General features: G+C 54.8%; 108 protein-coding genes and 4 tRNA genes (1 of these 112 running past the window's edge). 77 read left to right on the forward strand and 35 right to left on the reverse strand.

The features are described from left to right. Nucleotides 1-142: 142 nt before the first annotated feature. The 11 genes from AB8996_RS00795 to secF all read left to right on the forward strand — a co-directional run bounded on the left by AB8996_RS00795 (nucleotide 143) and on the right by secF (nucleotide 12,602). The gene (locus AB8996_RS00795; protein ID WP_369297070.1) at nucleotides 143-1,054 is read left to right on the forward strand and encodes a DUF5685 family protein; all 912 of its coding nucleotides are present in this window, start codon (nucleotides 143-145) and stop codon (nucleotides 1,052-1,054) included. A gap of 67 nt (nucleotides 1,055-1,121) precedes the next feature. After that, on the forward strand, nucleotides 1,122-1,745 hold the full coding sequence (locus AB8996_RS00800) for a DnaJ domain-containing protein (protein ID WP_369297071.1): 624 nt from the start codon (nucleotides 1,122-1,124) through the stop codon (nucleotides 1,743-1,745). A gap of 687 nt (nucleotides 1,746-2,432) precedes the next feature. After that, the gene (locus tag AB8996_RS00805; protein ID WP_369297072.1) at nucleotides 2,433-2,981 is read left to right on the forward strand and encodes a hypothetical protein; all 549 of its coding nucleotides are present in this window, start codon (nucleotides 2,433-2,435) and stop codon (nucleotides 2,979-2,981) included. 245 nt (nucleotides 2,982-3,226) lie between these two features. Continuing rightward, nucleotides 3,227-4,099: a MurR/RpiR family transcriptional regulator gene (locus tag AB8996_RS00810; protein ID WP_369297073.1), complete on the forward strand. Its 873-nt coding sequence runs from the start codon at nucleotides 3,227-3,229 to the stop codon at nucleotides 4,097-4,099. After that, nucleotides 4,096-5,334 carry an NAD(P)/FAD-dependent oxidoreductase gene (locus tag AB8996_RS00815; protein WP_369297074.1) on the forward strand — a complete coding sequence of 413 codons (1,239 nt, stop codon included), beginning with the start codon at nucleotides 4,096-4,098 and terminating at the stop codon, nucleotides 5,332-5,334. The genes AB8996_RS00810 and AB8996_RS00815 overlap by 4 nt, the downstream gene beginning before the upstream one ends. Before the next feature lie 43 nt (nucleotides 5,335-5,377). Further along, complete coding sequence (locus AB8996_RS00820; protein WP_369297075.1) at nucleotides 5,378-5,779, forward strand: hypothetical protein; 402 nt, start codon at nucleotides 5,378-5,380, stop codon at nucleotides 5,777-5,779. Beyond that, a complete protein-coding gene (locus AB8996_RS00825; protein WP_369297076.1) occupies nucleotides 5,776-6,345 on the forward strand; it encodes a GNAT family N-acetyltransferase in 570 nt (189 codons plus the stop codon). Before AB8996_RS00820 ends, AB8996_RS00825 begins: the two co-directional genes overlap by 4 nt. A 175-nt stretch (nucleotides 6,346-6,520) precedes the next feature. Continuing rightward, nucleotides 6,521-7,183: a (d)CMP kinase gene (gene cmk, locus AB8996_RS00830; RefSeq protein WP_369297077.1), complete on the forward strand. Its 663-nt coding sequence runs from the start codon at nucleotides 6,521-6,523 to the stop codon at nucleotides 7,181-7,183. A 70-nt stretch (nucleotides 7,184-7,253) separates the two neighbouring features. After that, nucleotides 7,254-7,958 carry a lysophospholipid acyltransferase family protein gene (locus tag AB8996_RS00835; protein ID WP_369297078.1) on the forward strand — a complete coding sequence of 235 codons (705 nt, stop codon included), beginning with the start codon at nucleotides 7,254-7,256 and terminating at the stop codon, nucleotides 7,956-7,958. Between the two features lies 1 nt (nucleotide 7,959). Further along, nucleotides 7,960-10,038, forward strand: a complete 2,079-nt coding sequence (locus tag AB8996_RS00840; RefSeq protein ID WP_369297079.1) for a bifunctional 4-hydroxy-3-methylbut-2-enyl diphosphate reductase/30S ribosomal protein S1 — start codon at nucleotides 7,960-7,962, stop codon at nucleotides 10,036-10,038. A 188-nt stretch (nucleotides 10,039-10,226) separates the two neighbouring features. Beyond that, the gene (gene secF / locus AB8996_RS00845; RefSeq protein ID WP_369297080.1) at nucleotides 10,227-12,602 is read left to right on the forward strand and encodes a protein translocase subunit SecF; all 2,376 of its coding nucleotides are present in this window, start codon (nucleotides 10,227-10,229) and stop codon (nucleotides 12,600-12,602) included. Between the two features lie 96 nt (nucleotides 12,603-12,698). Here secF and AB8996_RS00850 read toward each other — a convergent pair whose 3' ends face one another. Next, entirely contained in the window at nucleotides 12,699-13,190 is a 492-nt protein-coding gene (locus AB8996_RS00850) for a superoxide dismutase family protein (protein WP_369297081.1), read from the reverse strand. 125 nt (nucleotides 13,191-13,315) lie between these two features. On the opposite strand from AB8996_RS00850, the gene AB8996_RS00855 reads away from it, so the two are divergent. The 9 genes from AB8996_RS00855 to AB8996_RS00895 all read left to right on the forward strand — a co-directional run bounded on the left by AB8996_RS00855 (nucleotide 13,316) and on the right by AB8996_RS00895 (nucleotide 20,717). Further along, nucleotides 13,316-13,621: a hypothetical protein gene (locus tag AB8996_RS00855; RefSeq protein WP_369297082.1), complete on the forward strand. Its 306-nt coding sequence runs from the start codon at nucleotides 13,316-13,318 to the stop codon at nucleotides 13,619-13,621. A gap of 364 nt (nucleotides 13,622-13,985) precedes the next feature. Further along, nucleotides 13,986-14,615, forward strand: coding sequence for an MBL fold metallo-hydrolase (locus AB8996_RS00860; protein ID WP_369297083.1), 630 nt, complete (start codon nucleotides 13,986-13,988; stop codon nucleotides 14,613-14,615). A 4-nt stretch (nucleotides 14,616-14,619) separates the two neighbouring features. Further along, nucleotides 14,620-15,510 (forward strand): DUF89 domain-containing protein, encoded by an 891-nt coding sequence (locus AB8996_RS00865; protein ID WP_369297084.1) that lies wholly within the window; start codon nucleotides 14,620-14,622, stop codon nucleotides 15,508-15,510. 13 nt (nucleotides 15,511-15,523) lie between these two features. Then, the gene (locus AB8996_RS00870) at nucleotides 15,524-16,918 is read left to right on the forward strand and encodes an alpha-L-fucosidase (RefSeq protein WP_369297085.1); all 1,395 of its coding nucleotides are present in this window, start codon (nucleotides 15,524-15,526) and stop codon (nucleotides 16,916-16,918) included. Nucleotides 16,919-17,218: 300 nt separating this feature from the next. After that, nucleotides 17,219-18,061 carry a DNA adenine methylase gene (locus AB8996_RS00875; RefSeq protein WP_369297086.1) on the forward strand — a complete coding sequence of 281 codons (843 nt, stop codon included), beginning with the start codon at nucleotides 17,219-17,221 and terminating at the stop codon, nucleotides 18,059-18,061. Continuing rightward, complete coding sequence (locus AB8996_RS00880; RefSeq protein ID WP_369297087.1) at nucleotides 18,048-18,893, forward strand: hypothetical protein; 846 nt, start codon at nucleotides 18,048-18,050, stop codon at nucleotides 18,891-18,893. Before AB8996_RS00875 ends, AB8996_RS00880 begins: the two co-directional genes overlap by 14 nt. Then, nucleotides 18,881-19,318 (forward strand): hypothetical protein, encoded by a 438-nt coding sequence (locus tag AB8996_RS00885; protein WP_369297088.1) that lies wholly within the window; start codon nucleotides 18,881-18,883, stop codon nucleotides 19,316-19,318. Before AB8996_RS00880 ends, AB8996_RS00885 begins: the two co-directional genes overlap by 13 nt. 344 nt (nucleotides 19,319-19,662) lie before the next feature. Next, on the forward strand, nucleotides 19,663-20,394 hold the full coding sequence (gene azlC / locus AB8996_RS00890) for an azaleucine resistance protein AzlC (protein WP_369297089.1): 732 nt from the start codon (nucleotides 19,663-19,665) through the stop codon (nucleotides 20,392-20,394). Next, nucleotides 20,391-20,717, forward strand: a complete 327-nt coding sequence (locus AB8996_RS00895) for a branched-chain amino acid transporter permease (protein ID WP_369297090.1) — start codon at nucleotides 20,391-20,393, stop codon at nucleotides 20,715-20,717. Before azlC ends, AB8996_RS00895 begins: the two co-directional genes overlap by 4 nt. 58 nt (nucleotides 20,718-20,775) lie before the next feature. On the opposite strand, the gene AB8996_RS00900 is transcribed toward AB8996_RS00895, so the two are convergent. Then, complete coding sequence (locus tag AB8996_RS00900; protein ID WP_369297091.1) at nucleotides 20,776-21,222, reverse strand: NINE protein; 447 nt, start codon at nucleotides 21,220-21,222, stop codon at nucleotides 20,776-20,778. 139 nt (nucleotides 21,223-21,361) lie between these two features. Here AB8996_RS00900 and AB8996_RS00905 point away from each other — a divergent pair, with 139 nt between their 5' ends. Further along, nucleotides 21,362-21,661 (forward strand): helix-turn-helix transcriptional regulator, encoded by a 300-nt coding sequence (locus tag AB8996_RS00905; protein WP_369297092.1) that lies wholly within the window; start codon nucleotides 21,362-21,364, stop codon nucleotides 21,659-21,661. A gap of 78 nt (nucleotides 21,662-21,739) precedes the next feature. Here AB8996_RS00905 and AB8996_RS00910 read toward each other — a convergent pair whose 3' ends face one another. Further along, entirely contained in the window at nucleotides 21,740-22,201 is a 462-nt protein-coding gene (locus AB8996_RS00910; RefSeq protein WP_369297093.1) for an S-ribosylhomocysteine lyase, read from the reverse strand. A 126-nt stretch (nucleotides 22,202-22,327) separates the two neighbouring features. Continuing rightward, complete coding sequence (rbr, locus tag AB8996_RS00915; protein WP_369297094.1) at nucleotides 22,328-22,867, reverse strand: rubrerythrin; 540 nt, start codon at nucleotides 22,865-22,867, stop codon at nucleotides 22,328-22,330. 324 nt (nucleotides 22,868-23,191) lie between these two features. Here rbr and AB8996_RS00920 point away from each other — a divergent pair, with 324 nt between their 5' ends. The 3 genes from AB8996_RS00920 to AB8996_RS00930 are packed head-to-tail and all read left to right on the forward strand — an operon-like array spanning nucleotide 23,192 to nucleotide 25,884. Continuing rightward, complete coding sequence (locus tag AB8996_RS00920; RefSeq protein ID WP_369297095.1) at nucleotides 23,192-23,584, forward strand: hypothetical protein; 393 nt, start codon at nucleotides 23,192-23,194, stop codon at nucleotides 23,582-23,584. Nucleotides 23,585-23,604: 20 nt separating this feature from the next. After that, nucleotides 23,605-24,849, forward strand: a complete 1,245-nt coding sequence (locus tag AB8996_RS00925) for an AI-2E family transporter (protein ID WP_369297096.1) — start codon at nucleotides 23,605-23,607, stop codon at nucleotides 24,847-24,849. A 54-nt stretch (nucleotides 24,850-24,903) separates the two neighbouring features. Continuing rightward, nucleotides 24,904-25,884: an alpha/beta fold hydrolase gene (locus tag AB8996_RS00930; protein ID WP_369297097.1), complete on the forward strand. Its 981-nt coding sequence runs from the start codon at nucleotides 24,904-24,906 to the stop codon at nucleotides 25,882-25,884. 308 nt (nucleotides 25,885-26,192) lie between these two features. Here the strand turns inward: AB8996_RS00930 and AB8996_RS00935 are convergent, their stop codons facing one another. From AB8996_RS00935 to AB8996_RS00995, 13 genes are all read right to left on the reverse strand, one after another. Beyond that, nucleotides 26,193-26,411, reverse strand: coding sequence for a hypothetical protein (locus AB8996_RS00935; protein WP_369297098.1), 219 nt, complete (start codon nucleotides 26,409-26,411; stop codon nucleotides 26,193-26,195). Nucleotides 26,412-26,421: 10 nt separating this feature from the next. Continuing rightward, nucleotides 26,422-26,811, reverse strand: a complete 390-nt coding sequence (tagD, locus tag AB8996_RS00940) for a glycerol-3-phosphate cytidylyltransferase (RefSeq protein WP_369297099.1) — start codon at nucleotides 26,809-26,811, stop codon at nucleotides 26,422-26,424. Continuing rightward, a complete protein-coding gene (locus AB8996_RS00945; RefSeq protein ID WP_369297100.1) occupies nucleotides 26,808-27,947 on the reverse strand; it encodes a CDP-glycerol glycerophosphotransferase family protein in 1,140 nt (379 codons plus the stop codon). Before AB8996_RS00945 ends, tagD begins: the two co-directional genes overlap by 4 nt. Before the next feature lie 18 nt (nucleotides 27,948-27,965). Then, a complete protein-coding gene (locus AB8996_RS00950; RefSeq protein ID WP_369297101.1) occupies nucleotides 27,966-29,252 on the reverse strand; it encodes an oligosaccharide flippase family protein in 1,287 nt (428 codons plus the stop codon). A 108-nt stretch (nucleotides 29,253-29,360) separates the two neighbouring features. Then, nucleotides 29,361-30,332, reverse strand: coding sequence for a glycosyltransferase family 2 protein (locus tag AB8996_RS00955; protein ID WP_369297102.1), 972 nt, complete (start codon nucleotides 30,330-30,332; stop codon nucleotides 29,361-29,363). Between the two features lie 251 nt (nucleotides 30,333-30,583). Next, on the reverse strand, nucleotides 30,584-31,555 hold the full coding sequence (locus AB8996_RS00960) for a glycosyltransferase family 2 protein (protein ID WP_369297103.1): 972 nt from the start codon (nucleotides 31,553-31,555) through the stop codon (nucleotides 30,584-30,586). A 236-nt stretch (nucleotides 31,556-31,791) separates the two neighbouring features. Further along, entirely contained in the window at nucleotides 31,792-32,649 is an 858-nt protein-coding gene (locus tag AB8996_RS00965) for a M15 family metallopeptidase (RefSeq protein WP_369297104.1), read from the reverse strand. A gap of 42 nt (nucleotides 32,650-32,691) precedes the next feature. Beyond that, complete coding sequence (locus tag AB8996_RS00970) at nucleotides 32,692-33,765, reverse strand: M23 family metallopeptidase (protein ID WP_369297105.1); 1,074 nt, start codon at nucleotides 33,763-33,765, stop codon at nucleotides 32,692-32,694. Between the two features lie 62 nt (nucleotides 33,766-33,827). Continuing rightward, entirely contained in the window at nucleotides 33,828-35,453 is a 1,626-nt protein-coding gene (locus AB8996_RS00975) for a xylulokinase (RefSeq protein ID WP_369297106.1), read from the reverse strand. Between the two features lie 109 nt (nucleotides 35,454-35,562). Beyond that, nucleotides 35,563-36,456, reverse strand: a complete 894-nt coding sequence (locus AB8996_RS00980; protein WP_369297107.1) for a sugar phosphate isomerase/epimerase family protein — start codon at nucleotides 36,454-36,456, stop codon at nucleotides 35,563-35,565. Between the two features lie 388 nt (nucleotides 36,457-36,844). Beyond that, nucleotides 36,845-37,702 (reverse strand): transporter substrate-binding domain-containing protein, encoded by an 858-nt coding sequence (locus AB8996_RS00985; protein ID WP_369297108.1) that lies wholly within the window; start codon nucleotides 37,700-37,702, stop codon nucleotides 36,845-36,847. Between the two features lie 35 nt (nucleotides 37,703-37,737). Continuing rightward, nucleotides 37,738-38,493, reverse strand: coding sequence for an amino acid ABC transporter ATP-binding protein (locus AB8996_RS00990; protein ID WP_369297109.1), 756 nt, complete (start codon nucleotides 38,491-38,493; stop codon nucleotides 37,738-37,740). 4 nt (nucleotides 38,494-38,497) lie between these two features. Beyond that, nucleotides 38,498-39,172, reverse strand: coding sequence for an amino acid ABC transporter permease (locus AB8996_RS00995; protein WP_369297110.1), 675 nt, complete (start codon nucleotides 39,170-39,172; stop codon nucleotides 38,498-38,500). A gap of 333 nt (nucleotides 39,173-39,505) precedes the next feature. Here AB8996_RS00995 and spoVAC point away from each other — a divergent pair, with 333 nt between their 5' ends. Beyond that, on the forward strand, nucleotides 39,506-39,949 hold the full coding sequence (gene spoVAC, locus AB8996_RS01000; protein WP_369297111.1) for a stage V sporulation protein AC: 444 nt from the start codon (nucleotides 39,506-39,508) through the stop codon (nucleotides 39,947-39,949). 70 nt (nucleotides 39,950-40,019) lie between these two features. On the opposite strand, the gene AB8996_RS01005 is transcribed toward spoVAC, so the two are convergent. The 5 genes from AB8996_RS01005 to AB8996_RS01025 form a co-directional block, all read right to left on the reverse strand. Continuing rightward, nucleotides 40,020-40,496 (reverse strand): hypothetical protein, encoded by a 477-nt coding sequence (locus AB8996_RS01005; RefSeq protein WP_369297112.1) that lies wholly within the window; start codon nucleotides 40,494-40,496, stop codon nucleotides 40,020-40,022. A gap of 438 nt (nucleotides 40,497-40,934) precedes the next feature. Further along, nucleotides 40,935-41,009 (reverse strand) — tRNA-Gln (locus AB8996_RS01010). A 53-nt stretch (nucleotides 41,010-41,062) separates the two neighbouring features. Further along, nucleotides 41,063-41,139, reverse strand: a tRNA-His gene (locus tag AB8996_RS01015). Between the two features lie 5 nt (nucleotides 41,140-41,144). Beyond that, nucleotides 41,145-41,221 (reverse strand) — tRNA-Arg (locus AB8996_RS01020). 245 nt (nucleotides 41,222-41,466) lie between these two features. After that, a tRNA-Gly gene (locus AB8996_RS01025) sits at nucleotides 41,467-41,540 on the reverse strand. Between the two features lie 239 nt (nucleotides 41,541-41,779). Between AB8996_RS01025 and secA the strand changes: the two genes are divergently transcribed. The 10 genes from secA (at nucleotide 41,780) to AB8996_RS01075 (ending at nucleotide 53,866) form a co-directional block, all read left to right on the forward strand. Further along, on the forward strand, nucleotides 41,780-44,530 hold the full coding sequence (gene secA / locus AB8996_RS01030; RefSeq protein WP_369297113.1) for a preprotein translocase subunit SecA: 2,751 nt from the start codon (nucleotides 41,780-41,782) through the stop codon (nucleotides 44,528-44,530). Nucleotides 44,531-44,678: 148 nt separating this feature from the next. Next, the gene (locus AB8996_RS01035) at nucleotides 44,679-45,467 is read left to right on the forward strand and encodes a hypothetical protein (protein WP_369297114.1); all 789 of its coding nucleotides are present in this window, start codon (nucleotides 44,679-44,681) and stop codon (nucleotides 45,465-45,467) included. Nucleotides 45,468-45,541: 74 nt separating this feature from the next. Then, on the forward strand, nucleotides 45,542-46,216 hold the full coding sequence (locus AB8996_RS01040; protein ID WP_369297115.1) for a UDP-N-acetylglucosamine pyrophosphorylase: 675 nt from the start codon (nucleotides 45,542-45,544) through the stop codon (nucleotides 46,214-46,216). A 48-nt stretch (nucleotides 46,217-46,264) separates the two neighbouring features. Then, nucleotides 46,265-48,076 carry an FtsW/RodA/SpoVE family cell cycle protein gene (locus AB8996_RS01045; protein ID WP_369297116.1) on the forward strand — a complete coding sequence of 604 codons (1,812 nt, stop codon included), beginning with the start codon at nucleotides 46,265-46,267 and terminating at the stop codon, nucleotides 48,074-48,076. Then, nucleotides 48,073-49,440 (forward strand): penicillin-binding transpeptidase domain-containing protein, encoded by a 1,368-nt coding sequence (locus AB8996_RS01050; protein ID WP_369297117.1) that lies wholly within the window; start codon nucleotides 48,073-48,075, stop codon nucleotides 49,438-49,440. The genes AB8996_RS01045 and AB8996_RS01050 overlap by 4 nt, the downstream gene beginning before the upstream one ends. 74 nt (nucleotides 49,441-49,514) lie before the next feature. Continuing rightward, nucleotides 49,515-50,474 (forward strand): type I phosphomannose isomerase catalytic subunit, encoded by a 960-nt coding sequence (locus tag AB8996_RS01055; RefSeq protein WP_369297118.1) that lies wholly within the window; start codon nucleotides 49,515-49,517, stop codon nucleotides 50,472-50,474. 21 nt (nucleotides 50,475-50,495) lie between these two features. Next, entirely contained in the window at nucleotides 50,496-51,440 is a 945-nt protein-coding gene (locus AB8996_RS01060) for a sugar kinase (protein ID WP_369297119.1), read from the forward strand. 15 nt (nucleotides 51,441-51,455) lie between these two features. Further along, complete coding sequence (gene deoC, locus AB8996_RS01065) at nucleotides 51,456-52,118, forward strand: deoxyribose-phosphate aldolase (protein WP_369297120.1); 663 nt, start codon at nucleotides 51,456-51,458, stop codon at nucleotides 52,116-52,118. Further along, on the forward strand, nucleotides 52,111-52,569 hold the full coding sequence (locus tag AB8996_RS01070; RefSeq protein ID WP_369297121.1) for a cytidine deaminase: 459 nt from the start codon (nucleotides 52,111-52,113) through the stop codon (nucleotides 52,567-52,569). Before deoC ends, AB8996_RS01070 begins: the two co-directional genes overlap by 8 nt. Beyond that, the gene (locus AB8996_RS01075) at nucleotides 52,556-53,866 is read left to right on the forward strand and encodes a pyrimidine-nucleoside phosphorylase (RefSeq protein ID WP_369297122.1); all 1,311 of its coding nucleotides are present in this window, start codon (nucleotides 52,556-52,558) and stop codon (nucleotides 53,864-53,866) included. Before AB8996_RS01070 ends, AB8996_RS01075 begins: the two co-directional genes overlap by 14 nt. Nucleotides 53,867-53,961: 95 nt before the next feature. Here the strand turns inward: AB8996_RS01075 and AB8996_RS01080 are convergent, their stop codons facing one another. Together AB8996_RS01080 and AB8996_RS01085 are read right to left on the reverse strand one after the other, a co-directional pair. Continuing rightward, nucleotides 53,962-55,257 carry a sensor histidine kinase gene (locus AB8996_RS01080; protein WP_369297123.1) on the reverse strand — a complete coding sequence of 432 codons (1,296 nt, stop codon included), beginning with the start codon at nucleotides 55,255-55,257 and terminating at the stop codon, nucleotides 53,962-53,964. After that, nucleotides 55,254-55,937, reverse strand: a complete 684-nt coding sequence (locus AB8996_RS01085; RefSeq protein ID WP_369297124.1) for a response regulator transcription factor — start codon at nucleotides 55,935-55,937, stop codon at nucleotides 55,254-55,256. Before AB8996_RS01085 ends, AB8996_RS01080 begins: the two co-directional genes overlap by 4 nt. A 269-nt stretch (nucleotides 55,938-56,206) precedes the next feature. Between AB8996_RS01085 and AB8996_RS01090 the strand changes: the two genes are divergently transcribed. From AB8996_RS01090 to AB8996_RS01185, 20 genes are all read left to right on the forward strand, one after another. Next, nucleotides 56,207-56,884, forward strand: coding sequence for a polyphosphate polymerase domain-containing protein (locus tag AB8996_RS01090; RefSeq protein ID WP_369297125.1), 678 nt, complete (start codon nucleotides 56,207-56,209; stop codon nucleotides 56,882-56,884). 34 nt (nucleotides 56,885-56,918) lie between these two features. Next, entirely contained in the window at nucleotides 56,919-57,593 is a 675-nt protein-coding gene (locus tag AB8996_RS01095; protein WP_369297126.1) for a DUF4956 domain-containing protein, read from the forward strand. 56 nt (nucleotides 57,594-57,649) lie between these two features. Next, nucleotides 57,650-59,794 carry a CotH kinase family protein gene (locus AB8996_RS01100; RefSeq protein ID WP_369297127.1) on the forward strand — a complete coding sequence of 715 codons (2,145 nt, stop codon included), beginning with the start codon at nucleotides 57,650-57,652 and terminating at the stop codon, nucleotides 59,792-59,794. Continuing rightward, nucleotides 59,775-60,023, forward strand: coding sequence for a hypothetical protein (locus tag AB8996_RS01105; protein ID WP_369297128.1), 249 nt, complete (start codon nucleotides 59,775-59,777; stop codon nucleotides 60,021-60,023). Before AB8996_RS01100 ends, AB8996_RS01105 begins: the two co-directional genes overlap by 20 nt. A gap of 139 nt (nucleotides 60,024-60,162) precedes the next feature. Beyond that, complete coding sequence (locus AB8996_RS01110; protein ID WP_369297129.1) at nucleotides 60,163-60,942, forward strand: glucose-6-phosphate isomerase family protein; 780 nt, start codon at nucleotides 60,163-60,165, stop codon at nucleotides 60,940-60,942. Nucleotides 60,943-60,957: 15 nt separating this feature from the next. Continuing rightward, nucleotides 60,958-62,703: a class I mannose-6-phosphate isomerase gene (locus AB8996_RS01115; protein ID WP_369297130.1), complete on the forward strand. Its 1,746-nt coding sequence runs from the start codon at nucleotides 60,958-60,960 to the stop codon at nucleotides 62,701-62,703. Nucleotides 62,704-62,738: 35 nt separating this feature from the next. Continuing rightward, complete coding sequence (locus tag AB8996_RS01120; protein WP_369297131.1) at nucleotides 62,739-63,518, forward strand: GntR family transcriptional regulator; 780 nt, start codon at nucleotides 62,739-62,741, stop codon at nucleotides 63,516-63,518. An 88-nt stretch (nucleotides 63,519-63,606) separates the two neighbouring features. After that, a complete protein-coding gene (locus AB8996_RS01125) occupies nucleotides 63,607-64,719 on the forward strand; it encodes a cellulase-like family protein (RefSeq protein ID WP_369297132.1) in 1,113 nt (370 codons plus the stop codon). A 13-nt stretch (nucleotides 64,720-64,732) separates the two neighbouring features. Next, nucleotides 64,733-65,296 carry a glucose-6-phosphate isomerase family protein gene (locus tag AB8996_RS01130; RefSeq protein WP_369297133.1) on the forward strand — a complete coding sequence of 188 codons (564 nt, stop codon included), beginning with the start codon at nucleotides 64,733-64,735 and terminating at the stop codon, nucleotides 65,294-65,296. Between the two features lie 24 nt (nucleotides 65,297-65,320). Continuing rightward, complete coding sequence (locus AB8996_RS01135) at nucleotides 65,321-66,256, forward strand: ROK family protein (RefSeq protein WP_369297134.1); 936 nt, start codon at nucleotides 65,321-65,323, stop codon at nucleotides 66,254-66,256. Next, a complete protein-coding gene (locus AB8996_RS01140) occupies nucleotides 66,253-68,343 on the forward strand; it encodes a beta-galactosidase (protein WP_369297135.1) in 2,091 nt (696 codons plus the stop codon). Before AB8996_RS01135 ends, AB8996_RS01140 begins: the two co-directional genes overlap by 4 nt. 360 nt (nucleotides 68,344-68,703) lie before the next feature. Beyond that, on the forward strand, nucleotides 68,704-69,900 hold the full coding sequence (gene thiI, locus AB8996_RS01145) for a tRNA uracil 4-sulfurtransferase ThiI (protein WP_369297136.1): 1,197 nt from the start codon (nucleotides 68,704-68,706) through the stop codon (nucleotides 69,898-69,900). After that, complete coding sequence (locus AB8996_RS01150; protein ID WP_369297137.1) at nucleotides 69,901-71,157, forward strand: competence/damage-inducible protein A; 1,257 nt, start codon at nucleotides 69,901-69,903, stop codon at nucleotides 71,155-71,157. After that, complete coding sequence (gluQRS, locus tag AB8996_RS01155; protein WP_369297138.1) at nucleotides 71,157-72,170, forward strand: tRNA glutamyl-Q(34) synthetase GluQRS; 1,014 nt, start codon at nucleotides 71,157-71,159, stop codon at nucleotides 72,168-72,170. Before AB8996_RS01150 ends, gluQRS begins: the two co-directional genes overlap by 1 nt. Before the next feature lie 166 nt (nucleotides 72,171-72,336). Beyond that, nucleotides 72,337-73,083, forward strand: a complete 747-nt coding sequence (locus tag AB8996_RS01160; protein ID WP_369297139.1) for an SDR family NAD(P)-dependent oxidoreductase — start codon at nucleotides 72,337-72,339, stop codon at nucleotides 73,081-73,083. A 414-nt stretch (nucleotides 73,084-73,497) separates the two neighbouring features. Beyond that, nucleotides 73,498-75,048 carry an ABC transporter substrate-binding protein gene (locus AB8996_RS01165; protein WP_369297140.1) on the forward strand — a complete coding sequence of 517 codons (1,551 nt, stop codon included), beginning with the start codon at nucleotides 73,498-73,500 and terminating at the stop codon, nucleotides 75,046-75,048. Between the two features lie 82 nt (nucleotides 75,049-75,130). Further along, entirely contained in the window at nucleotides 75,131-76,072 is a 942-nt protein-coding gene (locus AB8996_RS01170; RefSeq protein ID WP_369297141.1) for an ABC transporter permease, read from the forward strand. Nucleotides 76,073-76,087: 15 nt separating this feature from the next. After that, nucleotides 76,088-76,918 carry an ABC transporter permease gene (locus AB8996_RS01175; RefSeq protein ID WP_369297142.1) on the forward strand — a complete coding sequence of 277 codons (831 nt, stop codon included), beginning with the start codon at nucleotides 76,088-76,090 and terminating at the stop codon, nucleotides 76,916-76,918. Further along, complete coding sequence (locus AB8996_RS01180) at nucleotides 76,908-77,906, forward strand: ABC transporter ATP-binding protein (RefSeq protein WP_369297143.1); 999 nt, start codon at nucleotides 76,908-76,910, stop codon at nucleotides 77,904-77,906. Before AB8996_RS01175 ends, AB8996_RS01180 begins: the two co-directional genes overlap by 11 nt. Further along, entirely contained in the window at nucleotides 77,903-78,883 is a 981-nt protein-coding gene (locus AB8996_RS01185) for an ABC transporter ATP-binding protein (RefSeq protein ID WP_369297144.1), read from the forward strand. Before AB8996_RS01180 ends, AB8996_RS01185 begins: the two co-directional genes overlap by 4 nt. Nucleotides 78,884-79,065: 182 nt before the next feature. On the opposite strand, the gene AB8996_RS01190 is transcribed toward AB8996_RS01185, so the two are convergent. The 9 genes from AB8996_RS01190 to abc-f form a co-directional block, all read right to left on the reverse strand. Beyond that, on the reverse strand, nucleotides 79,066-79,767 hold the full coding sequence (locus tag AB8996_RS01190) for an ABC transporter ATP-binding protein (protein WP_369297220.1): 702 nt from the start codon (nucleotides 79,765-79,767) through the stop codon (nucleotides 79,066-79,068). A 6-nt stretch (nucleotides 79,768-79,773) separates the two neighbouring features. Next, nucleotides 79,774-80,628, reverse strand: coding sequence for an ABC transporter ATP-binding protein (locus AB8996_RS01195; RefSeq protein WP_369297145.1), 855 nt, complete (start codon nucleotides 80,626-80,628; stop codon nucleotides 79,774-79,776). Then, a complete protein-coding gene (locus tag AB8996_RS01200; RefSeq protein ID WP_369297146.1) occupies nucleotides 80,625-81,698 on the reverse strand; it encodes a branched-chain amino acid ABC transporter permease in 1,074 nt (357 codons plus the stop codon). The genes AB8996_RS01195 and AB8996_RS01200 overlap by 4 nt, the downstream gene beginning before the upstream one ends. Before the next feature lie 12 nt (nucleotides 81,699-81,710). Continuing rightward, nucleotides 81,711-82,592, reverse strand: a complete 882-nt coding sequence (locus AB8996_RS01205) for a branched-chain amino acid ABC transporter permease (protein WP_369297221.1) — start codon at nucleotides 82,590-82,592, stop codon at nucleotides 81,711-81,713. A 123-nt stretch (nucleotides 82,593-82,715) separates the two neighbouring features. Then, nucleotides 82,716-83,978, reverse strand: a complete 1,263-nt coding sequence (locus tag AB8996_RS01210) for an ABC transporter substrate-binding protein (RefSeq protein ID WP_369297147.1) — start codon at nucleotides 83,976-83,978, stop codon at nucleotides 82,716-82,718. A 297-nt stretch (nucleotides 83,979-84,275) separates the two neighbouring features. Beyond that, complete coding sequence (locus AB8996_RS01215; RefSeq protein WP_369297148.1) at nucleotides 84,276-84,497, reverse strand: Smr/MutS family protein; 222 nt, start codon at nucleotides 84,495-84,497, stop codon at nucleotides 84,276-84,278. Between the two features lie 30 nt (nucleotides 84,498-84,527). Continuing rightward, a complete protein-coding gene (locus AB8996_RS01220; protein WP_369297149.1) occupies nucleotides 84,528-85,853 on the reverse strand; it encodes an MFS transporter in 1,326 nt (441 codons plus the stop codon). 96 nt (nucleotides 85,854-85,949) lie between these two features. Continuing rightward, entirely contained in the window at nucleotides 85,950-87,248 is a 1,299-nt protein-coding gene (gene mtaB / locus AB8996_RS01225; RefSeq protein ID WP_369297150.1) for a tRNA (N(6)-L-threonylcarbamoyladenosine(37)-C(2))-methylthiotransferase MtaB, read from the reverse strand. A gap of 46 nt (nucleotides 87,249-87,294) precedes the next feature. Beyond that, nucleotides 87,295-89,229 (reverse strand): ribosomal protection-like ABC-F family protein, encoded by a 1,935-nt coding sequence (gene abc-f / locus AB8996_RS01230; RefSeq protein ID WP_369297151.1) that lies wholly within the window; start codon nucleotides 89,227-89,229, stop codon nucleotides 87,295-87,297. Between the two features lie 654 nt (nucleotides 89,230-89,883). On the opposite strand from abc-f, the gene AB8996_RS01235 reads away from it, so the two are divergent. The 8 genes from AB8996_RS01235 (at nucleotide 89,884) to AB8996_RS01270 (ending at nucleotide 95,449) form a co-directional block, all read left to right on the forward strand. Further along, nucleotides 89,884-91,104: a hypothetical protein gene (locus AB8996_RS01235; protein ID WP_369297152.1), complete on the forward strand. Its 1,221-nt coding sequence runs from the start codon at nucleotides 89,884-89,886 to the stop codon at nucleotides 91,102-91,104. Nucleotides 91,105-91,129: 25 nt separating this feature from the next. After that, complete coding sequence (locus tag AB8996_RS01240; protein ID WP_369297153.1) at nucleotides 91,130-91,588, forward strand: hypothetical protein; 459 nt, start codon at nucleotides 91,130-91,132, stop codon at nucleotides 91,586-91,588. Nucleotides 91,589-91,620: 32 nt separating this feature from the next. Beyond that, on the forward strand, nucleotides 91,621-92,022 hold the full coding sequence (locus AB8996_RS01245; RefSeq protein ID WP_369297154.1) for a hypothetical protein: 402 nt from the start codon (nucleotides 91,621-91,623) through the stop codon (nucleotides 92,020-92,022). A 192-nt stretch (nucleotides 92,023-92,214) separates the two neighbouring features. Then, nucleotides 92,215-92,583, forward strand: coding sequence for a hypothetical protein (locus AB8996_RS01250; RefSeq protein ID WP_369297155.1), 369 nt, complete (start codon nucleotides 92,215-92,217; stop codon nucleotides 92,581-92,583). Between the two features lie 50 nt (nucleotides 92,584-92,633). Then, nucleotides 92,634-93,224 carry a hypothetical protein gene (locus tag AB8996_RS01255; protein ID WP_369297156.1) on the forward strand — a complete coding sequence of 197 codons (591 nt, stop codon included), beginning with the start codon at nucleotides 92,634-92,636 and terminating at the stop codon, nucleotides 93,222-93,224. A gap of 203 nt (nucleotides 93,225-93,427) precedes the next feature. Further along, a complete protein-coding gene (locus AB8996_RS01260; RefSeq protein ID WP_369297157.1) occupies nucleotides 93,428-94,210 on the forward strand; it encodes a sugar phosphate isomerase/epimerase family protein in 783 nt (260 codons plus the stop codon). A gap of 95 nt (nucleotides 94,211-94,305) precedes the next feature. Next, on the forward strand, nucleotides 94,306-94,770 hold the full coding sequence (gene nrdR, locus AB8996_RS01265) for a transcriptional regulator NrdR (protein WP_369297158.1): 465 nt from the start codon (nucleotides 94,306-94,308) through the stop codon (nucleotides 94,768-94,770). A gap of 157 nt (nucleotides 94,771-94,927) precedes the next feature. Next, nucleotides 94,928-95,449 (forward strand): hypothetical protein, encoded by a 522-nt coding sequence (locus AB8996_RS01270; protein WP_369297159.1) that lies wholly within the window; start codon nucleotides 94,928-94,930, stop codon nucleotides 95,447-95,449. 426 nt (nucleotides 95,450-95,875) lie between these two features. On the opposite strand, the gene AB8996_RS01275 is transcribed toward AB8996_RS01270, so the two are convergent. After that, nucleotides 95,876-96,463 carry an accessory gene regulator B family protein gene (locus AB8996_RS01275; protein WP_369297160.1) on the reverse strand — a complete coding sequence of 196 codons (588 nt, stop codon included), beginning with the start codon at nucleotides 96,461-96,463 and terminating at the stop codon, nucleotides 95,876-95,878. Next, on the reverse strand, nucleotides 96,460-96,615 hold the full coding sequence (locus AB8996_RS01280; protein WP_369297161.1) for a cyclic lactone autoinducer peptide: 156 nt from the start codon (nucleotides 96,613-96,615) through the stop codon (nucleotides 96,460-96,462). Before AB8996_RS01280 ends, AB8996_RS01275 begins: the two co-directional genes overlap by 4 nt. A 258-nt stretch (nucleotides 96,616-96,873) precedes the next feature. Between AB8996_RS01280 and AB8996_RS01285 the strand changes: the two genes are divergently transcribed. From AB8996_RS01285 to AB8996_RS01350, 14 genes are all read left to right on the forward strand, one after another. Next, on the forward strand, nucleotides 96,874-97,221 hold the full coding sequence (locus AB8996_RS01285; protein WP_369297162.1) for a helix-turn-helix domain-containing protein: 348 nt from the start codon (nucleotides 96,874-96,876) through the stop codon (nucleotides 97,219-97,221). Between the two features lie 25 nt (nucleotides 97,222-97,246). Next, complete coding sequence (locus tag AB8996_RS01290) at nucleotides 97,247-97,954, forward strand: LytR/AlgR family response regulator transcription factor (RefSeq protein WP_369297163.1); 708 nt, start codon at nucleotides 97,247-97,249, stop codon at nucleotides 97,952-97,954. Nucleotides 97,955-97,980: 26 nt separating this feature from the next. Then, on the forward strand, nucleotides 97,981-99,270 hold the full coding sequence (locus tag AB8996_RS01295) for a sensor histidine kinase (protein ID WP_369297222.1): 1,290 nt from the start codon (nucleotides 97,981-97,983) through the stop codon (nucleotides 99,268-99,270). 138 nt (nucleotides 99,271-99,408) lie between these two features. Then, nucleotides 99,409-100,371 carry a tyrosine-type recombinase/integrase gene (locus AB8996_RS01300; RefSeq protein ID WP_369297164.1) on the forward strand — a complete coding sequence of 321 codons (963 nt, stop codon included), beginning with the start codon at nucleotides 99,409-99,411 and terminating at the stop codon, nucleotides 100,369-100,371. Between the two features lie 251 nt (nucleotides 100,372-100,622). Next, nucleotides 100,623-103,424 (forward strand): hypothetical protein, encoded by a 2,802-nt coding sequence (locus AB8996_RS01305; protein WP_369297165.1) that lies wholly within the window; start codon nucleotides 100,623-100,625, stop codon nucleotides 103,422-103,424. A gap of 81 nt (nucleotides 103,425-103,505) precedes the next feature. Next, complete coding sequence (locus AB8996_RS01310; RefSeq protein ID WP_369297166.1) at nucleotides 103,506-103,742, forward strand: hypothetical protein; 237 nt, start codon at nucleotides 103,506-103,508, stop codon at nucleotides 103,740-103,742. 80 nt (nucleotides 103,743-103,822) lie between these two features. After that, on the forward strand, nucleotides 103,823-104,158 hold the full coding sequence (locus AB8996_RS01315) for a hypothetical protein (protein ID WP_369297167.1): 336 nt from the start codon (nucleotides 103,823-103,825) through the stop codon (nucleotides 104,156-104,158). A 6-nt stretch (nucleotides 104,159-104,164) separates the two neighbouring features. Beyond that, the gene (locus tag AB8996_RS01320; RefSeq protein ID WP_369297168.1) at nucleotides 104,165-104,890 is read left to right on the forward strand and encodes a hypothetical protein; all 726 of its coding nucleotides are present in this window, start codon (nucleotides 104,165-104,167) and stop codon (nucleotides 104,888-104,890) included. A 26-nt stretch (nucleotides 104,891-104,916) separates the two neighbouring features. After that, complete coding sequence (locus tag AB8996_RS01325; protein WP_369297169.1) at nucleotides 104,917-105,708, forward strand: hypothetical protein; 792 nt, start codon at nucleotides 104,917-104,919, stop codon at nucleotides 105,706-105,708. Beyond that, complete coding sequence (locus AB8996_RS01330; protein ID WP_369297170.1) at nucleotides 105,708-105,905, forward strand: hypothetical protein; 198 nt, start codon at nucleotides 105,708-105,710, stop codon at nucleotides 105,903-105,905. Before AB8996_RS01325 ends, AB8996_RS01330 begins: the two co-directional genes overlap by 1 nt. A gap of 69 nt (nucleotides 105,906-105,974) precedes the next feature. Beyond that, nucleotides 105,975-106,439, forward strand: coding sequence for a hypothetical protein (locus tag AB8996_RS01335; protein ID WP_369297171.1), 465 nt, complete (start codon nucleotides 105,975-105,977; stop codon nucleotides 106,437-106,439). Nucleotides 106,440-106,472: 33 nt separating this feature from the next. Then, on the forward strand, nucleotides 106,473-106,829 hold the full coding sequence (locus tag AB8996_RS01340; RefSeq protein ID WP_369297172.1) for a hypothetical protein: 357 nt from the start codon (nucleotides 106,473-106,475) through the stop codon (nucleotides 106,827-106,829). Between the two features lie 884 nt (nucleotides 106,830-107,713). After that, nucleotides 107,714-112,606, forward strand: a complete 4,893-nt coding sequence (locus AB8996_RS01345; protein ID WP_369297173.1) for a hypothetical protein — start codon at nucleotides 107,714-107,716, stop codon at nucleotides 112,604-112,606. A 76-nt stretch (nucleotides 112,607-112,682) separates the two neighbouring features. Continuing rightward, nucleotides 112,683-115,343, forward strand: partial view of a hypothetical protein gene (locus tag AB8996_RS01350; protein ID WP_369297174.1) — the 5' portion only. The gene runs 660 nt beyond the window's last position; the window shows 2,661 of its 3,321 coding nt (coding positions 1-2,661); it begins with the start codon at nucleotides 112,683-112,685; its stop codon lies off the right edge, out of view.

Genomic DNA, 115,343 nt, shown 5'->3' on the forward strand with positions numbered 1-115,343 from the left:
GGCTAATGGAAAAGGGCAGAGAATATATGACGGCTTGTGGTCGGGTCAGAGAGTTGAAATTTGTACTAAAGTGGGTTTACGAGTAAGAAAGTGGTCGGGTCAGTAAGTTGAGATTTGTAGTAAAGAGGGTTCTCGAGTAAAAATGTTTGGGTATGTAAGACCGTTTCCGTCGGAGCTGCTGGTGAAGGAATATGAACAGTATAAGGCTGTTTACTGCCAGCTTTGCAGGGTTTTGGGAAAGGAATACGGCTGGCTTGCCCGGTTCTCTCTGAGCTATGACTGCACCTTTTACGCCATGCTGGCGCTTTCCGTATCCGGCGCGCAGATGACCGAGTGCCGCCGGAGCTGCGCGGCAAATCCCCTGAAAAAGTGCCGATATCTGGAAGCGGACGGGGAAGCCTATGAAAAGGCGGCGGCGCTTTCCGTGCTGCTGACCTGGCACAAGCTGCGGGACGACAGGGACGACGAGGGCTTCTTTAAGGCTTTGGGCTGCCGGCTGCTGCTGCCGCTGGTGTCGAGGAAGGCGAAAAAAGCCGCCGGGAAATACCCAAAGCTTGCAGAGCTTGCCCAAGCCGCCATGGACGGGCAAGCCGCAGCAGAGCAGAAGCGGGCGGGGGTGGACGAATGCGCCGAGCCCACCGCAAAGCTGCTGGAAGGGCTGTTCGGCGGGCTTGCCGGGGACAGTCCGGGTCAGAAAGCAGCGCTGGAGCAGTTCGGCTATTTCTTAGGGCGCTGGGTCTATCTCATGGACGCGGCGGACGATTTGGCGGAGGACGCAAGGAGCGGGAAGTTCAATCCGTTTTTACTGCGGCTGGGGTTTTCTGAAAAAAAGGAGCTTTCCGCGGAGGAAAAGCAAAAGGCAGAGCAGGAATGCAACGGCGCCTTGAACGCCACGCTGTCCATGGTGTTGCCGCCCTTGAACTTAATAGAGATGGTCCATTTCGGACCCATTATTGAAAATGTGGCGCAGAAGGGGCTGCCGGAAATCCAGCGGGAGATCCTGTTCCTTCACGTCAAGGAGAAAAAACGGTTCCACCCCCGGAGCGTGTCCTGATAGATTTTGAGGTAAGTGGGAAAATCCGCAAGCACCCTGCGGAGCAAAGAAAGGATTGGTCACAGCAATGAGCATGACAGACCCCTACAAGGTGTTGGGCGTGTCGCCCTCGGCGACGGACGAACAGATCAAGGAGGCATATCGGAACCTGGCGAAAAAGTACCACCCGGACCAGTACGCCGAAAGCCCCTTGAAGGACCTTGCGGACGAAAAGATGAAGGAAATCAACGAGGCGTATGACGCCATCACCTCCCAGCGCAAGGCAGGGGGGCAGCGCGGCTATGCCGGCGGGTACAACCCGGTGGGGAACGATCCTTCCTCCGGCTTCAGCGACGTGCGCAGCCTGATCTTGTCCGGGCGGATCGCCGACGCCGAGCAGATATTGAACGGCGTGCCGCCGGAGCGCAGGAACGCGGAGTGGTATTTCCTCAAGGGCTCCGTGCTGTACCGCCGGGGCTGGCTGGAGGAAGCGAAGGACCATTTTTCCCGCGCCTGCCAGATGGACCCGGGAAACGGCGAATACAGCGCCGCTTTGAATCAGGCGATGAACCGCAACACCGGCGTGTACGGCGGGTACAACCCCAACCGCGCCATGAACAGCGACTGCAATTCCTGCGACCTGTGCTCCTCCCTGATCTGTGCCGACTGCTGCTGTGAGTGCATGGGCGGAGATTTGATCCCTTGCTGCTGATAATGGGCGGAAAAAAGCTTCGGTCACACTGTGACCGATTTTGCTTCGCAAAACCGCTTTTTTCGTAGTCTCTGGGGTACACCAATCTATAGGTTATGGTGTTTTATAATTCAGAAAATGGGCGGAAAAACCGCTTTTCGGCATATCAGAAAGCAGAAAAGGCGGTTTTCGTTTAGAAAATCGGCTGCGGTGCAGCCGAAGCCTTTTCCAGGAAGAAAGGCGCAGCCTTTCTTTTGCTTCGCAAAACCGCGCTTTTTCAGCGGCTTTTGGGAATAATGGTCGGGAAAAGAATGTTCGACAAAGAACGCCGAACATTCTTTTCCGTAGTCTCTGAGGTACACTAATCTGTAGGGTATAGGGTATGGCGTTCTAAGATTCGCGGAATGGGCGGAAAAAAGTCTTCCCGGCTTGAAAAGCCGGGATTCTCCTTCGGAGAACCGCCTTTTTCCACTGCGTTGTGGGTACACCGATCTATAGGTTATGGTGTTCTAAGATTCGCGGAATGGGCGGAAAAAATATTTCACGGTTCGCAGAACCGTGATTTTGCTAAAGCAAAACCATATTTTTTCACTGCCTTACAGGTACACTGTTCTATGAAATGCAAGTGCTCTAAAATTCAGGGAATGGGCGGAAAACCGCTTTACGGCTCAAAGAGCTGGAATTTCCTTTTATCTCTAAGCTTTGGAAGTGAGTGATTTGAAAAATTCCATGAAGGTGGCGCTCTGCGGAGTGCTGGCGGCGCTTTCCACGGCGGTGATGTTCCTGACGGGGCTGATCCCTGTCGCCACGCTGGCGCTGCCCGCCATTGCCGGCTGCTTTCTGATCCCGGTGGTGGGGGAGATCGGCGTGCCGTGGGGCTTCGGCGTATATGCCGTGTGCGGCGCGCTTTCCTTTCTGCTGGCGCCGGACAGGGAAGCGGCGCTTTGCTATCTGCTGTTTTTCGGGTATTATCCCGCGCTGACGGCGGTGCTGGGGCGGATACGGAACCGCACCCTGCGGGTCGTGGTGAAGCTTCTCATTTTCAACGCCGCTGTGGTGCTGGAAACGCTGCTTTCCATCTATGTGCTGCACATTCCCTGGGAAAGCATCGGCGCCTTGGGCAAAGCCACGCCTTTCGTGCTGCTGGCGCTGGCAAACCTGATGTTTGTGCTGTATGACAGGGCGCTGGACGGGCTTATCATTTTGTATTTCCGTAAATTCAGCAGGCAGGTGCGGCGTGTTCTGAAGCTGAAATAAGTTTGGACGGTTCGGGCAATTCCCGAGCCGTTTTTTGTGTTTTTGGTCAAGAGAGGGGGGAATCCTGCAAAAGCACCTTTCTTTTCCGGGAGATTCCCGCTTTTTGACTTGATTTTTGCAGGAAAAGAGCTTAAAATGAATCTTAAAGGTTTAGGGCAACACTGCAGAAAGACCGCCCTGCGGGCTTTGCGCGGGATTGCCCTTGCGCAAGGCTGCATTGAGTGGAAAAAGGAGAGAACAACGTTATGAACAGCCAGCTTTCCGAAAGGATCCGGCAGAGAGCGCCGGAATTTTCCAAAGGGCAGAGGGCGATCGCCCGGTATATTGAAGAGCATTCGGATAAGGTCGCCTTTATGACGGCGGCGACCCTGGGCAAAACGGTGGGGGTCAGTGAATCCACCGTGGTCCGTTTTGCCGTGGAGGTGGGCTATTCCGGCTATCCGTCCCTGCAAAGCGCCATTCAGGAAATGGTGCGCAGCAAGATGACCAGCGTCCAGCGGCTGGAAATGACCTCCAACAATGTGGAACCCACCCGGCTGCTGCACGCCGTGCTGGATCAGGACATAGATATTTTGAAGGAGACCATGGAATCCATCGACCAGGAGGGCTTTTACCGCGCGGCGGACGCCCTCACCGGGGCGAAGCGGGTCTTTGTGCTGGGGGCAGGCAGCTCTCTGGCGCTGGCGACCTTCCTGGCCCACTATCTGCGGCTGGTGTTTGAAACCGTGAACCTGGTGGAAGCCGTCAGCGAGGCGAGCATTTTGCAGCAGCTGGCGCGGCTGGGCGAGGGAGACGCCATCATTGTGATAAGCTTTCCCCGATACTCCAAAAAGGCGGTCAAGGCGCTGCAGTACGCTTCCAAAACGGGGGCGGTCACTGTTGCTATTACCGACAGCCCCATGTCCCCGCTGGCAGAGTGCGCCCAGCATTTGCTCCTGGCGCGCAGCGACATGGTCTCCTTTGTGGATTCGCTGGTGGGTCCGCTGAGCATTATCAACGCCCTGATCGTTTCCGTTGCCATGCGGAAAAAGGAAGAGGTGGCGGACACCCTGCAGCGGATCGAGCAGATCTGGGACGAGTACGGAGTTTATGAAAAGGTGGATGAAAAGAACCCTTGAGCCGCAACAGTGAGTATGACGTCATCGTGGTCGGCGGCGGCGCCGCCGGGCTGATGGCTGCCGGAACAGCCGCCGCAGGAGGGCGCAGGGTCGCCCTGTTTGAGAAGAACCGTCAATTGGGCAGAAAGCTGCGTATCACCGGGAAGGGTCGGTGCAACGTGACGAATTGCTGCTCTGTGGAAGACGTGGTGGCGGCAGCCCCCAGAGGGGGAAAATTCCTGTACGGCGCTCTTTCCGGCTTTCCGCCCCAGGCAGTCATGGAATTTTTTGAAGGTCTCGGCGTGCCCCTGAAAACCGAGCGGGGGCGCAGGGTGTTCCCCGTATCCGACAGGGCGGACGATATCGCCGAGGCGCTGTGCGGTTATTTACGGCAAAACAATGTGGAAATTCTGCAATTGCCGGTCACCGAGGTGCTGATAGAAAACGGCGCTGTTTCAGGTGTGCGCGCGTCAGGGGAAGAATACCGGGCGAATTCCGTGGTGCTTGCCTGCGGCGGGGCGTCCTATCCCGGCACGGGCTCCAACGGCGACGGCTACCGTCTGGCAGAACGGCTGGGGCATACCATCGTCCCCATTGTGCCGTCCCTGGTCCCTCTGGTGGAACAGGGGGAGCTTTGCTCCCGGCTAATGGGGCTTTCCCTGCGCAATTGCGGGGTGAAGGTCACGGAATGCGGCAGGAAAAAGGCGGTTTACGAGGATTTCGGCGAGCTGCTTTTCACCCATTTCGGGCTTTCGGGTCCGACCATTTTAAGCGCTTCCGCCCATATGCACCCGATGGAAGCGGGAAAATATACCGTGCATATCGACTTGAAGCCGGCGCTGGACGAACAAAAGCTGGACGTCCGGGTGCTGCGGGACCTGGAGAAAAACCACAATCGGATTTTTGCCAATTCCCTGGAGGAGCTGCTGCCCCAAAAGCTGATCCCCGTGGTAGTGGAGCGCTCCGGCATTCCCGGGGATACCCGCTGCCATTCCGTGACAAAGGAGCAGCGCCGGGGGCTGTGCGGGCTGCTGAAAGATTTTACCGTGGAAATCCAGGGATTCCGCCCCATTGCCGAAGCGATCGTCACCTCCGGCGGGGTGAGCCTGAAGGAAATAGATTCCCGTACCATGGGCTCGAAATTGGTGCGGGGGCTGTACTTTGCCGGGGAAATGATAGACTGCGACGCCTATACCGGGGGCTACAATCTGCAAATCGCCTTTGCCACCGGGCGCCTGGCCGGGAGCAGCTGTTAGAGCACATTTCCGGGGAAATAAAAAACGGAACAGGAGAAAGAACATGGAAGCAACGCTGCATCGGGAGGATATCCTCCGTATCATGAGGGAGCTGGATTTTCTGGGGGACGGCTGCTGGCTGACCTCCGGGGCGGCGCTGGTGCTGTACGGCGTGAAGGAAGCCACCAGGGACGTCGACCTGATCTGTACCACGGAATTGGCGGACAGCTTGGAGCAGCGCGGGTTCCCCTTTCGGAGGGACGGGTTGGACAACACCCGGATTTTCCAGATCGGCGACAGGGTAGAGGTGCTGGAGGATTGGCAGACCGACGAGGTAGTCGAGCTGGAAGGCTTGAAGACCGCCAGCCTGCCCAGCATACGCAAGCAGAAGGAAGCCCTGGGCAGGGAAAAGGATATTGCCGATATTCAATTGATAGATCGATTCCTGGAAAAGAGGGAGCTATGATAAGGCTTGAGACCCGGCGGTTGATCCTGCGGGATTACCTCCCGGAGGACAAGGAGGAGTATATCCTGCTGAAAAGCGACCCGAAAACCATGTACTATTTGCAGGATATCCAGCTTCACTCCCGGCAGGAGGGGGAAAGGGATTTCAGCGAGGTGCTGGCGGACGCCGCTTCTTCGGAGAGACGGTTCCTGTTCCTCCGGGCGGAGCGGAAGGATACCGGGGAACAGCTTGGAAGCGTGGGCTATACGGTGGAAAGCCGAACGCCCCTGGGAAAGCTGGTGAGCGCGGGATACTTCTATTTTCCAAAATTCTGGGGACAGGGATACGGCTCGGAAGCATTTTTGCGGGTGCTGGAATTTGCTTTTTTGGAGGACCATGTGTACCGGGTGACCACTGGGTGCCTGAAGGAAAACCGCGGCTCTGAGCGGATCATGCAGAAATGCGGCATGGTGCCGGAGGCGGAGCGCCCCGGCTGGGAATGGCATGACGGGGAAATGAAGACCCGCATGGAATACCGGCTTTTGCGGGAGGAATTTCTGCAGAAGCGGAACAGTCTGCCGGAATGACGGGGTAACTCAGTTTGGAAAAGGAACAGCCGCTCTCAGCGGGCGGCTTCTCGATAGATTGCAGAAAAAGGGAGAATCGAGTATGTTTGCAGTAGCAATTGACGGTCCGGTCCGGGGAGCCCCAGCCTACTGAAAATTCTTATTTTTTGGTTTTGATAAAAAGGAGAGTGTAGCGATGTTTGCAGTAGCAATTGACGGTCCGGCCGGGGCTGGAAAGTCCAGCGTGGCGAAGGCGGCGGCACAGGCGCTGGGGTTTGTCTATGTGGATACCGGGGCGTTGTACCGCACGGTGGCGCTGTATCTGCTGCGCCATGGGATCGACCCAAAGGACGCCGGAGCGATCGAGCCGGAGCTTTCCAAAATCCGGGTGGATCTGACCCATACTCCCGAGGGGCAGAAAATGTTCCTCTGCGGGGAGGACGTTACCGGGCTGATCCGCACCCCGGAGGTCTCCATGGCGGCGTCCCACTGCTCCGCCCTGCCTGCGGTGCGGGCGTTCCTGCTGGATCTGCAGCGGGACCTGGCGCGCCGGAACGATGTGCTGATGGACGGCAGGGATATCGGCTCCGTCGTGCTGCCGGACGCCCAGCTCAAGGTCTTTTTGACCGCTTCCCCAGAGGAACGGGCAAGGCGCAGGGTGCTGCAGCTGAAGGAAAGCGGCGCTCCGGCGGATTTTGACGTGATCCTGCGGGAAATCCAGCAGCGGGACTATCAGGATTCCCACCGGGAGACGGCGCCGCTGAAACAGGCGGAGGACGCCGTGCTGCTGGACACGACCCACATCGGCTTTGAGGAAGCGGTGAACACCCTCCTGCGGCTGGTGGAGGAGCGCAGATAGTGGGATTTTTCTGGAAATGCTGCGCTGTGCGGCATTTTTCAGGTTTTAGAGAGTATGAGGGGGTCTGATGATGGCAAAGGAAAAACACAGGGCGAAACGGAAGGGCTGGCTCTATGCCGTGGGGCAGTTCCTGCTCCGGCTGTTCTACTACCCGGTCTACCGTATCAGGGTGTACGGCAGGGAAAATATCCCGAAAACCGGGGCGGTGCTGCTGTGCAGCAACCATGTGGCAATGAAGGACCCGGTCATGCTGGGCATTTCCCAGCACCGACAGGTGTTCTACATGGCGAAGGAGGAGCTGTTCACCAATTGGTTCATCGGCGGTCTGCTGCGAAAGCTGGGGGCGTTCCCGGTCAAGCGCGGCACAGGCGGCACGGACGCTTTGGAGGACGCTTACGCCTTATTGGAAGACAACGCCGTGGTGGGGGTGTTTCTTGAGGGCACCCGCTCCAAAACCGGCGAGCTGCAGCGCCCTAAAACCGGGGCCGCGCTGCTCCATTACCGCACGAAGGCTCCCGTTGTGCCGGTGTGTATCACAGGCAGCGACAAAAACAGACCCGCTCCTTTCCGGCGGACAGAGATACGGTTCGGCAAGCCCATTCCCGCGGAAGAGCTGAACATTCCAGATGATTCCAGCATGCAGCTGCGCCGGGCAAGCCGCACCGTTATGGCGCGTATTGCCGAGCTGCGGGAGGAATCCCGGAAGTCCCTGGGGCTGCCGGCGCCGGCGGCAGAAACCGCCGGGGAACAGCCGGGAACAAAGGAGGAGGGCTGAGTTGCCGATCACGGTTGCAAAGACCGCCGGGTTCTGCTTTGGCGTGGACCGGGCGGTGAATACGGTATATGACCTGCTGAAAAACGGCAAAAAAGTGGCGACGCTGGGTCCCATTATCCACAATCCCCAAATCGTGGAGGACCTGCGGCGCAGGGGCGTAGAAACGATCGGATCCCCCGCGGATATTCCTCCGGGATACACGCTGGTCATTCGTTCCCACGGCGTTCCGGCAAGGACTATAGAGGAAATGGAGGAGCTGGGGCTGCCCTATGTGGACGCCACCTGTCCCTTTGTGAAAAAAATACACCTGCTTGCCCGTCAGGCAGGGGAGGAGCACAAGGTGTTCCTGCTCTGTGGGGACGAAAACCACCCGGAGGTGCAGGGGATCATCGGGCACTGTGCCGGAGAGCACTATGTGATACGGGATCATGCGGAACTGGAAAATTTACTGAAAAATGACCCGGATTTGGCAAAAAAATCGGTAGTAATCGCCGCACAAACTACTTTTCACACGGAAGAATGGCAAAATTGTTTGGAAACTCTGAAAAAAGCCTGTACAAATGCCACGGTTTTTGCTACAATATGTAATGCAACTGTGGAGCGTCAGGCGGAGGCGCGGTCTCTTGCCCGGCAATGCGACTGTATGGTCGTTATCGGCGGCAGGGACAGCTCGAACACGGCAAAGCTGCGGGATATCTGTGCGGAATACTGCAAAACGTATCTTGTGGAAACTGCGGACGAGTTACCGACCTTGCCGGGAAAACTTCGCATTGGCATTACTGCGGGAGCGTCCACGCCCGCAAGGATTATAAAGGAGGCACTTGTTACCATGACAGAAGTAAACACCAATGAGCAAAATTTTGAGGAGATGCTTGAGGAATCCCTCAAAAGCTTAAATACAGACGAAAAGGTACACGGTGTTGTCGTTGGGATATCTCCCACGGAAGTGTACGTTGACGTCGGAAGGAAGCAGGCAGGCTTTATCCCGGCAGCGGAATTGTCCAACGATCCCTCGGTCCGCCCTGAGGACGTGGTCAAGCTGGGAGACGAAATGGATTTGCTCATTATGAAGACCAATGACCAGGAAGGCACCATCATGCTTTCCAAGCGCCGGGTAGACGCCATGCGCGGCTGGGAGGACATCGAGAAGGCACAGGAATCCGGCGAAGTGCTGGAGGGCAAGGTCATCGAAGTCGTCAAGGGCGGCGTGATCGTCCTGAAGGGCGCCATGCGCATCTTTGTTCCCGCATCTCAGGCAACCGCTTCCCGCGGGGAAGAGCTGGAGCCCCTGAAGGGTCAGGAGGTCAAATTCCGTATTCTGGAGGTCAATCCCCAGCGCCGCCGTGCGGTGGGTTCCATTCGCAGCGTGCTCCGCGATGAGCGCAAGGCGCGGGAGGAAGAGTTCTGGCAGAATATCGAAGAAGGTCAGAAGTTCACCGGGAAGGTCAAGTCCCTTACCAATTTCGGCGCGTTTGTGGATCTGGGCGGCGTAGACGGCATGGTCCATGTGTCCGAGCTGTCCTGGAACCGTATCCGCCACCCCAGCGAGGTGATAAACGTTGGGGACACTGTAGATGTGTACGTCAAGTCGCTGGACCGGGAGAACAACAGGATTTCCCTGGGCTATAAGCGCCCCGAGGACAACCCCTGGGTCAAGATGGAAAACGAGTATCCCGTGGGTACGGTGTGCGAGGTAAAGATCGTAGGGCTGACCCAGTTCGGCGCGTTTGCCAGCGTGATCCCCGGCATTGACGGTCTGATCCATATTTCCCAGATCGCGGACCACCGTATCGAAAAGCCCCAGGACGTGCTGAAGGTGGGCGATACCGTTACGGTGAAGATCACCGAGATCGACTTTGACCGCCACAGAGTGTCCCTGTCCATTCGGGCGCTGCTGGAGGAGCAGAAAGCCGCCGAAGATGAGGCTGCCGCCAATGCTCCCGCTGAGGAGGTCGTTTACGTAGCCGGCGAGGGCGATACCCCCGCCCCGGAGACCGAGGAACCCTCCGCTGAGGAAGCGCCTGTAGAGGAAGCTCCTGTGGAAGAGGCAGCCCCGGAAGAGGCTCCTGCCGAGGAATAAAACAGGTATTTGGAGATAGAAAGCAAAGAAGGGTCGGGGCGCCTGCCCCGATACTCCCACCGGGTCTTTTCTGGGAACCGGGGGAGTTTTCCTTTGGTATCCCAGTTCCCTGTACGAAGAACGTAAAAAATCTTGATCGTCCGGGCTTTTGTTAGGAGGACGGGCGGTCAAACTGGAGGCAAAGACCCATGAAGCGAGTAAAGAAACCTGTCTTTTTTGTGGTGCTGATTTTGATAGCGGCGCTGGTGTACACGTCCCTGTTCGGCGTGTACGGGCAGAATGGCGACTTCAAAACCACGATCATCAAGGGGGCGGGAGATATCCGATGGGGTATCGACATCAGAGGCGGCGTAGAAGCCACCTTCAGCCCCGCCGGAGATGTAAAGGCGACCAGCGAGCAGCTCAGCTCCGCTAAGGAAATCGTGGAGACCCGTATGGTGTCCCAGAACATTACAGACTATGAGCTGTATACCGACGAGACAAATAACCGCATTATCGTACGCTTCCCCTGGAAGAGCGATGAGAAGGATTTTGACCCCGAGGAAGCCATCAATGAGCTGTCCGCTACCGCTCTGCTGACCTTCCGCGAGGGCGGCGAATACGCCACCATGGATTACGACGAAAACGGCGAGCCGGTATACAAGACGCCCTCCGGCACCACGGCTGAGAATATCATTCTCGAGGGTGCGGAGGTGGTCAGCGCCCAGCCCGCTGTGAATAACGACCAGGAAACCGGCGCGACCCAGTATGTGGTTTCCCTGGAGTTCAGCGACGAGGGCGCGAAGAAGTTTGCGGAAGCCACCGAGCGGCTGCAGGGACAGACCATCTCCATCTGGATGGACGATGTGCGGCTGTCCGCGCCCACGGTCAACGCTGTGATCTCCGACGGCAAGTGCGTCATCGAGGGTAACTTCACCAGCGAGACCGCTACCCAGCTGGCGGCGCAGATCCAGGCAGGCGCCCTGCCCTTTGCCCTGGAAACCTCCAACTTTAACGCTTTGGCGCCCACTCTTGGTTCCCAGGCATTGGACGCCATGCTGCTGGCAGGTATCATCGCCTTTGTGGTGATCGCCGTGCTGATGATCGTTTGCTTCCGGCTGCCCGGCGTGGTCGCCACCATCAGCCTGGCAGGTCAGATGGGCTTGGTATTTGCCGCTGTTTCCGGCTTTTTCCCCAATATGAATTCCTTTACGATGACCCTGCCCGGCATTGCGGGTATCATTCTTTCCATCGGTATCGGCGTGGACGCCAATGTGATCACCGCCAGCCGTGTCCGGGAAGAGCTGCGCAACGGCAAGACATTGGACGGCGCTTTGCAGAAAGGCTTCCAGAGCAGCTTCTGGGCGATTTTTGACGGCAATATTACCACTGCCATCGTGGCGATCATGCTGATGGGAGTGTTTGGACCCAGCAATATCCTGTCCATGATCTTCGGCGAATCCACCACGGGTTCCATCTTCTCCTTCGGCTACACCCTGCTGATCGGTATTATCGCGAACTTCGTCATGGGTGTGCTTGCTACCAGATTGATGACCCTGTCCCTGGCTGGCTTCAAGTGCTTCCACAAGAAGGGGCTTTTCGGCGTTTCCGAAAAGGAGAGCCAGCCGGAGGCTGCGGAAAAGAAAGAACTGCATATCGACTTCTGCGGCAAGAAGAAGGTTTACTTCATCATTTCCGCCGCTCTGGTCGTGGTTGGTCTGCTTGCCAGCATCGTGGTAGGACCCAAGCTGGATATCCAGTTTGCCGGCGGCGCCATGATCCGTTATTCCGTGGACGGCAGCGATGTTTCTCCCGACGCGATCCAGTCTGTCATCAAGGACAAGCTGGGCAAGGACTGCTCCGTAGCGGTGAACCAGGATATCAATTCCGACGCCAAGCACGTGACCGTGTCCTTCTCCGGCAACCAGAGCATGACCCCCGACGAGCAGACCGAGGTGGCAACCACCTTGAGCGAGGCTTTTGACGAGGCAAACTTCACCCTGCTGGAATCCAACTCTGTGGACGCCACCATGGGCGCGAGATTCTTCCAGAAATGTCTGGCGTGCTTTGCATTGACCACGATCCTGCTGCTGGTGTACATCGCCCTGCGGTTCAAGAAGATCGGCGGCTTGTCCGCCGGCGTCACGGCGATCATTGCACTGCTTCACGATATCATCCTGTCCTTCTGCGTGTTTGTCATCTTCGGCATGGCGATCAACGACATTTTCATTGCCGTTGTGCTGACGATTTTGGGCTACTCCCTGAACAGCACCATCGTCATTTATGACCGTGTCCGGGAAAACAGGCGGAAGATGGGACCCCGCACCGGGTACAATGAGATCATGAACGCCAGTATGAACCAGACGCTGGGGCGTACCCTGCTGACCTCCCTGACCACCTTCCTTGCTCTGCTGGTGGTGTGCGTAGTGGCAATGATCTACGGTATCAGTACCGTTGTTTCCTTCGCTTTGCCCATGATGGCAGGCGTTGTGGCGGGCTGCTTCTCGTCTCAGTGCGTTGCCCCCTGCCTCTTTGCCTTCTGGCAGGCGCGCAAGCGGGAAAAGCTGAGCGCCGCCAAAAAATAAATGAGCGGCTTTTGATTCATTGGTAACAGGTAAACACCCTGTGGGGATTTCCCCACAGGGTGTTTTTTGTGCGGCTCAATGAATCCGGCAGGGGTTTTACCGAATGACCCCGCAGGCGATCATTTCCCCGGCATTGCCGGAGGGCTGGGTAGTAAAGTCGTCCGGGGCGGCGTGAATGACAAGGGTGCGTCCCAGAATATCCCGAATGGTGAACCGGGAGGTCAAAAAGGAGGTCCACGCATAGCCGTTTCCGGCAAACAGCGGGGGCAGATCCCCCATGTGCTGGGGGTGGGGCAGCTCCGCCGGGTTCAGGTGCCCGTCCGCGTCGGCAAATTCCTGCTCCGGCGTGCCCGTACAGCTGCGCCCGCTGTGAATGTGAAAGCCGAAAATGCCGGAAGGGTTTTCCGCCCGGTTGGGCAGCCCCCAAACCTCCGCCAGCACCAACACCCCTGCCGGAGTCTGAAAAAATTTTACGCTGCCCAGAAGCCGCGGGTGCTCCCGATTTCCCCGAATTGCCGCCCATGCGTTTGCCCGGCGGTTCAGCCTGTGGCAAAAAGCCTGTGTGTTGCTGCTTATCAATGTTGTCACCGTCTTTCCCAAATTCTGTTTTTATTTTTATGCGCCGGTGCCGCCTGATACGACCTGGGACAACGCATATTTCTTTTTTGCCTGCACAACCTAACAGGGAGAACCGAAAAACAGGGGGAGTCAGCATGAGCGACCGAAAAAAGCCGATCGAGTACCACGAACACGATACGCCGAAAGAGGATAATTTCCCGGAGCTGTCCAACGTGGCGTCTGCCACGGAGTGCACCGGGCTGATGTACCGCGTGCCTATGGACGGTGAGGAATGGGAAGCCTACCAGCAGCTGTCAAGCATGGAAATTCCCAAGATAGACGAAGAGATGGAGGAATCCCTTCAGCAGAAGCTGCACCGTGCGGACACCGCGGAAGAAGCGGGAAAAGCGGTGGAAGAAGCCTCCGGCGGGGAATATAGCCCCAGGCATATGAAAGAGTAAAAGGAGCAGCCGACAGACTGATCTCAGGCTGTCGATAAACCTTCTAGCCCAAAAAACGGAAGGGGGAAGATGTGTGAAAAAGCTGTTTCACAGCTTCCGGGCACCATCAGGGTCCCTCTCTCGCGTTTCAATTACAACTTATTGGGGAAATCTTTGATTTCCCCAATAAGTTTGAGCGTGTCAAAAAGGATTTTTGACACGCTTAGAGCAGCCGAAAGGCTGCTCCTTTTACTTGCGCTTTTTTGCTTTCCTTAGTATAATCAAGGGGAAAAGGGCGCTTTCCTTTGGGCGCTGTGAGAGAAAAAAGTCCTTCAACGAGTTGTATGATGGATTAAAAAACTTATAACGGGAGGTACTACATACCATGTCGATCAAAATTAAATGGCTGGGGCATTCCTGCTTTGCGGCGGAGTGCCAAAATTACAAGATCGTGCTTGACCCCTTTCAGCCGGGAAGCGTGCCTGGGCTTCTGCCGGTTCAGGAGGAAGCCGATCTGGTGCTGTGCAGTCACGAACACTTTGACCACAATTACCGGGAGGGGGTAAAAATCCCCAAAGCAGCAAAAGATAACCCTTTCCGGGTGACTGCCCTTTCCTCGTACCATGATGATCAGCGGGGCGTGCTGCGCGGCAAGAACACCATTTTCCTGCTGGAAGCTGAAGGCATGAAGCTGGTGCATTTCGGCGATATTGGCTGTATGCCCGGGGAATTGGTGCTGGAAAAGCTTCAGGGGGCAGACGCGGTGCTGATCCCCGTAGGGGGGCATTACACGGTGGACGCGGCAGGGGCGAAGGAGATTTTGGACCGGGTGCGGCCCCGGGTCATCGTCCCCATGCACTACCGTTCCCAGCGCTTCGGGTTTGATGTGCTGGGCACCTTGGACAGCTTTACCGATTTGTACGACACAGTGACCGTTTACGATACCGACACGCTGGAGCTCACGCCGGAAACGCCCGCGCAGGTTGCGGTGTTGACCTGCCCGACGGAGAGGTGACGGAATGAGGCTGAGCGCGGATTGTATCGTCTGCATGATAAAGCGCCAAGCGGAAAATCTGCGGGACCGTGCTGACGAAAATGGGAAAGCGGCGTATCTGAAAGAGGTGCTGCGGATCATTGCAGAAGCGCCGGAGGACGCTTCCGCCCCGGTCGTGACAGAGCGGTTGAACTGCCTGCACGAGGAATGGCTCGGCAGCCCTTTCAGCTTTCGGGAGCTGAAACGGACCTACAACGCCCTGATGATGGAAAAGGAGCAAATGATCGCGGCGGAGATCGCCGCTTCCGGCGACCCGCTCAAAGCGGCGCTGCAATATGCCCGGGTCGGAAATTACATAGATTTCGGGGCGATGGGCAGTGTCAGCGGGGAAAAGCTGCAAGACCTGCTTGCCGGGGCAAAAGATGAGATGATCGACGAAAAGGAGTTTTCCGCTTTTCAAAAAGAGCTTTCCGCCGGGAAACGGCTGGTCTATTGCCTGGATAACTGTGGAGAGATCGTGCTGGATAAGCTGCTGATGAAAGAAATCCGGCGGCAGTACCCCCAGATGGAAATCACCGCTTTGGTGCGGGGACGGGAAGTTTTGAATGACGTGACCCGTGAAGACGCACAGGAGGTAGGGCTTGCCGAAGTGGCTGCTGTGCTGGATAACGGAACAGGCGTGGCAGGTACGGAGCTTTCCCTCCTTTCAGAGGAAGCCCAGGAAGCCATGCAGGAAGCTGATGTGGTCATTTCCAAGGGGCAGGGGAATTTTGAAACGCTTCACGGCTGCGGGCTGAACATTTACTATCTCTTTTTGTGTAAATGCGATTATTTTACCCGCCGCTTCGGATTGGAGCGGTTTCAGGGAGTGTTTTTAAACGAGAGAAATCAAAAGCTGCGGAAAAACCAGTCCTAGGAGGAGCATGGGCATGGAATATCAGAAAATCCCCGTGGAATTGCAGAGCAATTGGACCACGGATAATAATGGTTTCCCCTTGCTGGACAGCGAGGTGGAGCGATATTTGAGCGTCCGCCCCTCCGCGTCTCAGCTGCGGCAGGCGGAGCGCCCCTTTTATGCCTTTTTCCATTTTGGCATGAACACCGCCACCGGCAGGGAATGGGGCAGCGGAAAGGAGATTGCCGCAGACTTTACCATTCGGGAGATCGACGCCGCCCAGTGGGTCAGCGCGGTAAAAAGCGCCGGCGCGACAGGGGTTATCCTGACCTGCAAGCACCACGACGGCTTTTGCCTGTGGGATACGGCGGCGACGGATTTTTCCGTCATGCACTCCCCCTGTGGCAGGGATATCGTCCGGCAGGTTTCCGGCGCATGTGATGCCGCAGGGCTGGATTTTGGCGTGTACCTGTCTCCCTGGGACATGCACGAAAGCACTTACGGCGCCCCGGCATACAGCGACTTTTTCTGCCGCCAGCTTACGGAGCTTCTCACCGGGTATGGAAATATTTTCGAGGTCTGGTTCGATGGCGCAAAGGGGGAAACCGCCAAAGAGTTTGCCTACGATTGGGACAGGTATTACAAGCTGATCCGAAAATTGCAGCCTGCGGCAAACATTGCCGTCTGCGGTCCTGACCTGCGCTGGGTGGGAAACGAGGCGGGAAAGACCCGGGCGGCGGAGTTTTCCGTTGTGCCGGAAGCGCTGACCCGTGCCGAAACCGTGCAGAAGAACTCCCAGCACCGGGCGGAGGACGGGGAAGCCATGAAAGAGATTACCTCCTCCGACGAGGATTTGGGTTCCCGCCGGGTGCTGGAAAGGTCAGAAAAACTGTGCTGGTACCCTGCCGAGGTGGACGTGTCCATTCGCAGGGGGTGGTTCTACCACCGGGAGGAGGACAGCACGGTGAAGTCCGCCGATACGCTTTTTTCCATCTACCTGAATTCCGTGGGGAACAACTGCACCCTGCTGCTGAATATTCCCCCGAATCGGGAGGGGAAGCTCTGTGAAAAGGACGTGCAGGTATTGCAGGAGCTGGGCAGGAAGATTCGCTCTGTTACTCAAGACCCCATTTTGGAAGCGGCGCCGGGAAGGCTGACGGAGCGGCAGGGCGCGCTGACCTTTCCCTTTCCTGCCCCGGAGCGCCTGCGCTACTGCGTTTTGGAGGAGGATATCGCGGAAAGCCAGCGGGTGGAAGCTTTTACGCTCTATCTGCGGCTGCCCTCCGGGAAATTGCAGGAGGCTGTTTCCGGCACAGTGATCGGTTCTAAGAAAATCATTCCTCTCAATGTCGAAGCAACGGGAGCAGTGCTGGTCATTCGCCAGTCCCGTTCCACCCCCGTTTTGAAAAAGGTGGGGTTTTACAGGTAGTCAAAAAATGGTACCCACTGTACTACCAAGTGCTCATAAGAAAATAGCACCCCAAATTACGATTGCATCATCGTCAGATAGGGTCGGTAAAAGAGATAACGGGCATTTGGTAAAATCCGAGTATCTGCAATGCTGTCAACAGATTGAATTTTCGGTAGCCTACGCCATATAGCGAGAAATAGAAACCATTGACAAGCGAATTTGCAAAAAATGCAGAATTTTTTAACTTGCAACTTGAGAACCTGAAGCAGTTTTGCTATAATATATCATGAATTAATTTACAAGCAAGGAGGTGTGGAGATGGCAAAGAATAAACTGGTTGCCCCTGTTGTCAAATGGGTGGGTGGAAAACGTCAGTTATTAGATGAGATTACTCCCCTGCTTCCTAAGCGAATCACTTCTTATTGCGAACCTTTTTTAGGCGGTGGAGCCGTACTATTTTCTATTCAGCCATCAAAGGCAATTGTAAACGATTTAAACAGGGATTTAATGGCGGTTTATGAAATTATTCGTGACGATGTTGAATCCCTTATTGACGATCTCAAGAAACACGAAAACACCTCTGAGTATTTCTATACGATAAGGGACATGGATAGAGATAAAGAAGCCTATCAAGCTATGTCAAAGGTTGAGCGTGCGTCACGATTGATTTATTTGAACAAAACTTGTTTTAACGGCTTGTTCCGAGTGAATTCAGCAGGAGAATTTAATTCTCCGTTTGGCTATTACAAAAATCCTAATATAGTGAACGAGCCTGTCTTACGGGCGGTAAGCAAATATTTTGCAGCTAGCAACATCACCTTTTGCAATGAAGATTTTGCCGCAACGCTAAGTCGAATTGGCAAGGGTGGGTTTGTGTATCTTGACCCACCGTATGATCCGATTTCTGATACTGCAAGTTTTACGGGATATAGCAAAGGTGGATTTGACAGGAACGAGCAGGTTAGGCTGAAGCACTGCTGTGATGAATTGACACGGCGTGGCGTTAAATTTATGCTATCCAATTCTGCCACAGTGTTTATTAAGGATCTCTATAGGGGCTATAATGTATCCACTGTGCGGGCAAAGAGGGCAATCAATTCAGATGCAAGTAAGCGGGGAGCAATAGAGGAGGTGTTAATTAGGAACTATGGGACTGAATGATACCGCATGGGAAAACCTGTTTGACAAGTATCATATACTTGCTGAGATCGAGAAAAATGGACAGTTCATCATATCGGCAAACCAGATAAAAGAGTTCAGAGAGCCTCGGCTAATGACTAAGTTTGACCACAAAATAAACCTTCCGAATATCTTTGCTGTCAACAATTTATCAATTTTGCCTATAGCTCGTGGAGATTATGTTATTTCTTCTTTTTCGGCTTATAAGGAGTTCGATGAGCCATCTCAAGAGATTCAAAGGATTTCAATTCCGCCACATATCCAGAGCCTAATACCGCAGTTTCTTGTTAGTGAAGCAATTGCATTGAATTGCGCCAATGTCGGTGGAATACTTAATGATTTTTTAGAAGATGATGAGCTTGTTCCAACAGTTAGTGGTCGCATGAGTTCCGGCAATTTTGAGTTTGACATTAGCACCGCCTTGGGCACGAAACATATTGCTGTAAGTAATTCCCAAATAGAAATTGATGCAGCATACGAAGGTATTCATTACCTTTCTTTGTTTGAAGCGAAACGGGATTTGTCCGATGATTTTCTTGTTCGCCAACTTTATTACCCATTCCGTGTTTGGAGTAAGCGAGTGACGAAAACAGTAAAGCCTATTTTCTTAATCTTTTCAAATGGTATATTTAACTTATATCAGTATCAATTTATGAATCCACAAAATTATAATTCTATTAGATTAGTAAAGCAGAAAAACTATGTAATTGCAACAGAGATTTGTTTAGCTGACATTGAAAATCTTTTGCGAACCGTTCCTTTGATACAAGAGCCGGACATATCATTCCCTAAGCGGATCGTATGCCTCGAATAGTCAATCTCATCGAATTATTGAGTGAGAAACCGATGACAAAACAAGACATCACATTGGAGTATGCTTTTGACGAACGCCAAACCAATTATTATACAGACGCAGGACGGTATCTGGGGCTTATTGAAAAATCGCATGATGAAGATGGAAACATTCTATTTCAATTGTCTACTTGCGGACATCGTATCATGGGTTTGGGGTACAAGGAGCGTCAACTTGCAATCATAACTCAAATTTTGATGCACAAAGTGTTTAGCGAAACCCTAAAACTCCATTTGCAGTATGGAGTGATGCCGGATAAGCAAACAATTATCCAGATAATGAAACGTTCAGATCTTTATCATGTTGAAGCGAATAGTACATATTTGCGACGCTCTTCTACGGTTATTGGTTGGGTAAATTGGATACTTGGAAGCATTGAAGAATAATTTATTATTCTCATGGAGAAAAGGATGGTAATGATGGCAATAAATAAGGACAGACCTATTATTCAATCTCACGGTTATAATGGCAGAGAGCCAACACGAATTTGCCCTCATTGTGGCAGGGAAAAGCCATTGAGCGAGTTTGGTTTTAGAAAAATGCAAAAAGGTGAGCAAGGAGTAATCAGAAATCAATCTTGGTGCAAAGAATGCAGAGGGGTTAAATGACAATACAATCCCTTTGAAACAAGGAACGCACATACGGGGCTTGCCCCTGTATGTGCGTTCTGTGCGGCATGAGTAACCCTAGCTCTGTATTTTACGGGAAAATGTTCAAGGAGAGGTTCTTTATGAAAACGATGATGAAAGGACGGACAAGCCCGGCTGATTGGAAAAAAGCGCTGAAATGCGCCTTTCCCCATACGCTCCCCATTCTTGCCGGGTTCCTGTTCCTGGGGATCACCTACGGGATATATATGAATGTTTCCGGCTTCAGCTTTTGGTACCCCATGCTCATGAGCATGACCATTTTTGCCGGGTCTATGGAATTTGTGGCGGTGAACCTGCTTTTGGGCGCGTTTGACCCCTTGCAGGCGCTGGCAATGACGCTGATGGTCAATGCCCGCCACCTGTTTTACGGTATTTCCATGCTGGATAAGTACCGGGGAACAGGGTGGAAAAAGTGGTACCTCATTTTTGGAATGTGCGATGAAAGCTTTTCCGTGAACTGCACCGCCCAAGTCCCGGAGGACGTGGACAGGGGCTGGTTTATGTTCTTTGTCACGCTGCTGAATCAGCTTTATTGGGTCACAGGCGCGACCCTGGGCGGCATTTTTGGCTCGTTTCTTCACTTCAATACGGAGGGGCTGGACTTTGTCATGACCGCTATGTTTGTGGTGATTTTCCTGAACCAGTGGCTGAAGGAGAAGAATCACGCCAGCTCCCTGCTGGGGCTGGGGCTGTCCCTGCTGTGCCTGATCGCTTTCGGCGCGGACAACTTCATTCTTCCCGCGATGGCTGCCATTCTTGCCGCGCTGACCCTGCTCCGCAGACCTCTTGAGAAAGGGGACAGAGCCGTATGACGCTTTCCCAGCAGCTTATCACCATCGGCATGGTGGTACTGGGCACGATGATCACTCGCTTTTTGCCCTTCCTGCTGTTCCCGGCAGGAAAGCCCACGCCGAAATACGTCCGCTATCTGGGAAAATTCCTCCCCGCGGCGGTGTTCGGGCTTCTGGTCGTTTACTGCCTGCGAAACGTGAACCCGCTTGCCGGCAGCCACGGGCTTCCTGAGCTGATCGCCATTGCCGTAGTGGTTGCCCTCCACCTGTGGAAAAAGCAAATGCTCCTCTCCATTGCCGGCGGGACTATCTGCTATATGCTTCTGGTACAGCTGGTGTTTTAAGGCAAAAAAACTACCTGACAAACTGCGTCAGGTAGTTTTTCTTATCATGGAGAGACTCTTACACGTAATAGGGATTTGGGCGGAAAAGCAGGCGGATAAAGTCCACCAGCACGCCAATACCGAACAGACCTACCGTGAACAGGTACAGAATGCCCATGCCAATTTTGCCCTCATAAAATTTGTGCGCGCCGATAGCGCCCAGGAAGAAGCAAAGCAGCACTGCCACCCACTTATTCTTTTCCTTTGATTTCATGTAAGCGTTAATATTCTGGTTTGTATTCACGTTTTCATTGGAATTGTTGATGACGATGCTGGGGGTGGGGGCAGAACCCATTTCCTCCACCTGTCTGCCGCACAGGGTGCAGATCACCGCATCCGCCGGAATCTTCCCGCCGCAGTGCTTGCAAAATTTCTGAGGCGGTTCCTGCTGAGCAGCGGGAGCCTGCGGCACTGCTGCTTCCGGCTGGGAAGCGGCGGGCTGATCGATATGCTGTTCGTTATCCATGAAAATACCTCCTCAAGATTTGTCGAATCTTGATATAGGATATCACGGAGGGACCAATTTGTCAAGTTAAAATAATCAAAGATGATAATTAGATATCGCAAAGCGCAAGCTATAATTGACAAAAAGGGAGCGTGCGCCTGTGGTGATTCAGACAGACAACCGAATTAAGCGGCTGCGGACGGCTCGTGGGCTGACCCAGACAGACCTGGCAAAAATCATGTCCGTGACCCGTTCCAGCGTAAACGCGTGGGAGATGGGGATTTCTGTGCCCACCGCTCCCAAGCTGGTAGAGCTGGCGCTGTTTTTCCATGTGTCCACCGATTACCTTTTGGGATTGGAGCAGCGGGAAGTGATAGAACTGGACAGCCTTACCGAGGATCAGAAAGCCATTCTTTATTCCCTGTTGACCTATTTTCAGAAGCAAAACAGCTCTGAATGAAAAACTGGGTCCCCCAGTGAAAAAACCGCCGTCACCGAAAGGTGGCGGCGGTCATGCGTGTTGCGGACGGATATTTTTCTATTCCCGATATTTCAGCTGTTCCGGGCGCCAGCCTGCCAGGACCTGCAGCATATCGGCTGCCACGGCTTTGGCGCCGGGAAGATCGTGCTCCCGGTAGTTGCCGCATTCCCAGCGCTTGCTGCCGGGGATTTCCCCCTCAAAATCCCGAAGAAAGGCGAAGCTTTCCTGCACCAGGGCGATGGCGTCCTCCTGGGACACGCTGTCCCGCAGAAGGAAGTAGAACCCGGTGCGGCAGCCCATTGGACCTACATAGATCACGCTGTCGGAAAAGCGGCTGTTCCTGGCATAGGTGGCGAACAGGTGCTCAAAGGTATGGAGCGCGCCGTTTGTAAGATAATCTCCGCCATTTGGTTTCTTCATGCGGATATCGTAGGTCACAACATCTCCGTCTATCCGGGACAGGTACATCCCTTTTTCCAGAATATCATGGTTCACGGTAAAGCTGGCGATCGTTTTCATGCTTGTCCTCCCAATGCGGTTTGCTCTAGTTATAATCCGAATTTTCGACATTGTCAAGAGAGAAAAAGCAGGGGAAACAAAACAGAAAAAGCGCCGGGGAACCGGCGCTTTCTGAGAAACTGGATTTTAATAATTTTCCGCCTTGATCTGGAAATATGCCTGAGGATGAGCGCAGACGGGGCAGACCTCCGGGGCTTTCTTTCCGATGACGATGTGCCCGCAGTTGGCGCACTGCCAGATGACGTCGCCGTCTCTGGAGAACACAAGACCTTCCTCGATGTTCTTCACCAGCTTCAAATACCGCTCCTCGTGGGCTTTTTCGATTTTTGCCACACCCTCAAAGAGTTCGGCGATATGGTCGAAGCCCTCTTCCCGGGCGGTCTTGGCAAAGCCGGCATACATATCCGTCCATTCGTAGTTCTCTCCTGCCGCGGCGTCCTTCAAATTGTCCAGCGTGTCGCCGATGCCGCCGTTTAAGAGCTTGAACCACATTTTGGCGTGCTCCTTTTCATTGGCGGCGGTTTCCTCAAAAATCTCAGCGATCTGCACATAGCCGTCTTTTCTTGCCTTAGACGCATAGTAGGTGTATTTGTTCCGTGCCTGAGATTCCCCTGCAAACGCTGTAAGCAGGTTCGCTTCTGTTTTGCTGCCCTTCAATTCTGCCATAAATGCTTCCTCCTGAATTGTAAAATTTTTATTTATCGTGCTTGGCTACCTTTATTATAGCAGGGAAAATCTGGAAGTCAAGACAAAAATAAGAATTATTCTTATTTTTATTTTGCCCACCACAAAGAAGTTTTTCGTCTGTTCGCCGACTTCCCGAATTGCCTGCAGCGCAGCTGCAAATTGTAAATTTATCGTGAAGCTATCCTCTGTTCGGTTGAAAAGTGTGAAATTCAGCGATATACTAAAAATAACAGGAGCTTTTCGAGGCTGGGCGGAGCTTGCCGCCCTGTCATGGGAAGCTGAATTTCAAAAGGTGGTTTCGGAATGAGAGAAAGGCTGCAACGATTTTTCTACGGGAGATACGGTTCGGATCAGATGAATTTCGCGCTGCTGATCCTGGCGTTAGTATTGTCCATTCTTGGCGCGATATTCTTCCGCCCGCTGTGCTGGGTGTCCGATGTGCTTTTGCTCTATGCGCTGTTTCGCGCGCTGTCCAGAAATATTCCGGCGCGGCAGCGGGAAAATCAGCAATTCTGGAAAATATGGCTGTCGGTCAAAAACCGGCTGGCGCTTCAGAAGCGGAAGTGGCAGGAGCGGAAGCAGTATAAATATTTCCGCTGTCCAAGCTGTAAGCAGCAGCTGCGGGCGCCTCGGGGCAGGGGAAAAATTGAAGTGACCTGTCAAAGCTGCCACCACGTGTTCCAGACAAAAACCTGAGGAGTAAAGAGGGGTCTGCGATGAAATTGAGGGACGTAAAGAGTGATCTGCGAGAGAAAAAGGGCGCGCTGTATACCGGGGCGGTACTGTTGCTTCTGGCGGCGCTGCTGACGCTGATGGTGCTGCGCTTTGACACGGTGCTGGCGTGGCTGAGGATTTTGCTGAACGCCGTTGCCCCTGTGTTCTGCGGCATCGTCATCGCCTACATTTTGAATGTGTTCGTCCACTTTTTTGAAGACGTTGTGTTCCGCCCCTTTGCCAAATGTCAGGCAAAGGCATGGAAAAAGGCAAAGCGCCCGGTGGCAGTGCTGCTGGCGTACCTGGTGGTCCTGCTGGTGATCCTCTTTATCACCTGCTTCATCATTCCCGGCTTGGTGGAATCCCTGCGGGGGCTGGCAATTACCGCGCAGGAAACCATTCCTGTCTACGCGAACAACGCCGTGCGGTGGGTGACGGAATTTGCCCAGAAGAACGACCTGACCTTTATTCAGGATTTCCTCAAGGGCTTTAACTGGAGCACCCTGCTGTCCAACGCCACCAAGGTGACTACCGACTTCCTGACCTCTCTTGTAAGCGTTACGGTGAACGTGGCTTCCGGCGTGTTCACCTTTGTGATGGGCTTCATCTTCTCCGTATATATGCTGTTCGGCAAGGAAAAGCTGTTGCGGGGGGGAAAGTCGGCGCTGCTGGCGTTTTTGCCTGCAAAAACAGCCCGGGGGATCGCCCGGGTGGGCGCAACGGCAAACAAGGTGTTTTTCTCCTTTATCCGGGGACAGCTTCTGGAATGTGTGATCTTGGGTTCGCTGTGCTATATCGGCATGAGCATTCTGAGGCTGGAATATGCCCTGCTGATCTCCTCTATCGTGGCGCTGGGCGCTTTGATCCCCATTTTGGGCGCGTACATTGGCTGTGTTTCCGGCGTGGTGATCCTGCTGCTGGTACACCCCATTCAAGCTTTGATCTTCCTGATATTCCTGCTGTGCCTGCAGCAGGTAGAGGGGAATTTGATCTATCCCCGTGTGGTGGGCTCGTCCATTGGGCTGCCCCCGGTGTGGACCCTGTTCGCCGTGCTGTTCTGGGGGGCGGTGCTGGGCATTCCCGGCATTTTGATCGGAACGCCCACCACCGCAGTGATCTACCGGCTGTTCCGCTCCTCCGTCCTGCGGAAGCTGCGGGCAAAGGATATCGACCCCCAGGACCCCCGACTGACCAACCCTGTTTCCACCGAGGACGATATGGACCAGCAGAAGCTGGAGAATATTTAATAGAAGCTGTGAAGCAAACTGAGAAAACCCCATAGGGGAAAGGAGCAAAGGAAAATGAGTAAATTATTCAAAGCGATCGGCAGGACCGCCGGTGTTCTGGGCGCGGCAGCGCTGACCGGGGCGGCTGCGCAAAGGGTGTGCGCCCTGCTGGACAAGCGAAAATTGAAGGACGCATACGGCTGGAAGATCGAGGTGCAGGGCAGGCGAATGTGCGTGAAGGTCAGCGGCAGCGGCAAAGAGACCGTGGTGCTGCTGCCCGGCGCGGGGGAAGCTTCCCCCGCTATGGTGTACCAGCCTTTGGCAGAGCTGCTGGGCGCCCATTACACCACGGTAACGGTGGAATACTTCGGCTACGGGCTCAGCGATCCCGCGCCTTCTCCCCGGACGGTGGAGAATGTGGCGGAGGAGCTTCACGAGCTGCTGCACAAGCTGGGGCTGGGGAAATACATTCTGGCGGCGCATTCCTATTCCGGCATTATCGCCATGGAATACCTGAGCCGCTATGGGGAGGAGGTCAGCGCGCTGGTAGGGATCGACATGACCGTGCCGAAGCTCATCGACTATGCCGATATCAGCGGGATCAACCTGCGCATGGAGAAAAGCGTCCGCAGGCTGAAAAGCGTGGGGCTGCTGCGGCTGGTTTCCAAAATAAAGCCCGATTGGATCACTGCCCCCATTGACCCGGAACGCTATTCCCAGGAGGAAATGGAGCTGTACCGCCGCCTGTGCCTCAATAACGGCGATACGGACGATATGCTGCAGGAGCTTTTGCTGGCAGACGACGCGCTGACACAGCGCCGTGATGAGAAGCTGCCCGGCGCCTTGCCGGTGCTGCAGTTCCTGTCCACGGATTCCGCGGAAATGCTGGAGGATTTTGGCGGGGAAGCGGACACGTGGTATGAGCTCCATGAGGAGCTGACGGAAAATCCCCACAGCGAAACCGTGATTTTGGAGGGCGGGCACTATCTTCAATGCACCCACCCGGAGGAGATCGCGGAAAAATTCCACACCTGGTACGGGGCTGTGGGTCGTTAGCTCTCAGTGAGAACGGAGAAGGAGAAAGGATATGCTGCGGGAACTGACAAAATGGGAGGGAATTGAGCCTTATCCTGACTTCGTCTGGGTTCCGGCGCCAAAGCCCTGTGCTATTTCATGGGAGACGATGAGTGCCGGATCGCCGCTCCCTATGGCTTTCGCCATATCGGGGAATACACCTGCTGGAAGAAGCCCCGCCCAGAAAAAGCCCGCGTGAATTGAAAGTTTCCCAGGAAATTTTCAAAATAAAAGCACGACCGCTTCCAAAATCGAAAGCGGTCGTGCTTTTTTATGTGGTATTATTCGGGTCAGCGCTGTTGTTCTTCCAGCCTGCGAAACTCCACCTTTTGCTGCTTCATGGAGATTTTCCCCACCTGATATCCATAGGCAATCAGCTCTCTTTTGCAGGTCAAAAAAGAGTGATCCAGCGGAACGCCGGAAATCCTTTCTATTTCGGCGAAGGTCAGGGAAAAGGAGGGAGTGTCCTGCTGGGACACGTACTTCCACAGGAGATCGTATTTGCTCATGGCAGTTCCTTTATTTATTCAAATCTTTTTTGATCTGGGTGGTAGATATCTCCGGGGTGCGGGGGAGATAGACCACCTCGCACTGCTCCTTGAGGAAGTCGAATTTCCCTTCCCAGTCGTCGCCCATGACAAAGGTATCCACATGGTATTCCTTGACGTCGGTGGCTTTCTGCTCCCAATTTTCCTCGGGGATCACCAGATCCACATAGCGGATCGCCTCTAAAAGCTGCTTCCGCTTTTCATAGGAAAAATAGCATTTCTTTTGCTTTTGGTTCCAGTTGAATTCATCGGTGGACAGCGCCACGATGAGATAGTCCCCATACTGCTTTGCCCGGCGCAGAAGATTGATGTGCCCGTAATGGAGCAGGTCAAAGGTGCCGTAGGTGATGACGCGTTTCACAGGGAAATCCTCCTTTGTTCCACATAGTCTATAGTTTTTTTGGCAGCGTCCCCGGTGTTTTCCACCATGCCGAATTCCTGCCGGAACCGCTGCACCTTTTCCGCCTGCTGTTCCTCCTGAAATGCCAGAATGCTCTGTTCCAGCTCCGTGTTGTTTTCAGCGAGGGAGAAGGGAAGACGGGTCAGGTCAAAGGTAAAGTTGCGGTCGTTTGCGTAAGCCGCCACGTCGTTGACATACAGGAAGCAGGGCTTCCCGGTGTTCATGAAATCGAACATGGAGGAGGAATAGTCGGTAAGCAGGGCGCCGCACGCCAGGTACAGCTCCTGAATGTCCGGGTAGTCGGAAGCGTTTTTTACATAGCGGGGGTCAAGCTTCAACTCGGAAGCCTTGTCCGCCACGTTGGGGTGCAGCCGGGCAAGGATCAGCCATTCCCCGCCGAAGCGCCGCTCCAGCGCCCTGACGCATTTTTCATAGTCCACATCGTATACGGAAAGCCCCTTGTCCTTCCGATAGGTGGGGGCGTACAGCAGAAGCTTTTGTTCCGGCTTTACGCCCAGCGTCTTCCGCACCTTTTCCGTAAGCTCCGGGTGTTCTCCGAAGAGAATATCGTTCCGGGGAAAGCCGCATTCCAAAATTTCGCCGTCGTACCAGAACGCCCGGCGGTAGATATCCGTCAAAAACCTGCTGTCGGAAAGGAATAGGTCCGCCAGCCGGGAATCCATTTTGGCAGTCGCCACATATTCCGGGTCAAGGGCTTCCACAGCGTCTCCCTCGATGCGCTTCAAAGGGAAGCCGTGCCAGGTCTGGACGTAAAACTGGTTCTTCCGCTTGAACAGCCGCCCCCATTTCCGGCAGTTGTCCACCCATAAGCCGGCAGTGCCCCGATGAAAGGCTTCCGCCGCGCTGCCGATCTTTACCGGGTGGATCCCCTCCGGCAGGGAGGCGGCTTCCGCTTCGCCTTTCACCGCCCAGTAGACCTTCCAGCCCCGGCGCAGCAGCTCCTGGGCGATAGGCTTTGGGTTATCGGAAAAGCCCCGCCCGATAAAGCTTTGGCAGAAAGCCTTTTTCTGGTCCTTGGGCAGCAGGGAGCAGAACAGGGAAACCCCGTTTCTCCAGATTTTTTCCAGCAGCGCCATGACGACCGCCGTCCTTTCTCAGGTTTTATTTTCCGGCGCGGGGGTTTCCTCCGCCCGCATCAGATGGCGGTTCCTGAAAATGACCACCAGCCGGAACACCAGGATCGAGAAATCCGTCAGCGAGGTGAGCACGCACAGGGAAACCAGATTGATCCCGCAGGTAAAATAGGAAACTCCCGCGCCGATCAAATAGACCGCCGTGCCGAACGCCACGGAGATATTGGCAAATTTGGCAAGCCCCATGGCCCCCAGCGTGGGATATCCCAGAATGTAATTGGGGAAGGTGAACACTGCCGCGGGGATCAGCAGCCGCAGGGGAAGCACCACCTGCGCGCCGACCTCCTCGCCCAGCCACAGCACCAGCATGGGGCGGGCAAAGACGAACACAAAGGCGCACCCGGCAAGGATAATGGGATAGCCGTACAGCATGGTTTTTTTGATGAGCTTGAAGTTCTTGTGCTTCATCATATGGGGGTACAGGCTGTCCCCGATGGGGGACATTCCGTTCCTGGCGGTGCTGATGACCTTATCGGCATTGGTGTAAAGCCCCGTCGCCACGGGACCGGCGACATTTTTCAGCAGAATGCCGTTCAGGTTGGAATTGATGGACGCAGCCACCTTGGAAAGGAAAAACTGGGAAGCGTCCCGAATTTCCTTCCAGATGTCCCGGAAAGAGACCTTTGCGAACCGCAGCCCGATCTTCGCGAACAGGTGCCAGTAAACGAACAGGGTGGCCCCGGCGTTGCCGATGGCGGAGATCAGCGGCACAAGATAATAATCCTCCGGCTTTTTTACAAATACAAAGACCATAGATGTGGCAAATATCTTGACCAGCACTGCCCGCACGGTGATGGCGGACATCTTTTCCAGACCCCGGTACATGAAGTCCGGCAGCAGGGCTACCATGCACACATAGAGCAGGTAGAACACATACGCCAGCAGCTCTCCCGGCTCTTTGAGCGTGGGGCGGACAAAAAGCATCAGGACCAGAAAGGAAACGACCATGAACAGGCATTTGGCGGATACCACGCAGGTCAGGGTGCGGTTTAGATATTCCTTGTCCTCCCGGTGGCGGGAAATTTTGGCGGTTGCGGACATGATAAAGCCAAAATCAATGAAAATCTGGAAAAAGTTGGTGGTGTACTGGGCGGCGCCCAGCAGCCCGATATTCGCGGTGCCCAGCACCCTGGTCTGATATCCCTGGGTGATAAGTCCCAGAAAAGCGTTGGAAAAGGTGAGAATATAGAGCATGATCGTATTTTCCAGCAGGACGTGCCCCCGCAGCGGCTTCTTGAAAAGCTTCATGTCGGTTCTCCTTAGAAATACTGATTTTGTCTTGTGCGGCGCTGCTCCAAAAGCAGGCTTTGACAGGGCGGCTGCCCCAAAGACCGTTTCCTTTGGAAACGGGGCTTGTCAGCTTTTGATCCGAAACAGCAGGGAGGCGGGAAGGTACCATTTCCGTTCCAGCAGGAAAAGCACCAGCTTCTGGTTCCGGGATATCCTGACCATATACCTGTTCCTGCGGTACTGAGGGAAGTGTTCCGTCAGGTAGCTTTGGAGCTTCGGAAGCAGAGGGTGCCGCCGGTCCTCGCGCAGGACCCGTACCGCCGCCTGATAGAGATGGGAGAAGGTGAAGTAGCACAGCTCCTCCTCGTATTCCTCATACAGTCCCTTTTCCCGGAAATAATCGAGAATGCTGTCCGTCACGAGAAGGATCTCCCCGTTGCGGTCAACATTGGAATTGCGCATGGTGGAGCCGGAGCGCAGCAGGTAATTGTACCCGGCGCCGCTCAAAAAAACCACGGAGCGGGCGGAAACCACCAGCTTGGGGAACAGCTCGGCGTCCTCGTACCATATCCCTACGGGATACTCCGCGCCCACTCTGGAAAACAGCTCCCTGCGGTACAGCTTTGTGGGACCCGGCACCGTCAGGAGCAGCTCCTTATATTCATGGGGAGAAAGCCCGATATCCTTGGGAAGACCGGGTTCCGTAAAAACGCTGAGAACCTTGCCGTTTTCGTCCACGAAGCGTATCCCGAAGATGATGAGGTCGGCGTTTTCCCGTTCCCCGGCTTCTATGGTCCTTTCCAGCAGTTCGGGGTCGATCCAGTCGTCGCTGTCCACCTGAAGCAGCCATTTCCCCACCGCTTCCCGGACCCCGGTGTTCCGGGCGGCGCCCGGTCCGCCGTTTTCCTGATGGACGACCCGTATCCTGCCGTCCTGCTGGGCAAGGGCGTCGCAAAGCGCCCCGCTGCCGTCGGTAGAGCCGTCGTCGATGAGCAGCAGCTCAAAGTCCTGCTCTGTCTGCGCAAGGATAGAATCGACGCACTTTTCCAAATAATCCTTTACGTTATACACGGGTACGACCACACTTGCCTTTGGCATAGGTTCCTCCTCCCGGGAAAATCAAAAAATCAACAGGTCTATTATAAGGCGCAGAATGCGCCACCTACTCGGAGAAGCCCGGTGCTTTTCGAGCTTGTGAGAAAAGAGAAGCGCTTCGCGCTTCAGGGGTTCTCTGTGATGATCGCCTGCGATCATTATACACCGCTTTTCCGCTTTTGGCAAATAAAGGGAGACAGGCGCGAAAACGCGCCGTGCCGAAAGACGGTATTACAGACAGCACGCAGAAAAACTTACTTGATTTTGAAAATCAGGGCAATGAGAAAGGTGAGCTTCTTTTCCAGCAGGGACAAAATGATTTTCTGGTTTCTGGTAAGGGTCGCCCGGTACTTATTCTGCCGGTAGTCCGGGAAATTTTCCCGGAGATACGCGGCAAATTTTGGCAGCAGATCGCTGTGCCTGTCCAGCCGGATCACCCGGACGGAAGCGGTGAGGTAGACATGGAACAGGGTCATAAAGCACAGCTCGTCCCGGTACTCCTCAAAAAGCCCCTGCTCCCGGAAATAGGCGAGGATATCGTCAAAGGCGTCCACGATCTCAATATTCCGCTCCAAATTGACGCTCTGTATGATGGAGCCGGGGCGCTGCAAATAATTGTACCCCACATAGTCGATGGCTATGAGGGAGTTCGCCTCCGCCACCAGTTTGACCGTGGTGCGGACGTCCTCATACCAGACCCTTGGGGGGAACAGCACGCCGGTGCGCAAAAACAGTTTTCTGGAAAACAGCTTGTTGCAGGCGCAGGGATAGGAAAGGAACACGTCCTTTTGGGTTTTTGCCGTGAAGCTTGTCCCGATGGGCAGCGCGTCCTTCAACACGCTCAGCTCTTTTCCCCCAAGGTCTACCGAGCGGAGGGAAAAATAAACGATCTCCGCTTCGCTGCTTTCTCCGGCTGCCAGCGTTTTTTCCAGCAGCCCGGGTTCGATCCAGTCGTCGCTGTCCACAAACAGCAGCCAGTCGCCCTCTGCCGCCTGAATGCCGGTATTTCTTGCGCCGCCAAGCCCCCGGTTCTCCTGGTGAATGACCCGTATCCGCCCGTCCCGCTGGGCGAGGGCGTCGCAAAGCGCCCCGCTGCCGTCGGTGGAGCCGTCGTCGATGAGCAGCAGCTCAAAGTCTTTCTCCGTCTGTGCCAGCACGGAAGCCACGCATTTTTCCAGATAGTCCTTTACATTATATACGGGAACGATCACACTGCTTTTGGGCATACAAATACCTCCGGTGTACAGTCATTAGTTATTAGAGAAAGGGCACTCGTGAAGCTGGTCTGTGCAGGAAGACCCTGCGCGACCCGACCATGAAATTCTGCCCTTTCTACCATTTAAGATTCTGAACCTAACATTTTCATTATACTATTTTTCAGGAAATTTGGCAAATTGGTGCCAAGAGAAAAAACGCGGGGCAAAAAGAAAGAGAGGAAAGAAGCTTCCTCTCACAAAAATCACTAATTCGCGCCGTTTTTCAAGTATTCGATGTATTCCTCCAGGCAATAGTTGCGCTCCTCCATGTCCTGAGCGTACTCTTTCCCCACATAGCGGTAGTGCCAGCTTTCGTTATTGATGCCGGTGTACTCCACCTTGGATTTCTTGTACCGCTGGATAAAGCCGTACTCCGCGGCATGCTCTGAAAGCCAGTAATAAGCGTCTGTCTCTTCAAAGTCGTTGCTCACATCGTTGAAGTCCACCGCCAGCCCGGTGTGGTGCTCGCTGTAGCCGGGGCGGTTGATGGTGTGCAAAGCGTCCTCCATGGCTTCCTCCTCGGTCATGCCCCGCTGGGAAACCCGCTCCTGCACGGCGCGGTCCAGGATTTCCTGCTGCAGCTCCACGCTGCGATAGCTGGAAGCCAGCCACAGGGTAACGCCGGCGTCATTTGCCGCCCGCAGCATGGCGGTCAGGTCATCGTAAGCGCGGGAATCCACCTGCTCCTCCCCGGCGACTGTCACAGGGTCCACCTTCCAGTTGTCCGGCAGGGGATTTTCACTGTTGACCAGCACCAGCAGGGGATCGGACAGCCGGGGGTCGGCTGGGACGGGGGTCGGCGTGGGCGCGGATACCGCGTTTGCCATGGCGGGCAGGGCGCTGGGGTCGGAGGAGGAAGCCTGGCTCACGGAAATACCCAAGCTGCCGGAGGAAGCGTCATTTTCTCCGTTCCCGGAAGAAAGCGCGCCGGAAATGGCGGAAACCAGCAGGGAACCTGCAATGACAACCAGCACGACAATGCCGCATAGCTTGACAATTTTCAGGTTTCTCCTTCTGATCCGCTCCCGCTCCCGCCGGGCAAGCTCACGTTCTGCTTTGTTCATAAACGGTCTCCTTTTTCACGTCTGTCCGCCATAGGACGGAAATCATTCTGAAGGGGCTTCTGTGGGCTGGGGGACAAAGCGGTCGTCCGGGATATCCTCCCGCTGCCGCTGGACACAGCTCCATTCCTTGGTGGCGTCGTCCCGCCGCACGCTGCTCTGGTGGCGGTGCAGCAGATTGCACAGGGCGTATACGTCCACCCAGATCTCGTTGTTTCCCTCTTTTTGGGATTCGTCAAAAATCAGCTGCAAGCCATAATGCAGATGGCTGGCGTTGATGTTGTTGGTATTTTCGGTCAGGCTGTAGCCGGTGCGCCCTACATAGCCGATCACATCGCCTGCCATCACGGTCTGCCCGACGGCAAGCCCCTCCGCGTAGGGGCGGTTCTGCCGCAGATGGGCATAGTAGTGGTAGCGCTTGCCATCGAAGCTGCGGATACCCAGCCGCCAGCCGCCGTACTGGTTCCAGCCCATGGCTTCCACCACGCCGGATTCCACGGCGATCACCGGCGTGCCCACCGCCGCCATCATATCGTGCCCCAAATGCTTGCGTTTGTATCCATAGCTGCGCCCGGCGCCGAAGTCGTCATAGTCGCTGTAGGGAAAGGTGTCGGCAATGGGGGAGCAGCCCCGCAGGCCGTATTTCTTTTCCCAGCCCTGCTCAGTCTCCACCTCGTATTCGCCCACCAGCCCATTCAGCACAGCACCGTAGGCTTCCAGATAGTAGTCAAAATATTTCATGCCGGCGGCAAGCTGGGAAACGGGCTCCCCGTCCTCCACCCGCTGCACCAGGGCGGTCAGGTCCTTTTTCCTGTACCTGGTAAAGTCCCCGCCGTACCTTGCGCCCAGATAGGCAATCAGTTCCACCCAGCCGATGTGGGGGCGGCTTTCGTCCGCGTAGGTGGCAAGGTCAACGTCCAAGGCGTCCCGGAGCAGGCTTTCCGGCACGGTAAAATCCACCCATTTGATAAAATCCCTCTCCGGCTGCTCCGCCGGTTCCCCGGCAGTTGCCGCAGCCCCATAAAGCAGGGGAAGGGCAGCAGTCATTAGGATACAACAAAACAGCAGCACAGTCAACAGGGCTTTTTTGCGGAGCTTCAGCGTTACGAACATTTCCATCACCCGGGTTCCAGAATCTCTCCCGGTATGCTATGCGAAGCGGCTTGTTCGTTAGAACGGGCTCAGGGCAGGACTTTTCCCGCGAGGCGCTCGATCTCAAGCCCCTTTTGATATTGGACGATATACCGCCGGAAGCCCTCCACATCGGTTTGCTCCGGCTGCACGCAGCTTCCGGCAGCGCCGGAAAAGACCTTTTCATCAAGGTAGCTTTCCAGCGTTTCGCCGGGCTGACGGTTCTTTCGGTACATGGCGAGGAGCGCCATGCCCCAGGGACCGCCCTCCCCGGCGGTTTCCATCACGGCAACGGGCACGTTCAGGGTGCCAGCCATCAGCCGCTGCCCTACGCCTTTCGTCTTAAACAGCCCGCCGTGCCCGTACAGCTTCTCCAGGGTGACCTGTTCTTCCCGGAACAGGATATCCATGCCGATCTGCAAGGTCGCCATGGCGGCGTAGAGCTGCGCCCGCATGAAGTTGGGCAGCGTCAGGGGGCTGTCCGGCTTTCTCACCACCATGGGTCTCCCGTCCTCTAAGCCCGTCACAGGCTCGCCGGAGTAGCAGTTGTAGCTTAAAACCCCGGCGCAGTCCGGCTCGCCCAGCAGCGCCTGCTGATAGAGCAGGTCGTAAAGCCGGGATTTGGGAAGCTTTGTGCCCGCCGCTTCCAGCAGCTGCCCAAAGAGCTTCACCCACGCGTCCAGCTCGGAGGTGCAGGTGTTGCAGTGTACCATGGCGACAGGAAGCCCGGCGGGGGTGGTGACCATGTCGATCTCCGGGTGGACCCTGGAAAGGGAGCGTTCCAGAACCGCCATGGCAAAAATGGACGTGCCGGCGGATACGTTCCCCGTGCGGACAGACACGCTGTTGGTGGCGGTCATGCCCGTTCCAGCGTCACCTTCGGGAGGGCACAGGGGGACGCCCGCCTCCAGCGCCCCGGTGGGGTCGAGAAGCCGCGCGCCGGTTTCCGTCAGCGTTCCGGCAGGCGCTCCGGCAGGGAGCACTTTGGGGAGGATATCCCCCAGCCGCCACGGAATGCCGCGCTTTGAAAGGAGCTTGTCGAACTGCTCCACCATGCCGGCGTGGAAGGTCCCGGTCCCGCTGTCGATGGGGAACATGCCGGAGGCTTCCCCTACGCCCAGCACCTTTTCCCCGGTGAGCTTCCAGTGGACGGACCCGGCAAGGGTAGTCAAATAGCCGATTTGAGCTACATGGCTTTCCCCGTTTTTTACTGCCCGCCACAGGTGGGCAATGCTCCACCGCTGGGGAATGTTGAAGTGGAACAGCTCTGTCAGCTCCGCCGCTTCCCCCTCGGTGATGGTGTTCCGCCAGGTGCGGAATTCCGCCAGCTGGGCGCCGTTTTTATCAAAGGGCAGGTAGCCGTGCATCATGGCGGAGACGCCCAGCGCCCCGGGGCGCTTCAGCATGACGCCATATTCGCGCTCCACGTTCTCCCGCAGCTCCCGGTAGGCTGCCTGAATGCCCGTCCACACGTCGTCCAGGCGGTACGTCCACACGCCGTTTTCCAGCCGGTTTTCCCAATCGAACGCGCCGGAAGCAACGGGGGAATGGTCCGCCCCGATGAGCACCGCCTTGATACGGGTAGAGCCCAGCTCGATCCCCAGCGCGGTGTCGCCCTGTGCGATCCAGTTTTTTACGGTTTCCGGGCTTTTGGCATTTTTTCTTTTTTCGTCCATAATACAGCTCTCCTGTCCTGTAATATGATGAGATGAAATAAGATATTGTAACAAGCAGAGACAAAAAAGCGCCGCAAAAAGCAGCGCTTTTTTGCCAAATACGGCAAAATTACTGGATATTTTCCATCAGCCAGGCGCAGTCGTCCTTCAGGCACTGGTCGTGGTCGGCGTAGAAGCCCTCGCGCTCTACCACCCAGAAGGCTTCAAAATCCTGCTCGTCCAGAGCCTTTTTGATCTCTTTCCAGTCCATGTTGGATTCCGGCGCGCCCATCTTGCACTGCACCTCAAAGCGCTTCTTGCCCTCGGGGCTGTTCTGCTGGGCGGTGAAGCCGTCCAGGATCTTCTGGCGCTCCTCCAGGGGCATTTCCGCCGCCTTGGCAAAGGGGTTCCCACCGCCGTTCTGCTGTGCTTCCCGCCGGGAAGCCGGCACGCCGCCGGGACCCTGCACGCGGCTATTTTCCTTCACGTGAATGGAGACAATGCGGTTTTTGTACTTGCGAATGAAGTAGGGGGGATACATGCCGCCGTTCTGCGCCCAGCCGCAGTCCAGCTGGGAGAAGCATTTGGTGCTGTTGTCCAGCAGGTGCTCCAGCAGGCATTTGCCCTCGTCCATGTAAAATTCCTGGCTGTGGTTGTGGTAGCCGATCTTAATGCCGTAGGGCTCCGCCATTTCCGCCATTTCGTCCAGCAGATGGGCAACCTCAATGGCTTCCTCCTTGTTGCAGAAGGGGGTGCCTGCCCAGATCACGGCTTTGCCGCCCAGAGCAGCCATTTTCTTGACGATCTCTTCCGTGGGCTCCGCGTGAACGGAGGTGACGGTCAAGCCCGTCTCTTTCAGCCACTTTTTGATGTCCTCCACGTCGTTGTCCAGATCCACCGGGAGCAGCTCCACACTGGTGAAACCCAGGTCCCGAATGGTCTGGAACTTTTCTAGCAGTGTAGGACCCAAGCCCAGATAGCTGGCAATGCCGCCGAAGGAATATGTACCGATACCGACTTTCATAGAAAAACCTCCCGAAAATTTTTTGTCCGAACGTTTGCCTGAAATACCGGTAGGTGCAAAACGCGCCTCCTGCTGCGGTAATTATATATAAATATCTTATCACATTTTTCCCGGAAATTCAAGCCCTGCGGGCGGTTCCCTGAGCGGAGCGAAATGTTTTTTCGCCCCGCTCAAACATATTGAGGGAATCTTTGATTCCCTCGATATGTTGTGATTGAAAAGCGAAAGAGAACCCTGACGGTTCTCTCTCTCAACTCTCTTTCCCTCCGTATTCGTTCATTGGAGGCTTTATCGACAGACTGAGGCGGCGCAGGAACCCTGCGCCGCCTTTTGCCGTTACCTGTATTTTATTTTTAAGAAAGCTTCCCCTTGTGACGCAAAACCTCCTTTAGGAAGCGTTGGTGATATCGGAGCCGAAATACTTTTCAGAAAGCTCGGCAAGCTTCCCGCTCTGGCGCATTTCTTCCAGCGCGCCGTTGATGGCTTCCATCAGGGAAGCGGTGTCATCGCCGTTGCGCAGGGGGATCGCGGTCTCGTTGGCTTCCTCCGTCATCACGGCGATCTTCAGGGGCGCGTCGGGGTGCTCCTTCATGTAGTCGTAGTAGGTAAGCTCGGAGTTCAGGGTGGCGTCGATCCTGCCGCTGAGCAGCAGCTCAAAGGTCTGGTTCAGGTCGTCCACGCCGGTGACCTCCGCGCCGTGCTCCTCCGCCAGATGGGCATAGACGCTGTTCAGCGTGTTGGCGGTCTTTTTGCCGTTCAGATCGTCCAGGGACTGAATGTCGCTGTTGGTGTCCTGCACCACCACGGCGGTGTGGTCATAGGCGTAAGGGGTGGAAAGACGGTACTTTTCCTTCCGGCTCTCGTCCACCGTGACGCCGTTTATCATCATGTCGTACCGCCCGGATTCCAGCCCTGCCAGCAGACCGTCCCAGTCACCCTCGATGAAGTTCGCCTTTACGCCGATATAGTCGGCAATGTACTGTCCCACTTCCACGTCGTAGCCCACCAGCTTGTCGGTTTCGTCGTGGTAGGTCCAGGGCGCCCAGGTGCCCTCCATGGCGATGGTGACCTCTCCCTTCTCCTTGATCTGTGCCAGCAGGTCGCCGTCAGCGGCGGTGGCGCTTTGCGCCGGGGCGCTGTTGTCCGGGGCAGAAGCTGTGCCGCCCTGAGAGCAGCCGGACAGCGCCGTGGCGCACACCAGCAGAACGGCAAGCAGCAACGCGGTCAGCTTACTTGTGATTTTCATAAAAAACCTCTCCTTTGTGAAATGATGTTATGTGTTCATTCGGCGGTAGGAATCCCGCCGACGACCTTTAAAAATTCCCTGGTGCGTTCCTCCCTGGGCGCTTCAAACAACGCCCCGGACTCTCCTGCTTCCACCACCAGACCGTCCTCCATGAAAATGACATGGTTGGACACCGTTCTGGCAAAGCCCATTTCGTGGGTGACCACCAGCATGGTCATGCCCTCGTCGGCAAGCTGCCGCATGACCGCAAGCACTTCCCCGGTAAGCTCCGGGTCAAGGGCGGAGGTGGGCTCGTCAAAATAGATGATCTCCGGGTCGGTGGCAAGGGCCCGCGCAATGGCTACCCGCTGCTGCTGCCCGCCGGAAAGCTGGCTGGGGTAGTAGTCACAGCGGTCGGAAAGCCCTACCTTGTCGAGACAGCGCCTGCCGATCTCCTCCGCCTGCGCTTTCGGCATTTTCCGGGCGATCACTAAGCCCTCGGTCACGTTTTGCAGCGCCGTCTTGTTCAAAAACAGGTTGTAGCTTTGGAACACAAAGGCGGTTTTCCTGCGCAGCCGGGCGATGTCTTTTTTGGAAATGTGTCCAAAATGGAACTCCTCGCCGTCAAAATTCATGGTGCCGCCGTTGGCGGTCTCCAGAAAATTGATGCACCGCAGCAATGTGGTTTTCCCCGACCCGCTGGGTCCCAGGATCGCCACCACGTCGCCCTTGTCCACCTTTAAGTCCACACCCTTGAGAACTTCCAGTGTTCCAAAGGATTTCTTGATGCCCTTGATTTCCAGCATTGCCATACCGTCAGTCCTCCTGTTTCATGTGGGCGTTCAGCTTTTTTTCTCCCCAGCTCTGCAGCTTTGTCAGTACCGTGGAAAACAGCAGGTAGACAAGACCCACTTCGATGTAAAGCGCCAGAGGCTCGTAAGTGCGGGCGACAATGCGCTGGGTCGCCATGAACATTTCCGTCACGGTAATGTTGGAGGCAAGGGAAGTGTCCTTTACCATGGCAATGATGGAATTTGCCAGAGAGGGGAACGCCGTCCGCATTGCCTGGGGCAGGATAATGCGCCGCATGGTCTGCATATAGGTCATGCCCGTGCAGTACCCGGCTTCCAGCTGCCCCTGGGGAACGGCTTCCAGCGCCGCCCGAACAATTTCCGCGCAGTAGGCGCCCTCGTTCAACGAGAACACCAGCACCGCCGCCGGAAAGGGGTCGATCAGCAGCCCGATGCTGGGAAAGCCGTAGAACACCACGAAAAGCTGCACCAGCAGGGGCGTGCCCCGGAATACCCAGATATAGAAGCGGGCAAACTGTTTTAAGCCCTTGACATTGGCAAACTGCACCAGCGCCATGGCAACGGCGATTACCATAGCGATGGAAAAGGCGATCACCGTCAGCGGAATGGTGGCGATCAGACCGGGCACAAGAATCTTTCCAAAGGAATCCACCAGGATCCCCCACAATCGTTCTGTCATGTTGTATTCACGCCTTTCGGGGGAGAGGTAAATCGGTCGGCTCGTCAAATTCAACCGCCGGATCGTTCAAAAAACTCCCCGATATGAGCCGCCCGGAGGGGCGGAAGGATACTCTGGTTTCGGTCACTGGCTCTATTATGTACCCTGTTTATAAACTTGTCAAGAATTTTTATAAAGATTTTACATTTTTCACATTTCTCCTCTGGCGAAAACAATTCCAAGTGAGAAAAGAGCCGGAAAATTGGAAGCCTTGCGCGCGGCGCAGGGAAACGCATAAATGCGAAATGCGGGGCAAAACTATAGGATAAATTCCGCCCGGAAAGGAAGATTTCTTTGAAAACAGTATCAAAGCAGCAATACGATGAACGGGTCAAGCAGGCGTCGCCCAATTCCCCGGTAGGCAAGGACTGCCTGCTGGCGTTTCTGTTCGGCGGGCTGATCTGCACCATGGGGCAGGGTATGCTCCAGCTGTACCAAAGCTGGGGGCTGGAAATTAAAGACGCCCGCATGGCAGTGTCCATCAGCCTGATTTTCATTTCCGCCCTTCTCACTGCCCTTGGGTGGTACGACCAGATCGCCAAGCATGCCGGAGCCGGCACGCTGGTACCCATTACCGGCTTTGCCAATTCCATGGTCTCCCCGGCAATGGAATTCAAAAGCGAGGGCTTCATCACAGGTCTCGGCGCGAAAATGTTTATCGTTTCCGGTCCCGTCCTTGTGTTCGGCATTACCGCCAGCATCGTTTACGGCATTATCCTGGTCGTGTTCCGGCTGTAGGATATCCCAGATCATAAAAAGAGACTGTCTGGAAAAGGACAGTCTCTTTTTATATTGCAACGGCAATATGTTAAAATTTTTTCATAGCTTTGCATTTGGGGTCGCACACCTTACATGCGGCGCACGGCTCGATCGTTTCTCCCCGTTTCGATATTTTTACATAACTGCACTTCGGGATCCGCCCGTCCTGAATTGCGCTGATCCTGAATTTGATCAGCCTTTTTGCCAACTCGATCTGGTCTTCCGTTGGATTTATCAAATCAACGCCGGTAAAAGCGCATTTTCCGTCAATACATCTTCCGCAGCCCTCGTATCCCGTACGCCTGTTGACCAGTTCCTGCATGGCAGGAGGTTCTTTCGACAAAAAAGAGTTCAAATATTCATCATACTGAACGCATACCCGGAGCTGCCAATCACTGTTTTCCATTTGATTGACCGAACCCCACCGTTTTCCCTTATACTTGCCGCTTATGCTGATTTTGTTCTCTTTCAGCCATGCAAGAAATTCATTCATCATGCTCCACACCCAATGTATGATTTTACCCACAATCTACTACAAATACCGAAAGAAGTCAATTGCAGATTGCCAGGGAAACGGTCGGCTTATTCTATGCCAAAAGATAGGGGCACCTCCGGGGTTTCGCATTGAGTAAATTCAAGGAGAGTAGAGAGGCTGGCAACACAATAAGCAAAGCTTATTGCGCGGGAAGAAAGCAGCGCTTTCTTCTAAATCAAATCCCTTCTCCCATGCCAAAAGCAGAAACGCCCCTTTGGGGCGTTTCTGCTTTTGGCTGGGCTGGCGGGATTTGACCAAACGCTTTGCGTTTGATGGCTCGCCGACCGTTGCTTTGCAACAGTACCCGTCTCGCCGCTCCTCGCTAAAACCATGCCGCCGGCATGGTTTCTTTACGCTCGGACCCTCTCGGGTTCAAATCCCGCTTCCGATAAAAATTCTGAACCGTCCAGAACGGACGGTTCAGGATTTTGGCTGGGCTGGCGGGATTTGAACCCACGGGTGACGGAGTCAAAGTCCGTTGCCTTACCGCTTGGCGACAGCCCAATATAGGAGACACGGAGCCTAATTGCTAGAATTAAACTCCGCATCTGTTTAAGTGGGGTGGAAGATGGGACTCGAACCCACGGTCTCCAGAGCCACAATCTGGCGCTTTAACCAACTAAGCTACATCCACCATATTGGCGCGCCAAAAGGGACTCGAACCCCTGGCCTACTGCTTAGAAGGCAGTTGCTCTATCCAGCTGAGCTATTGGCGCATAAAGTGAGGAACCCCTACAGGCTCGTAAAAAGTAACCCGCAAACTGCGGTAGGAACTCAAAAGAAGCGGCAGTTTGAAAGAAAAACCGCCCTTGTTATGGGTGAGCAGTTACTCGAAAAGGAGAAACTGCCCTTGCCCTTTCCAGAAAAAAATCGACAGATTTTTTTCTGAGAGGAGGAGCCGACCGACAGGCGAACAAACGCCGCTTGCGGCGTTTCAAGCCAACAGATCGAGCTCCGACGATGGAGCGGGTGATGGGAATCGAACCCACACGACCAGCTTGGAAGGCTGGAGTTCTACCACTGAACTACACCCGCATAACGGTGCTGACAAATTTTCAGCTTTGTTATTATAGCATAGGGTTTTTCCTGCGTCAAGAAGTTTTTTGCAGCCTTTTTGGGGGTGAATTTACAGTGCATTTTACTTCCACAGAGCGAAATAGATATTTTTTGTAAACAAACTGTGGCTTTCCTTGCAATCCGGGTACTATATATGCTATACTACAGTTTATAGTATGGGTACGTATAGTATGATGGAAGGACATGGAAATTGACCTATGGCAAATAATATCCTGACGAAGCTCTTTGGAAACTACAGCAAGCGTGAGCTGAAACGAATCCAGCCCCTGGTAGATAAGGTGCTGGGCATGGAAGACGAATATAAGGCGATGAGTGAGGAGACCCTGAAAGGTCAGACCGATATCCTGAAAGGCCGCCTGCATAACGGAGAAACGCTGGACGATATCCTGCCGGAAGCGTTCGCCGCCTGCCGGGAAGCTATGGCGCGGGTGCTTTCTATCCGGCTGTTCCCCGTTCAGGTGCAGGGCGGCATCATTCTGCACCAGGGGCGCATCGCCGAAATGAAAACAGGTGAAGGCAAAACCTTTACGCTGGCGCTGCCCGCCTATCTGAACGCCCTGTCCGGCGAAGGCGTCCATGTGGTGACGGTCAACGAATACCTGGCGAAGTATCAGGGCGAAATGATGGCGCGGGTGTTCAACTTTATGGGGCTTTCCGTGGGGCTTGCCCTGAACGGTATGAGTTCTGAGGAAAAGCAGGCCGCCTATGCCTGCGATATCACCTACGGCACCAACAATGAAATGGGCTTTGATTACCTGCGGGACAACATGGTCATCTATAAGGAAAACAAGGTCCAGCGCGGGCACCACTACGCCATTGTGGACGAAGTGGACTCCATTCTGATCGACGAGGCGAGAACGCCCCTGATTATTTCCGGGCAGGGGGACAAAGCGAACGATCTGTATGCCCGCGCCAATTCCTTTGCCAGGGGCCTGCGGTTCATCAAGGTCAAGGAGACCGATGAGAAAGAGGACAACGACGAGCTGTACAAGGAATACGACTACATTGTCAACGAAAAGCTGAAAACCTGTTCCCTGACCCGCCGGGGCGTGAAAAAGGCGGAGGAATATTTCCATCTGGAAAACCTGACCGACCCGGACAATATCCAGGTGCAGCACCATGTCAACCAGGCGATCCGGGCGTGGGGCATCATGCACCGGGACCAGGACTACGTGGTAAAGGACGGGGAAGTCATCATTGTAGACGAGTTCACCGGGCGCCTGATGTACGGGCGCCGGTACAACGAGGGGCTGCACCAGGCGATCGAAGCCAAGGAAGGCGTGGAGGTCGCCCGGGAAAGCAAGACCCTTGCCACCATCACTTTCCAGAATTATTTTCGCCTGTACCAGAAGCTTTCCGGCATGACGGGCACCGCCATGACGGAGGAAGAGGAATTTTCGGAAATTTATCAGCTGGACGTGGTGGAAATTCCCACCAACCGTCCCATGATCCGGGAAGACTGCGCCGACGTGGTATACAAGAACGAGCAGGCGAAATTCAATGCGGTGATCGACGATATTGTGGAGCACCACGCCAAGGGGCAGCCTGTGCTGGTGGGCACCATCACCATTGAAAAGTCTGAGCAGCTCAGCAAAATGCTGAAGCAGCGGGGCATAAAGCACGAGGTCTTAAACGCCAAGTACCACGAAAAGGAAGCCCAGATCGTGGCGCAGGCAGGCAGAAAGGGCGCCGTCACCATCGCCACCAACATGGCGGGGCGCGGCACGGATATCCTGCTGGGCGGCAACGCGGAATTTATGGCGAAAGCGGAAATGCGGAAAATGGGCTTCACCGAGGAACAGCTGGTGGAAGCCACCGCCTACAGCAGCACCACTGACGAGGATATTTTGAACGCCCGGAAAACCTTTGCCGAGCTGAACCGAAAGTATAAAGAGGAGATCGCCCCGGAGGCGCAGGAGGTCAAGGAGCTGGGCGGGCTGTACATTATCGGCACGGAACGCCACGAGTCCCGCCGGATCGATAACCAGCTGCGCGGTCGTGCCGGCCGTCAGGGGGACCCGGGCAAGAGCCGGTTCTACATTTCCCTGGAAGACGATTTGATGCGGCTGTTCGGCGGCGAGCGGATCTCCACCATGATGGACCGGCTGCGCATTGAGGACGATGTGCCCATTGAGGCGGGGCTTGTGACGGGTTCCATTGAAAGCGCCCAGCGCAAGGTGGAAAGCCGGAACTTTGCCATTCGGAAAAACGTGCTGCAATACGACGATGTGATGAACCTGCAGCGCGCCAAGATCTACAGCCAGCGGGACGAGGTTCTGAACGGCGCCAATATGAAGGACGCCATCATGAAGATGCTGAACGAAGCCATCGAGACCACAGTCGGCACCTTCCTGCCGGCGGATACCCCCCATGACGACTGGGATTTGAACGGTCTGCGGGAGCATTACAACGGCTGGCTGATTGGGGAAAACGACCTGCATTTCTCCAAGGCGGAGCTGGAAGACCTGGAGCCGGAATTTGTGGTGGAGGAGCTGCAGAAAAAGGCAGCCGGGCTTTATGAAAAGCGGGAAGAGCAGTTTACTTCTCCCGTTATGCGGGAAGTGGAGCGCGTGGTGCTGCTGCGGAACGTGGACCAGGAGTGGATGGACCATATCGACGCCATGGAGCAGCTGCAGGACGGCATTCGCCTGCGCGCTTATGCCCAGCAGGACCCTGTGGTGGAATACCGGGTGGAGGGCTCCGATATGTTTGACGCCATGATCGCCACCATTCGGGAAAACACGGCAAAAATGATCCTCACCGTGCGGCTGCGCACGCCGGAAGCCCCCAAGCGGGAGCAGGTGGCGAAAGAGACCAGCGCCGGCACCGCGGGAGACGAAACGGTGAAGAAGCAGCCTGTGCACAAGGAGAAGAAGCCCGGGCGCAACGATCCCTGTCCCTGTGGAAGCGGGTTGAAGTACAAGAAATGCTGCGGGAGAAATGAGTAAATCTCAACCGCAGTTGCCTGGCAGGGACAAAAAGTCCCTTCGGGAGCGAAACGTCTTGCCTGCGGCAAGACGCGCAAAATATAAGAAATGCTGCGGGAGAAATGAGTAAATCGAAAAATCTGCCTGTTTCAGGAAGTGAGAATTTTTCATGAAAAAATTGCTGAGGGGTTGCTTTTGTCTGCTGTTATCGGCGGTGCTGGCGGTCAGCCTTGCCGGGTGCACCATTCCCATGCCCGGCTTTGCCGATTACGATGTGTCCCGGTACATTCAGGCGCTGCTGGACAGCAGCTATCACAATTCCAACGAAGACCTGATGGAGCTTGCCAAGATCACCGAAGAAAAGGCGCAGGAAAACAACAGCACCACGGTGGAAAACGCGGTAGTGAATTTCTGCAATACCTACGACCTGTCTCCCTCCGACGCCCAGCTTCAGGAGCTGCAGCAGGTGATGAAGCAGGCGTTTGCCCTGACAAAGTACATGGTAAAGGACGAGCGGAAGACAGACACAGGGTATTATCTGGAGGTGGAGATCGCCTCCATCACCAATTTTGAAGGGCGGCAGGCGGATATCGAAAGGCTGAAGGCAGCCGCCCAGCAGGAAGCTACCGCGGTGAACACGGCAAAGCCCGTGGTCCTGCCCGGCACGGTCCCGGACGATGACTACGATGAGGAAGACGGCGCCGGGGAAGACGAGGATACGGACGACACTTCCTCCGGCGTGGCTCCGGCGCTGCCGGAGGGGGAAAAGGTGAACGCGGAGGAACTGTTCCTGGACAAGGTGCTGGACTTCTGTAAGCAGGAGCTGGCGAACATTTCCTACGACCCGGAAATGCGCACTGTGGCGCTGGATATCCGGCAGACGGACAAGGGCGAGTTGCAATTGGACCTGAACCAGATCGACACCATCGACCGGACTGTGATCCGATTTGAACCATAACGAACAGGGGGTGGGGAATGCCGCCCCTTTCCCGTATCTAAACGGAGATATTGACTACAAAGGAGGCCTGTATAATGGAAACGAAAGAGATTGCCCGCACGGCGGAGCTGTACGACCTGAGCCATACGGCGGCAAAGCCGCTGCTGGAAAAGACAGAATATCCGTGGGAAGCGCTGGCAGAGATCGGCAGCTTCATTCTGGAGCTGGGGAAAACCCTTTCCCCGGAGGAATACGAGAAAAGGGGCGAGGATATCTGGATCCACAGAACCGCCAGGATATACCCAAACAACTATATTGCGGGTCCCTGTATTATCGGGGCGGAAACGGAAGTGCGCCCCGGGGCGTTTATCCGCGGCAAGGCGCTGGTGGGGGAGCACTGCGTGGTGGGCAACTCCACCGAACTCAAAAACGTCATTCTTTTCGACCATGTGCAGGTGCCGCATTATAACTATGTGGGAGATTCCATCTTGGGGCACTGGGCGCACATGGGCGCGGGGTCCATCACCTCCAATGTAAAGCAGGATAAGACCCCTGTCGTTGTGAAATTTGAAGCCGAAAAGCGGGAAACCGGGCTGAAAAAGTTCGGCGCCATGCTGGGCGACCATGTGGAGATCGGCTGCAACAGCGTGCTGAACCCCGGCACGGTGATCGGCAGGAATTCCAGAGTATACCCCCTGTCCTCGGTGCGGGGCTATGTGCCGGGGAACATGATCTTCAAGCAGGGGAAGCTTGCGGAGATTCGGGAATAAGCCTTTGGGGAAAACCGGGGAATTGAAACAGAAAGGGAAGAAATCGCCGTGGAATGGTTGACTGAATTTTTGCAGTCCGGCGTGCTGCCGGTGGCGCTGCTGATCCTGCGCGTCATCACGCCTGTGCTGGCGCTTTATGTGGTGTGGCGCAGTTATACCTCATTTCAAAAGGGGCAGCGGAAGCGCGACCCGGTCATCACCCTGTGGGACGAAGCCTCCGGCACCAGGTTCCCGGTGCTGTACTGGGAAAATTCCATCGGGCGCAGCAAAAGCTGTGACGTCTACCTGCCGGACGCCACCGCCTCCCGGGACCACGCGGTGCTCCTGCGCCGGGACGAGGGCTGGTTCATCTGCGATACCGGCTCGAAATCCGGCGTGTTCGTCAACGGCAAAAAGGTGGACGGAAGGAAGCTTGTCAACGTGGGGGACAAGATCACCATGGGCTCCACCACCCTGTCCCTGTGGAACTCGGACAGCCAGCCGGAGAAAAAGCGGCGGGTGTTCGTGGGCTTTTCCCGGAAAGCCGCCTCGCCTGCCAAGCTGATGGTGAGCGCCACCCTGGTGCATCTTCTCATGGCGGTGCAGAGCTGCTTTGCGGGCGGAAGCTTTGCCCCGGTGCAATTTGTGCCGTTTTTCATCGTGCTTGCCCTGGGCTGGGGACTGTACACCTTTTTTATGGGGATCCGCCACCATGTCAGCTTTGAAATAGAAACGGTGGCGTATCTGCTGTCCGGTATCGGCATTCTGCTGCTTGCCGCCTATGATATCGGGGAGGTCAAGACCCAGATCGCCGCCATGCTGCTGGGCATGATCCTGTTCTGCGTCATGCTGTGGTTCATGGACGATATGGAGCGCGTGGCAAAATTCCGCGTTGCCATCGGCATTGGGGCATTGGCGCTCTTTGCGCTGAATCTGGTGATCGGCAGGGAGATCTACGGCGCGAAAAACTGGATCATCATTGGTCCCATCAGCTTCCAGCCCTCGGAGCTTATCAAGATCGCTTTTATTTTCGTGGGCACGTCCACGCTGGACAGGCTGCAAACGAAAAAGAATATCACGGAATTCCTGGTGTTCACCCTGGCGTGCGTGGGCTGCCTTGCCCTGATGGGGGATTACGGCTCCGCCGTGGTGTTCTTCGCGGGCTTTTTGATCATCGCTTTCATGCGTTCCGGCAGTGTGCGCACCATTGCGCTGATTTTGGGTGGCGCCTGTCTGGGGCTGATGCTGGTTTTGAAATTCAAATCCCATGTGATCGCCCGGTTCTCTTTATGGGGGCACGTGTGGGACGATATGTACGGCGCGGGCTTCCAGCAGACCCACACCCTGACCTATATCGCCAGCGGCGGGCTGTTCGGCGTGGGGCTGGGGCAGGGCTGTATGCCTGAGGTCCCCATGGGCGACAGCGACCTGGTGTTTGGGCTGCTCTGCGAGGAACAGGGGCTGTTCATGGGGCTGGTGGTCCTGATGGCGATCGCCATGTTCATTCTGTATGCCAGAAGCGAGGTCACCCGCAGCCGTTCCACCTTTTTCTCCATCGCTGCCTGCGCGGCGGCGGGAATGCTGTTGTTCCAGACCTGCCTCAATGTGTTCGGACCTGTGGACGTGCTGCCCTTTACCGGCGTGACGCTGCCCTTTATCAGCTCCGGCGGTTCCAGCATGATCTCCGTGTGGGCGATGATGGCGTTTTTGAAGGCTTCCGATGAGCGCACCTACGCCGCCCGCCGGGCTTCCCGCCACAGCAGCGGAAGCGCCAGCCGCAATACGCCGCCTGACCGCAGAGGGCGCGGCGCCGGAGCGGGCAGACCCTCCGGGCGGTCTGCCGGGAGAAGCGCGCGGGAAATGGAGGACATCTATTCATGAAAACTGTGGGAATGCGTTCCATTGTACTGTATATCCTGCTGTTCGCCTTTCTGGGCGGGCTGGGGTATTTTGTAGTGGAGCTGTTCATCAATGGCAGCTGGTGGGCGACCCAGCCCTATAACGGGCACCTCTATTCGGAAAAGGCCACCGCGAAGCTGGGAGATATCAAAGACGTAAACGGCAACCTGCTGGCGTCTACCGAAGACGGCGTTCGCGTGTACAGCGAAGACGAAACCGTCCGCCGGGCGCTGTACCACACCGTGGGGGATAATTACGGATATATCAGCACCGGGGTGCAGCATACCATGAGCTCCAGGCTGTCCGGCTATAATGTGATCACCGGGCTGAACGATACCGTGTTTAACCGCCTGGGCAGCAATCTGGAGCTGACCGTGGACCAGAATGTCTGTACGGCGGCGTATCACGCGCTGGACGGGCATAACGGCGGCATCATCGTCTATAACTATAAAAACGGGGACGTGATCTGCAAGGTCAGCACCCCCACGGTAGACCCGGAAAACGTGCCGGAGGATATCGAAACGAACGAGGACTATAAGGGCGTGTACCTGGACAACACCCTGTCCGGCTCCTTTACGCCGGGCAGCATTTTCAAGGTGGTCACCGCCGCCGCGGCAATGGAGCTGTGGCCCGATTCCTGGAGCGAGCGCACCTACACCTGCGAGGGCTCTCTGGAAATGGGCGGGGACGATATCACCTGCCTGCATGGCGACGCCCACGGAACCCAGAATATGTACGAGGCGCTGGGCAATTCCTGCAATGTGTATTTTGCCCAGCTTGCCCGGGATATCGGCAGCGAGCTTCTGCAAAAAAAGGCGGAGGAGATGGGCTTTAACATGGTGCTTTCCTTCGACGGCATTTCCGTTTCCGAAAGCACCATCGACCTGAGCGGCTGCAATGAAAACCAGCTGGGCTGGGCAGGCGTGGGACAGTATACGCTGCTCGCGAACCCCTACCACATGATGGTGCTGATGGGCGCCACCGCCAACGGCGGCGAATACGTCCAGCCCCGTCTCACCTCCGGGCTGGACCTGTTCGGCGGCTTCCGGCAGGAGGACAGGCGGCTCATGACCGCCGGCACGGCGTCCCAGCTGAAGTCCCTGCTGCGCAACGACGTGGAGGAATATTACGGGGACTGGATGTTCCCGGAGGGCATGAATGTCTGCGCCAAAACCGGCACAGGAGAGGTGGGGGAGGAAAAGGCCCCCAACTGCTGGATCATCGGCTTCTGCGACAGCGAAAAATATCCCTACGCTTTCGCCGCGCTGGTGGAGGAGGGTTCCGGCGGCATTGAAAGCGCCGGAAACGCCATTGCCGCCGTGCTGCGGGAGATCGTAAATTCCTGAGCGCTTAGAAAGATTGAAAACTTTTTGACGATAGAGAAAGATCGAAATTTCGCGGAGAAAGGAACGTGGTCACCATGAAAATCGAAAAGCTGTCCCCTGCCTTTAAGGACTACCTTTGGGGCGGCACAAAGCTGCGGGACGTGTACGGCAAAAACTGCGATTACGACAAAGTTGCGGAAAGCTGGGAGCTTTCCACCCACCCTGCCGGAGAAAGCAGGATCACAGGGGGAGCGTTCGATGGGCTGACCTTGGGCGAATACTTCGCAAAAGTCGGGAAAGACGTGCTGGGTAGCCATGGAAAGGCGTTTGAGAATTTCCCGGTGCTCATCAAATTCATTGACGCCAGGGAGCCCCTTTCCATTCAGGTGCACCCCAGCGATGAATACGCCCTGCGGGAGGAACACGAATACGGCAAAACGGAAATGTGGTACGTGATGGACTGCGAGCCCGGCGCGTTCCTGTATTTCGGCGTGAACCGGGAAATCACCCGGGAGGAATTTCGGCAGAGGATCGAAAACAACACCGTGCTGGAGGTGCTGAACCGGGTGGACGTACACCCTGGGGACGTGTTCTTTATTGAATCCGGCACCATTCATGCCATCGGGGCTGGCATTCTCATCTGCGAGATACAGCAGAATTCCAACTGCACTTATCGCGTTTACGACTATGACCGCCGGGGCGCGGACGGCAAGCCCAGGGAGCTTCATGTGGAAAAGGCGCTGGCGGTGTTCAGGTTTACCCCCTCCGACACCACCGACCGGCAGGGCGGCGCCCAGCCGGTGGCGGGCGGCAGCGTGAAAAAGCTTGCCTCCTGCAAATATTTCACCACGGAGAAGCTGGAAATTTCCGGGACGATGACCCTGACCGCCGGAGAGGACAGCTTCCTGTCCCTGATCGTTCTGACGGGTACGGCGGAGATCGCCGGGGTGGAGAACACTCTTTCCTGCAGGGCGGGGGACAGCGTGTTCGTTCCGGCGGGAGCCGGAACGGTCACCGTTTCCGGGAACTGTCAGGTGATACGGACCACCGTATAAGAAAACTCAGGAGGAAACACCATGAAGATCATTCTGCTGGGCGAGCCTATGGGGCTGTTTATGGCAAATGAAACCGGGGACCTGAGCGAAGTCAGGACCTTTACGTCCTCCATTGCCGGGGCGGAATACAATGTGGCGGTGGGGCTTGCCCGGCTGGGGCACCAGCCCGCGTACTGCACCCGGCTGGGCTTTGACCCGCTGGGGGAAAAAATCCTGCGGGGGCTGCGGGAAAACGGGATCTCCACCGATCTGGTGTCCCAGGCGGAGGGGGAAAGCACCGGGCTGATGCTCAAGGGCTTCCTGCCGGACGGCGACCCGGCGATCGCCTACTACCGCAAAGGCTCCGCAGCTTCCCGCATTTCTCCCCACGACATTGACAGGCTGGACCTGTACGGCTGCGGGCGGCTGCACGTGACGGGGATATTCCCCGCCGTGTCCGACAGCGCCCTGGCTTCCGTAAAGCGGCTGATCGCCCGGGCGGACGCGCTGGAGCTGCCCATTTCCTTTGACCCCAACCTGCGCCCCCAGCTGTGGGAAAGCGAGAAAAAGATGGTCTCCACGCTGAATGCTTTGGCGCAGAGCGCGGAAACCGTGCTGCCCGGCATCAATGAGGGAAAGCTGCTGACCGGGGAAGCAAGCCCCGAAGGGATCGCGGAATTTTACCACAGCCGCGGCGTGAAAAACGTCATTGTCAAGCTGGGCAAGGACGGCGCGTATTTCTCGGAAAAGGGCGGGAAAAGCGGGATATCCCCTGCCTTCCCGGTGCGGGAGATCGTGGACACCGTAGGCGCGGGAGACGGCTTTGCCGCCGGGGTGATCTCCGCCCTGGCGGAGGGAGAGACCCTGGAGGAAGCGGCGTTCCGCGGCAACGTGATGGGCGCGATCCAGATTTCCCAGAAAAGTGACAACGAGGGGCTGCCCACCAGGGAGCAGCTGGGAAATATCATTCTATCCGGCACGGCATAAAAGGAGGGCTTTCTTTTGCAGCTTTCGGAGATTTTATCCCATGTGGACCACACCCTGCTGCGGCAGGACGCCGTTTGGGAGGAGGTCAGGCAGATCGTAGAGGACGGCATTGCTTTCCAAACGGCTTCCGTGTGCATTCCCCCCTCTTTTGTAAAGCAGGCGGCGGACTATGCCGGAGGGCGGGTGAAGATATGCACCGTCATTGGGTTCCCCAACGGGTATTCCACCACGGCGGTGAAATGCGCGGAGGCTGCCGACGCGGTTCAAAACGGCGCGGACGAGATCGACATGGTGGTGAACTTGGGCTGGGTGAAGTCCGGGGAGGACGACCGGGTGCTGGAGGAGCTTCGGGCGGTGAAAGCCGCCTGTGCCGGAAAAGTGCTGAAGGTCATTATAGAGACCTGCCTGCTGACCCGGGAGGAAAAGCTGAGAATGTGTGGGGCGGTTTCCCAAGCCGGGGCGGATTTTATCAAAACCTCCACCGGGTTTTCCTCCGGCGGGGCTACCTTTGAGGACGTAAAGCTCCTGCGGGAAAACTGTCCCCCGACCGTGCAGGTCAAGGCGGCAGGGGGGATTTCCACCATAGCGGACGCGGAACAGTTTCTGGCGCTGGGCGCTTCCCGGCTGGGCACCAGCCGTTTGGTGGCGCTGGCAAAGCAGGAGGTGCGGCATGGCTGAAAAACCGGGCATGGAGCAGGTATATGAAGCGCTGGTGCAGCGGGCGGCGGAGGCAAGGAAAGCCGCCTACTGCCCCTATTCCGGCTTTGCGGTAGGGGCGGCGCTGCTCTGCGGGGACGGCACGGTGTACCCCGGCTGTAATATTGAAAACGCGGCGTTATCCCCCGGCAACTGCGCCGAACGCACCGCGTTTTTCCGGGCGGTGGGCGACGGCAAACGGGACTTCCTCGCCATTGCCGTGGTAGGCGGCGCGGCGGGGAAGGAGCCCACAGAATTTTGCCCGCCCTGTGGCGTGTGCCGGCAGGTCATACGGGAATTCTGCAAGCCGGGGTTCACCGTTCTGCTCAGCGACGGCAAGAAAATTCAGCGCTATACTTTGGCGGAATTACTGCCCCTGTCCTTTGGACCGGAACAATTGCGGGAATCGGGGGACCACCATGAGAGCCTATGATATCATTCACAAAAAGCGGGAGGGCGGCGAGCTGACCGGGCAGGAGCTCCACTTTTTTGTGGAGCGCTTTGTCCAGGGCGAAATTCCAGATTATCAGGCCTCCGCCCTGCTGATGGCGATTTTCTTTCAGGGCATGACCCGCCGGGAGACCGCCGCCCTCACCATGGAGATGGCGCGCTCCGGCGATATGGTAGACCTGTCCGCGATCCCCGGCGTAAAGGTGGATAAGCATTCCACCGGGGGCGTGGGGGATAAGACCACCGTGATCTGCGCGCCCATTGCCGCCGCCTGCGGGGTGAAGATCGCCAAAATGAGCGGCAGGGGGCTGGGGCACACCGGCGGCACCGTGGATAAGCTGGAAAGCATTCCCGGCTTTCGCACGGAGCTGCCCCGGGAGGAATTTTTCGATATTGTCAGCTGCACGGGGCTTGCGCTGATCGGGCAGTCCGGCAACCTGTGCCCGGCGGACAAAAAGCTCTATGCTCTGCGGGACGTGACCGCCACCGTGGAGAGCCTGCCCCTCATCGCTTCCAGCATCATGTCGAAGAAGATCGCCGCCGGGGCGGACGCCATTTTGCTGGACGTGAAAATGGGCTCCGGCGCGTTCTTGAAGACCCGGGAGGAAGCCCGGCAGCTGGCAAAGGAAATGGTGCGCATCGGGCAGAGCGTGGGCAGGAAAACCGTGGCCCTGCTGACGGATATGGATATGCCCCTGGGCAGGAATATCGGCAATTCTCTGGAAATCGCGGAAGCCTGCGATGTGCTCCAAAGCCGCGGCGACCGGCGGCTTTCCGACCTTTGCCTGGAGCTGGCGGCGAACATGGTCCTTTTGGGGCGGCAGGCAAAAACGCTCACGGAAGCCCGGCAAAAGGCGGCGGAAGCGGTGAGCTCCGGCAGAGCTTTCCGAAAATTCTGCGAAATGGTGGAAGCCCAGGGCGGCGACAGCAGCTGCCTGCGGGATACGGGGAAACTGCCCCTGTCCCCGGTAGTGCGGCGCGTGACCGCCCAAAGCTCCGGCTGGATCACCTCGATAAATGCCGAAGAATGCGGGCTTGCCGCGGTAGAACTGGGCGCAGGCAGGGAAACAAAGGAAAGCGCCGTGGATTTAGGCGCGGGGATTGTCCTGCACAAAAGCAAGGGCGAATTTGTCAGGGAGGGCGAACCCATTGCCACGCTGTATGCGGACAGCGATGGGCGCTGCCGCCGGGGAGAAGAGCGCCTGCGCGCCGCCCTGACCTTCGCCCAAGACCCGCCCCAAGCCACGCCCCTGATCCTTGACAGAATAGAAGCGGAATAAGAAAAGAAACAATCGCCCCATAAGCGGAATATCTTCCGCTTGTGGGGCGATTTCTGCGTGTTTTCGGAAAGAAAATCAAAATGGGGGAAAGAAGGTTAGGAAGTTTCATTCGACGCAGCGCGCTTCCGGCAGGGCAGCGTAACGGTAAAGTTGTTGACGCCGTTTGCGCTTTCCGCCCAAATTTTTCCCCTGTGCTGTTCGGCGATCCGTTGGGCAATGGCAAGCCCCAGCCCGTAGCCCTCCCCGTGGCGGGCTGGGTCGCTACGGTAGAACCGCTCGAAAATCCTGGTCAAATCCTCTTTCGGAATGGGGATGCCCTCGTTGGATACCGTGAGCCTGGCGAGCTTTCCGGCAGCCTTCAGGGAAACCCGCACCGACCCGCCGGGGGAGGAATATTTCAGGGCGTTGTCCAGCAGAATGCCGCAAAGCTGGGACAGGGCGGAAGCGTCCCCCTGCACCGTTAAATCGGGTTCCTCCTCGTGGAGCAGCTCGTGTCCCTGCTCAAAGGCGGCAGGCTCAAAGGACAGCACGCTGTCGGTGACAAGGTAGGAAAGGTCCACCGTTTCCAGCACCGGGGAACAGTCGCTGCTTTCCGAGCGGGCAAGGGACAGCAGGTCCTGGGTCAGCCCTTTCATGTGCTGCGCCTCCGCCAGAATATTTTGCGCCCAGCGCCCCGGATCTTTCCGGGGGTGGGTCAGGATCATATCGGCGTTGGAGAGAATGACGGTCAAAGGCGTTTTCAGCTCGTGGGAAGCGTCGCCTACAAATTGCTTCTGCTGGTTCCACGCGGTTTCCACCGGGCGCACCGCCCACCGTGCCAGCAGCACGCTGGCGCCGAAGAACACCAAAAGCGTTAAGCTGCCGATAATCAGGGAATTTTTCACCAGCTCCATCAGGCTGCGGTACTCCATGGAAATATCCGCAAAGGCAATGACTGTGCCGTTTTCCCGGGACCGCTTGGCGTACCGCAGCCGATAAGCGGACAGGACGCCGCCGGGTTCTTCCTTTTCCGCCACCTCTACGGCGAGGGCTTCCAGCTCTTCCGTGTCAAGGTCGGTGAGCATGATTTCCGCCCGGCTGCCCAGGTCTACCGTGCCGTCCGATCTCACCAGTACGGTAAAACAGGGCAGCCGCTGCCTCGTTTTGCCGGGAACAGGCTGTGCGCCCAGCGGCTCTTTTTCGTCCGGCGCCTGGGGGTCGCGGCTCTTACTTTCGCTTTGCATGGCGCTTTTGCGCAGCTCCCGTTCCAGCGCCGTTTGCAGCATATCTTCATTTTGCAGGCGCATTCCTGCTTCCGTGGAGATCACCAGCACCACGAAAACCACCAGCAAAATCACTGCCGCCGCGCCCATCACGATGGCGATAAATTTCCTCCGCAGCTTTTGTATCACGGCGTTTCCTCCTCCGTTTTCAAATAGTAGCCCAGCCGGCGGGCGGACTCGATGGTGATGGGGCAGTGGATATGGAACAGTTTTTTCCGCAGAAAAGAAATGTAGACTTCCACGTGGTTGTCCTCCGCCTGGGAATCATACCCCCACGCTTTTAAGAGCAGTGTTTCTTTAGAAACGATGTTCCCGGCGTTTGCCAGCAGCAGGCGCATGATCTCAAATTCCTTGCTGCTGAGCCGAATGGAGTGGGATTGATAGGAAAGCACGCAGGAGGAAAGGTTCAGGGTCAGCCCCTTTAAGGAAAGGGTCTCCGTGACCACCTCGTCCTGCCGCCGCAGAAGCGCCCGCAGGCAGGCAAGCAGCTCCTCCGTCTCAAAGGGCTTTGTCAGGTAATAGTCCGCGCCCATGTCCAGCCCGGTCACCTTATCGGCGGTTTCCGATTTCGCCGTGAGCAGCAGCACCGGGGTGTTCAGCCCCGCCTGCCGCAGCTCCCGAACTACCTGAAAGCCGTCCTTTTTCGGCATCATCACGTCCAGAATGACAGCGTCGTAAATCCCAGTCAGGGCATTGTCCAGCCCTGCTTCCCCATCGTAGGAAACGTCCGTCAGATAGTTGTGATAGGTCAGCAGCTCGCACAGGGTGTCCGCCAGCCTTTTTTCGTCTTCTACTACCAGAATCCGCATGAAGCGCCTCCCAGTTTGCTTTTTCCGGGAGTGTCCGTTCCAAAGATTTCTGTATATTCCCCCACCTGCGGCGGGGGAATATACATTTTTAGCTCAACGGAATGGGTGCTCCCCTTTTTCTTTATTGTACACGGGTTTGCCCGCCTTGTAAATCAATCCTATGCCGGAAACCTGAAAGAATCCTGAAAGCCGGATTTCAGGTTTTTTTCAGCCTGTGAAGTTATTCTGGGGACCACAGGCGGGAAGTCCGCCGGAAAGGAAGGGATATCTTGGCTGGAAAATTTCGGCACGAATACAAGTTTTGCCTGAGCCGTGGAGAATATTTGGGGCTGCGCGCCAGGCTGCGGGCGATCCTGCCCCATGACCCGCACGCGGGCGCTGCCGGGGAATATTTCATTCGCAGCGCGTATTTTGACAATGCGGACGATAAAGCGCTCCGGGAAAAATTGAACGGCGTGGATCGGCGGGAGAAGTTCCGCATTCGCTGGTACAACAACGACACCTCTTATATCGCTTTGGAGAAAAAGAGCAAAAGCCATGGGCTGTGCAGCAAGTCCGGCTGTGTGCTGACGCGGGAGGAAGCTGCGGCTGTCTTCCGGGGAGAGCTTTCCGGGCTGAAGCAAAGCGGGCAGGAGCCTGCCCTGGAGCTGGCGGCGAAGATGGAATTTCAGGGCTTGCGCCCCCGGACCATTGTGGACTACCAAAGGGAGCCCTTTGTATTCCCGCCGGGCAATGTCCGGGTGACGCTGGACAGGGAGATCCGCGGCGCAGGCTTCCGCCCGGATATTCTGGAAAATCAGGTTTTTACGCTTCCGACCGGGGACAGCGTACTGCTGGAAGTGAAATACGACGAGTTCCTCCCCGATCTGATCCGGGAGCTGGTGCAGTTGGATTCCCGGGGCGCGGGCGCGTTTTCCAAATACGCGGCGGCACGGGGCTACTGCTGAATTTTATCAAATAAAAGGTAAAGGAGAGAGCTTTATGACCACATTTCAGGATATTTTCAAATCAAACTTTTTGGAGAACGTGACCAGCGTTTCCCTGCTGGACATGGTGCTCAGCATCGTGCTGGCATTTCTTCTGGGGCTGTTCATTTTCTTCGTGTACAAAAAGACCTACAGCGGCGTGATGTATTCCCCCAGCTTTGGGGTTTCGCTGATCGCCATGACCATGATAACCACCCTGGTGATCCTCGCTGTGACCAGCAATGTGGTGCTGTCTCTCGGTATGGTGGGCGCCCTGTCCATCGTCCGTTTCCGCACGGCTATCAAGGAGCCGCTGGATATCGCCTACCTCTTTTGGGCGATTGCCGCGGGTATCGTGCTGGCGGCGGGCATGATCCCGCTGGCGGTGTTCGGCAGTGTGGTGATCGGCGTCATGCTGCTGGTGCTGGTCAATCGGAAATCCCATTATCACCCCTATATTGCCATGGTGACCTGCGACAGCAGCCATTCCGAGCGCCTGGTAGCGGATTTTCTCGCCGGGGCGGTGGAGAAGCAGTCTATCAAGAGCAAAACCGTGACCCCCGGGCGTATCGAGCTGAACTATGAAGTGCGCCTGAAGGATGGGGACACCGCTTTTATCAACGGCTTGTCCGGCATCAGCGGCGTGACCTCCGTGGCACTGGTAAGCTATAACGGCGAGTACATGAATTAGCTGCGACCATCAGTCCCTGGCAACTAAAAACTGAAAACTGATCGGAAGGCGATAGTATGGCAAAACACAAACGAACAGATCTGCTGTGCGGGCTCGGAACGGCGGTGATGCTGGTTTTGACGGCGCTCTATCTCTGCTGCAGCGGGTTTTTGACCGCGGCGGCGGTGGAACTGCCCTATGTGGATATGCTGTTTTCCACGGACAAGGTCCACAAGATCGACATTGTGGCGTCGGAAAGCGACTGGCAGACCATGCTCGACAATGCCTCCTCGGAGGAATACATTTCCTGCACAGCTGTGATAGACGGGGAAAAATACGCCAATGTGGGCATTCGCCCCAAGGGAAATTCCTCTTTGCGGACCGTGGCAGACTCCGACAGCGACCGCTACAGCTTCAAGCTGGAATTTGACCATTATGACAAGAACTCCACCTATCATGGGCTGGATAAGCTCTGTCTCAACAACGCCATTCAGGACAATACCTATATGAAGGACTTCCTCTGCTACCAGATGATGAATTTCCTGGGCGCCGACGCGCCCCTTTCCAGCTTTGCGTGGATCACGGTAAACGGAGAGGACTGGGGGCTGTATACCGCCGTGGAGGGCGTGGAGGACAGCTTTGCCCAGCGGAAATACGGCGCGGACCATGGAGAACTCTATAAGCCGGACAGCCTGGATATGGGCGGCGGCGGACGGGGCGCGGAAGCCCGCGACCGCACAGAAGCTGGCTGGTCTGAAGAAAACACTTCCACTCTCCCGGAAAACAGCAGGGTGGAAAACGGCACAGCGGGAAATATGACGAAATCCGGGGGGCGTGGGTTCGGAAAAATGGACGGCATGGGAGCGCCGGGCGGTATGGGCGGCAGCGACGATGTGCTGCTCCGTTATTCCGATGACGACCCGGACAGCTATCCCAATATTTTCGACAATACCGTGCTGGGAAACGTGACCGATAAGGACAAAGCCCGGCTCATTCAGTCCCTGAAAGCGCTGAGCCAGGGAAATGTTGAGGAAAGCGTCAACATAGACGAGGTGCTGCGGTACTTTGCCGTGCACAACTTTGTGCTGAACGAGGACAGCTACACCGGCACCATGATACACAATTACTATCTGTACGAGGAAAATGGGCTGCTCTCCATGGTCGCCTGGGACTACAATCTGGCGTTCGGCGGCATGGGCGGCGGTATGGGCACGTCGGGGGCGACGTCAATGGTAAATTCTCCCATAGATTCCCCTGTTACCTCCGGCGAGCTGTCGGAGCGCCCCATGGTGGCGTGGATCTTTGAAAATGAGCAGTACACGGAACAGTATCATCAGGTGATGGACGAATTGATTTCCGGCTTTTTTGAAAGCGGTGAGTTTACAGCGCTGATGGAGCAGACAGTCGCCATGATCTCCCCCTATGTGGAGCGGGACCCCACCGCCTTCTGCACCTATGAGGAGTTCCAGAAAGCGGTGGAAACGCTGAAGAATTTCTGCCTGCTGCGCAGCGAAAGCGTCCGGGGGCAGCTCAGCGGGACGATCCCCTCCACCTCGGAAGGACAGGCGGAGGACAGCGGCAGCCTGATAGACGCCTGGGAGCTTTCCCTGTCCGACATGGGCTCTCAGGGAGACATGGGCGGCTTCCGGCAGGGAGACCGCCAACTGCAGACCGACAGCGGGCAAACGACGTCCGCACAGGACGATACGGAAAGCGAAGGTGATACCACCGGGGAAGCGCAGCGCTTTTCCGGGGAGCAGACCTTTGCCGCTAGCGGCATGGGAGACCCTCCCCTTGGCGACCCGCCCACAGACGGGCAGTTTGACGGGCGGCAGCCCGGCGCTGCGCCGTCGGATCAGGGCGGTGATTTTCCCGAAATGGGTGCCCCGCCGGAGCAAAACGGCACGGCAACGCCCCCAAATAGCGGTGAGAAAAATAATTCCTCCGAAAGCAGTACCGATGAGCCAGCCGCACCAACGGAGGAGCAGGACGATACGACCGGCAGCCAGATAGAAAGCACGCCCCAGCAGGGCGGCGACCCGCTTCAAAACGGCGCGCCTCCCAATGGCATGGGCGGCGGATTCCCCGAAGGCTTCCCGGACGCGGGTAACGCGCCGATGGAAGCACAGGACGGCAATACTAATTTGGAGACGATCATTTTGCTGGGCGCTTCCGCCATTATTTTACTGGGCGGACTGCTCTTTGCCAGATTTTACCGCTGAAAATTTGGCGGGAGAACAGCGTGATAGAGATGTTCAGAAAAACCGCCCCGGTTCTTGCAGGTTTGTGAGAGCCGGGGCTTTTCTTATTTTGCGGAAAGCCGCTCCGGGAGTCTGTTTTTCTGCGCCGCATTTCAGGGGATTTTTTGTAGCTGCCGCGCCTGCGGTTCCCGCAAAAATTTTTTCTGAAAAATGGTTTTCAGTGCTTGACAAGGGGAAAAAGCTGTGCTAATAATATGTTATAACATTATAACGTTATAAGCTTTGGGTTCCCGATCGCGGAGAAAGAGAAAAATCGGGCGGGAAGAAGACATTTCCTGCCAATACGAAAAAGCCCGCTGCCGGAACAAGAAAGGAAAGTGGTCATGCGTATGGAATTTTATCCGGGGTTTCCCATCACGGTCAACACCCAGCCCATGGGGTTCGCATACGGCGAGGGGGTGCAGGGTCCCGCGCCGGAGCTGAGAAAGCTTTCCCAGATACGTCCGTCCCTGCTGGACCCCGGCTGTGCCGGTCCTGAGAACGTGTACTGCATTGCCATGGACGTGGCAGAGCGGCAGGATCACCCGGCGCTGGTGGAACAGAACCTGCTTTACGGCGTGGTCACCTACGCCCGGGGAAGCCTGGGAAATGAACCCATTCGTTCCCAGGGGCATATCCACGCGGTGTCCCCCTCCTGCGGCGCGTCCACCTGCGAGGTCTATGAGATATGGGACGGGGAAGCCTGCATTTATATGCAGGAAAGCGGCTCGGACGACGCGGGACGGTGCTATGCCGTCACCGGGCAGCCGGGAGACGTGATCATCGTCCCCCCCGGCTGGGTGCACGCCACAGTCAACAGCGACCCGGCGCGAAGCATGACCTTCGGCGCGTGGTGCGTCCGGGATTACGGCTTTGATTACAAAGATGTGCGCCGCCACGGCGGCATCGCCTTTTTCCCGCTGCTGACGGATTCCGGGCAGCTCCGCTGGGAGAAAAACCCCAGCTACAGAAGCGCCGAGCTGATCGTCAAGCCTGCCCGCACCTATGAGGACTTCGGCATTGCGCCCGGAAAGCCCATCTACCAGCAGTATCAGGAAGCTCCCCATTTGTTTGATTTTGTCACCCGCCCGCTGGATTTCCCGGAGTTGTGGGAAAACTACCAGCCCTGAGCATAGGAGGTCGCTATGAATTACTGTAAGTCGCCGGTGAACCACATCGAAACCGCCGCCACGGAAGCGTGGGCGGGCTATGAAGCTATCTGCCGGGTGCTGGAGGAAAGCATTCAGGCACAGCTTGAAGTCAAAAGCTCCTGCGTACTGGCAGTGGACGCGTACCCCGGCGTGAACGAGGAAGAACTGAAAGCGGCGCTGGAGACGCTGCATCCCGGTCTGTTCCTGGATATGCGGGAGGCGCTCTGCACAAAAGAGGAGTTTGCCAGGCGAATCCACCCCTACCTTACCGACGACCGGGTGTTCGGCAGAATGTATTTCGGCACGCTGGCGGATTTTCAGGAGGAAGAAAAGCTGCTGGCGCTCCGGCGGCAGGCAGAAGAAAGCCAAGGGCTGACCATCGTGTTCGGCTTTGGCGCGGGCAGTTTGGTAAAGCCGGATATCCTGCTGTATGCCGATGTTTCCCGCTGGGAGCTTCAGCTTCGCTTCCGCCGGGGCATGACAAATTATTATACGGACAATCCCAATGAAGATAACCTGAAAAAGAACAAGCAGGGATACTTTTTCGAATGGCGCATCGGCGATAAGCAGAAGCGCAGCCTGTTTGACGCCATGGATTTTTATTTGGACACGAACCGCCCGGGCGACCCCGCCATGACAACGGGGGACTGCTACCGCCGGGCGCTGGGGGAAATTTCCCAAAAGCCCTTCCGCACAGTGCCCTATTTCGACCCCGGTGTGTGGGGCGGGCAGTGGATGAAGCGCGTCTGCGGGCTGGACCCCAAAGAAAAGAATTACGCCTGGTCCTTTGACGGCGTGCCGGAGGAAAACAGCCTGTATCTGGAAATCAGCGGCGTAAGGCTGGAGACCCCCGCCATGAACCTGGTGCTGTACCGCCCGGTAGAGCTGCTGGGACCCCAGGTCTATGCCCGGTTCGGAGCGGAATTTCCCATTCGGTTCGATTTTCTGGACACCATGGGCGGGCAGAACCTGAGCCTGCAGGTCCACCCCCTGACCGACTATATCCACAATCAGTTCGGCATGAATTATACCCAGGACGAGAGCTACTACATTCTGGACGCCGAAGAGGGGGCGGAGGTCTATCTGGGCTTGAAGGAGGGCATATGCCCCGGCGATATGATAGCCGACCTGAAAACCGCCCAGACAGGGGAAAAGCCCTTTGACGCGGACAAATACGTGAACCGCTTCCCGGCGAAAAAGCACGATCATTTCCTCATTCCCGCAGGCACGGTGCACTGCTCCGGCAGCGGCTGCATGGTGCTGGAGATCAGCGCCACGCCCTACATTTTCACCATGAAGCTGTGGGACTGGGGACGCCTTGGGCTGGACGGCAGACCCCGCCCCATTCACATCGAGCACGGCGAAAAGGTCATTCAGTGGGACAGGCAGACAAAATGGGTGCAGGAAAACCTTGTCAGCCCCACCCGCACCGTTCGGGAAACCGAAGAATACAAAGAAGAGCACACCGGGCTGCACGAGCTGGAATTTATCGAGACCCGGCGGTATGAGATCAGAACCGCCTGCCCGCTGGATACGGAAAATAATGTGAATATGCTGAACCTGGTGGAAGGAGAAGCCGCCGTCATCGAAAGCCCCACAGGCGCTTTCGAGCCCTTTACGGTGCATTATGCGGAAACCTTCATTCTGCCTGCCGCGGCAGGGAAATATACGATCCGCCCCATAGGTGACGCGCCCATCAAGGTCATTCGCGCCTATGTGAGAACGCCGAAAGCGGAGTAAGCGCAGAGGATCGTTTGGGAACGCAGCCTGGCTGCATGGGAAAAAGAAAGGTGGTCATGACCGTGAAAAAGCTGGACTATTCCAAGGGCGCACCGCCCCTGTATATGCAGATCTATCAGGACTTGAAGGAGAAAATTTCCGGCAAGGAATACGATTACGGTCAGAATATCCCCACAGAACTGGAACTGCAGGAGCAGTATGGCGTCAGCCGCATCACCATTCGTCAGGCGCTGTCCGCCCTGGAGCAGGAGGGGCTGGTGGTGCGCACCCGGGGGAAAGGGACCATCGTTTCCCGGCAGCCCGTCATTGAAGAGCAGCTGACCAGTATCAAGAGCTTTACCGAGGAAATGCGGGAGCGCAATATGGTTCCCGGCACAAAATCTGCCCACTGTGAAAAGACGGAAGCCGATGAGGAGCTGGCGGACATCTTTTCCTGCGAAACAGGGGCGCCCCTGTACCATGTCCGACGGATCAGGACCGCCAACGACCGTGTCATCGTCCTGTTCGACACCTATCTTTCGGGAAAATATGAGCTTCCCCTGGAGGACAGCCGGTACGGCGGCTCCCTGTACCGCCTGCTGGAGGATTGCGGCGTTCACCCCCCGGTGGGGATCGAGGAGCGGTTTGAAGCCATAACGGCGAATCGGGAGCTTTCCGAAGCGCTGGATATTTCCGTGGGAGACCCTGTGATGCGGCGCACCCGGGTGGCGCTGGACAGCGACCTGAACGTACTGGAATACACCCGTTCCTACTATAACGCCGCCCGGTACGCCTATGTGGTTTACGCGGGCGTGACGGACAGGGCGGGGGAATAAAATACGGAGACTGACCCGGCGGCAAAATTTATGGGCATAGGCTCTTGCCGATCGGGAAAAGATAGCACGAAATTCGGAGGAGTAATTTATGAACAAGCAGATCAGCAGGGAAGCAAAAGAAATGTTCCGGATCGACAAGCCCTTTGCCATCACCATGTGGGAATTTTCCTGGATCGAGCGGCGATGGCCCGGCGCGGGCTTTGAGGATTGGGACAAAGCCCTTTCAGAGCTTACCGACCGCGGCTACGACGCCGTCCGCATCGACGCGTTCCCCCACCTGATGGCGTGGGACGCCCACAAGGAATGGACGCTGAAGCCCGTGTGGAACTTGCAGACCTGGGGCAGCCAGTCTGTCAATAAGATCACCCTGCACGACGATTTCCGTGATTTTCTGAAAGCCTGCCGCCGCCACAATGTCCGGGTAGGGCTGTCCACATGGTTCCGGGAGGATCTGGACAACACCAGAATGAGCATTCTCACCCCGAAGGATCACGCGGATATCTGGATCAAAACGCTGGACTACATCAGGGAATGGGGCGAGCTGGACAACATTCTGTATGTGGACCTCTGCAACGAATGGCCCCTTGAAGCCTGGGCGCCCTTCTTCACCAGAGAGGGGGAAAGCGCCAGAGATTCCAGGCGTTCCCTTGACTGGGTGCGGGAAGCCATCACCGAGGTGAAAAAGCAGTATCCCAACATTCCGCTGACCTTCTCCTACTGCGGGCACATCACCAATGTGGATGAGGACGTAAGCCCCCTGGATTTCATCGAGCCCCATATCTGGATGACCAACGCCAGCGAGTTTTACGAGAAGGTCGGGTACGGCTACCAGCGCTTTGACGATACGGGTTACACCAATCTGGCGCTGAATGGCGAGCGCATTTACCGGGAATCCAGGGAGCATTACGACCGCTGCCTGGTGGAAGAAATCGAGCGTGCTGCGGAATGGTCCCGCCGTTCCGGCAAGCCGCTGGTCACCACGGAATGCTGGTCCATTGTGGACTACAAGGACTGGCCCCTGCTGAACTGGGACTGGATTTTGGACTTAAACGAGCTGGGCGTGAAGACTGCCGCCGCTACCGGGCGCTGGGCAGGCATGGGCACCAGCAATTTCTGCGGTCCCCAGTTTGTGGGAATGTGGCGGGAAAAAGACTGGCACCAGAGAATGACAAAGCTCATTCGTGAATCCAGGCTGGATTAAAGGGACGGTAGCTATGACCATGAAAAAAGCAACGGAACGATACGATCTGCAGACCGGGGAATTGAGCGGCGAGTACGCTTCTCATTCCGAGAAAAAGCTTTCCCAGCTGAAGGGTGTTTTCGCAGACGAAACAGCCTTTGCCACCATGGACGGGGAGCAGCTGGTATATGAGGTCAGCGCCCACATGGCAGTTCAGGAGGGGACCCCCGGCGGGCTGTTTTTCGGCACCAGCACCATTCACCCCGGCAGGGTGGGCAACGAATATTTCATGACCAAGGGGCATTTCCACAACAAGCGGGAATGCGCGGAATACTACTGGGGGATTTCCGGCGAGGGCGTGCTGCTTTTGATGGACGAGGACAGGCGCTGCACCGCGGAGCAGGTACAGCCCGGCTCCCTGCATTATATCGGGGGCTATCTTGCCCACCGGCTCATCAATACCGGGGAAAGCGATCTGGTCGTGGGCGCCTGCTGGGGCTCTGACGCCGGGCACGATTACGGCTCTATCGAAACGGCGGGGTTTTCCGCCAGGGTGCTCTGCGAGAACGGCAAAGCTGTTTTGAAGGAGAGCCACTGAGCATTGCAAAAGGAGGGCTTCTGCATGAATACCATCGCCATGGACTTGGGCGGCACGCGGGTGAAGCTGGGCGTGGTGTCGGACGGCAGGGTGCTGGAATCCGCCAAAATGGAATCCAACTCTACCCGGGGCTTTCTGCCGCTGGCGCTGGAGCTGGAAAAAATCTGCAAAAAGTGGCAGCGCCAGTACGAAATAGACGCCATGGGCATTGCCTTTCCCAGCCTGGTAGACACGGACAAAAAGCAGGTGCTGGGGCACAACAACAAGTTCAGAGACTGCGTGGGCTTTGATTTTCCCGGCTGGGTGCAGGAACGCTTTGGGCTGCCCATGGTACTGGAAAACGACGCCAACGCCGCCGCCCTGGGCGAGCTGGGCTATGGAGTCGCCAAAGATACCGGGGATTTTGTGCTGATGATCCTGGGAACGGGCATTGGCACTGCCGCCGTGATGAACGGCGGGCTGATCCGGGGAAAGCATTACCAGGCAGGCGTCCTGCTGGGGCACATGCCCTTAAAGCGGGGCGGTCGCCCCTGCGTGGGCTGCCCGGGGGTGGGCTGCGCGGAAGCGCAGGCAAGCACCTGGGCGCTGAAGCATATGGTGGCGGAATCTCCCTTATCCAGCCCCTTAAAGCAGGAAGAAACCGTGAATTTCGAGGTGCTGCAGCGCTATTATAACGGCGGGGACAGGCTGGCGCGGGAAATTTTTGACGAGTGCTGCGATTATTGGAGCAACTGCCTGATCTCCCTCATCTATGCCTACGACCCGGAGGTCGTAGTGCTCAGCGGCGGCGTGCTGCGCTGGGGGAAAGAGCTGACCGACAGGATTTTCCAAACCGTTGACCGGCACGCGTGGACGCCCTGGGGCAAGCCGCAGCTCCGCCTGGCGAAAAACCCGGAGCATTCCGTGCTGCTGGGGCTGCACTACATGAATAAACAGGAAAAGGAGAAAGAAATTCTGTGAAACATCAGGACGCGAAAGAATATCTGGGCTGTCAGCTGTGGGTGGAGCCTACGGACAGCCGGGAACGGGTGGACGAGCTGGTCAAAACCGCCGCGGAAAGCGGGCTGGGGTGGCTGAGAATTTTCCTTATGTGGCCGTGGATCGAGGAACAGCCCGGCGAGTGGGATTTTACGGTATTTGATTTTGTATTTGACGCCTGTGAAAAGTATGGGATCAAGGTGAAAGCCACGTTGACGGCAAATTCCGGTCCCTGGCACATTGGCACGCCTTCCCTGCTGCACTCTCACACCGGGTTCCTGGACGAGAGCCAGTGGCCCGCCATGGAGCGCTATGTAGAGCGCTGCGTGACCCGTTACAAGGATCACCCGGCGCTGGGGCAGTGGATCCTGTGGAACGAGCCTGCCGCCCGGCGGGAGCAGAGCGATCAGGCGCGCCGCCATTGGCAGGCATGGCTGGAGGAGGCTTACGGGGGGAATATCTCCGCCCTGAATAAGCGCTGGCGCACCGGGTATCAGGGCTTTTCGGAAGCGCAGTTCCCCAATGAGATATTGCACCCCGCCCACATTGGCAACGGCTGGGCTTCCTACCGCCCCGTCATGGATTTTGACCGCTTCTCCATGAAGTGGCTGGAATGGGAATTACAGCAAATTCAGGACCTGGTGCGGAAATACGACGCTAAAACTCCCACCTGCATCAATCCCACGCCCCTGCTGGAAAATCAGGCAAATTCTGGGCTGGACCAGGAGGAACTGGCGAAAATCGTAGATGTGGTAGGCGCAAGCTATCACCCTGCCTGGCACTTTACCTTCTGCGACCGGGAGATGTTCCCGGCGCTGATGTCCCTGGGTGTGAAGAAAACGGCTTCTCACCCCAGCGTACACCGCGTCGAGGTGACGGAGGTGCAGTGCGGCAACACGCTGAGCTCTTCCACCCGTCCCTCCGACGTGGAGCCTGCGGAGCTGGCAAGGTTCTGCTTTGCCGGGATTTTTGCCGGCGCGGAATCTGTCACCGGGTGGCTCCTGAACCAGCGCACCTATGACTGCGAGGCAGGGGACTGGGGGCTGCTGGACAACAACGACCAGCACACCGGGCGCAGCAGAATGATGAAGCGGGTGCGGGACGTGATGGAAACCTTGGACCGTGTCACGGAAGGGCACGAGCCCCAGGAAAGCGATGTGCTGGTGGCATTCGACCAGGACGCGCAGGTGGTGGAGGTTCCCGACAGTGAGCGCGGCTCCCATGTAAAGGGGCGGCTGGTGCATGACGGGGCTTTGGGCGGCGCAATGCTTACCGCCCTGCTGACACAGGGCGGCGTCAATGCTTCTCAATGCCGTTTGGCGGATATTCCCCAGAAGGATTGCAGCGGGAAAACGCTGTTTTTGTCCCATCTGGTGGCGTGGTCGGAGGAAAACGCCGCCAGGGTGCTGGAATTTGCCAGAAAAGGCGGCACGGTGGTGCTGGACGCCACCTCCGGGCGCAAGACCCCGGACGCAGCCATGTACTGCCCCTGGCCGGGCGGGCTGGCAAAGGAGATCGGCATGACCGCCTCCGATCTGGAAACGGATTACAAGGGCTACGAGCTTTCCCTGTTTGGAGAACCGGCGGGGAAATGGCTGCTTACCAGGATACGTCCCATCTTTTCACCTGACGCGGGCTGGTCCGCCTGGGACGGTATCCGCTTTGAAAAGGACGGCGAGCCCCTTGTATGGGAGCGGGCGTATGAGCAGGGAAGATTTGTGCTGGTCAACGGCATGATGGGTCCCTCCGCCATTCACGAGCAGGAGAACCAGCTGGGGCTGAAGTACCTTCTGCGCCAGCTGACAAAGGATTCGCTGCTGCCCGTTCGCCCCGCAGGCTTTGAGCATGGGGCGTACGCCCTGCCTGTGACCTGCCAAAAGGGCTTGCTCACCGCGGTCCTGGCTAATTCCAGAAGCTGGCGGCAGGGCAGGGAATTACAGCTGATCGCCCCAGAGGGGGAGTACACCGACCTGTGGACAGGCGAGACGATTTCCGTCCCGTCTACCGGGCGGGTCTCCCTCCCGGCAGAAGACGGTATCGTATTGCTTTGGCAGAAGGGCAGTTGTTAGTCGTTAGTTGTTAGTTGTTAGTTGTTAGAAAGGGCAAGGACGGAAGGGCAGTTGTCAGTCGTCCGTTGTCAGTTGCTAGAAAAGACAGGGGGCGTAAGAGCGGGAAAGGCTGCTCTTACGCCCTTCTTTGATGATTTTCCGCAAGCCGCTTTCCGCTGGGAGTACCCATTCCGCTGAGCTGAAGTCGTATATTCTCCCCCGCCTACAGCGGGAGAGAATATACATAAAATCTTCAGAACAGGCGCTTCCCTTTCCGCCCTTTTTCTTGACGGGGAAACCGTCTTCATGATAAAATAATCGCAAAGTGGTCATTCTTATCTTAAAAATATTTGTGCGAATTTGAAAAACAGAGGCGAGCGTATGAATAGGGAAGTCATTTTATTAAAGCAGGGCGAAATTGCCCTGAAAGGATTGAACCGCAGGGCGTTTGAGGACGTGCTTTTGAAAAATATCCGCCGCCGGCTGCAGGGGGCGGGAAAATTTACCGTGACCGCCCTGCAATCCACGGTATACGTGCAGCCGGGAGACGACAGCGCCGACATGGACCTGGCGGAGGAGCGCTGTGCCAAAGTCTTCGGCGTAGTGGGCTGTACCAGAGCCGGGGAAGCGGAAAAGGATCTGCAGAAAATCTGCGAAAAAGCGGCGGACTACCTGAAGGACAGGCTGGAGGAGGTCGGCACCTTCAAGGTGGAGTGCAAGCGCAGCGACAAAAAATTTCCCTATCAATCCCCGGAAATTTCCGCCGAGGTGGGGGGATATCTCCTGGAGCAGTACCCCCATCTGACGGTAGACGTCCACCACCCGGACATTACCGTCTGGGTAGAGGTGCGGGAAAGCTGCGCCTATGTCCATGCCGATCCCAAGCCCGGCGCGGGGGGTATCCCCGTGGGCACGGGGGGCAAGGCGGCTGTTCTCATCAGCGGCGGGCTGGACAGCCCCGTTGCCGCGTGGTGCATGGCAAAACGGGGCGTAGAGCTTACCGCCATTCACTTCGCGAGCCCTCCTTATACCAGCGAGCTTGCCCACGAAAAGGTGGTGCGGCTGCTCCGCAAGGTCAGCGAATATGCCGGGCGCATCAAAATGGTCACCGTGAATTTCACAAAGCTGCAGGAAGCTATTCGGGATTGCTGCCAGGAGGATTTGAACACCGTGATCCTCCGGCGGTTCATGCTGCGGGCGGCGGAGCAGATCGCCCGGGAGGAGGGCTGCTCCGCGCTGATCACCGGGGAAAGCCTGGGGCAGGTGGCAAGCCAGACCATTCAGGCGATCGCCTGTACCGATGCCGTGGCGGCCATGCCCGTATTCCGCCCGCTGATCGGGTCTGACAAATCAGAGATCGTAAAGCTTGCTTATCAGATCGACACCTATGATATTTCCATTGAACCCTATGAGGATTGCTGCACCATCTTCACGCCCAAGCACCCGCGCACCCGCCCGATCCTGCATTTTGTGGAGGACGCGGAAAAAGCCATTGACGGGGCAACGCTGCTTCAGGAAGCATTGCAGAACGTGGAGACACTGCAAATTACACCCTATAGCGAAGAAGGAGATTTTTGAATGAACGCTGAAATCATTTCCGTGGGGACGGAGCTGCTGCTGGGGCAGGTGGTGAATACGGACGCCGCCATCGTTGCCCGGGAGCTTTCCGCGCTGGGCATCGACCTGCTCCATTCTTCCGTGGTGGGAGATAACCCGGAACGGTTGAAAGAAGCGGTGGAAGCCGCCATTTCCCGCAGCGACCTGCTTATCATGACCGGCGGGCTGGGTCCCACCACCGACGACCTGACCAAGGAGACCACCGCCGCCGCTGCCGGGAAAAAGCTCAAGCTCCATGAGGAGAGCCTGCGGCGTATCCAGAATTATTTCAACGAGAGCCATGTCAGCGAAAATCAGGCGAAGCAGGCGTACCTTCCCGAAGGCTGCACCGTGCTGCAAAACGACAACGGCACCGCGCCGGGCTGCGCTTTTCAGGCGGAGAACGGCTGCACCGTTATCATGCTGCCCGGTCCGCCCTCCGAGCTTGCGCCCATGATGAAAAATTACGCCGTACCCTATTTGAAGCAGGGGCAGGAGTCCGTGATCGTGTCCCACAACGTCCACATTTACGGCAAGGGCGAAGCCCCTGTGGCGCTGCTGATGGACGACAAGATGGACGGGCAGAACCCCACCCTTGCCCCTTACGCCAAGGAGGGGGAATGCTTCCTGCGGGTGACTGCCAAAGCAAAGGACGAAAAAACCGCCGACCAGATGTGCCAACCCCTGATCGAGGAGATCAAACGGCGGCTGGGGGACTATGTATACAGTGTGGACGTGGAAACCCTGGAGGAGCTGGTGGTACAGGAGCTGCGACAGGCGGGGAAGACCCTTGCCACGGCGGAATCCTGCACCGGCGGGCTGCTGGCAAAGCGGATCACCGATATTTCCGGCTCGTCAGCCGTGTTCCATATGGGCTGCGTCACCTATGCCAACGAGGCAAAGGAAGCGCTGCTGTTTGTGCCCCATGAGATTTTGGAGCGGCACGGGGCGGTCAGCGAGGAGACCGCCAGAGCCATGGCGGAGGGCATCGTCCGGCGCTCCGGCAGCGACATTGGAATCGGCATTACCGGCATTGCCGGACCTGACGGCGGAACTGTTGAAAAGCCTGTTGGCCTGATCTATATTGCCCTCAGCGACGGCAAAAACACCTGGGTGGCAAAGCGCTCCCCCATCGGGCGCACCAAGAGCCGCGACTGGCACCGCCATTGTGCCGCGTCCCAGGCGCTGGACATGGTGCGCCGCTATTTGGAGCACCTGCCCGTGATCCCTCAGGAATGATGGAACGGGATACGATCGGTCAGCCCCTCCAAAAGCGGGAAGTGGCAGACTGCTCTGTCCGGGGGCAAAATACAGTAGGGCGCTTTGCCCCCACGCCCAGCGGGAACCTGCATTTGGGCAACCTGTTCTGCTCTCTTCTCGCCTGGCTCGCGGCGAAGCGGCAGGGCGGAAGGATACTCCTGCGCATTGAGGATCTGGACAGGGAGCGCACCCGCATGGAGTATGTCCGCAGCGCGGAGGAGGACCTGCGTTTTCTGGGGCTTTCCTGGGACGAGGGCGGCTCCTACGGTGGGGAAGCCTATTTCCAGAGCAACCGAAGCGGCTTTTATGAACAGTTGCTCCACAGGCTGGAGGAACAGGGGCTGGTATACCCCTGCTTTTGCAGCCGGGCGGAGCTTCACGCCGCCAGCGCGCCCCACGCCTCCGACGGCGACCCCATCTATTCCGGCAAGTGCCGCGGGCTTTCCCCGGAAGACGTGAAAAAGCTTGCGGAAATCCGTTCCCCGGCGCTGCGGCTGCGGGCGCCGCCGGAGGTTTTCACGTTTCTCGATAGCCACTATGGCGAGGTCAGTCAGAATCTGGCGGAGGAATGCGGCGATTTTATTCTCCGGCGCTCCGACGGCGTATTCGCGTACCAGCTGGCGGTGGTGGGGGATGACGCCGCCATGGGCGTGACGCAGGTGGTGCGCGGGCGGGACCTGCTTTCCTCCACCGCCCGGCAGATTTACCTTTACCGGCTGCTGGGCTATCCCGCGCCGGAATTTGCCCATGTGCCGCTGCTGCTGGCACACGATGGGCGCAGGCTTTCCAAGCGGGACAGGGACACAAGCCTGCAGGCGCTGCGGGAAAAGGGATTTTCCGGCGAAGAGATCGTGGGCAGGCTTGCGTACCTTGCCGGGCTGCTCCCCGCCCCGGAGGCCGCCGCCCCCGCGGAGCTTATCCCGCTGTTTTCCTGGGAAAAGGTGCCGAAGGAGGACATTCTCCTGCCGGAGGGGTTATTTGAAAAGCCGTGAGCAGGGAATCATTTTTCCGCCGGGTGGATTCGCCCAGCGAATCCGCTGAGTGAATCCGCCCAGCGGAAGAAAAAATTTGCCTGCGGGGTAGACATCTTTCAAATTGCATGTTATAATTTTAACAATAAAATTTGATTCGCCCTTTGGCGAGACAGGAGGAAAAATTATGCTGTTGCAGGACAAGGTCGCGATCGTCACAGGGGGCAGCCGGGGGATCGGCTTCGCCATCGTCAGGGAATTTTTGAAGAACGGCGCCAAGGTAGTGCTGTGCGGCTCCCGTCAGGAAACCGCCGACAAGGCCGTGGCAGAGCTGAAGGCTGAGAACCCGGACTGGCAGGTGGAGGGCATTTGCCCCAACCTGACGGATTATGAGTCCGTCAAGACCGCCTTTGACAAGGTGGCGGAAAAGTACGGCAGGATCGACATTCTGGCAAATAACGCCGGCGTGTCCGCTTCCGAGCCTTTCTCCACGTATACCCCCGAAATGTTCCAGAAGACCATGGACTTGAACGTGACCGCAGTGTTCAACTGCTCCCGCGCGGTGGTGGACCAGATGACCGGGCAGGGCGGCGGCTCCATTATCAACACCAGCTCCATGGTGAGCAGGTACGGTCAGCCCGCCGGCGTGGCATATCCCACCAGCAAGTTCGCTGTCAATGGTATGACCCTGTCCCTGGCCCGTGAGCTGGGACCCAAGGGCATTCGCGTCAACGCCGTTGCCCCCGGGATCACCAACACCGATATGATGAAGGCTGTGCCGGAGAACATTATTCAGGGCATGGTCGCTCAGGTGCCCCTGCGCCGTATCGGCGAGCCGGAGGAGGTTGCCAACGCCTTTGTATTTTTGGCAAGCGAAATGGCTAGTTACATCACCGGCGTGGTCCTGAGCGTGGACGGTCTGGCACGCTCTTAACGGACAAAATGGACGGAAAAAATATTTCACAGCTTGAAAAGCTGTGATTTTGCTTCGCAAAACCATATTTTTTCATAGCCTTTGGGGTAACCAATCTATAGATTTTGGTGTTCTAAAACTTGCAGAATGGACGGTTGGGTGCACTGCTATCATCTGGCGCGCTTTCCGTCCAGTCTCTAAAATCCAGTATCCAGCGTCCAGCAAGCGAAGCATTCGTCAGAGTGCTTCGCTTTTTTCGTGCAAAATTTTTTGAGGGGATCGGCTTTTTCTATCGCTTTGCATGAAAAACGCGGTTCCCCTGCATTTTTCAAAAAATTCACTTTTCTTTTGGGCTGATTCCGATTATAATAAGGCGTAGGCAAATATACGACTGTAAGGTCGAATTTGGGACAGCAGGAAAGGAGTTCCCACAATATGAAAAAATCTGTTGCATTTTTGCAGAAGCTGACTTGCTTTCTTTTGGTGCTGGCGCTGGGCGTTTCCCTTGCGGGCTGCGCGTCTTCCGGCGGGAACGGCTCTCAGGCGGATAACGAGCCGAAAACCGTGCGCATCAATATCAGCGCCGACCCTGACAGCCTGGACCCGTGGCAGTCTTCTGCCACCGATACGGAAGCGATTTTCCACAATGTGTTCGAGGGGCTGTGCCTGTACGATACGGCGGGGAATATCATTCCCGGGCTGGCGGAGAGCTGGGACATTTCCGAGGACGGGAAAACCTATACCTTCCACCTGCGGCAGGACGTGACCTTCCACAACGGGAAAAAGCTGACCTCCGCCGACGTGCTCTACAGCTACAACAAGCTCACCGGGCTGGGCGGGGAAGAAGCTCTGACCGGGAAATTTGAAATGATCGAAAGCCTGGAAGCGCCGGACGAGTACACCTTCGTGGCGCATTTGAGCGCGCCCTCCGCGGCGTTTTTGTCCCTTGCCATCGTGGCGGTGCTGCCGGAGGGCTATGAGGAGCAGGCGACAAAGCCCGTTGGCACAGGACCTTTCCGCTTTGCGGAATACACCCCCTCTCAGCGCATCGTGCTGGAAAAGAACGAGGACTACTACGACAAGGGCGAGGGGGACGCACCCGGCAGAATGGCGAAGGTCGACCGGGTGGAAATCTACATCATGGACGACATTGCCGCCGTGGTATCCGCCCTGCGTTCCGGGCAGCTGGATATTGCCGCCGTCATCAACGCGGAGGACGCTCAGGTGCTGGAAAGTGAGTTCGACATTTATAACTCCCCCCAAAATATGGTGCAGAGTTTGTTTTTGAATCTGGAAAGCGAGCCCTTTGACGATGTGCGGGTGCGCCAGGCGGTGAGCTATGCCATCGATCAGGACGAGATTGTCAGCGGCGTGTTCGGCGGCTATGCCACCAGGCTGCCCAGCAATTTCAGCCCTGTGATGGCGGCGTATTACAACAGCGGTTTGGAAGGCACTTACGACCACGATGTGGAGAAGGCAAAGGAGCTGCTGAAAGAGGCTGGCTACGAGGACGGCTTCTCCATGACCATCACGGTGCCGGCAAACTATCAGAAGCACATTGACACCGCCCAGGTCATTGCCCAGCAGCTTGCCGCTGTGAATATCGAGGCGAAGATAGAGCTGATCGAATGGGCAACCTGGCTGGAGGACGTGTACAAGAACGCCAAGTACCAGACCACCATCGTGGGTTTGAGCGGAAAGCTGGACCCGGATTCCGTATTGGGCAGGTATGAAAGCGATTACCGCAGCAACTTTTTCCATTTTGCCGATGAGGAATACGACCAGCTGATTGAAGCTGCCAGAGTGGAGCTGGACGATGGGAAACGGGCGGAGGAATACAAGCGCTGCCAGGAGATTTTGACAGAACAGGCTGCCGCCGTGTATCTCACAGACCCCAACCTGATCGTCGCCTGCCGCAAGGACCTGAAGGGCTTTACGTTCTATCCCGTGACCTTCTACGATTTCAGCACGCTGTATTATGAATAAGTTGAACTGAAAAATAAGAGGAATACCGGGTGCTTCGCTTTGCGGAGTATCCGGCATTCGTACAGAAAGGGCGGTGTGAAGCATGGCATATTATGCAAGGAAAACGGCGGGCTTTCTGGTAACGCTGCTGCTGGTGTCCCTTGTGACCTTTGCCGTGTTCCAGATACTGCCCGGCGACCCTGCCACCGTCATTCTGGGCGTGGACGCGGACCCGGTACAGGTGGAGCAGCTGCGGATCGCTATCGGCGCGGATAAGCCCATTTGGGAACGGTTTTTCACATGGATCACCGGGGCGCTGCGGGGGGACTTGGGAATGTCTTACCAGTACCGCCAGCCGGTGACCGACCTGATTTCCGGCGGGCTGTCCGTCACGGTGGCGCTGGCGCTGTTTTCCCTGCTGCTGACGGCGGGGATCGGCATTCCCACCGGGCTGTGGCTGGCAAGGCATGGGAAAAAGACCTATGCCGCGCCCATCACGTTCCTGTCCCAGCTGGGGCTTTCTGTTCCCGCCTTCTGCATGAGCATCGTGCTCATCGAGATTTTCTCCGTCCACTTGAAATGGCTGCCCTCGCTGGGATATACCCCCTGGACGAGCAGCCCCATAAAATGTCTGCAAAGTTTGCTGCTGCCCTCGCTGGCGATCGCGTTCAGCTCCTCGGCGGTGCTGATCCGCTATGTCCGCACCAGCGTGGTGCGGCAGGAGGGAGAGGGTTATGTGCGCACCGCCCGCAGCAAGGGCGTTTCCTCCCATAAGGTGCTGTGGGGGCACGTGCTGCGCAATTCGTTGATCCCCGTGCTGACCATTTTCGGCATGATCGTCACCGATGTGCTGGGGGGCAGCATCATCATTGAAAACGTGTTTTCCCTGCCGGGCATCGGCAGGCTTGTTGCCACCGCCATTTCCACCAGGGACCTGCCGCTGATCCAGGGGCTGGTGCTGTACCTGGCGGGAATCGTTGTGGTGTGCAATTTTGGCGTGGACCTGCTCTATTCGGTGATCGATCCACGGATCAGGCTGAAATGACGGGGAGGTGGGCATTTGAGAATTTCTGAGATATGGAAGCAGTGCTGGCACAAAAAGAATTTTGTCGCCGGGGCTTGTATGGTCGGGCTCATGCTCCTTGTGATGGCAGTGGGCTTTTTCTGGATGCCCTACGACCCCGAAGCCATGGAGCTGGACAACAAGCTCAGCTTTTTTTCTTCCGCCCATCTGCTGGGAACGGACCAGTTTGGGCGGGATATCCTCAGCCGCATGATGGAAGGGGCAAGGTACTCCTTTTTGATCGGCGCGGCGGCAGTGGCAACAGGGCTGCTGCTGGGCGGTGTCATCGGCACGGTGGCAGGCTATTACGGCGGCAAGCCGGACGAGCTGGTGATGAAGCTCATCGACGTGCAGATGGCGTTCCCCGGGGTGCTGCTAGCGTTGATGCTCATTGTGGTGTTCGGCGTAGGGCTGGGCAATATGGCGCTGGCGCTGGGCATTATGTCCGTGCCGCGGTTCGCGCGGATCACCCGCAGCGGGTTCATCAAATACCGGGAAGCGGAATTTATCAAAGCCGCCCGGGTGCGGGGCGCGGGGGACGGGAGGATCATTTTCCGGCACATTCTGCCCCATGTGGCGCCGGATATCATCGTCACCTGCTCCCTGGGCTTTGCCGGGGCGGTGATGAGCGAAGCGGGGCTCAGCTATCTTGGCTTGGGCATTCAGCCGCCCACCCCCAGCTTTGGAAAAATGCTCAGCGAAGCCCAGGCGTGCATTTTGCAGGCGGGCTGGTACGTGCTGGTGCCTGCCGCCGCCATCACGCTGCTGACCATGGGCTTCAACCTGATGGGAGACGGCTTGCAGGAGGTGATCGGGCATGACAGATAAACGGCAGCCTCCTGTCCTTGCCGTGGAACAGCTGACTGTGGAATTTCCCGCAGGCGGCGGCTATTCTGCCGGGTACTGCCCCGCGGTAAAGGACGTGAGCCTTCAGGTGGAGCCGGGAGAAATGGTGGCGCTGGTGGGGGAATCCGGCTGCGGCAAAACCGTCACGGCGCTGACCGCTATCGGCTTGCAGCCGGACGCCGCAAAAATCACCCACGGCAGGGTGCGGTTCCAGGGCGCGGAGTTGCTGGGACTGACGGAGGAGCAGTGGAACCAGTACCGTGGAAAGGAAATTTCCATGATCTTCCAGGAGCCGATGACTGCCCTGAATCCCCTGATGAAGGTGGGCAGGCAGATCGCCGAAGCCGCCCGCGCCCACGGGGTATCCCGGAAAGAAGCGGCAGAGCAGACCCTTGCCATGATGGAGCGGGTGGGTCTGCCCGACGCGAAGCGCCTCTATCACGAGTATCCCCACCGCCTGTCCGGGGGTATGCGCCAGCGGGTGATGATCGCCATGGCGCTGTTGAACCGCCCGGCGCTGCTCATTGCGGACGAGCCCACCACGGCGCTGGACGTGACCATTCAGGCGCAGATCATGGAGCTGATCCGCCGTATGAACCGGGAGCTGGGCACGGCGGTGCTGCTGATCTCCCACGATTTGGGCGTCATTCGCCAAATGTGCAGCCGGGTGTACATTCTTTATGCCGGGCAGGTGGTGGAAAGCGGTCCGGTAGAGCAGGTGCTTTCCCACCCCATTCACCCCTACACCAAAGGGCTGGTAGCGTCCATTCCCACGCTGGAAAAGCGGGGCAGCCGGCTGCGCCCCATTCCCGGCACTGTGCCGCCTTTGGAGGAACGCAGCGGCACAGGCTGCCCGTTTTACAACCGCTGTGAAAGAAGACGCCCCCAGTGCGAAAGGGAACACCCCCCCAAAGTCCAGCGGGGAGCCCATATGGCGCTGTGCGCAGACGCAAAGGAGGAAGGGCTATGAATGTTGACACACAGCGGAACCGACCTCTGCTGCAAATTGAACACCTGACTAAGGAATTTAAGCAGGGCAAGGATAAGATTCTGGCAGTTTCCGATTTCTCGCTGGAAATCCGGCGAGGGGAGATTTTCGGGCTGGTGGGGGAATCCGGCTGCGGGAAGTCCACCCTGGGACAAATGCTGGTGCACTTGCTGGAGCCTACGTCTGGAAAAATCCTGCTGGACGGGCAGGACGTGACAAAGCCCTCGAAAAAGGAGTTCCGGGAGCTTTGCCGGAGAATGCAGATCATTTTTCAGGACCCCTACGCTTCTATCGACACGAGCAAGACCGTGGGCTGGCTGCTGGAAGAGCCCCTGAAAATTCACGGTCTCGGCGAAAGCCCCCAGGGGCGGCGGGAAAAGGCGCGGCAGATGCTCTGCGCCGCCGGGCTGGACGAAAGCTATCTCACCCGCTGGCCCAGCGAGCTTTCCGGCGGGCAGCGGCAGAGGGTCGCTATTGCGCTGGCGCTGATCCTGGAGCCGGATTTCGTGGTCTGCGATGAACCCGTGTCCGCGCTGGACGTGTCCGTGCAGGCGCAGGTGCTGAACCTGCTGCTGGAGCTGCGGGAAACCTTCGGTCTGACCTATCTGTTTATTTCCCACGACCTGAACGTGGTCTCCTACCTTTCCGACCGTATCGGCGTGATGTACCTGGGCAATCTGGTGGAGCTGGGCGACAGCCGCCAGCTGTCGGAAAACCCGCTGCACCCCTATACAAAGGCGCTGTTTTCCGCTGCTCTGGCGGCGGAGGGGAAGGCGGAGCAGGTGCTGCTTACCGGCGATCTGCCCAGCCCGGCGGACCCGCCCTCCGGCTGCCCGTTCCACACCCGCTGCCCGGAATGCACGGACCGCTGCAAAACGGAAAAGCCCGTCCTCCGTCCTTTCCCGGACGGGCGCTTTTGTTCTTGCTTTAATGGACGGGAAAAAGACTTTGTGGTATGAAATACCACAATTCTCCTGCGGAGAACCGTCTTTTTCCACTGCGCTGAGGGTACACTGCCATAAATAGACAAAGAATCGCATAAGCAAAAGAGGGACAAAGCATTGCTTTGTCCCTCTTTGCTATTACGTGATTTGTTGTGTTTGCCCGAAAATTCCGCAGGCGGTTCCCAGCGGCTTTTTTGTTATCCGCCCAGATAGGCGGCTTTTACGGCAGGGTCGGCAAGCAGCTCCTTTGCCGGAGCGGACTTCACGATCTTTCCCGTTTCCAGCACATAGCCGCGGTCCGCTACGCTCAGCGCCATCTGAGCGTTCTGCTCCACCAGCAGAATGGTGGTGCCCGCTTTATGCAGGTCTTTGATAATGCTGAAAATCTGATCTACCAGAATGGGGGCGAGACCCATGGAGGGTTCGTCCAGCATCATCAGCTTGGGGTCGGACATTAGGGCGCGCCCCATGGCAAGCATCTGCTGCTCGCCGCCGGACAAGGTGCCGGCGATCTGCTTCCGGCGCTCCTTCAGCCGGGGGAACAGCTCGTAGACCCGTGCCAGATGACCGCTTACATTGCCGGATTTTTGGGTGTACGCGCCCATTTCCAGATTTTCTTCCACAGTCATCTGCAAAAATACCCGGCGCCCCTCCGGCACATGGGCAAGCCCGTGCGCCACCAGCTTGTGGGGGGCGGCGCTGCCGATATCCTGCCCTTCAAAGACGATGGAGCCCGTCTTGGAGCGCAGCAGCCCGGAAACAGTTTTCAGGGTGGTGGATTTTCCCGCGCCGTTTGCGCCGATCAGGGTGACGATCTCCCCCTCGTCCACTTCAAAGGAAACGTCCTTAATGGCGTGAATGACGCCGTAATAGACGTTCATATTGTCAACTGTCAGCAGCATTTTTTACACCTCCCGTTTTTTGCCCAGATAGGCTTCGATGACCTGCGGGTCGTTCTTGATCTCATCGGGAGTGCCCTTGGCAATGATCTCGCCGAAGTTCAGCACGCATATCCCCTCGCAGATACCCATGACAAGGGACATATCGTGCTCGATCAGCAGCACGGCAATGTGGAACGTGTCCCGGATTTTCACGATGTTGTCCATCAAATCGGCGGTTTCCGAGGGGTTCATGCCCGCTGCCGGCTCGTCCAGCAGCAGCAGCTTGGGATCGGTGGCAAGGGCGCGTAGGATCTCCAGCCGCCGCTGTGCGCCGTAGGGGAGGGAGCCCGCCTGATGGTTCGCCAGGTCCTCCATATCGAAGATACGCAGCAGCTCCATGGCTTTTTCATGGCAGCGCTTTTCCTCTTTCCAGTAATTGGGCATTCGGAGGATACCCTGGAACATTCCGTATTTGGTATCGTTGTGCAGCCCCACCTTCACATTGTCCTCCACGGACAGGTTTTTGAACAGGCGGATGTTCTGGAAGGTCCGGGCAATGCCCGCCTTGTTCACCTGGGAGGTGGTCATGTTGTGGGTGTCCACGCCGTCCAGCAGAATGGTGCCCCGGGTGGGCTGGTACACCTTGGTCAGCAGGTTGAACACCGTGGTTTTGCCCGCGCCGTTGGGACCGATCAACCCGGCGATCTCCGTGCGCCCAATGGCGGTGTTGAAGTCCTTTACCGCAGTCAGACCGCCGAAATCAATGCCCAGATGCCGGCATTCCAGAATGGGGTCCTGATTGATGTCCCGTTCGGGGATTTTATTTACGCTGGGGACGGGAACCAGCTTGGTGGGAGTTTTTTTGTTATGGTCGCTCATGCTGCCTCCCCTCCTTTCGCGGTGTCGTCGCCTTTCTCTTTCCGAAAGCGGGAGAAAAAGCTCTTGATGACGGAATTATTGGTCGCCAGCATGACGAGGATCAGCACAATGGCATACACCAGCATGCGGTAATCCGCCAGGCCGCGCATGGCGGGAGTCTCAGGCAGAATGGTGAGGAAAGCGGCGGCAATGATGGAGCCCCACATCTTTCCCTGACCGCCCAGAACCACGTAGACCAGGATCAAAATAGAGGTGTTGAAGTCGAATTTGGAGGCAACGATGGTGTTCTGCCCCAGCCCGTACAGCGCCCCGGCAGCGCCTGCCAGAGCGGCGGAGGTGACGAACGCCATCATTTTGTACTTGGTGATGTTCAGCCCCACGCTTTCGGCGGCAATGCGGTTATCCCGAATCGCCATGATCGCTCGACCTGACCGGGAATTTACCAGATTGAAAATGACCATCAGCGTGACAAGGATCAGCAGGAAGCCAGCCAAAAAGGTGGAAATTTTCGTAATATTGGGAATGCCCATGGGACCGTTCAGGATCATTTTCCCGCCCTCGCCCAGCGTGACGGTGGGCTGGAGGAAACTGGCGTGGAGCCCCTTGGGGTCCGCGCCCACATAAAGGTTTTCCACAATGGACTTGATGATCTGCCCGAAGGCAAGGGTCACAATGGCAAGGTAGTCGCCGTTCAGCCGAAGCACGGGGACGCTGATCAGCAGCCCTACGATACCGGCAAACACCGCGCCGATAACAAGCGCCGCCAGCAGCCGCAGCCCATCGGAGGGAATGGCGTCCTGCAATGCGGAAGCCGCCACTACCCCGGAGAAAGCGCCCACGCTCATGAAGCCCGCATGCCCCAGGCTCAGCTCTCCCAGCACCCCTACGGTCAGGTTCAGGGAAAGCGCCATCACCACATAGGCGCACACGGGGATCAGCTGTCCCTGCAGGGTGGGGGAGAGCTTACCGCTCATGGAAAGGGGCTGCAAAATGGCAAATGCAAGGATCACGCCCAGATAGGTCAGGAAATTGGTCCGGGTCGCGGAAGACATGGTTTTCAGTTTATTCATGCCGCCACCTCCTTATACCTTCTCGCGGACCTGCTTGCCCAGCAGCCCGGTAGGCTTGACCAGCAGGACCACGATGAGAACGGCAAACACAATGGCGTTTTGCAGCTGGGTGGAAATGTAGCTGCCCGCGAAAATCTCAATGACGCCCAGCAGCAGCCCGCCCAGCAGAGCGCCTGGAATGGAGCCGATGCCGCCGAACACCGCGGCGGTGAACGCCTTGATACCGGGCATGGAGCCGGTGGTGGGCACCAGAATGGGGTAGCTGGACATATACAGCACGCCCGCCACAGCGGCAAGGGCGGAGCCGATGGCAAAGGTCATGGAAATGGTGGTGTCTACATTGATGCCCATAAGCTGCGCGGCTCCCTTGTCTTCCGAGCAGGCGCGCATTGCCTTGCCCATTTTGGTCTTTCCCGTGAACCAGGAGAGCACCAGCATGATAATGACGCAGACCACCACGTTTACCACTGTATTTACGGAAATACGCAGCTCGCCGCCCAAAAAGGAGAGCGCGTCCCCGGTCAAAAAGGCGGGGAACATCTTATTATTGGAGCCCCACAGCAGCTGAGCGCCGTTTTGCAGGAAATAGCTGACGCCGATGGCGGTGATCAGCACTGCCAGGGAGGGGGCCTGCCGCAGAGGCTTATAGGCAAGCCGCTCAATGACCATGCCCAGAACGGTGCATACGATCATGGCAAGCAGCACACCGACCAGCGGGGGCAGATCAAAGCTGGAAACAGCGAAAAAGCAAATGTACGCGCCCACCATAATTACGTCGCCGTGGGCGAAGTTCAACATTTTGGCAATACCGTACACCATGGTATAGCCCAGAGCAATAATGGCGTAAACGCTGCCCAAGCTGATACCGTTAATGAGCTGGGTCAGAAAATTCACCATTGGGACAACACCTCATTTCATTTCTCAAAGTTTTCAAGGCGCCTGCCTTGATACAAAAGGAAGCGGGTCGCCGCCGGACGGCGACCCGCTTGGGAGTAACCTTTTGTTGTTTCTAAAAAATCAATCCATGCCCACGTAAGCGCCGTTCTGAATGACCATGCCCTTGGGGGCTTTGGTCACAGCGCCCGTGGTGTCCCATGTCATGCCCTCGCCGGTCAGCCCGTCGAAGGTCATGCTGGTGAACTGCTCAATGAGCGCGTCGCAGGTATCGGAAACGCTGGTGTCGGCGGTGACGCCGGCAGCGGTAGCGGCATTGTAGATGGCGTACACGCAGTCGTAGGCGTCGGCGGCGAACTGGTTGGGCACCTCGCCGTACAGTTCCTTATACTTATTGACAAAGCTCTGCGTAGCTTCGTCCTCCGCGTCGGCGTTGAAGGGGGTCAGCAGCATGACGCCCTCTGCCAGGGAGGTGTCAAAGCCGTCCACGCCCAGAATGCCGTCCATACCGTCGATGCCGAACCACTTGGGGGCATAGCCCATGGCGTTTGCCTGGGTGAAGATCAGCGCGGCGGCGTCATAGTACATAGGCAGGAACACCAGGTCGGCGCCTGCGCTCTTGGCAGCGCCCAGCTGCACGGAGAAATCGGTCTTCGTGTCCTCGGTAAAGGTCTGTACGCTGACAACATTCAGCCCCAGTTCCTTTGCCTTGGCGTCAAAGCTGTTGTAAACGCCGGTGGAATATACGTCGTCGTTCTTATAGATAACGGCGATGGAGGACCCCAGCTTCTGGTCGAAAATGTACTGTGCGGAAGCGGAGCCCTGGTTGGGGTCCACAAAGCACATCTGGTAAATGCTGTCCTTCCGCTCAATGTCTACCGTGCCGGTCAGGGGGTTGGCAACGCCGCCCAGCACGTCGGTGGAGGAAGCGGAGGGAGTCAGGTAAAACATGTGGTCGGCATTGGCTTCCACAGAGGTGGCAACGCCGGGAGTGGAGGTGACGCTGCCCAGGAAGACCTGCATTCCCCAGGACTTCAGGGTGTTGTATGCGTTCACGGATTTTTCCGCGTCGTGGGCGTCGTCCTCATATTTCAATTCAAACTGCAGACCGCCCAGGGCGTTTATCTCGTCAACGGCGATCTTCGCGCCGTTGGCAGCGGCAGTGCCGTAGATGGCGGCGCCGCCGGTCAGAGGTCCTACACCGCCGATCTTGATAGCGCCTGCGGTAGAAGCAGGGCTCGCGGCAGAGCCGGTAGAAGAATCAGCGGTAGAAGCAGCAGAAGAATTGGCGCCGCTCTCGTTGGTGCCGCCGGTATTGCCGCCGGAGCAGCCTACCAGCGCCGCCACCATGCAGACGGCAAGGATCAGTGCAAAAACTTTTTTCATATTTTTAGCCTCCTTTATTGCTGATGACAATTATATCCGTCGCACTTGCAATTGTCAATTGTGAATCTTCCAAAAGAAATTCGCTTTTTCCCAGCGTTTCCATGAAACATGACGAAATTGCAAATCTGAGAATTGAATGTAAGAGGAGCTCAACTTGCAAAATTTGCCTTTTCGGCACAAAAAATCAGGCAGGGAAGCGCGCTGCGCGCTTCCCTGCCGATCCTGTTTTTGATTTCAAAGCTTCCCCCGGGACCTTTAACCCCCTGAGCGAAAGCGCCGCACCGTTCCCGTAACGGGCTATTTCAAAATAAGCCGCGTTTCTCCGGGATTCAGGGTCGGCAGCTTTCCTTTGATCTTGGGGTGGGAAAGCTCTTCCCGCACCATGTCCCGCAGGACGGTGCCCCGGTTGGAGCCGTGGATCACCCGCAGCTCCGTAATGCCCGGCTGGGCGTGATCCAGCCAGTTCAGCAGCAAATCCTTTGCGTCCTCCAGATAGACCCCGTGGAGGTCGACCGTCATCACCGGGCCTTCCCGCCGGAACCGCATGGGTCATTCCTCCGCGGCGGACTGGGAAGCCTGCTGGGCGAACAGGGTCTTCCTGCCGAAGAACAGGATCAGGAAGCCCACAAGGAACAGCAGGGCAAGGCTGATGACGCCGATGGAGTCCCGCCCGGTCAGCTGCGTAAAGGTGCCCACCAGCACAGGACCGATCACAGCGGCGAATTTGCCGAAAATATCGAAGAACCCAAAGTATTCGTTGGAGCGGTCGGCAGGCACCAGCTTGCCAAAATAGGAACGGGAGATCGCCTGAATGCCTCCCTGTACCGTGCCCACCAGGAACGCCATGCACCAGAACAGGGTCAGGGACAGCCCCAGCGCGGATTCGTCTCCGGGGTGCTGCTCAATGTTGAAGCCCATGAAGAAGCCCACCACGCAGATGCAGAAATACACGACGATGGCGCCGCAGAGCACTTTGATGGAGCCAACCTTTCCCGCCAGCTTGCCGAACAGGATAGAGAAAGGGACGGCGACGATCTGCGTCACCAGCAGGGCAAGGATCATGCTGACGGTGTTCAGCCCCAGTTTGGAGCCGTAGGAGGTAGAGATGGAAATTACGGTGTTCACACCGTCAATGTAGAAGAAATATGCCAGCATAAACAGGAAGATACCCTTCTGGGAGAAAATCTCCTTTGCGGTGCGCCCCAAATTGGAGAAGGAGGAGCGGACCAGATTTTTCTGCGCTTCGATATAGTGGGTCTGCTTGACGTTTTTCAGCATGGGAATGCTGAAGACCGCCCACCAGAGGCTGGTCAGGACGATGATCAGCTTGAAAGCTACGGGGTTATCCTGCCCCATGACGAACAGCAGGACGATGGACAGCAGGAACGGAATGGTGCTGCCGCCGATGTAACCCATGGCATAGCCCCAGGAGGAGACCCGGTCCATGCGCTCCGGGGTGGTCACATCGGTGAGGAAGGAATCGTAGAACAGGCACGAGCCGGAAAAGCCCACATGGGAAATGACATAGCCCACCAGCAGCAGCCGGTAGTCCCCGGTAAAGGCGTTGCACAGGGTGAACACCACGCCCAGGATCAAAAAGCCTGCAAAGAGCTTTTTCTTGTGCCCCTTGTGGTCGCCCAGCGCGCCCAGAATGGGGGCGAGGATCGCCACCAGAAAGGTCGCCACCGAGGTGCCGTAGGACCACAGCACCAGATTATCCGCGCCGTTTGCCTGGCATACGCTGCCAAAGTACAAGGGGAAAATCGCCGCCAGAATATTGGTGGCATACACGGAATTTGCCCAGTCGTACATGATCCAGCTTTTTTCGATTTTGGTAAATTTCCTGTCGTTTGTTTTCTCAGCTGATCTCGCCATAACAGGCGCCCCCTCCTCATCCGCTGCACTTGCCGCGGAGCTTCTTTTCTAAATCATCTCACATTTTTCAAAAATTTACAATAGCAATTTCAGGATTTAGAAAAATTTGTCGATTTCGCCCAAACAGAATGGTTCATCTGCCTTTGTCAGCTTCACCGGCAGGAGCTGCCCGTGAAGCGGCACGGCGGAAGCCGCCCGCACAGGGGTGTAGTTCCCGGTATAGCCCTCGTACACATTTTCCGCCACCGGCTGTTCAAAAAGCACTTCCTCGGTCCTGCCCACCTGCGCTTCCAAAAACGCCCGCTGGGTGGCGGCGGTGGCTTCGATCATTCGGCGGCTGCGCTCCTCCTTCACCTTTTCCGGCACCTGCCCCGGCGCATTATAGGCTTTCGTGCCCGGACGGCGGGAATAGGCAAACACGTGGACCCTGGCAAAGCCGATCTCTTCGGCAAATTTCAGGGATTCCTGAAATTCCTCTTCCGTTTCCCCGGCAAAGCCCACCATAATGTCCGTGGTGATGGCGCAATTGGGAAAAGCCGCCCGCAGGTTCTGCACGATCTGCCTGTATTCCCCGGCGGTATAATGGCGGTTCATGCGGCGCAGGGTGGCGTTACAGCCGCTTTGCAGGGAAAGGTGGAACTGGGGGCAAAGCTTTTCCTGCCTTTGCAGCCGGGCGATCACGTCCTCCGTCAGCTGCTCCGGCTCTAAAGAGCCCAGCCGCACCCGCCGAATGCCCGGTTCCTCACAGGTGGTCTCCACCGCGTCGCAGAGGTGCAAGCCCAGGTCCTGCCCGTACGCCGGCAGGTTGATCCCCGTCAGCACCACTTCCCGATAGCCGTGGGCGGCAAGCTTATGTACCTCCGCCCGGATATCCTCCAGCGGTTTGGAGCGCACCCGCCCCCGGGCATAGGGGATAATGCAGTAAGAGCAAAAGCGGTTGCAGCCGTCCTCGATTTTCAAAAAAGCCCTGGTGCGCCCGTGAAAAGCGGACACCTCCATTTTTTCAAATTTGTCCCCGGCTTCATGGGGAGGAATGTCCACAATGCGCTGTTTGTCGGAAAGATAGCGGAGCACATGGGGCAGCAGGGCAGAGCGGTTTTTCGTACCCAGCACGATATCCGCGTCCAAAAACTCCTCCGCTTCTTTCGGGAATGCCTGAGACCAGCACCCGGTCAGCACCATCACCGCCCCGGGGTTCTGCTTTTTTGCCCGGCGCAGCGTTTGCCGGGCTTTCTGCGCCCCTGTAGCCGTGACGGCGCAGGAATTTACCACCACCACATCGGCAGTCTTCCCGTCGCCGGCTTCCTGAAAGCCCCCCTGCAGCATGGCTTCCAGCATGGCTTCCGATTCGTATTGGTTCACCTTGCAGCCCAAGGTGTAAAATTTTACTTTCATGACGCGACCCTTTCCTGTTCTGACTTTTTTCCTGGAAAACGGCAGATCAATTTTCAACCGTCTGCTGTTCTGTCAGCGCTTCCAGCTCCTCGGAGAGCCTGCTCCAGTCCAGCAGCAGGGCTTCCGCCCGCTCCCGCAGGGAGAAAAGCTCTTCAGAGACTTCGGTGATTGCCTGATAATCCGCCGCGATCTCCGGGGCTTCCAGCTTTTTTTCCAGTGCGGCAATGGCGCTGTCGTTTTCCTCGATCTCTCCCTCTAACCGGGCAAGGGCGGATTTCTTCTTCCGCACCTCGGCTTCCCGCTCCTTCCGCAGCTTGTAGAGATTTACCTTCGGCTCGGCGCCCTGCTCCTCCTGCGCCTGCTGGGTTTCCCGTTTTTCCAGATAGTAGTCGTAATTTCCGTGGTACAGCGTGGCGCCGTTTTTATCCAGCACATATACCTTATCCGCCAGCTTGTTGATGAGGTAGCGGTCGTGGGAGACCACGAACAGGGTGCCGTCATAGCCAGAAAGTGCGTCCTCCAACGCTTCGCAGGAGCCGATGTCCAGATGGTTGGTGGGTTCGTCCAGCAGCAGGAAGTTCGCCTTGGACAGCATGAGCTTCAACAGCAGCACCCGCGCCCGTTCGCCGCCGGAAAGCCCGCCCACGGGCTTGAACACGTCCTCCCCCTGAAAGAGGAACACCGCCAGCGCGCTGCGCACCTCTGTCTGGGTCATGCGGGGGTGCAGGTCCCAGATCTCGTCGATCACCGTTTTTTCGTCGTGAAGGCTCAGCTGGGACTGCTCATAATAGCCGATATCCACTCCCGTGCCGATCCGCACGGTGCCCGTGTCCTGCTGGTACTGGTTCAGCAGGATTTTGAACAGGGAGGTCTTGCCGCAGCCGTTGGGACCGATGAGGAAAATCTTTTCTCCCCGCTTGATCTCCAAATTCACATTTTGGAACAGGGGCGCGCCGCCGTCAAAGGAAAGGGAAAGCTCCTCGGCGGTGAGTACGTCGTCTCCACTGCGGCGGCTGGCGTGGAACTGGAACCGAATGGAAGAGGGGTCCCGTTCCGGCTTTTCCAGCGTGGCTTCCAGGCGGTCGATGGCCTTTTGCTTGCTGGCAATGGTCACATAGTTCCGCTCCTGGTTCCACCGCCGCTGCTGCTCGATAATGCCCTCAATGCGCTTGATCTCCTTCTGGGTGTTCTCGTAGACCCGCTCCATGGCAAGGCGCTTTTCCTCTTTTAACGCCAGATACCGGGTGTAATTTCCCTTATAGGACTCCAGATGGGTGGACTGCAGCTCCAGGGTGCGCTCGGTCATCTTGTCCAGAAAGTAGCGGTCATGGGAAATGACGATGTAGGAGCCGCTGTAGTTTTTCAGGAAATCCTCCAGCCATTCCACGGCGTTGATATCCAGATGGTTGGTGGGCTCGTCCAGCAGAAGCAGGTTCGCCCCGCCCAGCAGCATTTTGGCGAGCTGCAGCTTTGCCTTCTGCCCGCCGCTTAAAACGCCCACCCGGTTGTGGAGCTGTTCCTCCGTGAAGCCCAGCCCGATCAGGGCGCTTCTTGCCCTTGCCCGGCAGGTCAGCCCGCCGCCGTCTACAAAGCGGTCGTTTAACTCCGTCTGGCGGAGGATCAGCTTTTCCAGCTCGTCCTCCGGCGGTTCCTGGGACAGCAGCCGGCTCAGGTCGTCCAGCTCCCGTTCCATTTGCAGCAGCGGGGTAAAAACGGTCAGGACTTCCTCCAAAGCCGTCTTTTGAAAATCCCGGCAGACGTGCTGCTCCATGTAGCCCAGCGCGGTCTCTTTGGAAAATACCGCCGCGCCGCTGTCGGGGGTGTATTCCCCGGTCAGCACCTTGAACAGCGTGGTTTTCCCGCTGCCGTTGACGCCCACCAGCCCGATGCGCTCACCCCGCTGCATTTCAAAGGTGATGTTTTCCAAAATCACGGTTTCCCCAAAGCTCAGGGAAATATCGTTCACGGTCAAAATAGCCATAGTTCGTTCAATCCTAACTTGAATTTTGCCCGGCAAAGCGGCTTTCGCCCTCTGCCTGTTTTTTCAAGCTATATTATACGGGAAAACCGTGTGTTTCGCAAGCGGGTATTGGAGGATACTGCTTTGCCCTCAGGGCGGCAGCGAAAATGGCAGGAACCTGCTTATTTTGACAGGAACGGATTTCCCAGTTTTTCAATTTTTTCTTGACATCACCCTTGGTATGGGATATACTTAAAACAAAAGGTAATTGAAAAATTATTATTTATTTCATGCAAGAGCGCTTAGCTTTTCTGCATGATATTCTGCGAAAGGGGGAATGCCGGAAACGGTTGGGAAGCTGTGCTATACGGAAAGGAGGGAGAAAATAAAAAATCTATAGTAAACCGAAGGGCTGGACACCCGCCGGAATCGCTTCCGGCGCTCGGGATACTATAGACAAGCTGACTATACGATACCTTTGCGGAAATTGCAAGCGGAAAAACTTGGAACTAGGGGCTTTTCCTGTCCTTGTTCCCGGACTGTTCCGAAAAGAAAGAAAAAACGAAAAACACCCGCTCCAAAAGGAGCAGAGAGGATCAGAATATGAAAAAGAAGAAAACCATAAAAAGAATTTGTTCCTGGATTTTGACAGCGGCGCTGTTAATTTGTACCAGTATGATTCCTGCTAAGGCAGAAACAGTCACCCAGCCGGAAATAACGGATACAGACGTATTCATTTCCGAGGAAGCGGCGCAGTATATCGCCGAGTTCTTTATCCGCGACATGGCGGAAAGCGGCACGACCATCTGGAATGCCGATACTGCCGTTACGGAAATCGTTCCCATGTATGATGAAACAGGGGAGAATGTGGTAAGCTACACGGCAAGGCTGACGGACGGCTATCTTGTGATCTCCGCCTATGCCGACGCCCCCAGCCTGATCATGGAATGGGCGGACGAAGCCGAGCCGGTATATGAGGAGCTTCCGCTGAACGAGGATACCAAAATCATTCATACGGGGGCACTGGCGTATTTTGCCGATAACGGCGGGGCAACCGTAGTCAGCGCGGAGGGGGCGGAAGTTCCAAGGGCGGAGCTGTCCTGCCAATTGATGGATCAGCGAAGCCCGGAAAATGTTCCCGTGGCACTGGCGGAAGCCATTGAGGAACGGAACCGGCTTTCCGCTTCCTTGGAGCAGGGCATCTCACCGCAGGATAACGGGGCGATCGGGGATTATATTTCCGACCCATATGTTTACGCCCAAAATGTATACGGCGGCACGTGGAAATGTAAGGATTACGCCAACTATTGGGAAAACTACACCAGTTCCGCTAGAGTTAGTTTATTTGAAAATTATAAGGGGGTTCATTACTATAATCATTGCGGTCCCGTAGCGATTACAAATATTTTGAAAATGTATGGTAAAAAATACGGAAATTCGTCCTTAATCAACAAATCCTACGGCGAAATATTCGAAAAGGTAATTGCAGCCAGCAAAACAGCTTCTCCGAATTATTATATAAATTCTTCAAAGGGCGGAACGAAAGGTGCCACCGCAAATAAGTTTATTGAGGCATCCTTCCGGCAATTTGGCATCGCACCGGGTACAAAAATCAAGACCTTTGGGTCATATGAAGTAACTTATGAAAATATAGTCAATGCAACCACAGCAGACCGCTTGATGTACATAATGTTATGGGAGTATGGTTCCGGTGAAGTCCCTCATGACGTAGTCGGGTACGCTTATACCAATATTTATAATACAAAAACCAACAAGGCGAGAGCCTTTATCAAAATCTGCGATGGTTATGTAGTTACTCCACGATATATTGACGCAAGTCAACTGGATACAGGGTATGGTTCAACGCCTTATTGGGAAGTGAAGTTTTACAATTGATTTGTGATGGATGGAGGACCGAAATATGAAGCATATCAAAATGACAAAAAACAAGCTGATTTCACTTTTCCTGCTGGATATCTTCCTTTTCGCCGTCGGGCTGTCGCTGCTCTGCTGTCCAAGCACGCTCCTGATGCAAAAGCTGCCCTTAGAACCGGGACAATTCTTTCGCTTCCGCAAGGACGCCATAACGGGGATAAAGTTCGGCGGTTCCGTAGAGCTTACAGGGGAGGAGCTGGACAAAGCGCTGTCCTGCCTGGAAAGCTTTCGATATCAATCTATGTTTTCTCAAGACTGGCTGGACAGAACCAGAGCGGAATATTCCTTTCATCTGCAAAGCGTTTCAGAAACGGAATATTCCGCTGTATCTACCACGTTTTATTTTGAGGAAAATAAGCTCCAGAGAGGATTGACCTCGTACATCAGCGACCAAAGCCCCCTAAAGGCTCTGATAGAACTGGCGGGATTCCAAACAAAGGAGTGAGCTTGATGAAAACAAGGACCTCCCGACTGTGCTTGACATTCTCCGTACTTTTCACGATGGCAGCGATCTGCACGGCAGCTTTCGGCTGTGTGCGGCTGTGGCGGCAAAGCCAAAAGGAGCCCGGGCAGATATTCTGTTTCTCCGGAAAGCTGGTTTCTGCCATAGAGTTTGAGGACCCCGCCACCGGGAAACAGGTAGTGATCCAGGATGATGAAGCTCTGAAATGGGTCATCAACGACCTCAATCAGTACAGATATTCCTATGCTTCTGCTTCTCCTACTGACGAAGAACGTCAAAAATCGCGTATAATCCGTATCCATAACGGTTGGCGGTGGGAAAGCTACCTGATCAGCAGCGAAGGGTTTCTGATCGACGGGGTCTGGTATGGCGGTGACAGAATCACAATGTCCTCCCTCTGCGGTTACGTGGATTAGCCGTCTTGCAAAAGCGCCGTAACATTTTTCAGACCCGGTGAGCATTTCCTGCGGGTGCGTTGCGCCAAGAGAATATGATTGGGAAGTCGAATTTTATTGAGGTGCTATCAGTGAAAAAAGCGAATGGAAGCAATATAGCAGCTATCATGAAGCGAATTTTTATTATCGCACTCTGCTGTCTGGCGGTTTTCATTGTGTATCAGCGGTTTTACAAGCTGGAAGAAGGGGGAACTGCGGGAGCTTCACACATTGAGCCCCGAGGGGATCGTGGAGCTTCGTACCGATGGCGGCGTAGTAGCAGACCCGGAAGCAGCGGTGAAAATCTGCCAGATTTTACGTGAATTTCGCTACGAGTATGCTGTGGATTATCCCAGATATCCCGGCGGGGGACTTCTTCTTGCGTTTTATTATTCCGACAGTCCTCGAAGAACCGGGCGAAAATTTATAATCAGTGACGATATGAGTTCTTTGTATGTGAACGGCAGGATGTATTATGGCAAGCCCGAATATTTTAATGAAGTGATGGACTTGGTGATAAGCAATATCAAGATATCTTCTTAGCTGCCCGCTCTGCCCTGCATGGTATCAAAGAAAAAAGGGAGGGAAACTCCATGATTTCCACACCACGGAAAAGGCGCAACGGGAAACGCATTGCCCTATGGGTGGTTCTTGCTGTGTTTGTCTTTGTCGAGCTTGCCCTGCTGGGGATCGTACTGGGAAACATCATCTACCAGAAATACGTGATTCCTCGCCCGGTGGAATTTACCACCTTTGCACCTTTGGAACGCAGAATTTTCGATTTGGACGCTTCGGAAATTACAGAAATCGAGTATACAGGCAATGTAGACGTGGAAAAGTTTCAAGAACGTATCAAAGCGAACCCGGAAACTCCAAAAGGATTGTTGATGCCAAGATACGAGTTTGAAAGCAGAGATGAAATAGAAGAAATCGTGGAATATCTTAACTCCTTTCGATATTCTCTCACTGCTCCCGGACCGGATTACCGCCATATGAACTATGGAACAGAATCGGAATGTTGTTTGGTACTGTACACCAAACAGAAAGACAAAAGCTTAGGTATGACGATTCAAAAAAACCGGGTGCATATCGGCGAGGTATGGTACTACGGTGACCCGGAATATTTTTCCCGGTTCATGGGAATAGAAGCAAAGCTTCTGGACGGAACATTTTTGGGGTTTTAAGAAAAAACACACCCAAACCCACAAACTTGAATTTATTGCCAAAAAATATAAGCCCAAGGGCTCCTATCCCTTGGGCAACTGCGGAAAAGAGAGGGAAACCTCTCCTTTTTTGCGGGATAAGCGAAGGATCTTGCGGAATTTCCCGAAGCGCTTGCGGCTTTTCAAAATGTGGAGTATGATAAGAAAAAACAGGGGGAGATTTTATGCAAACAGGGGTTAGCACTGCCTGCCTGTACCCCATGGAGACGGAGCAGGCGCTTGAGCTGCTGCTCTCCCTGGGATACCGGCGGTTCGAGGTGTTTTTGAATTCCTTTGAAGAAATTGAACGCCCTTTCCTTCGGGAACTGAAGAGACGGGCGGACGCTTTTGGCGCCACTTTTTGCTCGGTGCACCCCTTTACCAGTCCGTTAGAATCGTTGCTGCTGTTCGGCGACTATTCCCGCCGGACGGAGGAGGGCTTCCGTCTCTATCAAAAATACGGGGAAGCGGCGGCGTACCTGGGCGGGGAATATGTGGTGATCCACGGACAGCCCCAGGGGCACGGCAAGCTTTCCGACGAAGAATACTGGCAGCGGTTCGGAGAGCTGACCCGGGTTTTGCTCCCCACCGGGGCAAGACCTGCCCAGGAAAATGTGCGGCACCATCGGAGCAGCTCGCCGGGATTTATCCGCGGTATGCGGGACTATTTGCAGGAGGACTGCGCCTTTGTACTGGACGTGAAGCAGTGCAGAATGTCAGGCTGTGCGGTGGTGGACATGGCAGCCGCTATGGGCAGCCGCCTTGCCCATGTCCATTTGAGCGACTGCGCCGCGGGAAAGCCCTGCCTGCTGCCGGACATGGGAACCTTTGACTTTCCGGCTTTTCGGCAGGTGCTGGAGGGACTTTCTTATCAGGGAACGGTAGTCACCGAGGTGTATCGGCAGAATTTTTCCGACCCGTCGGAACTGGAAACTGCCCGAAACAGGGTGGAAGGGGTATTTTTCTAAAGCTTTTTCTCAAAATTTCTTGCTTTTTCTACATCTTGTATTGTATAATAAATAAAATATAATAGGTTTAATGAGTTTTCAGGAGGTGTCCGTCCGTGAAATGTCCTTTTTGCGGCTATACGGAAAGCCGCGTTATTGACTCCCGCCCTACCGACGAGGGGGAGCGTATCCGCCGCCGCCGCGAGTGCCTGAAGTGCGGCAAACGCTTTACTACTTACGAGATCATCGAAAGCGTACCCATTGTGGTCATTAAAAAGGATAAGTCCCGTGAAACCTTTGACCGCAACAAGCTGCTGAACGGTCTGCTGCGCGCCTGTGAAAAGCGCCCGGTTTCCGTGGACACGCTGGAACGCATTGTGGACGAGATCGAAAACCTGCTCCAGAATTCTCTGGACAGAGAGGTTTCTTCCCAGCGGATCGGCACTTACGCCATGGAGAAGCTGAAGACCGTGGACGAGGTGGCGTATGTGCGCTTTGCCTCGGTGTACCGCCAGTTCAAGGACATCAACAGCTTTATGGAAGAGCTGAGCAAGATCATCAGCAACAAAAAGGAGCTTTAAGCAACGCAGAAAAAGCGGCCCTTTGTGCAAACGAAGGGCTGCTTTTTGTACCCAAATTCCCCGCTGCTTCATACAATGGGAAGAAAGCAGCGTTACGTTCTGCGGGAAAACCGGCGGAAGCCCTGTGACGCCGCAACGATTCAAAGGAGGAGATTTCATGCCCGAAAACGAAGGCACTCCCGAATTCGATTGCCGGGATTATTTCAAGGAAGCGGTCTGTATCGACGCCATGCGAATCTACGATTCCTGCAGCGACAAAGACTGCCTGGAAGACATAAGGGTGCTGTTCCCCGCGGACCGGCAGGCATTGGTGGACAACGCCACGAACGTGAGGATCAAGGACGTAAGCGTCATCACGGTGTATCTGGACCTGCAGCCCATTCCCTTTAACAAGGGCTTTTATTCCGTGGATATGACCTTTTTCTTCGACGTATCGGTAGAGCTGTTCGGCGGCGCCGCGTCATGTCCCGTCCCCGTCAGCGGTGTATCCATCTTCAACAAGAAGGTAGTGCTGTACGGCAGCGAGGGCAACGTGAAGATGTTCTCCTCCGATCAGTGCGAGGACACCTGCGAGCCCCAGGATTCCACCGTTCTGCCCAAAGCAACGGTGCAGGTCGCTGAGTACAAATGGAAACAGCAGATGTGGTATAGCGGTCAAACTAAATGCACTAGATATTGAAAACGAGCAGCTTGATATCAAGTTGCTCGTTTTTGTGGCGAGATAATTGAATGCATAAATATTCTCAGTCATTCAATCACTTCGCGCATTTTCTATAATTACGCCCATTTTCACTTCGCGCTACAGAGAAGGTGATCCACGGGACAAGCATTAAGCTTGCTCCGCACGCGAAAAACTATATTACTTATTCTGAAACAGACGTTCCAGCTATTGCAGTTGGAGCGTTTGTTTTTTGGCAAACTTCAGCGCCAAAGAACCCCCGGTTCAACCGGGGGAAAGTAAAAAAACGGAGCAAAAGAAATAACCTCCCAGGTATAATGTGGTAAAGGTTTGGCAACCGCATTACCAAGAACAAAGGAGGTCATTTTTAATAAAACAGAGGATAGAATCAGGCATACAGCAGGCGAGAAGTGCAAACCACCAGTGCTACTGGTGGTTTTGATGGAGTGATACAAATAAGCATGGCAGCTGTAACAGAGCCGTAAATACTAAACTTGCACCTATGGGTACGGCAATCGTATAGTGTTGCAGCATCAAGAAAACAAAATACACCAATGCAAAGCCAGTTGCCAAGGTGATAGCTACTTTTCTGAACACCTTTTTCTCTTTTTGAGTCAACCGTCGGCTTTCTGAGTCAATAGGGCTAAAAGCAGAAATTGGGATCAAGGCTACAAGAACGCATACTGTTACTGTCCAGTATAGCGATAACTGAATTACAAGCCGGATCCCAAAAAGGAAAAAGGCAAATAGCGCAGTTGAAACGAAAGTGCAGACAACAGGTGACTTGAAGTGAAAGCCCCCGCAGAATTTCCGTATTATCCAAAATGGAAAAATGAATAAGAGGGATTCCACGGGGATGTGAAAAAAACACCCAATAATTAGTGCCAGAGCAATTGGGAATAGATTAAAAAGTACACAAAAAACTCCGTATTCATAAATGAGACGGTCACTTTCCGCAATTGCGCCTGAATTTGAAAGCCAATTAGTGATCTTCCTCGATACCTGCAGGATCATTTGATTATGCTGAAGCGGTTTAACTCCTTTGGGGCTTCAGGCTGATAGATCACGGTTGACGATACGGTATTTGCGTTTACAAACAAAACGGCCGAAAGGAAAGTCATGAGGGCAACGGCAAGCTTCTTAGAATGGAATTTCAAATTTAACATTAGTACACATCTCCTTTTTTCTGAATTCTACCATGTTTTACCATAATTACATAGAGGAAAGTGGCAAAACAACAGTTTTGTGATAGAAGTGGGGGAAAAGATACAAAAACAGCCTCAAATTTTATCTTAAAACGAAAAAATCCCTAAAATTTACAAAAAGTTTCTCCGTTTATATATACTACAGAATTATGCGGTGAAAATTGGTTAACATCGCCATATATTATTGATAGTATGTAAGAAAAGAGCGGAGGAATGTCTGTGGAATTTGACAGTACTGAAGTGGGAAGACGAATCGCCAAAAGGCGGAATGAGTTGGGATTAAAGCAAACTCAGGTTGCAGAAATTTTGGAAATCAGCAATAATCACCTTTCAGGTGTTGAACGAGGCAGGACTCTATCCAGTCTTCCCCTATTTGTAAAAATCTGTAATGTTCTACAGGTTACACCGGATTATCTGCTGGAAGGCACCATGCATTCCAACAATGTTCCTCTAAATATTATGGAAAATCTCCGATTGTGTGATGAAGATGATGTTGAACTTGTGGAACAGTTTGTGCGTATGCTTCTAAATCGAAAATCCCACCCAAAAAGTGATATCACAATTTGAAAGAAGGAATGATGGCGTGAGAATAGTGATATGTGATGACGATGAGCAAATCCTTGCAATTTTGGAAAGGTATCTAAACGAATATTTTCATAAAGCTCATTTGAAAGGATATGAAATTGCTTCGTACATAAACGGAGAAGCGCTTTTATCCAGAGAGGAACGGGTGGACATTGCTATTTTAGACGTTGAGATGCCGGGGCGTAGCGGGATTTACATAGGGAATGCCTTGAAGAAGAAAAACCGGTACGCAAAAATCATTATTTTGACCTCTTTTTCTGACTATTTGGACGAGGCGATGAAATTTCAGGTTTTCCGCTATTTGTCAAAGCCGATAGATAAAAAGAGATTATTTCGGAATTTGGGTGAAGCGATCCGCCAAAATACCGTGGACACGGAACCAGTCATGATAGAAACGCACGATGGGGTGATCACCAAATATGCGGACGGGATAGTATTGGTAGAAGTTACTGGCCGTCGTGTTATGATTCATACAGAAAGCGAAGATATCAGTTCCATACGCCCGATTAAATATTGGGACAAGCTTCTGGAATTAGGAAGCTTCTATAAAACACACCGAAGCTTTATTGTGAATATGAGATATGTGTCCTCCTTTTCCAGAGATCTGGTCTTTTTAACAGTTTCAAGTGAAAGGCGCTATACTGCCTATTTGACAAAGCGAAACTACCAGAGCTTTAAGAATTCCTATATGCTGTATTTGGAGGGGTCAAAGTGATAAATGATAGGTTGTATTTTGCTTTGGTGTATCTTGTGGAAGCATTGATTGCCTGGCAGTATTTTTCCGCCATAGCCGAAAGGAGGACCAGGAAGGGAAGAACTTTTTTGATCTTTTTTATTGGATATGGAGCAGCTTCTCTGGTATTTCAAGTGTCGGCGTCAATTGCTTGGATCAATACAAGTATTTTTACAATTGTCAACTTTTCTATCCTTTTGCTCTGCTATTCCTGTTCATGGAGGCGTGCAGTTTTTCATTCTGTTCTATTAAGCTGCATTATGACTCTGAGCGAGTTGTTGATTCTTTTCCCGTTGGGAATTATTTTTGACGATTTTACTTTATACCTGTCCAGCGATGTTGTAAGGATCATTCTGTTTATTATGAGTAAGCTGACATATCTCATTGCAGCGAAGGTATGCGCCGCAATCACAATGAGGAGACAGAAGCGTAAACCCAATACAAAAGCAGTGTACCTGTTTTTGGGCAGCTTCTTTGTTTCGTCCCTTTTATTACTTCTTTTTCTGTATTACCTCAGTGTTACAGTGGATATGACTCCACGAGCGGCGGGGATCATGATAGTCTGTTCTATACTCTTCTTTGTCTCAAATATCTTGGTTTTTGTGGCGTACCAATATGTTCAGAACCTGAATAAGGAATATCTGTCTCTTGAGCTTATGCGGCAGAAAGGAAAATCCGATAGGGAATACTACAAATTGCTAAAAGAGCATTATGAGGACCAACGGGTGTTGATTCATGATATTCGGAATCATTTGGAAATTCTGCGACAGATCGCAGATAAGCAGCAGGATTTGGAATCCATAAAGTATATTACGGAACTTGAAGAGATGCCCGCCCTCCGCAAAAAAATGGTGTATTGTGAAAACTCTGTTCTCAATGCGATACTCGTACATTATGCTGGCATTTGTGAGGAAAGGAACATCTTATTCTGCGCCAATATAGGAAATGGCACTACAGACTTCATGGACGGGTCAGATGTTACCGCTTTACTGGGCAATTTATTAAGCAATGCAGTAGAAGCGTCAGAAGCGTCTGAGCGCGCTGAAATCGATCTTAGTATCGAAATAAGGCAGCCCCAGAAGGTTTTCGCGCTTATATTGACAAATACTTGCGGCATATCTCCCACTGAAGGAAAAGATGGAAAATATATTACTCAAAAAACGGATAATGAGCATCATGGGATAGGGCTAAAAAGCGTTCAACGGGTGATGAAAAAGTACCATGGTTTTATACAGCAATATTACGATTCTGACGCTCATACTTTTCATACTACTCTAATGATTCCAGCTGAAAATTAAGAAGGTGGGAAAAGAAGGTGATTCTCTCGAGGAACGAGACATTCGCCTTCTTTTTACCCAAAAACTGCTATTTTCCGTCTTTCCGTGCAACACGTCTTGTTTTTGTAGTGTAAAGGAAATAGAATCTTTACTAAGTACATGACGTCAAAAAACATTGCGGAAGAAGCTGAAGGCTTGGACATAGAGTCACTGGTTCGAGAATATCTCACTTTTTGTGAAAAGCAGAAGAAGCTCAGTGCAGCGACAATGAAGGGGTATAGAATTGATCTATGCCAATTTCTGGAATTGCAATCAAATGGTGGCCCTATTCTCTCCAAGGAAACCTTGAATCGGTTTTGTAGGGCGCTCAATGAAAAATATATGCCGCGTACAGTAAAGCGAAAAATGGCATCGGTTCATGCGTTTTGCAGGTGGCTGGAATTTGAGGAAGTCATAGATAGTGATCCGTTTCGTAAGGTAAATACAAAGATACAACAGATCAAACAGATCCCTCAATATCTTCCCCTGGCTTCAATGGAGCAGATCCTGAATACAGCATATCGAAGGCAACGGGAAGCGGATAGGCGTAAACCAGCGTATAAGGTCAGTGTTCAAAACGTTGCTGTATTGGAATTGCTGTTTGCAACGGGTATTCGGGTATCTGAGCTATGTGCTTTAAGACGGGAGAATTATCAAACTCATCCAGGCGCAATTCGGGTTTTAGGAAAAGGGAACAAGGAGAGGATTATTCCCCTTGAAAATCGGGAAGTGATCATGGCGCTGGAAAAGCACATCGCTCTCTATTCTGACTTAATCGAAAATCAGGGATATCTTTTTTATAATCAGCGAAAAATGCCGCTGTCCCAACAGTCGGTACGGAATATGGTATCAAAATATGCCCGGGAATCAGGGATACCGGGTAAGACCACCCCTCATGTAATTCGTCACACATTTGCCACTCTTATGCTGGAACAGGAGGTCGATATCCGCTATATTCAAACTCTGCTGGGCCACAGCTCTATCCGCACAACCGAAATATACACGACCGTTAGCTGTACCAAGGAACGCCAGATTATGGCGACCAAGCACCCTAGGAATCTTTTGACTTTATTTGCAGGTTAATACAACATTATCCGTAAAAAGTCAAGAGAAAGATAAGAAAAAAATCACCTATTTTTGTGTAGGTGGTTTTTTTATCCGCATTTTTGGAAAAATTGCCACGAAAAAAAGCGGGTTATCAAAAAAACATGCAGGATAATGTTGTATTCTCTATCTATCTCCCCTTTCTTTGCACTGTTTGAAATGACGGAGACGGAAAGGAATTGCTTATAAAGAGCTTTCCTTTTCACTTTTTTCTGATAGAGAGGTAAGCTATGGCGCAACAGGGTATCGGCATCTTATCTGTAGATGCAAAGGACATTTGGCTTAGTAAGCAGGAAAACTCCAACAACAAGAGCGGATATGGCATCAGAAATGCAGATGGCTCCATCAAGAGACTGAAATTCAGCAGCATGCTGGACTTTAGTTTAGAATCACAGGAACTGCAAAAGGCGTTCCACCAGACATATCCAAATGGGAACTTTATTATACGGGAAAACGAAAAGGACTATACGGTAAGTGTTATCAATCTGACCTTCCATTACAGTGTGAAAAAATTCAATTCCTTTGGTGGCGGTCTTTACGTTCGGTATGACATTCCCTCAGAGGAGGTGACCCTGCAGGATGGCGTATACCTGAAAGACGGGGAGCTTTGTGCTGTCAAGGTGAACGAGCCGGTAAAAATCCCTCTGGAAGAAAGCGCTTTGACCTCCTGTTTCAGATACGATGCCGATACATCTACATATCAGGCAAATCCCTATATGCCTACGATAGTAACGGTGGCACAGCTTCGGCGGGAACTCTACGAAAATGGATTTCAGTGTGACGGAAGGCGCTATGTCAGATACAAGAGAAGCGCTGGAAGCAGCCGGGTGGGGAAATGCCTGTTCGTGGACGAAAGGCTGTACCCTGCCCTGCACGAGTGGGAAAAAAGCGGTCTTCGCATTGAGGAAAACCAGGAGATAGATCTTGCCGCGCTGGAGTCCTACATTTCTCTGCCCTTGAGCAGCATGATAGGCACGCTGGAGATCATGCCGGAAAATATCCTTGTGATTGACGATGAGCATAGCCAATTTCGCGATAACGCAGTTGCGGTGACACTTGAAAACGGGCACCTTACCGCAGAAGAAAAAGAGATTCCCATCGACAACAATATCTTTGACGGTCAATCACTTATTGACCCATCTCTCATGGGAGCGTATCGCCGGCAGGGTTTTGTTTTGCTTCGTAACCGTATGTTTAAGTCTGCCTGCTTTAACTGCAATATCCAAAAATGGTTCCGGGATAACGGAATTACTGATGTTTCACAGCTTCATGGTCGGACTAGGGCGAAGTGGATTTCCCAGATCCTGCTGATTACTACCCCCAGCAGCATAAAATATTTGAAGTTCGGTAGCCTAGAGGATTGGCTGGATACCCTGGAGCCCGCTTTCGGCGTGGTCAAGTACGATAAGCCCACCCATTTTTTTGATGGGCGCCTGGTACAGCTGCATTATCAGCTGCTAAATACACTTCACCTGAAGCAAGAAGAGATTGATACCGTAATGCGGCCTTCCTTAGAATACCTGAAAAAACTGAAAACCGATCCGGCGGTATTTCGATGCCATGTGGGTATGAACAGGGGAATTGAATGGGAGGATACCCCGATTCTGACGAAAAATGGTATCGTGTACAAGCTTCTGGGAATCAACGAAGCGTTTACAAATACAAAGCTGTATCACGACTTTAGAACGGAGGCGCTAAAGGCGTATACAAGGAATTTGCGATGCGGTCATATTCTGGTCAATGGCAATTATTCCACGCTTTGCGGAAATCCCATAGAAATGCTGCAAAGCGCGATTGGCACCTTCGACGGAGAATCTAAACTTGGGAAAGGAACCGTTTATTCCAAGCGATTTGCGCCGGGGCAGGAGATCCTTGGCTGCCGTTCTCCGCATATTACCATGGGAAATCTCTGGATCGCTACAAACCTTCCCAACTTAGAGATCGACCGATATTTGAATCTGACCGACACCATCGTCTGCGTCAACAGTATCGGGGAAAACCTGTTGTCACGTCTTTCCGGATGCGACTTTGATTCCGATTCCGTTTTACTCACCGATGAGCCCATTCTTTTGCAAGCTGCGAAAAAGAACTACGGAAGCTTTGCCGTTCCCACAAGCTGTGTGCCAGCAAAGAAAATAACCCGCCGGTATAATCCGGCAGAAAAAGCTGAGTTGGACACTCGCACCAGTGTTAATCGAATCGGGGAAATCGTAAACCTGTCCCAGGAGCTGAATTCGCTTTTTTGGGACAGAGTGAATTCCGGGATTCCTATCAGCGATCTTCGCCCCCTATATTATGACATTTCCATTCTGGATGTTTTGTCGAATATTGAAATCGACAAGGCAAAACGAGAATATGCGATAGACAGCGGGGCGGAACTAAAAAGGATTAAAATGAAATATCGGGAAAGTGATGGAAAGGGTCGTGAGATAAAGCCTAATTTCTTTGGGTTCTTGGCAAAAAGCAAGGGCTATTATGACAACAAACGTAAGAAATACGCATTCCGGAAAACATCGATGGATTATTTGCAGCACACCTTGAACCGTTATCGCAGTCCCATTCTAAAAGAAGATTTGCTCCCCTTTTCCAGTACCCTGAAGTCGGCAAACCCTGACTGTACGAAAGTGAACTACCGGCAGGTCAACCGTGTGCTGGCAGCGGTAAAAGAGAATAAGAAAGAGATCCAGGCAGTATGGAGTCTGGACGATGCGGAAATGGATCGTGAAAAGAAATATTTCATCACCCAAGAGCTTCAGAAAACCATGGTTTGCCGGATAGCCGAACTCAGAATGAACCCCTCCACCATGTACCGCCTGCTGAAGGCCATGGAGGAAGAAGAAAACCGGGATATTTCCCGCAACCTGTTTTATACCTTGTTCGGTACAGCGAATGCTTCTTTTTACGAACTGATTCAGAAATCGGTACAGCCGGTCTCGCTGCTGGAGCCATTTTCCGAAGGACAGATCGAACTCTTCGGAATTCGGTTTCGGCAAAAAAAATTAGGGACCAAAAACAGAAAAATTTTATCTTGACAGCCAAAAAGGCTAGGAATTATGCGGATTTCTGCCATTGGAAAGTTTGGTGATATAGGAGGGAAAAAGAAAAGCCGCCCCATGGCGGTCTGGAAGGCGAGGAAGGACAGAATGATCCCAGTGACAAAGGAACAAGCTGCTTACCTGCGCCAAAGGCTTCCCGGTGTGCGTATCACTACGCTGTGCCGGAAGAAGAGCAAGGGCAGAAGGAAACGCAGGCTTGCCGAGGAATATTTGGTTGTTCAAAAGACTCTGAGAGCTTTTGAGCAATCAAAAAAGATGGAAGGAGGTGAAGAGTCGTGGAACCAAATGAGTTGACATCGTTTAAGGAGTCGTTTATACAGTGTTTTTGCGAGTCTCCAAAAATCAGAACGCTTTTGGGAGCAGAGAGCGACAGTGTGGATCTGAAATACAGACGGATATTTCCGTTTCTGTACGATGCCGCCGCAGCTCAGGAAACAGGAGCTTTTCTGTGTATCGACACTGCGGTGCGCAGCACAGAGGTGAAAACCTATAAAAGACTTGAGGTGATCGTTTGGTGTTATGCCCGGCAGCAAGATTTGAAGGCAGATGAGGGCAGCCGCTGTGATTTACTTGCTCAGGAAGCCTATCAGATCGTAAACGGGCACACCTTCCATGCCAGACCCTTGAAGCTTGCTTCCATGATCCCCTTCCGTCCCGCTCCGGGGTATCGTGGGAAGCGCATGATCTTTGAAGCAACAGTAATGGACTGACAGGCGATGCAAAACACAAATCTTTTATTGGCGTCAGACCTTCCCATTACCGAAACGCTTTCCCTGCGCATTCCCACGGTTGGAGAGATCCTTGACTTCGGCGAAGACGATTATTTTGGCATGGCACAGGCTTTTTCCAGCGTTCCCTATGACGCTCAGCTTTGGCTGGACGATATGGGCATTGACTATCAGGAGATCAGCGAGTTTGAGCTGTTCTTTCTGACCCTGTGCGGATACCGCAATAAGGACCTCTCCCTCCTGTTTGGTCCGGCGGATCTGTCCCACATGGAGTTCGGACAAAAAGCCGATGGGGACAAAATCCTTTTTGACTCCACACAACAGCTTGTTATCGACGAACTGCTGCAAAGGGAGATTGCCGATGGCATTCGGTTGATCCACGGCTGGAAGCGAACGGAAAAGACAGCCGGAAATCAGGAAAGCAAAAAGTATATGCTGGAAAAGCTTCGGAAACAGCGGAAACGCTCCCGCAATAAGCCGAAAACAAAGTATTTGGAGGATCTGGTAGTGGCTATGGTAAACCATCATGACTTCAAATACGACTATACCGGCGTGCGGGAGCTGAATATCTACTGCTTTCACAGAAGCGTCAATCAGCTCTTGCATGGTCGGAATGCCGATGCGCTGTTACAGGCCGTTTATAACGGTAAAATTGATTCCTCCAAACTCGATGAAATGGCCCTGTCATTCATCAGACCGGCGAGTGATCGCTGAAAAGAAAAAAGAAAGGATGTATCGCAATGAACATCAACGAACTGTCTATCACAAGCCTCGACACCATTACTGCCTTTGGCATCAATGGCGGCGAGCAGAAGTTTGTTCTGGATGAGCTCCAGAACGCCACGATCTCCAATACTCAGGAGACCACTCCCCTGACCGGCAAGGGCGGCCGTACTCTCAGCAACCTGAAGAAGAATAAGGCTGTCAAGGTTTCCGGCGCCAACGGCATGGTGTCTCTGGCACTGATGGCCGCCAATACCGGCACCGAGGGTGCAACCAAGGAAACCACCGTGAAGATCGCCGACTATCTGGCTGTTTCCGGCACGGAGGCCACCACCCGCTATGCTGCTGTGGGCACCGCCGGCAATGAGATCGGCACTGTTTTCGTCAAGAACCCCAACGGCACCCAGAAGAAGAAGCTGACCCAGGCCGCAACGGCGGCGGCAGGCAAGTTTGCCTATGATCCCACCACGAAGAAGATCACCTTCGCCGAGGGCGACATTGCCGAGGGCGATGAGATCGTATGCTGGTACGACCGCAAGGTGACCGGCGATGTGGTCTCCAACGTGTCCGATCAGTACAGCGAGAAGCTGGAATTGTATGTGGACGCTACCGCCGAGGACAAGTGCCACAACGAGTACCACGTGCAGTTCTATCTGCCCTATGTGGATTTCTCCGGCAATTTCGACCTGACCATGGGCACCGAGCAGACCGTCCACAATTTCGAGGGCACCAGCCTGGCTTCCGCCTGCGGCCGCGGCGGCACCAAGTTCTGGGATATGATCGTTTTCGGTGACGAGGAAACCGCCTGATGGCAGAAAGCCGTCAGGTGCCCTGCAAGGTGTGTGGGAAGCTCTTCACGCCCTGCAATAAGACCAGCCGGGAGCTTGGTATGTTCAACTGGAGAGAGGTAGCCTGTTCGCCCCAGTGCGGCATGGAATATCTCGAACAGGTGACTGCGGCGCGTTCCCAAAAAGACGGCGGCTCCGGGCAGGAAAAAGCAGAATAGCATAAACGAATGGGGGCGGCGGAATGCCCCGCCGCCCTTATTCCCTGCTTTCAGAAAGGATAATGCAATATGCAAAAAACAGACACACAAAAGGCGGTCAGTACGCTTACCTATGCTTCCGGTGGGCAGAAGAAAACCATTTCAGTCAGGAAGCGTCTTGATTTTGCGGAGTTCGGCGCAGCAGCGGAGGTAGCTGTAAACGCACTGTATACGGGAGGAATGTACAAACCTTATCTGAAGCAGTACGCGCTGGCGGCTACGGTAGTACAGTTTTATACGGACTACAACGGTTCGCTGGAGCCGGACAAATTCATGCAGCTGGTAGAGCAGGAGGACTTCTACCCCCAGCTTCGCAAGCTGATCGACGAATCCCAGTATTTCCAGTTGGAGGATACGGTGGAGGAAATGGTAGACTACCGCAATTCTGCCGCTCCGCTGGCGGAATTTGTCCGGGAGATCTTGGGAAATGCGGTAACGGACGCCGTTTCCTCAATGCAGAAGGAAAAGAAAACGGAAAGCGAACCACAAAAATGAACACCATGAAACGTCACGAGAGAGGTGATTCTATTGAGTGACAGCAAACAAATGCCGGTAACGGCAGCGTTGGACGAAGCGGCTTCCCGGCAGCAGCTGGAAAGCCAGCTTAGCAGGCTTTCTCAGGAGATCGGCGCAAAATCAAAAATCACAATAGGCTTCAAGCTGAATGACGGGGATATCGCCTCGGAGAGCCAGCGGCTTTCCAAGGCCCTGCAAGCCAGTGTGGAAAAAACCAGCCTGAAGGTTTCCGATATACAGGTAGACAAAAAGGCGACTGACGGTTTCTCGAAAATCATCAAAGGCATTGGAGAGCAGGCGTCTTCCAGCCTGAAAAAGAGCATCGGTGACGCGGGTAGACGATATATGCCCGCCGCATTCCAGTGGTAACACAGAACGAGCCGTGCGCAGAAATGGCGTGCCCGGCAAGGGAATGCGAAGAAAACAGCCTGAAATGGTATGTGTAAGAAACATACTCCTTTTTTCATCGTTTCTGGACGGGAAACTCCCCAGAAATTCCGGTTACTAACCTGTCGTGGCGACATGGCAGGGGCAATGGGTAATGCCAAAGGGTAGGCGGCAGCATATAGGTTCGCTTAGGCTCAGTATGCTGCCGCTGGAAGTAAGAAGACCGGGATTTGGGATGATCCGCACCTAACCCGCTCCGAGTATCGGAGGGGAGTGGTCAGAGAGTATCTTAGGTGGCCGGTACAATGCGGCCTTACGCATGGGAAAGCCTTTTCCCAGTATCGGCATGGTGTATTCCAAACTGTAGGCAAACGGACTGCCGAGAAAACGATGGGGGAAAACGAAAAAAGGGGGGGAATAACCCTCTTTTCCATTCTAAGGGGCCAAAATGGCGCTTTTATGGCTTTTTAGAGGTATTTCTCCTGTCCGTACAGACTCCCCGCCTCGAGGGTCAGAAAGGCAAAAGAAAAGCACCCGGAATTTTCCGGGTGCAAAATGAGCGGTATGCAGGTGACAAAAATTACCAAGCATAGCCGCAGTTATTGCAGACAAAGGTTTTAAAAGTATAGTTTGGTTCTCCGAGTTCGCTTGCAAACGGATGACGAGATTCGCGTTTGGGTATCTTTTTAATGTCAGGTGAACCACAGGTAGGGCATTTGGGGATGTAAACGGGCTTTTGTTCTGTAATTTTTGTATCCATAAAATCACCTCAGATTCATTTTATTACTATTACTAAACAAAGTCAAGGCTTAGTCAGCCAATTCAGTTTGATAGCTAAAGAAATATCTGATTCTTTAACACAATCAATGTCGAACGGCACATTAAAAAGTTTGACTGGGGCTTTAATTCAGGGAGCATTCGGAGGTATTACCGGGGCATTAGTAAATTTTGGCGTAGATCTTGCCGTTGACCAGTTAGATCAATGGATTCGCAAGGATGAAATTCTAATCGAACAGGCTCAAACGCTTCAGGCGAAATATGATGATGTAAAAGAAAGCGTTCAAAATAATATCCAAACTCTTTCCGATTTGGAAGAGGAGTACGACACTCTAAACAAGAAATTTCAGTCCGGCAGCTTAAATACGGAAGAAAGCGAGCGTTACCGGGATATAGTTCAGCAAATTGCCGATATTTCCCCTGAATTGGTAGAAGGATATGACGCTGAAGGTAAGGCCATTATACGCAAAAATGATGCTTTGAGAGAGAGCATTCGGCTTCAGGAAGAGAAAGAACGCAGGGAATTAGGCGATAAAGTCAGCCCAGAGAATCTGAAAAAAACATTAAATGCCGATCTGGCGGCATCGCCGGCAAAGCAATACTTTGGAAAGTACATTGATGATTATGGCGAAACAGCTTGGGGCGGTGAATTTGAGAACTTTGGGTATTCGCTGACGTATCTTTTTGGAAAAAGCCCTGAGGCTTTTTCCCAATGGGGTGGGCAGGATAGCATTGATTTTGCCAGCGATTTGTTAAATTCTATTGGAATTAAAAATATCAGCTCCGAAATCGAGAAGTATACTACTTCGGAAGGTTTCAATTCCATAGCGCTATTGCAAGATTATGCAGATACTATTGCTGAGAATGCTGAAGCGATAGTAGAAGGTGCACGAAGCAAATATGGCAATGATCCGGTAACAGGTGTGTTTTTTGATGAACGCGCTGGTGATTTCAAAAATCAGGTCAATAAATACAAGAATGCTGTAAGCGGCGCAGAAGAAACAAGTGAAGCGATGCGCTACCACCTTATAGAAGTTGCGCGATATAATGAAGCCTATTCGCAAATGAGCGATGAACAGGCCATACTCTTCGACAGTATGCTCCAGCGGTTTGATTCCCGCAATTACGCGGAGCTGGGTGACGAAGAAATTGCGGAGATGACAAAGCAAGTCAACTCCATGGTGGAAAAGGTAGCGGGAAATACTGAGGCGCAGGCTATCCTGGATAGCATGTTTAATCTGGACTCATCTAACCTCAGTGTAGATGAATACAACTCGCAATTAAACGCTCTCTTTGGACAGCTGGCATATGCTATCAGAGAAAATTTCAGCAGTGAGGAAATTGCGGATCTTAAGCTGAAATTGGGGTTTGATGAAAATACTTATCAGGACCAGTTACAGCAGGTTCGCGCCAAACTGAGCGATGAATTCAAGGGGCGGGAAAACTGGCTGACAACGGATGCTCTGAAAGTTGCCTGCACGATTGAGGGAGATGACCTCAGCTGGGACAACCTGATGACTAAAATCACCGAAGCCAAAAGGGCAACACGTGATTTGAATCAATCATTTACTGAATTGTCAACACCCTTGAATGAAATCAGCCAAGCGGAAAGCCTGTTTGCACGGGCAACTGAAGAAGCAAATTCTCAGGGAACGGTTTCCGCTGAAACGCTGAGTGCCTTGGCTTCTTTAGACCAGGACTATCTCAACTGTCTGGACGATAGTAATGGAAAACTGACCCTGAATGCTGATAAATTCAAAAAAGTAACGGACGGAAAACGGGAAGCAGCGCAGGAAGCCGTGAAGGCTGAGCTGGCAGAAAGTGTTTGGTCGGCGGCATTAAATGGCTCTAACGAAGAAATGGATACTCATATTGCAAAACTCATGGCTATGAGTAATGAGTATGATGACACTATTCCCGATGGGCCGGGTGTTCTGAAAGCAAAAGAAGCAATAACCGGCTTTATCCAATCCAGAAAAGAAGGCAGCAATGATACATCTGAATTCCTCGATGAGTTAAAAAGCATATCAAAAGAACAGCTGGAAAAAGTTGGTGTTTCAGTTGATGAGACTACAAAAGCTCTTTTTCTTGGCAAAGACGAAAATAGAATCGAGATCAAAGCAGACACTAACTTTGCCGATATAGAAAACTACTGGCATTCCATGCAGGAAGAGATAAATGAAACGCCGCTGTTTTCAGTAGACGAGGCCGCCGAGGAAGCAATCAGCTCACTGGTAGAGAAGAAAAAGTATTTATCCGAACTGAATACAGAAGCCGGAAGTTATGGAGTAGGTTTAGAATATCAGCAAACAGAGCAAGAAATAGATGAGCTGATTCAAAAAATCGCATTGCTTCCACCCGAAATTCTCACTACTTATAACTTGCAGGTCAACAAAGACGGCGAATTAGAGTATCTTGATTCCGAAACAAATGAAACTGTTGTTATTACCACCGAAACCCTGGATAAAGGCGTTACAGAACACCTCAATGGAATCTTAGCGCAAAAGGCTGAAGTAAGTAATACCGCCGAATTTGCAATTCAAGTTGATTCCGCTGTCGCAATGGCCCAAATGGCGGCAATTAACACGATGAAAGCCCTCACTGGTCAAGATGTTTCCTTTGGAATATACCCTACCTATTATAATTCAGGAAACAGTAATAAACCCATCGGCACCGCCGAAGCCTCCGGTACCGGCATCAGCGGCGTGCCGGAAACCGGGAATGTGCTGGTGGGTGAGGAAGCGCCGGAAATGTATGTGAACCGCCGGACGGGGCGGTGGCAGCTGGTAGGCATGATGGGCGCGGAGTTCATTCATGCGGAAAAGGGCGATATCATCTTCAACGCCCGGCAGACCAGAAGCCTTTTGAACAACGGCTTCGCCGCCTCCCGCGGAAAAGCTTTTGCCAAGGGTACGGATGAGTTCCTCAATTTCAGCGGCGGCCGGTATGTTTCCCACACCGATTGGTCCAAGTGGTCCCGGACAGGCTTCCGCAGCCTGGGCGGCACGGTAACCTTGAAGCCCAAGGTGGAGGATAAGGACGTATACCTTGCCGATATCGATGAGCTGTACGAGGCCGAAACCCGCCTGAAAGCGCTGCAGCAGGACGAGGAAGCCTTGAACCATGCCCTGAAAATGACGGACAGTCTCAGCGAGCAGGTGAACCTTACCCGCCAGCTCAATGAGAACTACCGCCAGCAGCAGGCGGAGCTCCACGCAGCCAACGAGCGCCGGGACGAGCTGATCAAAGCCAATGTGGAAAAGCTGCGCGGCGCTGGCTTTAACGTTTACTATGACCCGGAGCAGAACCGCCTGATGGTCGCCAACATGGAGCATATAAACGAGCTCATGGGCGGCAGTCAGGAGGAAACTAACGCTCTCCGCCAGGAGTATGAGAAGCTGATCTCCGACACGGAAAAGCTCAATGAGGCCAACCAGAAAAGCTCCGCCGAATGGCTGAAGCATGAAGAGGCTATCCGCAAGAACCGTCAGGAAATGGTGGAGAAAAATCTCCAGGGATATAAAGACTTCATTTCCTATGCGGACGATTTCGACCTTTGGGGCAAGATGGACACCACCAAGGTGGACGTGCTCAGAAATCAGCTGATCTACCTGAAGCAGGCCTTCGACCAGAACCTGATCTCCCTGGACGAATTCACGAAGAAGAGCAGAGAGATTGGCAAGGAAATCTACAAAGAGCAGAAAAGCGCTCTCAAGGAAGTTATCGAGCTTACCGAGGACCTCATCAAGAAGGAAACCAAGGATCGGGTAGACGCTCTAAACGACCAGATCGACAAATATCAGGAGATCATCGACCTGAAAAAGAAGGCCCTTCAGGACGAGGCCGATGAAAAGGACTATTCCAAGGAACGCGACCAGAAGCTGAAGGAGATCTCCAAGCTGCAAAGCCAGATCTCCCGCCTGAGCCTGGACGACAGCCGGGAAGCCGCCTACGAGCGCATGCAGCTGGAGGAAGAACTGGCGGAAAAGCAGCAGGAGCTGGTCGATTTCCAGGAAGACCATGCCCGGGAAGCCCAGATAGACGCCCTGGACGAGGAAGCGAAGCGCTTTAAGGATGCCAAGGATCAGGAAATCAAAGACGCAGAAGCCGCTATTGACACCGAAGGGAAACTCTATGAAGCCGCTGTAAAACGAATTGACAGCGAAGGGGAAAAGCTGAAAGATGTGCTGATCTCCTATGTGAAGGAGTACAAAGACGCTATTGACGGCGAAAATTCTGTTAAAACGGCATGGGAAGCCGCCATGCAGGCGAAACAGGGGTACAATTCCATCAAAGACGCGTTCCCGGGGATTAACACCGAAACCATCGGCGGAGAGAACGCTGCCGAAATTTCAGCGAAAGTTTCCCAAATGCGCCACAACAGCAATATGTATACCGGCTCTGATGCGGAGGGCAAGGCGAGGCTATCCGCCGAAAATCTCCGCTTGGGAGAGGAAATCAACAGTCTGCTGGGCGATTTGGGCCAGGTAAAGAGAGAAAACGGCACCTGGTATTTTATCGACAGCAGCGGTGAAAAGGAACTGCTGTACAGCATCTACCATAAGGGCGGCATTGTCGGCGACAATATGGATATCCGGGACGACGAGGTCTTCGCCCTGCTGCAAAAGGGCGAAATGGTGCTGGACCGTGCCGGGAAGGAAAACCTTTACGAAACGATAGATTTTGTGAAGGAAATGCGGGACCGCTTTGGCGCGGACATTTCCGAGCGGTTTGCGCCCTTCTCCCCCACCTTCCCCAGCCTGACGGAGCGGTACGACAGCGCAGTGCGGGAGGTCTCTCACTTGAACGATACCGTGTTCAGCCCCACCATCAACGTGGAATTTCACCACCAGGGCGTCATGAAGGACAGCGATGCTGTAAAGTACGGAAACATGATTGCCAATACCGCCCTGGACAGCCTGCAGAATATGTTTGTCAAAACCGGGATTTCCACCCATCGTTTTGCAGGCTTTAAGCAGTAAAAAGCTTGTTCGGCGTCCTGTGCGCTTTGGGCGCACAGGACAGACCGAACCAACGACAATGGAAAGGAGGAATACTATGGTCGTAAATTTCAGTGAATTTAAGCGCGGGGAACGCCCGGTGCTGGTTCTGCGGAATTTGAGCGGCGACGTGCTGGCTCCGCTGGGCTTTGCAAACAACGTGAGCCTTTCGCTTCACTATAACGAGGTTTCGGAGCTTACCTTCGAGCTTCCCGCCTATGCGGACGGCGAGCCCACTCCGGATTACGACCTTGTGATCGGAATGCGCATTGCCGATCTGCAAGGGATCGGCCGGTTTATCCTCACAGACCCCAGCGAGCGGGACACTGGAAAAACCAGGGTGAAAACCTGCAAGGGCTACTCCCTGGAGTATGAGTTCACCTTCAGAAAAATTTCCATGCCCCGGGGCACTTACGAGTTTTATAACGAGATCGGCTTCGAAGATTCCATCATCGGCAGGATCAAAGAGCTGATGCCCCGGTGGCGCTTTGAGGTGGACGAAAAGCTCATCGGGCGGCACCGCACCTTTGAGGTCAGCGGGGAAAACCTCTATAACTTCATCAAAAACACCCTGCAGACCAGCTATAATTGTGTGTTCGATTTCGATACCTACACCTACACCGTTCATGTGCGGGAGGTGGACAGCGAAACGGTGACAAAATCCGTGTATCTTTCGACTCAAAATCTGATTAAGGATTTGATTATAAACGAGGACACGGAGGGTATTATCACCTGTCTGGACGTAAACGGCGCAGAGGGCGTGAATATCCGGGACGTGAACCCCATTGGCTCCAATAAGCTTTACAATCTGGACTATTTCCTGAACGAGCAGAACTTTACCCCCGCCCAGCTGGAAAAGTGGAACAGCTGGAAGCAGGCGTGCCGCCTGGCACGGGACGAGTTCTACCGGGGCTGGCTGGAATGCGATATACGGCGCTCGGAGATCGACACGGAAAAAGCCCGGCTGGAGGACATGGAGACCCAGCGCAAGGTGAAAGAGCAGATTTCCTCCGCCCTGCAGGAATGGATATTGGCCGGAAAGAAGGAGGAGGATTTTCCCGCCAAGGCGGAGGATTACGAGAGCGCAACAGAGCCGCTGGAAAAGATCCACGAGGAGCTTTCCCGGCTTGCGGGCGAGATCAATATGCAGAGCGCGCTGATAGGCGAGAAGGAAGACGAGCTGAAGACTGCGGAAGAGAGCTTATACGCTGCGGCGGCAGAGCTGAAGCCCTCCGTCTATTTCACCCCGGAGGAATGGCAGCAGTACAGCGCTTACATGAAAGAAGATTCCCTCACCGAAAGCTCCTTCGCCATGTCCACCGCCTCTTCCTATGCCGGGCACGGCACAAAAGGGCAGTATGACGGCGAATATCTTCTCAGCGAGGCGAATGTGACGAAGATCCCCCGGCAGGAAACGGGGAAAACCCTGTATACCGTGCAGGGCGGCGTGCTTGCCGTACCGCCGGAGCTGGGCAGCCGGTTCCCGGCAAAGGTGGTAAACGCCACCCTGGAGGTCACGGACGATGGAGAGGTGATTTTCAGCGCCCTGCTGAACCTGCCCATTGAGGGGGCGGCGCTGGGAAGCGAGCCGGAAGAAACCGGGCAGGAGGAACAGCGAATGTTCCGCACGGCGTACCTTTCTCTGACAGGAGCCCGTTTCTCAGCCGTGCAGGACGATACCGTGTTCCCAGCCGAGCCCAAGGAGCCGGAGGACACTCCCACAGAGCCCCTGAACGCTTACGCCGCCGGAAGCTGGGTGCGCTTCTCCGTAGAGGAAAGCTTTGTCTACCTCACGGAAAACGCCAGCGTGTACGAGCAGAATTCCGTGGCGTGGTCGCTGTACGAGTACGGCGAGGAAACCCTCCGCAAGCTGGCGTACCCCTCCTACACCTTCTCGGTAAACGCCGCCAATTTCCTGGTGCTGGAGGAATTCGAGAGCTTTAAGGATCAGCTGGCGCTGGGCGAGCGGATTTTTCTTCAGCTGGACGAAGGCAAGCTTTTGCAGCCCTTTGTCATCGGCGTGGACTACAGCTTTTCCGACCCCACCAGCTTCTCCATTCGGTTCAGCGATAAATACTGTTCCTTCGATGCGGCTTTCCGGCTGGTGGACCTGCTGGAGCAAAGCGTTTCCATGGGGAAAAGCGTGGATTTCAGCAAGTACACCTACCGCAATTTCGTGGACAGCGGCGCACAGACGGAAGTGCAAAGCTTTATCCAGTCCGCCCTGGACGTTTCCAAAAACGCCGTGCTTTCCTCCCAAAACCAGGCCATTTCCTGGGACGAAAGCGGCTTAAAGCTGCGGAAATGGAAAAACGACCAAAACCACGCCGAGGGCTACGAGGACGACCAGATCGCCATGCTCAACAACAACATTGTGTTTACAGCCGATGGGTTCCAAACGGTGAAAATGGCGATTGGGCGTTTCAAGGACGAGACCCGGGGAAGCTGCTTCGGTATTGTGGCTCCGAATATCGTGGGAACCCTGCTGGCAGGGGAAAACCTGCGGATCCAGACAAAGAACGAAGAGGGGAAGCCCATTGCCTTTCAGGTGGACGAAACCGGGGCAAAGCTCCACAATGCGGAGTTTGACATTACCACAAACACCGAAAAGGGACTGCGGCAAATTGTGCTGAACCCTGATGTGGGAATTGCCATGGGGATTTACCCGGTCTACAACGAATCTGGCTTTGACAAAGAAAACGCCAGATTCTACATAGAT

Origin of the sequence: uncultured Neglectibacter sp., assembly GCA_937958185.1 — a bacterium.
Classification (GTDB): domain Bacteria; phylum Bacillota; class Clostridia; order Oscillospirales; family Acutalibacteraceae; genus Acutalibacter.

Bases quoted from the DNA above. Each gene is read 5' to 3' on its own strand.
- AB8996_RS00795 (WP_369297070.1), top strand. From the start codon at position 143: ATGTTTGGGTATGTAAGACCGTTTCCGTCGGAGCTGCTGGTGAAGGAA.
- AB8996_RS00800 (WP_369297071.1), top strand. From the start codon at position 1,122: ATGAGCATGACAGACCCCTACAAGGTGTTGGGCGTGTCGCCCTCGGCG.
- AB8996_RS00810 (WP_369297073.1), top strand. From the start codon at position 3,227: ATGAACAGCCAGCTTTCCGAAAGGATCCGGCAGAGAGCGCCGGAATTT.
- AB8996_RS00820 (WP_369297075.1), top strand. From the start codon at position 5,378: ATGGAAGCAACGCTGCATCGGGAGGATATCCTCCGTATCATGAGGGAG.
- AB8996_RS00825 (WP_369297076.1), top strand. From the start codon at position 5,776: ATGATAAGGCTTGAGACCCGGCGGTTGATCCTGCGGGATTACCTCCCG.
- cmk (WP_369297077.1), top strand. From the start codon at position 6,521: ATGTTTGCAGTAGCAATTGACGGTCCGGCCGGGGCTGGAAAGTCCAGC.
- AB8996_RS00835 (WP_369297078.1), top strand. From the start codon at position 7,254: ATGGCAAAGGAAAAACACAGGGCGAAACGGAAGGGCTGGCTCTATGCC.
- secF (WP_369297080.1), top strand. From the start codon at position 10,227: ATGAAGCGAGTAAAGAAACCTGTCTTTTTTGTGGTGCTGATTTTGATA.
- AB8996_RS00855 (WP_369297082.1), top strand. From the start codon at position 13,316: ATGAGCGACCGAAAAAAGCCGATCGAGTACCACGAACACGATACGCCG.
- AB8996_RS00860 (WP_369297083.1), top strand. From the start codon at position 13,986: ATGTCGATCAAAATTAAATGGCTGGGGCATTCCTGCTTTGCGGCGGAG.
- AB8996_RS00865 (WP_369297084.1), top strand. From the start codon at position 14,620: ATGAGGCTGAGCGCGGATTGTATCGTCTGCATGATAAAGCGCCAAGCG.
- AB8996_RS00870 (WP_369297085.1), top strand. From the start codon at position 15,524: ATGGAATATCAGAAAATCCCCGTGGAATTGCAGAGCAATTGGACCACG.
- AB8996_RS00875 (WP_369297086.1), top strand. From the start codon at position 17,219: ATGGCAAAGAATAAACTGGTTGCCCCTGTTGTCAAATGGGTGGGTGGA.
- AB8996_RS00880 (WP_369297087.1), top strand. From the start codon at position 18,048: ATGGGACTGAATGATACCGCATGGGAAAACCTGTTTGACAAGTATCAT.
- AB8996_RS00885 (WP_369297088.1), top strand. From the start codon at position 18,881: ATGCCTCGAATAGTCAATCTCATCGAATTATTGAGTGAGAAACCGATG.
- azlC (WP_369297089.1), top strand. From the start codon at position 19,663: ATGAAAACGATGATGAAAGGACGGACAAGCCCGGCTGATTGGAAAAAA.
- AB8996_RS00895 (WP_369297090.1), top strand. From the start codon at position 20,391: ATGACGCTTTCCCAGCAGCTTATCACCATCGGCATGGTGGTACTGGGC.
- AB8996_RS00900 (WP_369297091.1), bottom strand. From the start codon at position 21,222: ATGGATAACGAACAGCATATCGATCAGCCCGCCGCTTCCCAGCCGGAA.
- AB8996_RS00910 (WP_369297093.1), bottom strand. From the start codon at position 22,201: ATGAAAACGATCGCCAGCTTTACCGTGAACCATGATATTCTGGAAAAA.
- rbr (WP_369297094.1), bottom strand. From the start codon at position 22,867: ATGGCAGAATTGAAGGGCAGCAAAACAGAAGCGAACCTGCTTACAGCG.
- AB8996_RS00920 (WP_369297095.1), top strand. From the start codon at position 23,192: ATGAGAGAAAGGCTGCAACGATTTTTCTACGGGAGATACGGTTCGGAT.
- AB8996_RS00925 (WP_369297096.1), top strand. From the start codon at position 23,605: ATGAAATTGAGGGACGTAAAGAGTGATCTGCGAGAGAAAAAGGGCGCG.
- AB8996_RS00930 (WP_369297097.1), top strand. From the start codon at position 24,904: ATGAGTAAATTATTCAAAGCGATCGGCAGGACCGCCGGTGTTCTGGGC.
- AB8996_RS00935 (WP_369297098.1), bottom strand. From the start codon at position 26,411: ATGAGCAAATACGATCTCCTGTGGAAGTACGTGTCCCAGCAGGACACT.
- AB8996_RS00945 (WP_369297100.1), bottom strand. From the start codon at position 27,947: ATGGCGCTGCTGGAAAAAATCTGGAGAAACGGGGTTTCCCTGTTCTGC.
- AB8996_RS00950 (WP_369297101.1), bottom strand. From the start codon at position 29,252: ATGAAGCTTTTCAAGAAGCCGCTGCGGGGGCACGTCCTGCTGGAAAAT.
- AB8996_RS00955 (WP_369297102.1), bottom strand. From the start codon at position 30,332: ATGCCAAAGGCAAGTGTGGTCGTACCCGTGTATAACGTAAAGGATTAT.
- AB8996_RS00960 (WP_369297103.1), bottom strand. From the start codon at position 31,555: ATGCCCAAAAGCAGTGTGATCGTTCCCGTATATAATGTAAAGGACTAT.
- AB8996_RS00965 (WP_369297104.1), bottom strand. From the start codon at position 32,649: ATGAACAAAGCAGAACGTGAGCTTGCCCGGCGGGAGCGGGAGCGGATC.
- AB8996_RS00970 (WP_369297105.1), bottom strand. From the start codon at position 33,765: ATGGAAATGTTCGTAACGCTGAAGCTCCGCAAAAAAGCCCTGTTGACT.
- AB8996_RS00975 (WP_369297106.1), bottom strand. From the start codon at position 35,453: ATGGACGAAAAAAGAAAAAATGCCAAAAGCCCGGAAACCGTAAAAAAC.
- AB8996_RS00980 (WP_369297107.1), bottom strand. From the start codon at position 36,456: ATGAAAGTCGGTATCGGTACATATTCCTTCGGCGGCATTGCCAGCTAT.
- AB8996_RS00985 (WP_369297108.1), bottom strand. From the start codon at position 37,702: ATGAAAATCACAAGTAAGCTGACCGCGTTGCTGCTTGCCGTTCTGCTG.
- AB8996_RS00990 (WP_369297109.1), bottom strand. From the start codon at position 38,493: ATGGCAATGCTGGAAATCAAGGGCATCAAGAAATCCTTTGGAACACTG.
- AB8996_RS00995 (WP_369297110.1), bottom strand. From the start codon at position 39,172: ATGACAGAACGATTGTGGGGGATCCTGGTGGATTCCTTTGGAAAGATT.
- secA (WP_369297113.1), top strand. From the start codon at position 41,780: ATGGCAAATAATATCCTGACGAAGCTCTTTGGAAACTACAGCAAGCGT.
- AB8996_RS01035 (WP_369297114.1), top strand. From the start codon at position 44,679: ATGAAAAAATTGCTGAGGGGTTGCTTTTGTCTGCTGTTATCGGCGGTG.
- AB8996_RS01040 (WP_369297115.1), top strand. From the start codon at position 45,542: ATGGAAACGAAAGAGATTGCCCGCACGGCGGAGCTGTACGACCTGAGC.
- AB8996_RS01050 (WP_369297117.1), top strand. From the start codon at position 48,073: ATGAAAACTGTGGGAATGCGTTCCATTGTACTGTATATCCTGCTGTTC.
- AB8996_RS01055 (WP_369297118.1), top strand. From the start codon at position 49,515: ATGAAAATCGAAAAGCTGTCCCCTGCCTTTAAGGACTACCTTTGGGGC.
- AB8996_RS01060 (WP_369297119.1), top strand. From the start codon at position 50,496: ATGAAGATCATTCTGCTGGGCGAGCCTATGGGGCTGTTTATGGCAAAT.
- AB8996_RS01070 (WP_369297121.1), top strand. From the start codon at position 52,111: ATGGCTGAAAAACCGGGCATGGAGCAGGTATATGAAGCGCTGGTGCAG.
- AB8996_RS01075 (WP_369297122.1), top strand. From the start codon at position 52,556: ATGAGAGCCTATGATATCATTCACAAAAAGCGGGAGGGCGGCGAGCTG.
- AB8996_RS01085 (WP_369297124.1), bottom strand. From the start codon at position 55,937: ATGCGGATTCTGGTAGTAGAAGACGAAAAAAGGCTGGCGGACACCCTG.
- AB8996_RS01095 (WP_369297126.1), top strand. From the start codon at position 56,919: ATGACCACATTTCAGGATATTTTCAAATCAAACTTTTTGGAGAACGTG.
- AB8996_RS01100 (WP_369297127.1), top strand. From the start codon at position 57,650: ATGGCAAAACACAAACGAACAGATCTGCTGTGCGGGCTCGGAACGGCG.
- AB8996_RS01110 (WP_369297129.1), top strand. From the start codon at position 60,163: ATGGAATTTTATCCGGGGTTTCCCATCACGGTCAACACCCAGCCCATG.
- AB8996_RS01115 (WP_369297130.1), top strand. From the start codon at position 60,958: ATGAATTACTGTAAGTCGCCGGTGAACCACATCGAAACCGCCGCCACG.
- AB8996_RS01120 (WP_369297131.1), top strand. From the start codon at position 62,739: ATGGGAAAAAGAAAGGTGGTCATGACCGTGAAAAAGCTGGACTATTCC.
- AB8996_RS01125 (WP_369297132.1), top strand. From the start codon at position 63,607: ATGAACAAGCAGATCAGCAGGGAAGCAAAAGAAATGTTCCGGATCGAC.
- AB8996_RS01130 (WP_369297133.1), top strand. From the start codon at position 64,733: ATGACCATGAAAAAAGCAACGGAACGATACGATCTGCAGACCGGGGAA.
- AB8996_RS01135 (WP_369297134.1), top strand. From the start codon at position 65,321: ATGAATACCATCGCCATGGACTTGGGCGGCACGCGGGTGAAGCTGGGC.
- thiI (WP_369297136.1), top strand. From the start codon at position 68,704: ATGAATAGGGAAGTCATTTTATTAAAGCAGGGCGAAATTGCCCTGAAA.
- AB8996_RS01150 (WP_369297137.1), top strand. From the start codon at position 69,901: ATGAACGCTGAAATCATTTCCGTGGGGACGGAGCTGCTGCTGGGGCAG.
- gluQRS (WP_369297138.1), top strand. From the start codon at position 71,157: ATGGAACGGGATACGATCGGTCAGCCCCTCCAAAAGCGGGAAGTGGCA.
- AB8996_RS01160 (WP_369297139.1), top strand. From the start codon at position 72,337: ATGCTGTTGCAGGACAAGGTCGCGATCGTCACAGGGGGCAGCCGGGGG.
- AB8996_RS01165 (WP_369297140.1), top strand. From the start codon at position 73,498: ATGAAAAAATCTGTTGCATTTTTGCAGAAGCTGACTTGCTTTCTTTTG.
- AB8996_RS01170 (WP_369297141.1), top strand. From the start codon at position 75,131: ATGGCATATTATGCAAGGAAAACGGCGGGCTTTCTGGTAACGCTGCTG.
- AB8996_RS01180 (WP_369297143.1), top strand. From the start codon at position 76,908: ATGACAGATAAACGGCAGCCTCCTGTCCTTGCCGTGGAACAGCTGACT.
- AB8996_RS01185 (WP_369297144.1), top strand. From the start codon at position 77,903: ATGAATGTTGACACACAGCGGAACCGACCTCTGCTGCAAATTGAACAC.
- AB8996_RS01195 (WP_369297145.1), bottom strand. From the start codon at position 80,628: ATGAGCGACCATAACAAAAAAACTCCCACCAAGCTGGTTCCCGTCCCC.
- AB8996_RS01200 (WP_369297146.1), bottom strand. From the start codon at position 81,698: ATGAATAAACTGAAAACCATGTCTTCCGCGACCCGGACCAATTTCCTG.
- AB8996_RS01210 (WP_369297147.1), bottom strand. From the start codon at position 83,978: ATGAAAAAAGTTTTTGCACTGATCCTTGCCGTCTGCATGGTGGCGGCG.
- AB8996_RS01215 (WP_369297148.1), bottom strand. From the start codon at position 84,497: ATGACGGTCGACCTCCACGGGGTCTATCTGGAGGACGCAAAGGATTTG.
- AB8996_RS01220 (WP_369297149.1), bottom strand. From the start codon at position 85,853: ATGGCGAGATCAGCTGAGAAAACAAACGACAGGAAATTTACCAAAATC.
- mtaB (WP_369297150.1), bottom strand. From the start codon at position 87,248: ATGAAAGTAAAATTTTACACCTTGGGCTGCAAGGTGAACCAATACGAA.
- abc-f (WP_369297151.1), bottom strand. From the start codon at position 89,229: ATGGCTATTTTGACCGTGAACGATATTTCCCTGAGCTTTGGGGAAACC.
- AB8996_RS01235 (WP_369297152.1), top strand. From the start codon at position 89,884: ATGATTCCTGCTAAGGCAGAAACAGTCACCCAGCCGGAAATAACGGAT.
- AB8996_RS01240 (WP_369297153.1), top strand. From the start codon at position 91,130: ATGAAGCATATCAAAATGACAAAAAACAAGCTGATTTCACTTTTCCTG.
- AB8996_RS01255 (WP_369297156.1), top strand. From the start codon at position 92,634: ATGATTTCCACACCACGGAAAAGGCGCAACGGGAAACGCATTGCCCTA.
- AB8996_RS01260 (WP_369297157.1), top strand. From the start codon at position 93,428: ATGCAAACAGGGGTTAGCACTGCCTGCCTGTACCCCATGGAGACGGAG.
- AB8996_RS01270 (WP_369297159.1), top strand. From the start codon at position 94,928: ATGCCCGAAAACGAAGGCACTCCCGAATTCGATTGCCGGGATTATTTC.
- AB8996_RS01275 (WP_369297160.1), bottom strand. From the start codon at position 96,463: ATGATCCTGCAGGTATCGAGGAAGATCACTAATTGGCTTTCAAATTCA.
- AB8996_RS01280 (WP_369297161.1), bottom strand. From the start codon at position 96,615: ATGTTAAATTTGAAATTCCATTCTAAGAAGCTTGCCGTTGCCCTCATG.
- AB8996_RS01300 (WP_369297164.1), top strand. From the start codon at position 99,409: ATGACGTCAAAAAACATTGCGGAAGAAGCTGAAGGCTTGGACATAGAG.
- AB8996_RS01305 (WP_369297165.1), top strand. From the start codon at position 100,623: ATGGCGCAACAGGGTATCGGCATCTTATCTGTAGATGCAAAGGACATT.
- AB8996_RS01310 (WP_369297166.1), top strand. From the start codon at position 103,506: ATGGCGGTCTGGAAGGCGAGGAAGGACAGAATGATCCCAGTGACAAAG.
- AB8996_RS01320 (WP_369297168.1), top strand. From the start codon at position 104,165: ATGCAAAACACAAATCTTTTATTGGCGTCAGACCTTCCCATTACCGAA.
- AB8996_RS01325 (WP_369297169.1), top strand. From the start codon at position 104,917: ATGAACATCAACGAACTGTCTATCACAAGCCTCGACACCATTACTGCC.
- AB8996_RS01330 (WP_369297170.1), top strand. From the start codon at position 105,708: ATGGCAGAAAGCCGTCAGGTGCCCTGCAAGGTGTGTGGGAAGCTCTTC.
- AB8996_RS01335 (WP_369297171.1), top strand. From the start codon at position 105,975: ATGCAAAAAACAGACACACAAAAGGCGGTCAGTACGCTTACCTATGCT.
- AB8996_RS01345 (WP_369297173.1), top strand. From the start codon at position 107,714: ATGTCGAACGGCACATTAAAAAGTTTGACTGGGGCTTTAATTCAGGGA.